Here is a 115,343-nt window from a genome sequence, read left to right on the forward strand (position 1 = left end):
GACGCTGCCGCCAGTCCAGCCAGCAGGTACCGTGGTAGTGACATCAGTGGTTGAACCGCCCGGTTGAGTGACGGTCACCGTAATGGTGTCACCGGGCTCGGTGCCGGTCGGTGGCGTAACCAGTACTTCAACGCCATCTGCCAGCGCTCCCTCGCCAATGCCGCCGGAAGCTTCCGGGATCTCAACCAGCGGGAGTTCATCGGTGCCGCCCGGTCCGGTGCCTTCACCGGGTGCAGTCGTATCAATCGTGACTGTGGTGGATGTGCTGGGCGCTGATGTGTTGCCGGCACTGTCTGTCACTGATGCGGTGATGGTGTATTCACCTTCGGCAGGTAAACCGCCGCCTGTGCCACCCAAATCTTCTGGGGACACGGTCACAGAAACGCTGCTGCCGCCCGTCCAACCGTCCGGCACCGTGGTGGTAACATCAGTGGTTGAACCGCCCGGTTGAGTGACGGTCACCGTAATGGTATCACCGGGCTCAGTGCCGGTCGGTGGCGTGACCAGTACTTCAACGCCATCTGTCAGCTCTTCTTCACCAATGCCGCCAGAGGACTCGGGAATTTCAACCAGCGGGAGTTCATCGGTGCCGCCCGGTCCGGTGCCCTGTCCAGGCGCAAAGGTATCGACATTACCTGTCGCAGTAGCTGAAGCGCTATTCCCTTGGCTATCACTGACTGTCGCTGTGACTGAGAAAGCGCCATCACCCAATGCATTTGCGATATCGGTGGAAAAGAAACCACCTTCCTGCACTATGGTGGTGAGTGTTTGCACTTTTCCCGTTGCGTCGATGATAGTGAGACTGACGATAGAGCCTGGCAGCATGTTAGTGGTGCCAGATATTGTCGGCGTATTGTCGTTGGTTAGCGATTGGACATTCAGACTGATAGTGGGGGATAAAAGAAATGGACTGTCGCCATCTTCACGAACATCAGGGTTTTGAGAAGTAGTAGAAGAGGCATGGTTTTCGGTTTCGTATCCTGCACTGGCAATGGTTTCACTGGCTGTTCGGGACAGAACAATAAAGCCATTTGAACCAGAGCCTTGTAATGTAGTGCCTGCTTCGGTGGCGTACTCATCGTTTTGTGTCGGATCAATCCCTTGCTTGATCGCATCGATAATCTCTTGGATCTTAGCTTTGTCTGAGTCAAGTTGATTAGGGTCGTTGAGAATTGCTGCAAGGCTATCTATTTCACTGCCGACATAAAATAAATTCCGCCATCTTCTCCGAGAAACTCAATGAGCGTTGGTTCAGCAACATCAAGCATGTCTCCGGCTTTCAAATATTCACCAGCAGCCAGAGGCTTATCACTGCCTTTTACTAATGAAGCGACTCCACTGATGTACAAGACTGTTGCGTTGCTTGGTAGCTTGACTTGACTCATCGCCCACACCTCAAAAAGCTCAACGTTGGCAGTACATGCAAGTTTCAATGAGAAAATTGCTGACAATTAACTTATTAAAAGTAGGACTAAAGTCTCATTGGCGCTAACTGTTGGAAGCGGATCAACGCTGGTTGTTGGAGGAAGATCGACATGGTGTCAGATTGGCTCGATAAGGGAACTCTGAGAAATGTGGGAAGTGAACATTAAAGCTATGACTCATAGGCAAGCGCCAGTAAGACAGGAACCAGGTTCGTCTAAAGGCTAAGGTTCGAGATTTTATTGATTGAGTTCTTAGTCTTTATTTGATTGTAACTATTAATAATATTTTGGTTTTTGGGGGCTAAAGTCAGGAATTGGCTGATTGGGATGACGCTAGGACATAGCCAACCCAAGAAGAGGGTTGGCTGATTTAATGGGCCCCTAAATTTTTAGGGTTTAAGCAACAGCCTCAGCATCTTTTTGCTTGATCACTTTGTGGCCTTCTTCTGTCACGCCGTTTTTCCAATAGCTGCTGATGTAAATATTGTCTCGCTCGACGTTTCTTTCATTGCGGAAATATTGGCGTAGCGAGCGCATAGAATCGAACTCACAAGCACACCAGATGGCAGCATTACCATCCAGCCATTCTTTTTCCTTAACTTGCTCTGCCAGTGTTTTTTCGCCTTTAACCAGCCAGTCGATTTGCATACCCTCGGGGGCTTGAATCGGCTGAATATCTTCTTGAGAAAGCACTTCAATTACCGCATGGCCTTTTACATGTTGAGGTAGCGAAGCAATTTTGACAGACAGTGCAGGAAGGGCAGTCATATCTGCAACCATAAAGAACCAATCGGCTTCTTTATTGATTTGCTGAATGGTGCCAGGGCCAGCAATCGTGATGGTATCGCCAACTTCGGCGTTCATTGCCCAACGAGCGGCATGGCCGCAGCCACAGTCATCAACCTTATGGCGGACAAAGTCTACTGTGATCGTGTGTGTGCTGAAATCCAACTCGCGGATAGTGTAGGTGCGCATAACAGGCCTTTCGCCCACTGGAAGTGAACTCAGATCTGTGCTGCCATCCGGCGCAAACATTAACTTAATATATCCGCCTTCGCAGTTGGCAGGAAAGCGGGAAAGTCCTTCACCATGCATCACGATACGCTGCATATTGGGAGTAATGGCTGTGCTTGCTTCGACAGTAAGCTGAATCGGGCTCGGTTTCTTCATTATTCTTCTCTGACTACTTTACTTCACCCTAAAATACGTCGCCTTCAACAATAATTCAATGATAACGATTATCATTTGCGTAGATTTACATTCAAGGGTGAAATTGTCGTATTGGTTATTCGAAACCCAAACCTTTGCCAGTAAAAGTCACCACGTGATTCCGTCTTATCGCCTCCTGCGCCGCCAGCCCAATTACCACGGCTTTCAAGCCATCTTCCAATGACACCTCAACTTCTTGCTCACCTAACACTGCGCGCTGGAATTTCTGGTGCTGATAGAAAGTGGAACCGTTGTGATCGCCAGCTTCGAGAAGCGTTGGGTCTACAGGCACTTCCATTTGTTTTGGTCCCTTGGGATCGCGTGGGCTGGAAATGACTTGAGCGACAGGGGGCTCGCCAAGGGTTTCAGTCGGCCAGAAACGGCCAGGGCCGGGAACCAGACATTCCACCTTGCCTTTGTCGCCGACAACGCTGATCTCCTCTTGATAGCGCGAGCCCTCAGCGAACATGCAAAGCTCCAAGCTGGCGCGGGTGCCGTTGTCGAATTCTACGGTGACATAAGCATTATCAAGGATGTCAGGTGCTTCGCCGTTGTAGGATTCGTCCTTGTGGTTGACGGCTTGACTGCCGGAAGCAAAAACTCGAACAGGGTTAGCGTTGGCCATCAGTCGCATCAAATCAAAGAAGTGGCAGCATTTCTCGACCAGTGTACCGCCGGTTTTGTGGTTGAAGCGGTTCCAGTCATCCACTTTATGCAGGAAAGGAAAGCGGTGCTCGCGAATTGAAAACAGATGGCGCTGGCCAATCTCGCCTTGTGCCAACAAATCGAGCAATAAGGTGATAGGTGGCATGTAGCGATATTCCATCGCTACCCAGATCGGTGCCGGGTGGGATTTGGCGGCTTCAACCAAACGCGCCACATCATCAATCTGCGTACAAATGGGTTTCTCAATCAAGATTGGCAGTGAGCAGCGGCTCATGATGCCTAGCAATTGCTCGGCATGCTGGAAGTTAGGGGTCGCAATAACAAGGGCGTCTGCATCGTTCGCTTCAAGTAATTCATCCAGACCTTCAACTGAGCGGGCGGTTGGCACCAACGCTTGTGCTTTTTGGCGCATTTCTGCGTTAGGTTCGGCAAGCACGGTGATTTCCACATTCTCTAAAAGTTGAATGTTCCGGATGTGCTCTTGTCCCATCATGCCGCAGCCGAGAATGCCGTAGCGAATTACTTGATCTGTCATTCAGTCCGTCCCTTACGTTTGTTTGGTAGCCTGAGAGGCTATCGTTGTCGTTATGTCCATCGCGCGGCATAGCGCACGTTTACCGGGTCATACCAAGTGAAAGAAACCTCTTCGATACGATCCCGGTTTGACCAGCTCAAGCGCTCGATATAGCCGCATGCAGAGCCAATCTCAGGTTTAAAGTCTTGGTGCTTCCAGTCCGGTACATGATCGACCGTGATGCTGTCCTGCACCTTGGAAATCCAAAAGCCAAGTTTTTCGCGGTAATACACATACAGTGACTCCACGAGATCGTCTTGGGCGATATCGTCTTTGTGCTCTCCGCTGATCCAAATCTCTTCCATGGCAGCAGGTTGTTGGTCGAGTTTTCTCAACCGGCGAAAACGCCATAGTTGTGCGTTTGATTCCAGCCCCAACAAAGACGCCACATAGGTGTTGGTGTGTTGCTCCACGCTGAGAAAATCGGCGTTTGGCAATCCACCACCGGATTTCAGTTCAAGGCGGAAAAAGTGATACACCGCCGAATTATCCGGTGTGTTTTTTACATAAGTGCCGGAGCCCTGAATCCTTTCCAGCAATCCATTCTGTTCTAGCTCGTTCAATGCTTTGCGCAGCGTGCCGACAGCAACGCCCAGCTTTTTTGCCAGCTCTGCTTCAGTAGGCAGCCTTTCTCCCGGCAACCAATAACCTGCCGAGATTTCTCTGCGCAACAACTCGCTTATCTGGATAAACAGGGGTAATCGTGTTGATTCACTCATTTTCTAAAAATCTCAAAATTAATAACCGTCGATATATTAGAAGGTTACTGAGCTTTTTTCTGTTTCCTCGCTCAGAGAGTGAATGAATTCATTCATCATTGATTTACTTTATTTGTAAATCTTATAGCATTTATTAACAATTCATTCACTAATCATTTTCATTTCGATGAGAGTGAAAAGCAACAAGAACAATAACGTTGGTTGGCTTTTTTAAAATAAGAACAGGAGAGTTCAGATGAGTGTCGTGCCTATCACGAGTGAGGGGTTAGATGCCGCCGAGGTATCTTGGTTTGCGCCGCTTTGTAGCGACGATTATCGCTATTTGGGTGTGCCTGATGGTGCGTTGCGAAGCAGTTGGGAAAACACACGCGACATCGTTTTGACTGCTGAGAAGCAGGGCTTTCGCAACATTCTTTGCCCGTCCTCGTATCAGGTTGGGCAAGACACCCTGACTTTCGCTTCAGCAATGGGCCCGCTTACCGAGCGTATCAATTTGCTGGCAGCAATTCGTTGTGGAGAAGTGCATCCGGCGATGTTGGCCCGTTCGGTCGCGACACTTGATCACATCATGAAAGGGCGTTTGACGCTGAATGTTATCTCCTCTGATTTCCCCGGTGAGAAAGCCGATAGCGCATACCGCTACCGCCGCTCAAAAGAAGTGGTCGATATTCTTCGCCAAGCCTGGACGCAAGATGAAATCCGCTACGACGGAGAGATCTACAAACTCGACACACTTTCTGCTGATCCTGTTCGTCCTTATCAGCAAAACGGTGGTCCACTTCTCTACTTTGGTGGCTATTCTCCGGATGCCCTTGAACTGTGTGGTTCAGACTGCGACGTGTACCTGATGTGGCCGGAAACCGAAGACATGCTGGAATCACGCATGAAAGCGGTGAATGAGGTGGCACAACGTCATGGACGCACACTCGACTATGGCCTTCGTGTTCACATGATTGTTCGCGATACCGAAGCAGAAGCCCGTGAATATGCCGAGTCTCTGGTATCAAAGCTCGACGACGATTTTGGTCAATCGATTCGCGAGCGCGCATTGGACTCGAAGAGTCTTGGTGTTGCTTTCCAGTCTAATCAGCGTGAACAGGCAGACCAGTTTGGTTTTACCGAACCGAATCTTTGGACCGGTGTTGGCCGCGCCCGCTCTGGCTGTGGTGCAGCACTGGTGGGCAGTGTCGATCAGGTGCTGACAAAGATTGAGCGCTACAAGAAAATGGGTATCCGTGCCTTTATCTTCTCTGGCTACCCGCACCAATCTGAATGTGAAATTGTCGGCCAGAAAATTCTGCCCGAGCTAAAAACCTGCTCAATGCCTGAAGAATACGGACGTGTTCCGGCGACCACCCCTTTGACTCCACTTGGCGCAGGAGAGCGCAAATAATGAAATACACAGAACTGCATCCTTCACTGTCTGCGTTCAGCCGCTTAGTTTATGGCGTTTGGCGTTTGTCCGATGATGAGAACACCTCTGAGGCGCATGTTCGTGCGAAAGTTGATGCGTGTCTGGAGCAAGGGATCACCACCTTTGATCATGCTGACATCTATGGTGACTACTCCTGTGAAGAGGTATTTGGTCAGGTGCTTGAAGCAACCCCTTCACTTCGGGACCAGATTCAGTTGGTATCGAAATGCGACATTATGCTGCTTTCAGAAAAATACCCGAACCGCCGTGTCAAATACTACGACACCTCAGAAGCGCATATCCGTCAGTCAGTTACCAACTCTTTGCAGAACCTGAAAACTGACCACCTTGACTTACTGCTGATACACCGCCCGGATCCATTTATGGATCATAGTGAAACAGGGAATGCGCTGGATTCACTGATAGATGAAGGCTTGGTGAAAGCGGTCGGTGTGTCGAACTTTAAATCGTGGGATTGGGAATTACTGCAATCTGGTATGCGTCATCCATTAGTGACCAACCAGATTGAAATGAGCCTGATGACTCGCGATTCCTTTACCGACGGCACAGTGGCATTCATGCAAAAAGGTGGCATAAAGCCGATGGCATGGTCGCCACTGGCTGGTGGTGAATTGTTTGGCAACAGCGAGGCGGCACAGCGAGTGAAACCTTTGTTGCATCGTGAGGGCGAGAAATTCGATGTCGGTATTGATGCCGTGGCGATTGCTTGGCTACTCGCACACCCTGCAGGCATTTTGCCGGTGTTGGGCACCAACAATCTTGAACGTATCCGTGGCATAAGCGACGCGCTGAATGTCTCGATAGATAGAGAAACCTGGTTTGAACTTTGGACGGCAGCAGCAGGGGAGGAAGTAGCATGAGCCGCGAACTGAGAAACGCACTTTCCTGCTTCGCCACCGGCGTGACAGTGATTACAGCGCGTCATGAAGGGCAGGATTATGGATTGACGTGCTCATCTTTCAACTCTGTTTCTTTGGAGCCAGCAATTGTGCTTTGGAGCATTAACCGCACATCGTCAACCAAACAACCGATTCTGGAGTCTGGTGGCTACACCGTCAGCGTGCTGGCAGTGGAGCATTCCGAGCTTGCGATGAAGTTCTGTCGTGACAGCCATCAAGAGCGCTTCCGTGGTGTGGAGATCCAACGTGCACCGAGTGGCCGTGCCATCATTGAAGGTGCTGTAGCCTGGTTTGACTGTGACTTAAACGGCGTCGTCAGTGCAGGTGACCACGATATTCTGCTTGGCAAAGTGACCGACTTTCACTCGCAGCAGGGTAACGGATTGGTGTTTGAACGCAGCCGCTTCGGAAAGGTAGGAGAAGTCGCTTAATGGCAGTGGTGAAGTCAGTCATTTCGGTGCTGGAAGCCGTCAATAACACATTGGATCGCATTGGTGCATCCGTAGCTTGGGTGCTGGTGGCCTTGATGGTGTCCAGCATTCTGCTGCAGGTGGTGTGCCGCTATGTGTTCAATGCTGCATTGCCTTGGCCGGAAGAAGTCGCCCGGGCATTGATGATTTGGATGATGGCACTGGTTGCGGGGCAGGCGTATCGAAAGGGCATGTTTGTCTCTATCGATATGATTTTCAATTATCTGTCGCCAAAGGTGGCGCAGGTGATTCGCATTCTGCTGCTGGTGATTGCCTTTGCTGTACTGATCCAACTGTTCGTCATCGCACTGGAATTCTTTGACCGCGGCTTTCGAACCCGTGCAGCATCTTTTCCGCTGAAGCGGGCTTGGATCTATCTCGCGATGCCGGTGTGTTTCGGCACCATGTTGCTCGCGAATTTAGAAATGTTCCTGAAAGCGCTTACTCATAAAGAAGGGGATGCCATCGCTGCGCAAGCTGGAGAAAGCTGAGTAGTCAGGCGTTGGTAATCATAAGGATGTGGCTGTAAATGTTGATCTTCTTTCTACCTCTGTTTTTAGTTTTCCTTCTCGTCGGCATGCCAGTGTTTTTCGCGCTGCTCGCCGCTCCGGGGTTCATGCTATATGCCGAAGGCATGGACAGGGATATTCCCCTGCTATTTCGTAATATCTACAACGGTATTGATTCTTTCCCGCTGATGGCTATTCCATTCTTCATGCTCGCGGGTGAGGTGATGAACCGGAGTGGGATCACCCTGAGTCTGGTGAATTTCTCTCAATCACTTATTGGCCATGTACGCGGTGGTCTGGCCCATGTGAACGTAATGTCGAGCATGCTGTTTGCAGGGCTTTCCGGTTCTGCTGTCGCCGATACCTCTGCAATCGGTTCGATGATGATCCCTGCGATGGAGAAAAACGGGTACTCGCGTAAGTTCGCGGCTGCCATTACAGCGGCTTCTTCGGTGATTGGCCCAATCATTCCACCTTCCGGCATCATGATTATTTACGCCTACACCATGGAAATTTCCGTAGCAGCACTGTTTGCGGCGGGAGTGGTTCCCGGTGTGATGATTGGTGGTGGCTTGATGCTGTTGATCGCGTTGCTGGCGAAAAGCCAAAACCTGCCAATTGCCAGTGAAAAAGCGACATGGCGTGAACGCGGAACAGCCACCAGAAAGGCATTCTGGCCGCTGTTAACTCCCGTGATCATTCTGGGCGGCATATTGGGTGGCATCTTTACACCGACGGAAGCTTCTGCCGTTGCGGTGCTTTATACCTTGGTCGTCGGCATGTTTGTGCTTCGTACTGTGAAGCTGAAAGACATCCCGGACATTTTTACCGCAAGTGCCAAGTCGTCAGCCGTAATTCTATTGTTGGTTGGCGCAGCACTGGCGTTCAAAACCGTGGTCTCGCTTTCCCATGCAGCTGAGTCTATGGCGCATTGGACGCTGAGCATCAGTGAGAATCCGCTGATCTTACTGTTCCTTATCAACATCCTGCTTTTTATTGTTGGCATGTTCCTCGATGCAGGGCCGGCCATCATTATTCTGGGGCCAATTCTGGCGCCGGTTTTTGTCAGTCTGGGCATAGACCCAGTGCATTTCGCCATCATCATGAGCGTGAATCTCACGGTGGGCTTGGCGACGCCTCCAATGGGACTGGTGCTGTTTGTGGCATCAAGCGTATCCGGCGAGAAAGTCGAAACGCTGTCCCGCGCGATTCTGCCGTTTCTGGCAGTGGAAGTGGTAGTGATCTTCCTGATTACGTTTTTCCCGTCTCTTTCCATGACCATTCCGCAATGGTTGGGTCTGGCATGAGCCGGTTTGGTTTTTTTACTCTTAACAAGCAACCGAGAACGTAAGTTCTCACCTTATGTGGAACAGCCTTCGGGCTGGCAATCACGGAAGTGAAAAGGTGAAGTATGAAAATAACGGTAAATAAAATGCGTACAGCATTGAAGGGAAGTGCACTGGCGTTGTTGGCTGGATTAATGACCACCACAGCATTGTCGGTGCCTGCCATGGCGGCGGACTTCAACCTTCGCGCAGTGGCTAACTCCAACGAAAATGACGAAGACTATGATGGTCTGATCGTCTTTAAAGACTTCGTCGAATCTCACTCGAACGGCAAAATCAAAGTCGATCTCTACATCGGTACCCAGCTTTGTGGAAACGGTACCGAGTGTATTCAGGCGGTAGAAGACGGTTCAGTCGATATCTACATTTCTACCTCTGGCGGTGCGGCGAATATGTTCCCATACATTCAGGTTCTTGACCTTCCGTATGTGCTGCCTGATGACCGAACCGCAGAAGCCGTTCTACAGGGTGATTTTGTGCGTGAACTGCGTAAATCCATTCTTGCGGACACAGACGACAAACTGCGCCTGATGGCGATCGGTAATACTGGCGGCTGGCGTAACTTTGCTAACACCAAGCGTACAGTAAAACAGCCAAGTGATTTGGAAGGCCTGAAAATCCGCACCGTGGTTGCTGACTTGCCACAGGAACTGGTGAAAGCACTGGGTGCAAGCCCAACGCCAATCCCATGGCCTGAGCTTTATACTTCATTCCAGACGGGGGTGGTTGAAGGTTCGAAAAACGGCATTACCGACATCATGGGCATGAAGTTCCCAGAAGCAGGTTTGAAATACGTCACCTTGGACGGCCATGCCTACATGTCAGCGCTTTGGTATATGAACAACGAAGCCTTCCTGGATATGCCACCAGAGCTACGTAAAGTGATTGTCGATGGCTTCCGCGCACTGCAACAGGCAACGTTCGCTTCTCCGAAGCGTAAATCGATTGCTGCTTACGATGCCTTCAAGAAAGCTGGCGGTAAGCTTTACGTGCCAACTCCGGAAGAAAAAGCCAAGTTCCAGGAATCTGCAGCGCCGGTTTATATCTGGTTCCAGGAGAACGTGAAAGACGGCAAGAAGTGGTTTGATTTGCTCAAATCAGAATCCGAAAAAGCGCAACAACAGATTGCCGCAGCGGATAAAGCAGACCTCTCTTAACGGTTTGTAAGGGAATAAAAAAATCAGCCTCTCGGGGCTGATTTTTCTTTTGCTTGGTTTGTCTATTTAAACAAAGGATCAATCGCTGCCTGCCAGTCTTCTAAGCTGGAGTTATGGTCGACCGGAACCAAGCCTGCATTGTTAATAAACACAGTGGGAGTCGCCCATACTGATCGTGTTGCCGCATAGCGAATCGGTGTTCTGCCTTGCACGTAAACATCGCTGCTGTCCATTCGCTCGATGAAGGCTTCACGGTCAACTTTGCCATGTTCCACGGCATAATCAGTAACCAAGTTTCTCAGATCTTCATGGGTCTTATGGAGAAACTGGCCGTTGTAGAACGTATCCTGCCGCTCATATAAGAAGGTAGCGAAGCGATAAAACTTCTCTGCATCACCCTCTGCCAAAGCAAATAACCCCAAACTCATGTCCCACGCCTGGCGGTGATTACTTAGCGTAATGAGGTGAGTTTTCAGGCTCACAGACCGCCCTTTGTAATGCTCCATTACCGCCATCAGGTTCGGCCATATAGCACGTGAATGTGGGCATTGAATGTCGACGAAAACATCTATGGTGACAGATGCGGCTGGATCACCAAGTAGAACACCACTTGGACGGTGGGGAATCGGTATGCTCATAACGTCCTTGTCCTTAGCTCGTTGTTATTGTGTTGAGCTAAGTGTAGCTAACGGATTCAGGTCGTCTCTAGACCCTAATTGAGTCACTAATGCGATTTTGAATCAGTATGTTATGCCTAAGCAGCCTTTCGACTGCTAGCTTTAACCTGAGCCGCTTTGTAATCAATATCATGGTGCAATCTTTTCAGCGTTCGATGAGCCTGTAGTGATATGAAATCTCATAACATATTTTATTTGGTGGTCAGAAATCTGATTTGAGATAACTGTCTAAATATACAGCATTTCAATGTGGTAAGGTTCGTGCAGATTTTGGTTTCAAAGCCCAAGGAAGACCATGAGAAACGTTGTATTAAAGAACCTGCGCGAACGTTTTCAATCATTGAATGAGATTGTTGATACCTTAAACCCAGAGCTGTTTACCACCCACTTGAATGTACCGAAGAATAAGTCTGTTGGTGAACATATGTGGTGTATTGTCGGTGCAAGGGAGAGCTATACAAAATCGTTGCTGAAAGGCGAGTGGGCAGGCTTTGAATGTTCACTGGCATCGACCGAAAATCGTGGCGATGTGATCGAGAAACTGAAATCTTCCGAAGTCGCGTTCGACGAAGTGGTAAATACCATTAGCAACTGGACGCCAGAGCGCGACGAGTTATTGGTTTATTTGCTTGAACACGAAGCAACCCATGAAGCGCAATTGATTCGCCATATCTTCGCTCTCGAGCAAACGTTGCCTGAATCGGTGAAGTGGGCTTAATCAATCCGCGAATGCAAGAGAAAGGGAGAGCCCAAGCTCTCCCTTTCTCTTATCTTTCTCCTATTATGGATGACTCAGCTAGACTGAATCGTCTTCTGTGGCAGTCTCCACTTTGATCTTGAAATAGTGTTTACGGTCAGTGGTATCTGGAAAACTGACGGCGTCGTCATCGGTATTCAGCAGCGGAATTTCCACGTAAAACTTCTTCGCGCCAGCTGCATTTTTCCACAAACGTATTCTGGCAGGCATGATTAACAGGGACGTTGGCAGTTTCGGTGCTGGCGTTCCTGCTGTCTTCTTGATTTCGTCGACCAGATAGTTCGCCGAAACCGACAACAGGTTCATGTCGATACCATCAAAATCTTCGCTCAGAAAGGGTATGTCGGTAGATATAGTGAAGACTTTTCCGGGTTCGATAGACACACCCCTGAAGTTATGTACGTGCGTGCCGAAGTACAAGGTGTCCAACTTATGCTGGCCTGCAATACCAATTGAATCAGCGGAAAGGGAAACATCTTTCCCTGCGCCAGGTAGCTTTTTGTCTTTGGCGGAAAACACTACCTTCCAGCCATGGGGAAGGTGGTTCTTCGGTGGTGAAATTTCATAGATCCAAGGTCTGAACAGCACGGTTCTGGTCGCGGAAAACAACCCCTGTAATTCCACTGCGCCGCCTTTCTCCGCTTGCAGATCACCAGCCGCCCGCTCATGTTCGTCATATGGGGTGATATGCAGGTGAGCGATAGAGGGTGGACGAACGTTGACTAAAGAACCCAAATCATCCGACCTTGGATGCGTGTAGTGATTGCCGCTCAGTCCACTATAGATATTGCTGTCTGGATTATTTGACCTTGGCGTTTCCCAAAACAAACGTGCTTTACAATAAGTCACCCGGCGTGAGTCAGTCGGCGTGCTGGTGATCACCAGTTCATTCTGCCTTGCGTCAGCAGTGAACACGATAAGGCTGGTCCAACGCAGAGGGTTGCGATCTGCACGGTCACCATACTGGGTCGTGTTGAAGGGGTCGTAATTGTTGCTGTCGAAATGGTGTTCGGCGCTGCCGGTTTGCATCGAGTTGGAAGAAGCGCCCATATATAACGCTCCGCCTTTGTTACCGTAGCAGTCAAAGTTACCGAGATCGTTCGAAGAGGCAATGTAGGTCCATTTGCGGTGAACCTCCAGTTGACCATCCGGGGTTGGCCAGCGGTTTTCATCAGTCGGGTTTCTGCTGCCAAGCGTAGGGTCTGACATATAGATGCCCCAACCGTCATTGTTGACCGCGGCACAGCCGATGAAACTGTTGTGCATGTAGTCTTCATAACCGCCGGGGAAATACCATCCGTCGAGCCCGTTTTCACGCGCCATCAGGTTGACATGGGTGTTGTACGCGCCATCAATGCCAACAAACCCATTCCAAGGCATAGCATCAACGACGATGTTCATAAACTCGTTGTAAGAAGCGCGGGCAGTGGTGGAATAGTTGCCGGGTAGATACGGAGTCATCTGAGAAAGCAGGGTGTAGTGGGGTTCCAAGTTGTAGAATGAGACTTCAACGGTTTTGGTGTTGGAGGGCAGCCCACCCGGCACCACCACGGTGGTGGTTGTGTCCAGGCGTTTAATTGGCTTGTGATACACCCGCGTTTCGCCTTCTTCGCGCGGTTTGCTGGTGGTTTGTTTGTCGGAGGCTTTGATCCCAACGTATTTGCCGTCGAGCTTTTTGCCGATGTTCGCAATGCGGGCGACCTCTTTGCCGTTCGCATCGTAAGCGCGCACCCATCTAACGAGGGGAACATCAATGGTGTCGTCCAGCAGTACTTCCTTTGAATCTGTATAGGTGCCGCGTGCAGGAACGATGATTTCGGTATCTCCTTCGCCGTTATTCAGCGTGAAATCGGTTATCTCTTCCCATACCAGAGGCAACCCAAATCGTTTTTGTGGCATGCGGTTAGGTTGACCCGCCCAATATTTTGGGGAGTTGGGTTGAGAGCTGGCAGCGACACTCGGTTGAGGGGGTGTATGTCCGATCATAATGCCATTGCCGCCATCGCCAGGGTCTTTCAGACAGCCGCTTACGGCAAAGTCAAAGATACGGCTGGAGCCGCACTGGGTGTAGATCCCATCGTTATTTGATCCGCCAATAGGACACAGCGCCGTAGGGTGGGTAGTGACATCCCGTAATGCACCGGAGAGCGCTTTTCGCCTGACATAACTGCCTTGCCCGCGAAAGGTACCGGAGCCTGTGGGGATTAGCAGGTTACCGACGATGGGGAAGTAGCCTTTTCCCATCACCACATGGAAGTCATACCTTTCATCTGAGGGAGGGACGAGATTACCGTTGATATCTCTGAGCCTCATTGCTATTTCTAGCTTAACCTGATTGCGCTGCGCCATGGCGATGACACCTTCTCGGTCTCGTTGCCAGCGAGCTTTCGCTGCTTGAGGCGTCAGGCCAACAGATTCAAGTTCAATGGTCAGTTCACCGGTTTCCAGCAAGCTTATCAGCCAGTTGTAGAGAAAGCGGAGCAAGCGTGTGAAAACATCTGTCGTCATGCGGACAGGCGTTGCGAAGAAGCTCCATGTTCTGGGGAAGCGTTGACGTAAATTGCACATAGTTGGCAGCTCTTATTCATCCATTGTTGTGCAACTTTACGATATGCTTGGTCATTAAAATGTCCAATAATGGCGACATTTTTGGTATGTAAATACTTGCTATTACTATTGGCTAATAATGGCGGGTTGTCGCTGAATCTGTAAAAAAATGCCGGCAATTTACCGGCAAAAACATTCAAAAGAGAGACACTAACGTAAAGCCAAACAACCTGAATCCTGCATCTTCGGGTATCGAGGTAATGGGAATATTTCCAAGATGCGTTCCCATCGCCCTTAAATGTATTACCTTTAGTCGCTTGGATTTCTTTGGTTGTAGATATGTGTGGCGATGGCATCCATTAATGGCGGGGAGAGACAATCATAGGGCTCTAACCCCAGCGTTTTGAGTTGACTGCGAATCGCCTCCATTTGACTCGGCGGCGTACCAGATTCGATGATTGATGACACAAATGCCGCAAATTCCGGTGCTGACCACCCATCATTGCTCGACAATTCTGTGTGAACAAAATCGAGGCCGTAGAATGGATGATTGGTATCTTCAATTCGTCCATACATGTGCACGCCGCAATCGCGGCAGGCGTGGCGTTGAATCGCCGCACTTTCATCTATGATGGAGAGTTTATCGGCGTTCTGCTCAACAGAAACATGGTCTTTGGGTACCACAGCGACATGGGAGAAGGTCGCACCTTCTGGTTTCCAGCACTTAGAACAGCCGCAGACATGATTGTGAGCAGTTTGGGCAGAAATGCTGACCACGACAGGGTCGTTGTTGCAGTGACACGTTAAGGAGTCGCCAGAGAAGCCAGCGACCTCGTTTGTTCGCACGCCTTTATCGACGGCGGGATGAATCGAAATTGTCATAGGAAACACCCTAGCAATTGCATCCTTGATTACCTTCCACATGGTTAAACCTCCATGCTCTATTGCTTTCCACATGGGTCAGCCCATGGAAAAACCTTGGGGACGTATGACCGCCAAACCTTGAGACCTAATGTCCTCATAGAAGTGGCTGTTTATACCCAAACAACCTGAAGACAAGCATCTTCAGGTTGTTTGGGTATAAGCCTAATGCGGCGGGATTGGGTTGAGTACGGCTGGAATGGCAAAAGACTGTTGTGAAAGACGATGTGGGGTTTGTCTGTGAGTAAAAAGCAAAAAAAAGCGCCATCAAAGATGGCGCGAAAACGCTTGTGCGTTAATGGATTAGTTGAGGTCGAATCGATCGTTGTTCATCACTTTTGTCCAAGCGAGAACAAAGTCATCAATAAACTTTTGCTGAGCGTCATTAGAGGCGTAAACCTCGGCAATGGAGCGCAATTCGGCATTTGAACCAAAGATGAGGTCAACAGGTGTCGCCGTCCATTTTTGGTCTCCTGTTGCACGGTCATAACCCACATAGATGCCTTCTTCCGTTTCAGAAGGCTTCCACGCATTCGACATATCCAGCAGATTCACAAAAAAGGCATTATTCAGTGTGCCGGGTTTATCAGTAAATACGCCGTTGGTCGAACCGTCGCTATTGGCATTCATCGCACGCATACCACCGACCAGCGCTGTCATTTCAGGTACGGTCAGTGTCAACAGGTCTGCTCGCTCTACCAGCATTTCTGCCGGAGAACGGTAGTTGCGAGAAGCATCGTAGTAGTTTCGGAACGCATCGGCCGTCGGTTCAAGCACCGCAAACGATTCGACATCGGTCATTTCCTGACTGGCGTCTGTTCGCCCTGGATTGAACGAAACAGAGACATCGAAACCGCCGTCTTTGGCTGCTTTCTCAATGGCTGCGTTACCACCAAGGACAATCACATCTGCCAGAGACACTTGGGTATCACCTGCGTTTTTGTTAAATGCTTTTTGAACCTTGGTCAGCGCTTTCAGCGTTTTCTGTAGTTCTTTAGGATTGTTTACCGCCCAGTCGATCTGAGGTTGAAGGGCTACGCGAGCACCGTTTGCACCACCACGCATGTCGGTGCCACGATAACTGGCAGCTGAGGCCCAAGCGGCTCTTACCAATTCAGGGACAGTGAGCCCTGTCTCCCAAATAGCAGCCTTGATGTCCTGAGCTTGTTGGTCAGTGATCAAAGGGTGGTCAACAGCGGGAACCGGGTCTTGCCACACCAGAATCTCTTCTGGAATTTCAGCGCCGATATAGCGTGCTCGAGGGCCAAGGTCACGGTGGTTTAGCTTGAACCAGGCTTTTGCGAATGCCAGTTCAAAATCCTCCGGATTTTGGCGGAAACGCTCTGCAATCGCACGGAACTGAGGATCTTCTTTGAGTGCCAGATCAGTGGTGAACATGATGGGTGCATGGCGTTTGGTTGGGTCGTGCGCATCAGGCACCAGAAGCTTGGCGCTTTCGCTGTCAGGAACCCATTGCTTCGCACCTGCAGGGCTTTCAGTAAGTACCCAATTAAAGTTAAACAGGTTATCTAGGAAGTTGGTGGTCCATTGCGTTGGGGTGACAGTCCATGCGCCTTCCAGCCCGCTGGTAATGGTGTCTTTACCATTACCATCGCCACACTTGTTTTTCCAACCAAAGCCTTGGTCTTCGACAGGTGCAGCAGCTGGTGCATCGCCCAAGCACTCTTCCGGTTTGTGCGCGCCGTGCGCTTTACCGAAAGTGTGGCCACCTGCGATCAGAGCAACGATTTCTTCATCATTCATTGCCATACGGCCGAATGAGTGACGGATATCTTTGGCGGCAGCAAGTGGATCCGGGTTACCGCCCGGGCCTTCTGGATTTACGTAAATCAGACCCATTTGAACGGCAGCCAAACCTTCTTTCAGATTACCGTTTTCGTCGCGGCGCTCATCCGCCAGCATTTCTTCTTCAGGGCCCCAATAAACCAGATCTGGTTCCCAGTCATCTTCACGTCCACCAGCGAATCCGAAGGTTTTAAAGCCCATTGACTCAAGGGCTACATTGCCGGTGAGTGCCATCAAATCAGCCCAGGAAAGTGCTGCACCGTACTTCTGCTTCACCGGCCAAAGTAGGCGACGAGCTTTGTCGAGGTTGCCGTTATCCGGCCAGCTGTTGAGTGGGTCGAAGCGTTGTTGACCACCACCTGCACCGCCGCGTCCGTCATGAACACGGTAAGTCCCTGCTGCGTGCCAGGCCATACGAATGAAGAAGGGCCCGTAGTGTCCATAATCTGCCGGCCACCAAGGCTGAGATGTGGTTAAGACCTCTGAAATATCCTTCTTAACTTGATTGAGGTCGAGTTGTTCAAAGGCGGATGCGTAGTCAAAGCTTTCGCCGAAGGGATTGGATTCCTGACCATGGTCACGGAGTGGAGCTAGATTGAGCTGATCAGGCCACCAAAACTGATTAGATTTTGGCTCGCCTTGGGCCATAACAGGGGAAGAGAGTAAAGCTCCAGATAATGCAATAGAGAGTAGCGTGCGTTTAAACATAATTGCCTCCTTTGAGTCGTGCCAACTGCTTTTTCTTTTTGTGAAATACTTATTATTTTTTGATGTTAATAAGTATTTTATTTGGTAAGTTCATCAGAAATTTCGAATGATACTAATTTTTAGAAAAAGAAATTTTTTGTTATTTGTGAATTAATTTTTTAATTAATGCTCGCAATTTTTATTAGCGTTTTCTAAATTTTTTAGACAAGTAGACCCATAGCAATTTCTGCAATATTCGCATTGCTATTGATGGCTAACATTCTGTTATTGCTGAGGAAGTCGTAACTCATCTAAATGGTCATAATTATCCTTTAATTATTTTGTCCAAATATTCGTCATACTTGGATTATAGGAATAGAAACCACAATCGATAAAAGGGAAATAATCGATGGCTATGATTGGTAAAAGCGAATGTGGAGTTCGATTGAATTTAGTATGGTTCAGTAAGTGATTAATAAATAATGAAATATCTGTCTATTGATAGAAAGTGAATTGAAAGTCCTATGCTGCATTCTAATGATAAATTAATTCTTTTCTCATCTTTAATTTATTCGCATTATGTTTTATGCATTTAATTGCTTAGTGGTAAATATAAGAACACTGAAAAATAGATGATTTGGGTATATGTATTCATGAAATTGCGTATTGGAAGGCCCACAGCAAAGAATAGGCACAGTGGAGGGCGATTTCATCTGTGTATTTCAGGGATCCCGCAGGAAACCTGATTGAGGTTTCGAGCTATCTCTAAACTTCTTATATTGATCTCTGCGGGGTTATGTGGACAGGGTAAACTCCTTGTTTCTCTCGATAAAACAAAGAAGTAGTGTGCAGGATCTCTCTGAATTCTGGTCTGGAGAAGACTACGACCAACAATATGCCCATTTGTATGAAGATGACATTGCTCTCATTGATCAGTTGATAGAGGAGAAGCAAGCAAAGAGTCTGCTTGATATCTGTTGCGGAACCGGAATCGTGACGATTCCATTGGCAGAAAAACTCGAACACGTAGTGGGTGTTGATCTTTCTCCTGATATGCTGAAGCGTGCCAAGCAGAAAGTCGGTCCAACGCTTTCAGTCAGGTTTTTAGAACGTAATGCAGTCACTTTTTCACTGCATTCACGATTTGATATCGTGATTATGACGGGCAATGCCTTTCAAGCCTTTGCAAACGATAATGACTTCGCAAGATTACTGTCGAACGTCGCAGCGCACTTAAACCCAGATGGTCTATTTGTCTTTGATACCCGCCTGCCGACACCTCAAAATCTAATTTTGGACGATGATTTTAAAGCTTGCCCCAGCTACCTTGATGCGAAAGGTGAACAAGTCCAATTTTTTAGGCGTTCGGAAAGATATGATAGTGAAAACAAAGTATTGTATTCACTATCCAGGCGCATCTATGCCGATGGTAGCGTCAAAGAAGCGGGCATTGACCTTAAATATCGTTCAAAAGAAACCATTGAACGATGTCTCGCCGAGGCAGGTTTTACTATCGACAAGCGATATGCTGACTGGCGAAGATCTGAATGGTCAGAAAACTCGAATTCGCTGATCTGTGTTGCAAAGAAGGTCAACAGACCCTAAAAAGAGGCAAATACCTATGTTTACGCGTCAAATCACCGATGACCTCTCTTTAGCGTTAGTTCAGCCCTCTTTTGCTAAAAACTTCTATGAAATCGTGTGCAGAGAGCGAGAGTATTTGTCGCAATGGTTGGCCTGGCCTCCTCATGCCAATGGAGAGGCATTCTTTGAAAGCTTCGTAAAGCGCTCGCTTCACGACTATGCGGAAGGTAAATCTCTGACCTGCGCCATGGTTTATCGCGGTGAGGTTGTGGGCAATATCAGTTTCAACTCAATTAACCACGAGCTCAAGAAAGTGGAAGTTGGCTATTGGCTGAGTGAATCTTTTCAGGGAAAAGGCATTGCCTCTCGCAGTGTTCAGGCATTGATAGATATCGCTTTCCAAGAGTTGGAAATAGAAAAAGTCCAAATCGCGGCGGCAACGGAGAATCTGCCAAGTCGAAAACTGGCTGAACGCCTTGGCTTTGTGCTTGAAGGGATCATCACCCGTAACGAAAATCTTAACGGTCGTGTGGTGGACCATGCGATCTATGGACTTAGCAGAAAAGGAGAATAACCTTGGCGATCATCTACTTCATTTTTGCCGTTCTTGGGGCACTGTTTCCCTATGCTGCTTTTGGAGTTTGGCTGGTGGAGAATGGCCTAAATGTTTCTCAGCTTCTTACTGATGCGATGGCAAACCCCATCAGCATGATGGCGTGGCTGGATGTCATCATAGCGGGGGTGGCGCTTATCGTTTTCATCGTGGTTGATGGCAAGGATAACAACGTAAGGCTCCGTGGTTGGGCGATTGCAGGTACATTGACGATCGGCGTGGCTTTTGGGCTGCCTTTCTATCTATTCCTCAAGGAAAGCGATCAAAAATGATTCATACCAATCTCAGTAAGTAGCTGATCAGAAATAGCGCAGGAAGAATGCTCGAAAACAAGGCGGAAAATTTCGATAAGTAGTTATTCTACAGTCAAATTTTCCAACGCAGTTATCGAGCATTTTAACAAGCTAGGATGAGCAGATATTTACTACGATTGGTATCAAAACAGTCAGTAACACTTGAAAATCCCTGGGCGAGGCACAAGGTTGTCTATACCCGAACTCTCAGAATGCTCTTGCTTCGGGTTGTCTTGATAGAGACGCCAACGCTTAGGGATGACAGCTGATATGGATTACCTGATTGCCGTAACACTTTTCGCGATTTCTGCCTCTGCCACACCTGGCCCAAACAATCTTCTCTTGATGTCTTCCGGTGCTAACTTCGGCGTGAAGAAAAGCCTGCCGCTGATGTGTGGGATCTGCTTTGGGTTCGCGCTGATGCTATTTCTGGTAGGCATTGGATTTGGGCAAGTCTTCCAGCAGTTTCCTGAGCTTCACTTCATCATTAAATGTGTTGGTACAGCTTATCTTCTCTATCTTGCTTTTTTGATTGCCCGCTCTGGGGAGATAGCGGAAAGCGGCACGGAAGCTAAACCACTGACGTTCATGAAGGGCGCACTTTTCCAATGGGTGAACGCCAAAGCATGGGTGGTCGCAACTGGAGCGATTGCGGCTTTTACCACCTTAGGTGCTGGTTATTACAGCCAAAATTTGACCATTGCCGCGACCTTCTTTGTGGTGTCATTTCCAAGCGTAGGTATTTGGTTATTGTTCGGGTCGGCATTGAAACGGGTACTGTCATCTACAGCCCGTCGTAAAGCGTTCAATTACTTTATGGCGGCGTTACTGGTATTGTCCGTCGTCCCCGTGATTTTGGAGATTTTCAAAGCGATATGAAGGCAATAACGCACCGTTTGGCGACCATCGAAGACTATGAGTTTCTGCTTGAAGTAAAAAAGCAGGCAGAAGGGGAGGTGGTGGAAGCGGTATTTGGTTGGGACGACGATGTGCAACGGCGTATTCATCAAGAAGAATGGGAAGACGCGATACCTCAGGTGATTGAGCTTGATAGCGAGCGCATCGGCAGCTTCTTGCTTCAGAAGTACGATGATCATTATTACTTTCGCCGTTTTTTCGTCTGGCCTGAATATCAGGGCAAAGGTATTGGCTCCTCTATCCTGCAAGCATGTTTGGACAAAGCCGACAGCGAAGGCTTGCCCGTCAAACTCAGTTATCTGCAAGGAAACCGGGTTTCTGCGCTGTATCAACATTTTGGCTTTACGTACGTGAATGAAGATGAGCACTTTGTTTATATGGAAAGAAGGGTCAAATCATAAGGAATCATGGATGAAAAGCTTGGAAGAATGGTTTGAGGAGTACGGCGAAAGCCACCAAAACCCAACCAATCAGAAAATTCACAAAGTGGCAGTGCCGGGCATTTTCTTTTCTGTCGCGGGGCTGCTTTGGCTGATCCCCTCTCTTTCCGTTTTTGGAGCGACGATTGCCCCATACTTTATTGTGTTGGCGTTAGTATTGCTCTTCTACCTTGCGCTTTCTTTCAAAGCCTTTGTTGTGATGGCGATATTCTCCGCGTTTTGCACCATGGTGCTGGTGGAATTGGATAGTGCTGGATTTGATATCTTCCTGATTTCTACTGTGATGTTTGTGGTGTTATGGATTATGCAGTTCGTCGGGCACCATATCGAAGGTAAAAAGCCCTCTTTCTTTAAAGATGTGCAGTTCCTTTTGATTGGCCCAGCGTGGGTATTTCACTTCTTTTTACCACTGACGCCGCACAGTGAGACATAAAAAAGCCAACCGAAAAGGTTGGCTTTTCTCGTAAATTCCTAGGCTTAGTTAGGCAGGAACATCGGCGCGTAACAGGTATCGGTTTCTGCCGTTACTCGTGTCATCGCATCAATACGCATTGGCACCAAACCAGCATGTGATTGACTACCAAAGTTTTGGTCATTCGTGGTCGAATCCAGAACCCAAAGATTGGTACTGTTCTGATGCCCCGTCACGTTGTTGTTCATCGCCGCAACCAAGATTTCACCGTTTTGATCAAGCGTAGCCGCTGTGATTTCATCAACATAGTGGAAGAATTTCACGGTTGCTGAAGCATCTTCAGTGCTCACGTTAAAGACGCGCGTATTGGTAACAAACAGCAGTTCGCCGTCTTTAAAGATCAAATCACCCCAGTTCGCATAGCCACCAAGACGAATATTCAAATCCAGATTACCAATCATAGTTTGCTCGCCAGTCGAAGGGTCGATGGTGAACAGTCGACGGATATCAGAACCGTAAAGCGTTCCAGTCTCTGGGTCGAAGGTCATTCGCCAAATTTGATAGTTGGTTGAGCCAACTACGTGGTGAGTTTGCGATGCGACATCAAAATACGCTAACTCATATGGCTGGTATTTGTTTGGTAGAAAAGGCAGATCGGCAATTTCCTGCTCGGTAAACTCACCCTCTTCAACACCGTCGATATAGAACTTGTCTGGTGTTGGTGTGCTTGCGTAATAAATGCGGTTATTGGCTGCATCGTAAGCCATCGCGGAAGCACTGAATAGCGCGCGAGAATTAATCTCAGCGAGATTAACGGCTTCCGTGTGGAATTGTTGACGCGTAATGCTGCGAGCAAGACCTTCGTGAACGTTCACAAGCACACCTACATCGCCGCGGCCTGCGTTCATGGTGTAAAGGTTACCATCACACTCTGCTGCTGCAGCTGACATGCTAAAAGTGCTGGCTGCTAGTACGAGTGATGATAGCAGTGTCTTTTTCATTTCCCGGCTCCTATGTCCTTTAGGTTTTTACAATTAGATTTTTATTCCTGGAACAGGCTGACATGTGACAACCGCAGTCAAAACTTCTGGATAGCAAGTTGTAAAAATGTCTAGGAACGCACCCTACCACCGACGAATATCATTTACTTTGATAAATAAATGAATAGCTTTCCTCTTCGCTGCACTGAAACGTGATTCTTATTTTAAGAACGCAATGTTGTTAAATTAAACACTAATTTATTTACAGCTAATGTTTAGTCGCGATACATCTTTCTCCAATAAGAGGGTGTAACACCGAAGGATTTCTTGAAGTGATGGCGAAGAGTAATGGCGTTATTGAAGCCGGATTCAAAGGCGACATTTTCGATATCTAATGAGGTGGATTCTAAAAGACGCTGACAATGCGCCAGTCTTGCGGAAAGTAGCCATTGCCCGAAGGAGCGGCCGGTGATGGTTTGAAATCTGCGTGTGAAGGTACGCCTGCTCATCATGGCTTTTTCCGCCAACGCATCTATGGAGTGAGGCTCTTTAAGCGATTTCAGCACCTCATCAAGCAGAATAGCTAACCGCTTGTCTCCACCTCGTTCCGGCACAGGCATTGAAATAAACTGAGACTGCCCACCCTGACGTTGTGGTGGCACAACCAATAGACGGGCGATGTCATTGGTGGCTGCGCTACCTTTTAGGTTTCTGACAATCTGAAGGCAGCAATCCAGACCTGCTGCTGTACCGGCAGAAGTGATTACATTGCCTTCCTCTACATAAAGCACATCACTATCGATAGCGATGTGCGGAAACAGAGACTTAAAAGCGTCAAAGTACGCCCAGTGTGTGGTCGCGCGCTTTCCATCAAGGAGCCCGGCCGCCGCAAGCGCAAAGCTTCCAAGACACAACCCCACCGCTAAGGCACCTCTGTTATGTGCTGCCTTGAGAGCGTTAACCAAAGCGTTGGATGGGGGCTGATAGGGTGAATGCCAGCTGGGAATAATGATGATATCGGCATCGTCCATGTTGCTTAAACCATGTTCGGTTTGGATGCTGAAACCTGCAGTAGTGTTTATCGGCGTATCTAGCTCACTGCACACCGTCACTGAAAAATCGCCGGCTGCATCGGCAAACACCACGCATGGGACGGAAAGGTGGAAAGGACTCATTCCCTCAAAGGCATAGACTGCAACCTGTATCATTGTGATGATTTACAAACTATCAATAATGACCCAATCTTATCGTTATTGGTGTTTTGGGTCACTGTTTGAATTTTCATCGCTGCACCATAATGACTCCAACAAACAAGGAGACAGTAATGAAAAAGACAGCCCTGTTAGTGATTGATCTTCAAAATGACTATTTCGAAAACGGCGCGTTCCCTCTTTGGCAAGCGGAAGAAACTAAAGACCGCATTGTGGCTTTTATGGAACAAGCGAAGGCAGAGGGTGTGGAAATCATCCATGTCCAGCATATCGCTGATCCAGCAATGGGTTTATCGCCTTTCTTTAACCAAGGAACAGCAGGTGCGGATATTCATGCTGACGTACTGGCGGCAGCTCCGGACGCAGCGGTTGTGGTGAAGCACTTTGCCGACAGCTTTGAACAAACCAACCTGGAAGCGGTATTGGCAGAGAAAGGCATTGAGCGACTTTGGGTGGCAGGTATGATGACGCAGAACTGTGTTACGCATACTGCGATATCAAAAGCGGCGGAGAAATATGAGGTGGCAATTTTGCCGGATCTCAGCACGACAGTTTCAGAGCTTTTGCACCTTATCGCGTTGCATGCCGTGTCTACACGCATGACGCTGACCCCAAGTGACACACTGATTTAAATTAACGCGCCAGAAAAGAAAAACGACTCCATATCAGGAGCCGTTTTCAACTAGGTGAGCTTGTTGCTGGTTAAGCGCCGATCACGCCGCCGTCTTTGCGGGTAATACGCATCACGGTTGAGCGTGGCACAGAATCACCGCCGTCAGGGAAGTGTGAAGGAGCCAGATCTTCACCAGGGTGCTGGATACCGACAAACATGGTTTTGTAGTCAGGCGAGAATGTCAGGCCAGTGATCTCACAAGCGATTGGGCCCGTCAGGAATCGACGGATTTCGCCAGTTTTCGGGTCTGCACACAGCATTTGGTTGTTACCCATGCCAGCGAATTTGCCTTCGTTTGAGTACTTACCATCAGTCTGGATCCACAGACGACCAGCGCCATCAAAACCAATACCGTCTGGACTGTTGAACATGTTGTCTTTGTTGATGTTTGGCGTACCTGCCATCAGGCCTTCCTGAACTTCAGGGTTACCCGCCATCACAAAAATGTCCCATTTAAAATCAGACGCGGTGTGGTCACCACCTTGTGGTTCCCAGCGAATGATGTGGCCATACGGGTTTTTCTCGCGAGGGTTAGCCACGTTCAATGGCTGGTTCTCGCGAACACCGCGGTATTTGTTGTTGGTCAGGGTGCAGAACACATGTTTGTTGTCTGGATGAACGGCAACCCACTCTGGACGGTCCATGGTGGTCGCACCAACTTGTGTTGCTGCTTCGCGGGCGAAGATCATCACTTCGGCTTGACTCTTGAAGCCGTTTTCTGGTGTCAGGCCATTCTTACCAAAGGTCAGCTCAACCCATTCGCCCTTACCGTTCAGTTCGCCCTCTTTACCGTCGAACTTCGCCACGTAGAGCGTGCCTTCTTCCAGCAGATCTCGGTTTGAAGCGTGAGTGCCTGGCTTGTATTTGTTCTTCGAAACGAATTTGTAGAGGTGTTCGCCACGCTCGTCATCGCCAAGATAAACCACAACGTGACCGTCTTTATTGATAGTCAGTGCTGCGTTTTCGTGTTTGAAACGACCCAGTGCAGAACGTTTTTTCGGCTTAGAGTTTGGATCCATTGGGTCGATTTCGACGACCCAACCAAAACGGTGTGGTTCGTTTGGTGTTTTTGCTACGTCGAAACGCTCGTCATGTTTCCACCAGTCGTAGCCCCAGTCTTTGTCTTTGATGCCATAGCGCTTGTAGGTAGGGCCCAGATCCACTTCTTCAGAGGCCGCGAAGTAACCGTTGAAGTTCTCTTCACAGGCAAGGTAAGTGCCCCATGGCGTTTGGCCGTTTGCACAGTTGTTGTAAGTACCCAGAATGGTCTCACCACCTTCAGGGTCTGCCTTGGTTTTCAGCAGATCATCGCCACGCGCTGGGCCTGTCATTTCCATTGGCGTGTAAGCCGTGATCTTGCGGTTCAGACGACCTTCAGTGTTAACTTCCCACTTGCCGTCTTTCTTCACCAGTTCGATGATAGAAACACCATGTGCCGCTTGGCCTTTACGCACGTCGTCGGCAGAAATGTTCTTACCTTGATGGGTGTAAAGATATTCGTTGTTGGTGTATTCATTGTTCGCGACCAGCACCGCGCGGTCGTCCGACAGCGGGAAGAAGGTCATGCCATCAGTGTTATCACCGTACTGCATTTCCTGTGCTTTGGAATCGTTCGACTGGCTGAACTTTGGAGAGTTAGGGAACAGAGCGTCACCCCAAGAAATTAGTGTTTCAGCGACATAGCCGTCTGGAACAACAACAGTATCAGCAGTGGAAGCGGGAATCGCTTCAAAGCCCATCAGCTTGCTCTTGTCCATAGAACCCGCAACCGCTTTTGCAACCGGACTTGCCGCGAAGAAAGCCACAGAGCCTGCTGCACCAGCAGCACGCAGGAAATGACGACGATTCATCGCCGCATCGATAAAACGGTTGAACTCTGGCTCGTTGTCCAGTTGGCGTTGGTCAATATGTTTGCTCACGATGACTTCCTTTCCAGATGGTTTTAATAATTAATCGTGTGATTTCCGCAAACGCAGGGTGTCTATGCGTTTGACTATCTGCCGGAACCGAATTCTGGGGTTCGATTGTTAAAAGTTCGTGAACTCTCAATGAAATGTAAATGTCAGTATCGAGAACCATGCACTGATAAATAAGTTTTAGACATTTTCATATGGGTCTGATTTCATACATTTTTAGTGCGAGTGTGAATTCTTGCGCAAATCACAGTCGGCGATACGGCAGAATTGATCAGACACAAAGTCCCTTTCTTAGAAGTTCGGCATCTTTAGCCTGACGAAAAGAAAAGGAAAAAAACGATGCTGAGAATCTTGGGAGCGCTGGGTGCAGTCCTTTTATCAACCCATGTCATGGCAATCGAGGGAGAAGGTGATCCTGTTGTAGGAAAGCAAAAGGCTTATACCTGCCAATTCTGTCATGGTGAAACGGGTTATACGCCAAAGAAAGACTATCCGCACATCAACGGCCAGAATGCGCTTTATCTATACAATGTGATGAAGTCTTATCAGGCAGGGGAGCGAAATGGCGCAATGGGTAATATGATGCGTCAGCAAATGTCGGTATTGAGCGATCAGGATATAAAAGACATCGCCGCTTATTACGCCAGCCAAGAGCGTGGAAAGCCAGAGTAAACCGTTGCGAGAGATCGGACTCGCTGATAATGTTCAGGCAAAATCGAAGACAGGAAAAAGACATGCCGATAATCTGGGTTGATGCCGACGCTTGCCCAACCGTGATCAAAGAGGTGCTATTTCGCGCCGCAGACCGCACGCAAACCGAATGTGTGCTGGTAGCTAATCAATCATTGAGAACACCTCCTTCACGCTATATTCGCAGCGTTCAGGTCGAAAAAGGGTTTGATGTGGCAGATAACGAAATCGTTAAACGGGTTGAGAAGGGCGATTTGGTCATCACCGCAGACATTCCTTTGGCATCTGAAGTTATTGAGAAATCGGCCGTCGCGTTGAATCCCCGTGGCGAGTTATATACGCCGGAGAATATCCGCCAACGACTGAACATGCGCGACTTTATGGATACGCTGCGTTCAAGCGGTATTCAAACCGGAGGCCCTGCAGCTATGAGTCAGCAGGAAAGACAGAAATTTGCCAATGAGTTGGATAAGTTTTTGCAGCGTGCGAAGCGGTAATCCAAGGAAAAAAACGAATAAGAAAAGGAGCGATAAATCGCTCCTTTTTGGTCTCAATTAGTCGTCATCTTGAATGGTGACGACTGCACTCTGCAAATCTGTAAACCCATGTTTTAGAGCAGCAATGACATTAAAGGTTTCGTTACCTTCTCTAACTGTGTCACTGAAAATTCCAATGCCTACTACTATGGATTTAGTACCAGCAGGAAGCGTGATAACTGATGGGTTGCCCCTTTGGCCATTAGGACCGTCCAACAAGAAGTGAACAGACTTTGAAATCAACTGGTTATTGGCGTCGAAGAACATGAAATCACCAAAGTGATCTGCAAAGTCGACATCCTCAGTGGCAGTAGAGGTCTCGCCGGCTCCAGCAAGGAAGCGGAAAGTGGGTGTGTCGACACTGACCGCTTTATTCAATGTCACTCTAGTACCATAGAAAATCCCCGATTCTGGCGCTGAGCCATCGATGGTAATGCTGCTTATTTCCAATGTTGGATCCACCTCAGTGATGGTCACGGTACCTTGTTGGAGATCGCTCTTATTGGATTTGACCCATGCATCAACAGTTAAGGTTTCATTACCTTCAGTTCGGCTATCCAAAACCGTTTCAATAGTTAGAGATATGTCTTTCGTACCCGCTGGGATGGTAAAGGTTGCAGAGCCATCACTCGCTATCGTTGCGACGGTCTCATTGGACGACGCGAGTTTGATTGCTGTTTGATAGTCTTTGGCGATTTCCGCCGATCCTGCAAAGGAAAGATTAACGGTTGTATCTTCGTTGGCTTCCTCTGCAAGGCTAAATGAAAGCGTTGCTAGACCACCTTCAAATAGAGGTTCATTGTTGACTGTTAGACCATCCAGCCCTGTGAGTTCATCACTCGAGAATACCGTTGGTTCGTAACACGCATGTTGCTCTGATGTCACCGTTGCCATCGCGCTAATACGTGTTGGGAAGAGCCCAATTTGTACTTTTTCACCGGTCTCAGGTTTTAAGCGCCACAGTTGGTTGCTGTTGATATTACCTGTTACGTTTTGGTTCTTTGCCGCCATGATCAACTGACCATTTTGGTCAGTGGTAACAGACGTAACGAAATCCACAAAATGGAAGGCTTTCAGGGTCAAATCAGCGTTCGAGAGGTTAACGGTAAAGGTGCGGCCACTGGTCACATACAGAAGTTCATTGTTGTAAAACTCAAAGTCTCCCCAAGTAGTAAAACCGCCAGCTCTGGTATTGAAAGGGAACAGACCAATTTCTGTCACCTCGCCAGTATCAGGAGCGACCTTGAACAGTCGTCGTGCATCTGATGCGTATAGCTCACCGGTTTCAGGGTGGAATGCCATACGATAGATACTGAATTTTGTTGTGGCGACTTCTACATGTTTTTGAGTTGCAACATCAAAATAAGCAAGTGTCGAAGGCGTGGTTCTTTGCGCGTGAAAATCCAGATTCTTTAATTCTTCTTCAGTGAAAAAGGTCTCTGCATTTTCCATATAGTAGGTTATGGGCGCTGGAACGCTCGCGTAGTAAATACGGTCGGTGTTCTTGTCATAAGCCATCGCTGACGAGCTAAACAGTGCTTTAGAATGAATGAGTGCACGGGTCGCGGCGTCTTGAGAGTAGTTCGATCCACTGAAGGAAGCGCTTTCTTTAATGTCTATAAGCGCGCCCACATGGCCACGGCCTGCATTCATACTGTAAACGTTTCCAAAACATTGCGCATAAGAGGCTGCTGAAGCAAACATGCTAGAAACGACAATGAGCGACGAGAGATATTTTTTGTTCATTTTGACTGTCCTTTTTCGAGTTTTCCTTAGTGCGATGCTTTGCACCTTTTGTTTTGATCCATGTGCGTACTAATTACTAAATTACATGCTTAACACATGAAGATCTCATGGATAAGAAGATTTCAATAATTAACTAACATTTATCATGATAAATGGATGTAAAGGTGAATGATGGATGCATTAAAGGGCTAGTAAAAAAGGATGGGAAAAGCATTTTTATTAACGAATGCTCAATTAGAAAAGTCAGGATATCCAGTGAGTTATATACATTAAGTGATAACTCATATCAGAGAAGGAAGACTGATAAATGAAGTTGGTGGGTGGTGCAATAGCTTTGTGCGTTATTGCATATGAACGCCGTCATCAAAACACGTACACCGGCATGAAAGAAGCTATTGGGAAAGAACAGAAAAGAAAAAAGGAGCGATAAATCGCTCCTTTGTGATTTTGTGCTTCGATTAGTTGTAGATGCGTGACCAACAACCGTTCGAACAATCCACATTCTTGTTCCAGTGAAGCTGTGCACGGTGACCGGTACGTAGGTTGTAGTAACGGCCATTTGAGCCTTTCAGGCGTGCCCAGGCAATATCACCTTGGTGGTAGTAACGCTCGTGATTTGAGTGCTGCTCATAGTACTTGCCGCCACCATTGATATTGATGCTTCTCAGGTGCGAGCCAGTTTGGAAGAACTCAAGCGTTGTACCTGCCGGGATGGTACCGTTGATGTTAGCGTGTACGCCGCGAATCCACTGGTCTTTAGTACCCCAGTTACCACCACGGCTACCGTGCCATGCAACACCACTGTTGTTAGCTGCGTTAGTCAGCAGAGTATGCACGTCTGGATCGTTGTCGATAATGGTGACGTTCGCAGAATCTACATCGCTCTTATCGTCTTTCACCCAAGCTTGCAGCGTGAAGTACTCATTGTTTTCATGAGTAGAGTCGTTGATGGTCGGTACACCAATGCGTACAGACGTTACACCTTTAGGTAGTGAAATTTCAGTCAGTGTTGAAGAGATGGTTGCTGAGCCTGTCGAGCCATCAGAGAACAGCAGGGCAACGGTGTTGCGGTAGTCACTGTTCAATGCTGCAGAACCATTTTTCAGCGCAGCGCGGAGTTTAGTATTGGCATCTCCAGTTGCTTTATCAAAGTTGACCGTAAAGTAAGCCGTAGAACCTTCACTGACTGAAGAAGAAGCCAGTGTGATGCCCTGTACTTCTGGCTTCAGATCGCTTGGGAAAATCGTTTTTGGATAACAGGTGTGGTCTTCTGACGTCACGGTGCCCATCGCACTGATGCGGCTAGGGAACAGGCCAACTTTGACTTTCTCACCCGTAGAAGGCTTGATGCGGTAAAGGATATTACTGTTTACATTGCCCGAGACGTTCTGGTTCTTTGCTGCAACCAGCATTTGACCGTTTTGGTCGAGCGTTGCTGCCGCAATAAAGTCGATAAAGTGGAACGCCTTCAGCGTTTGCGCACCTGAAGTGGTATCTATCACGAAGGTACGGCCATTGGTCACAAACAGCAACTCGCCTTCATAGAATACAAATGACCCCCAGCTGGAATAACCGCCAAATCGCAGGTTATTGTCAAAAGTACCGATATCAGTGGTTTCACCGGTGGTTGGGTTTATTTTGAAAATCTTGGTCGCATCAGATGCGTACAGTACACCGGTATCAGGGTGGAACGCCATACGCATGATTTGTCGGTTTACTGTTGGGCCAGCGACATGATTGCCGGTGGCAGGATCCATGTATGCCAGCTGATAAGGCTTGATCTTCTTGGCATGGATATCCAGCGCTGCATATTCTTCAGCCGTGAAGTCGCTTGTTGGGATATCGACATAGAATTCGGTTGGCTGCGGGGCATTCGCATAATATAGGCGGTCAGTCTGACGATCGTAGGACATTGCAGGACCAGCGAACAAAGCACGAGAATGGTAGGTCGTGCGGTTGGCTGCGTCGCTCGCATAGACACCAGTCATTTTATCCAGTTCCTGAACATCCAAAAGAACGCCAACGTGATTACGTCCAGCATTCATTGAGTAAACATTACCCGCACAGTTTGCGGCGACTTGAGCGGAAGTCAGAGTGCCTGCGAATACAGCCATTGAAATCAGTGTTTTTTTCATGATGAAAGATACCTATCGTCCATATACTTTTTGGTTAGTGTATCCACCAAGCTCATGAGCCTTTTCGCTAACGCTTCCTAAGCTGGGTCATTGCCCGGTTTATATCCCTGAAAGAGTTCGGCTCTATCACCGAAGCCATCGCTTCATGCAATCCAGTGAGTGGTGATGTTGAATAGAGCCTATTCGGATATTTTGAACACGTCTTTCTCATGTGTGAGACGGTGTGGTTTTTGGTGTTTTTTCAGGAGAACCTTACACCTTTTGCGGGTATTGGGTTGGGGAAAAAGCTAGTAGGCGGATGAGAAATGAATGTAAAGATTTGAAGACAAAGTATGAATAAGGAATGAGGTGTTTAAAACGCAGTCGGAACTTTCTAGAGCTTCCTTCAATTAATCATGATTCAGAATAGATACATATTTCTCGAACAGAAAAATTTCATGAGAGCGATGAGAATATTGGAATTGGTGATATTTAAGACATCTCTAATGCTTGTCGAAGTAATCTTTCCGGCGAATATACTTGTCCATAAAATGGTAAGCAATTGGACGCAAAAGCCAACTGGTTAAGACTCTGATGATGCGGACGAGAGACGGCATATTGTGGTAAATCTTGTCATTGTGTAGCCAGAGCAATTCGCCAACATGCCAGAACATTAAAGGAATGCCGGGCAAAAACGTCACAATGTCGACATCACAGCAGATACGATAGGTACGGCTTTTTAGTCTGAATCGTTGCTTGAAAGTCCAGAAGCCCGTTGCTGGTTGTCCAAAGGTCACAATTCGCTTAATGGAGCCTGGGTATTTTTGCTCAAGAATTTCTCCCGCAATAATGGCCATGCTGCCGCCGGATGAATGACCAGTCAGCGACAGCTTTTTCCCTTGAGCGATCAGGCTTTCAGCGCAAGATTCCAGCTTTTCCATGACACTTTGACCAACGAGACGATTGGTGTCTTCTGAATGGTTAAATTCAGTTTGTTGGCTGGGGGAAAGTCGGGAATAGTCTTTATTCACCATATAACGGGCAGGAAGGCTGGGTTGACGCAACAAAAACTGGAATCCCCAGTGCACATGGCCGGCATGGTTTGGCGCGTCAACTTTGCTTGGAAGGACGATCAGATTTAACAACCAATCCCACACGCTTTGGGAACCTTTGAAGACAATGACAGCATCACCGTCTTCACGCCACAACACGCGAATAATGGTTTTCCCCCAACGGTTTTGAATGTCCCTGCGACCGTTTTTTGAAAAGCCGTATTGGACATGGTCAAAATGCTTGGGGTAGGCATCACGACACAGGATCGCATAGCGCTCATATTGATAGCGTTTTAGTCTTTTCACCCGTGTGATCAATCGCAACCCTAAAGTACATCAGTTTAGTGGTGAAAAATGACGAATCGAAGACAGGAAAAAGAAGAGAAGAAGAAGCTGCACCAGGCAGCTTCTTTTTTAGTCGTAATGTTGCAGGAACGGGGAGATATGCGTGTTGTACGTCAACGCTTTTATCGCACTGTGATTGTTGATCAACCATTCTGCTTTGGTAATATTCCCAATGCCAATAATGGCCTGAACAAGCAGCTTGAAATCTCTCAGCCAGCGCGCTTTTTGGTCCTCGCTCCAATCGTTGCGGTAGATTTCGTGGTAATGCTCTACCCACCAATAGGCACCACGGATAAATGCGGCCACGATGGCGGTTGCAGGTTCAATTTGCTCGTCTTTACCGTCGATGGCGTACTCGTCAGCCAGCGGTTGACCCTGTGAGAAAGCGGCATAGTTTTTACAATACTTATAGAGCGCTAATTGCAGCGCGGATGCTGAGTCGCAGTGCTCCAGTGATAATGTGGTCACGGGTAAGTGTTTTTTATTGTTTCTGAAGAGTTCGATAGAGCGCTTGCCCGGCAAGAGTTTCTCGATAACAAAAAACAAATCGATACTGATGAGTTTATTGCTCAAAGTGGTTTCCTTGTAACAATTCACGTCTTCAACCTGTCCCGTTTCCCTGCACGTTTACAGCAGATACTTGGGAAGAATAAGCAGGTTTTCAATAAACTAGCGGCAGCATACTCTCTCAGCCTCCAAAACGGAATCTGTTTAGGCTGAATGCGTCTCACACCTTGATTTAAGCGTTTGAAAAACTGTGCGCTGTGGTGCAAGTTTATGTAGACCGTAAGACTCGTTTTATCGCCAAAAAACAAGACACTCGCAAACTTTGTAACCTAACTGTTATGAACGCCCTGTTCGGTACGCATCCATCAGTTTTGAAAGGCCAGTTCGACTAATAATTAGTCACTTATGCCGACGCCATCAAGTGATTGAAGAGCTTCGGTATTTTGAATGTGCCTTACAAGGAGATGGTATGAAAAAGATCTTAGCAGGTGCAGCGCTCAGTGCCTGTTTGGCAACACCAGCGCTTGCGGAAAATCACGTTGTTGGTGGCTATTTTGCAGACTGGCAGTACGCCAATGCAGATAACCCGTATACGGTAAAAGATATCCCTGCCGACCAGTTGACCCACGTTATTTACGCTTTTCTGAGCATGTGTGGCCCTCACAATGGCGCATCAGAACTCGTTCAGCAACAAGTGGCGAAGGCCTGTGAAGGTAAAGCACCGTTTTCCGCGATCGTCGTTGATCAAGAAGCAGCGATGGAAGTGGACTTCGGTGATGTGTCTGTCGACGTGCCATACAAAGGACATTTTGCCCAGCTTGCTGAACTAAAAAAGACGCATCCTGATCTGAAAATCTTGCCTTCTTTTGGTGGGTGGACCATGTCAGAACCATTCCATGCCATGGCAAAAGACGAAGCGGCCATCAAACAATTTGCTAAATCGGCTGTGGCTCTCATTGCCGAATATGACTTTTTCGACGGCATCGATCTTGACTGGGAGTACCCGGGTGGTGGCGGTTTAACAACCTCTCCTTGGAACCCTGAGACAAAACTGTCTGATGATGTGAAAGCGCTGGAACGCAATGCTTTTACCACGCTGGTGACCTTGCTTCGTGATGAGCTGGATACGTTAACTGCGGAAACGGGTCGTGAATACGAACTGTCTACTGCTGTGGGAGTCGGCCCGAAAGCGGCACAAATCGATTGGGAATCCGCGGCACCTAAACTGACCAATATGTTCGCGATGACGTATGACTTCCTGGGAGGTTGGGGGCCGCAAACTGGCCACCTGACAAACCTGCATGCCACCGATCGTAGCTGGTGGGGAATGGGCGCAGATGTCTTTATCAATCAAATGATCGAGTTGGGCATTCCAAAAGAAAAGCTGGTTCTGGGTGCGGCATTCTATGGTCGTGGCTGGGAGGGCTCTCAGTTTGACGGCAGCCTGCCTACTTCTGATTTAGCATCAGAAAAAGGTGCGAGTTTCGGTACGGGCGAACCGGGTTACTTCATGTACTGGGATTTGAAGCAGAACTACACCAAGTCTGAAGGCTACCAGTATGGCTATGACGAAGCCTCACATGCGCCTTACCTTTGGAACCCTGAGAAGAAAGTCTTTATTTCTTTTGAAGATGCACGTTCGGTAAAAGCAAAAGCAGAGTGGGCGAAGCAGCAAGGTTTGGCTGGTGTCTTCACTTGGGAGCTTTCTGGTGACCCAGACAACGAGCTAACGTCAGTCATGCATCAAGTACTGCAAAGCAAGACAGCAAAGAAATAAGTTAGGTAAGAGCTCAGCGGTTAGACCCGGCATTAAGCCGGGTCTATTTTTTTGGCGATTTATTGAGGTCGTCAGATCCAAGTATTTCTTTCGCCTCTTGGATACCGTGTTGAGCCTTGAGTTGAGCTATCAATTCTTGGTGTGATTCTAGGAAAAGATTGAATTGAATAACGATATCAGGCCGTTTGATGCTTGAAAGATGGCGGGTACCACTCAGATAAGGGTGCTTCTTATTGAGCTTCATCGGTGGCGCCTGCTCACCCAAGTCCTTCAGTTTGATATTGAGTGCCGCCACATTGGTGTAGATGCCATCTATACGGTTCGATGCTAATAGTCGTATCAAAGATTCCATTTCCTTGACTTCAAATAAGGTGATCTCTTTGGCTTTCACCTTTTCGATAAAAGGCCATGGCGTGAAGCCGGAAATCAGGCCTAAGCGCGTCAGCGTTCCAGTCGCACTCCCTTGAGCTTGGTCCAGTGTGACGACACCATCGACAAAAGAAACCACGGGATCGCTGTAGAGGATGTCGTGTCCCTCTTTTAATGAAGCGCTCCAGTTAGGATTATCTGGGTACTTTAAATCAACGTCACCACGTAGAAATGCAGAATAAAGCCTTTTCAGGGGTAACGCCTGATAGTCAAAGTTGTAGTTATATTCGCGGGCAAAAGCATCAAAAAGTTCTCGGTTAAAACCCTGATAACTCTGTTGCTGATAGCGGGAGTAAGGCGAGTAATCTTCGAAGTCCTGGACGCCAATCGTAAAATGATTGGTATCAGAATTTTGCGCGGCCACTTCTGTTGTCGCCAAGGTAACGGCTGTCAAAAATAGTGTGGTTAAAAATTTGCGCATGTCCGTCTCAAAGGGCCTGTTTCTCACTCATGAGATAAGTATATACGCTGAGCGGAAAATCGTTTGAAATCGGTGGGATACCGTGAGCTTTCATTTCTTAAACGTATACCAAAAAAACCTGAATTCGCGCATCTTCAGGTTGTTTGGAATATAAAAGACAAAACCCCGCAAAGCGGGGTTTTGTCTTTTCAGCAAGCAAAGATATCTTTGTTTTTGTTTGTATGCGCTGACTATAGTCCTGCCGATCACCCTGTGTCCAACCCTTCCGACAGGTTTGTTAAATGCTGGGCTGCGCATCACTTTAACAATGCAACTTAGTGAGTTGCATAAATTTCTTGGAGAGTCTTTTCCAAAAATACGCTTATTTCTCAGCAGAAAACCAATTTTATGCTTGTAAGGTTTTCTTTACGCTTTGGCTTCTAACTTGCTGTAATAATAAAAATTATTGCCAACTACAATGGTGACAATTTTAAGACCTCCCCATTGGATGAGTCTGTCAGCAAGTAGATATTGCCATCAGGAGACTCCACCACATCTCTGATGCGGCCATAGTTTCCATCCAACAATCTTTCTTCGCCGATCACCTTACCGTTATCCATGTCCAGGCGAACGAGCAGGCCGAATTTCAGCGAACCGAGTAGGATATCTCCCTGCCATTGTTGGAACTTCTTGCCGGAAATCATTTCCATGCCAGACGGTGCAATGGAGGGCACCCAATAATGGACAGGCTGTTCCATCCCATCCTGCGCAGTACCGGTACCAATTTGACTTCCTGTTCCATAATTTACGCCATAAGTAATGGTAGGCCATCCGTAGTTATTGCCTTTTGATATAGGGTTCAATTCGTCGCCACCTTGCGGACCATGTTCGTGCGTCCAAAGGGTTTTCCCATCGTTATCCAGCGTCATGCCTTGGATGTTGCGGTGACCATAGGAATAGATTTCCGGCAAGCTACCACTCTGACCAACAAAGGGGTTATCTGAAGGTAGTGAGCCATCTAGATTTAGCCGGACTAACGTGCCGATATGAGAGTTGTTTTGTTGAGCTTTATCTCGGTTACCGCGATCCCCTAATGCGATATAAAGGTGCTCATCGGTGGCCAGTAACCGGCCGCCATAGTGCCTTCCACCGGCCAGTTTGGGAGACTGAGAAAAGATAGGAGTGATTTTTTTCAGCGTGTTTCCATCAAGTATTGCGGAAGATACCGCGGTGCCGGATTTTCTAAACTCTCCTTCTTCGGCGTAGGCAATGAAAAGGCGGTTTGAGGTTTTAAAATCCGGTGACAGGGTCAGTCCCAATAATCCCCCCTGACCACGATAAACGAGCTTCTCTGGTAGACCTTGGATCTCCGAGACCACGCCTTCACGCGTTACCCGTTTAAGGCCGCCGTTTCGCTCGCTGACTAACATGTCACCATTCGGCAAAAATACCAATGACCATGGGTGGTTTAGCCCTTGTGCTACCCGCTCGACGGTAAAGCTGTGTTTTTCTGAAGCAATGCTCTCGGCCGTTGCTGCAAAGGGGAGGCAAGCTGATACAAAGAGTGCGGCAATAAGGTGAGTGGTGTTCATAAGGGGCTCCGTTCGATTGTTATACCCAAATAACCTGAAGATGCAGGATTCAGCGAGTTTGACTGGCGTTGTGATCGCGGCGTTCCTTTGTAGGTGTAGTCACTTCCATCAAAAAGGAACAACAAAGAGCACGGCGTCAGTCAACTCGCCCGGAGGGAGGCCATCAATGCGCCCACTTCTTTGTTAAATACCAAGGAAATAGAACGACTATTCCTCATGATATTTTCCTCGAATTGAACGCATTGATGACCTCTGAATGCGAGCATCTTCAGGTTGTTTGGGTATGTCATCCGTCACCCCTCAATCTTACCTCATGTCTAAAGGGTCACGAGAAGTGTTGCGCAAAGCGGAATTTCAGGCGACGCATTCCCCGGCCAAGGCGGGAGAATTTGTCCGACATTGAAGGAGAAGACTGCACCGATTGCGTTGCGTCTCTTTCCGTACTGTCCAGACCACTGCTTTCAACGCGGTTACGGCCGTTTTGTTTGGCGAGGTACAGGAGTTTATCGACTTCGCTGTAAATGTCTGACAGCGACTGCCCAGGCTCGACAGATGATACGCCAAAGCTGGCGGTCACGTTAAACTCGTCGCCTTGCTCAGTCAGGAAAGCTAACTCACTGATACGTGTGCGCAAATCTTCTGCGATCAACTGTGCTTGCTCAAGTTGACTATTTGGGAGCAGAAGCATGAATTCTTCACCGCCTACCCTCGAGCAAACGTCATTACGTCGGAGGTTGTTTTTAAACAGTTCAGCAATGCCAGTCAGTACCTTGTCACCAACCGGGTGGCCGTAAGTATCATTGACCTTCTTAAAGTGGTCGACATCCAACAGCAGGCAGCTAATTGGCTCACCATTGCTTTCCATGTCCGCTTTGAGTTTATCAAGCTGGGAGCTTAGGTAACGTCGGTTGTAGAGACCGGTCAGGCTGTCGGTATTGGCGATTTTCCCCCAGCGGGCGCGACGTCGGTTGATCCAAAGGGCGGCGAGAGTGGCAAGCACTGTCGCCATCACACCGGCAACAACCAATACATTCAGGTATTCCACCTTGTCTTCGTTGGTTTTCAACTCAAGGGTCTGCAAGACGTTGTTCCAGCTGAGATGTTGGTTTTCTGCTTTGAGTTTCTCCAGGTTAAAGAGCATTTGTTGGCGTTCCAGGTTATCGACTTGCTCATCAGCACTGAAGTTGTTGAAACGGTTTTGATAATCCAACAGTGTCAGGTAAGCATTTTTGTAGTCTTCCATACCGAAGTGCGCTTTGGATGCGACCAGATACAGCTCAATCTCGGTGCGGTATAGACGGGTCAAGTCAGCTTGACCGGCGATCAACGGTGTGACTAAGTCAATCGCTTCCTGAAAGTTTTCATTTAGCAGATTTTCATTGGCTTTCAGGTAATTGTATTTACTGATGTAGTAGCGGATGGTCTCACGGTCGCGCAAGGCATCAGTCTGCTTTAGGTAGCGACCCATGCTTTTGGTGTCGCCGGATTGAAGCAACAAATCAGCAATTTGAAGGTTGATACGGAAGCGGTGAGAGCCGTCACCAAGGACTTGCGCGATTTGCAGAGCTTGCTTGTATTCCAGCAAGGCTTGTTTTTTGTCGCCCTGTTTCTTGGCAAGTTCCGCCATGTCTAGCTTAACCAGCAACTGGTTAAAGGACATTTTGCGCTCACGGAAGAACTGGTAAGACTGATCGAGCAGAAGTGATGCTTTATCAAAACCGTTTAATTGCACCAAAATGCCCCCCAAGCTGGAGGCAATACGTTCGACCAGAAGGGCATCTTGCGTGGTTTTTGCCGCCTCAAGGGAGCTCATTAAAGCCGCCATCGAGACATCGTAGTCGTTCTGTGCTTTGTAAGCCTGACCTTTAACCAGCAGGATTTCTGCGGTGACGGAAGGGTCGTTGAGGGTTTGAGATTCTGCCAGAAGCGTATCTAACTGATCGAGAACCAGCGCTTCTTCGCCTTTAAGTATTCTCGCTTGGCCTAAACGCAGTTGCATCAGGTACAAATCAGCTTTTAGCAGCGGGTCGTTCTTTGCCAGTTCAATACCAGTGTTTGCCGCTAAGATAGCGCTTTCAGGATCATTCAACAAAAGATCAACAGTCGATTTTTGCAGGTAATAGCGCACCAGTAGGGGCAAAGGTTGGTTTTGTTTCAGCTCAACTTTTTCCAGCTCACTCAACAAGGCGCGTGCTTTGATAGGAACGGAATAAAGAATGGACTGAACGCCATTAAGCGTTTTCTCAAATGACTGCGTCTTTTCAACAGAAGCATTGGCTGCTCCGGTAAAAATCACAAACAAGAAAAGGAGGTTTTTCAGCGTTTTTTGCATTAATGAAGCTTCCATGATCGACATAGCTAAACGTCAAGTTATTGTTGTTTTTTTGTTCTGACCCAAGTTGGTCACATTTAAGTGAAAACAAATGCTTGGGACCAGTTATCGGACATAGATTACCCAACACAATGTATGGGTTTTGTATTAAATTTGAGCCGGATGTATGAAATTGTTTATCGGGCGTTAGATAAGCTTAGGCAGGGATGTGGAGTTTTGCTGCAGTCAACGCAACGCACCGCCGCAAAGATGCGGCAGTGCATTACCCTCGCAGTCTGCAATCTGTTAGCCGAAGGGCCCCGAATGCGAGCTGGCGAGTTGTCTTCTATTGTATGATTTGTTGGTAGATTTCATCCTTGAGCTGCACGCGACGCATCCTCAAGTTACGGAAGTTTTCATCATCAGTAGGAATTTTTGCCATCTCCAGACCGCGTATTCTGTGGTCAAGATGGTGATACTCATCCACAAGACGACAAAAGGCGCTGTCTGCCATCTTCATATCGTGAATTTTTTCTTTGTATTCAGGGAACTCGAACATGAGTGCGTGGTTTTCACCTTGCATATTACCTCCTGTAGTCGGCTCCTGCGAAAGTCTTGATCGCAGTAGGATCTCCGGGAACGTCCACGTTGGACGTGTTGGTGCGGTGTGACTGCGACTGTAAAAAAGTACCTTGTCACTCTTTCAGAATAGGGATTGGAGAGGCGTGATTCTAGCGATAGGTCATCAGTTGGTTTTGAGTCTTAACAACTGAACACTGAGGGTAAAGTAAACTTCACATTGACGAAAAAAGGCGCTTTAAGCGCCTTTGTTACTGCGATTGTGTAGATGTCAGCGTTTGTCTTTGATGGACTCAGCTTCTTTTTTCAACAGCACGATTTTGCCAAATCCCAGCTTGTTGAAATAGCTGTCTCTGTGATTTTTCACGGCTTTTCCATCCGCAACCATTTCCAACTGAAGTTCCATTTTCAGAAAGTCAGTCAGGTCGATACCTTCTGCTTCTGCGGCAGCTTCATGAGGCGAGCGATGCTTCTGGAAAGAGAAGGTGATCACTTTGGTTTCGCCTTTATAGACATATTCAAGTTGGCGTGACATATCTGCACTCATTGCTAAGGAAATGGGGCAGGAGTATTCCTTACCGGCATTACCAAGTCAACATAGCCAATCTTTATCGAGAAAGATCCGCGCTGACAAACTCTTCTTCGTTGTCCGTTTCCTCGCAAGGATGAAAGGCGATTCGTTCTCCTTTCCCTGTCAACAAACCAATGTAACCTGGCGAGCCATCGGGATTGAGCTTCACAATACCCACTGCACTTTGGTTAACCAACAGACTCGTGCTACCGTTGTCTGGTCGTCGACGTTCAATACGCATGCGTTTCCTGCGGGTGAAAAAATTCAGTGGCGATGCTGGCCAGAACAGCTTTCTGTCCAACCATTCGAAAATGGACAAAAACGGCTCAGGGAACTGGTTTCTAAAACCACTACAAGTGATTTGCCAGATGCGTGGGCTACTTTTGCGAAAACGCATGCGTATGTCGTAGGCGAACGAATAGTGAACATCACCAGATAAAATCACGAAGTTCTTGGGCGTTTTCGGATGCTTGAAAATATTCAGCAACGCATTGGCAGAGCCTGGATGCGCCATCCAGTTCTCGGAGTCCGTCGCGAGGGGATGACCCATGAATGTCACAATACGTTGGATGGTCTCGATGAATTTGACCCCGAACATTGGCGCGGGTGAAACCACGACCACAGCGTCGTTGTTGAACACATCCTGTTGGAAGTCCATGAGAGACTCCCAATCCATTAACCCTGAAGGTTTGTTATAGCTGGACTCTGAACGCCAGCGTCGGGTTCGGGTATCAATGACCACGACTTTCGGGGTCGTCGGAATGGTGTAATGCCAATGCTCGAAGTGATGCATAACCTGTGTCATCGCTTCGAGATTTTCTGGATCGGGAGAATCAAGGAACGCTTGCATAGGCGACCAGAAATCTTCAGTAAAAGCCTTGGGCTCGTTCCCCCATCCCTGACAGAAGAAATACCCCATCATGGCATTGGTGATGATGCCTTTGGCAAAGGATGAGTTGTTCACTGCACGTTCCCAGCCAACCGTAAGGTTAAAGTCGTCGGTTACATCGTGGTCATCGAAAATCATGTACGTCGGAATATGTGCGAATAGGCGGCGAACCTGCTCCAGCCCAGCACGGAATTTACCAAGTTCATTGAGCTCATATCGCCATTGCTGTTGGCGCTCTGGTGACAGCGTCGACAAGGTGTCGTCGAGTGTAATGTGCTGCCATAAAGCCGGTGACCACACCAGAGCATACATGGCGATAAACTCGTTGAAGCTGACCAGATGGTTTTCGGTGGTTCGCGAGCTGAACACCGGCTCGGGTTTTGCCTTGAAAAGCCGTTTTATCAGGCCGTGGTTTATATCGCTGTATGGAAGCAATTCCGTGCGGCTATAAATGGGGGTGTTTTCCGGTGAAAGATCACTACACCAACGAATATCTGCGCCTTCGAACGCCTGGTCTTTCATGCCAAGTAAGTCGATGGTCTGGCGAATCGCCGACATCAGTGGGCCGCTCACGTCATCGGCATAGATTTGGTCGCCACTCATGATTAACAGGTCAGCGCGGTTTTCAACCGGCGTTTCTTCATAGCTTTTATCCAATGCCGCTAACGCGTCTTCACAGCGGTGATGTGGGTGTCGACAGGAGCCATGAGCTATGTTTTCTGCTTTTGAGGGCACGACGAAAGTGGGGCGGGATTCATCCTGATAGAGAAAACCGTCCAGTGAGGAAAGCAAAGAATGCCCCTGCTCGACGATGTCGTACTGTATCGGGATATCAGGAGTAAACGATGATTCACCCGAGAACTGTGCCATGACAACAAAGCAGCGCTCACCGAGTTGCACCTGTTTTTGGGTAGAAAAGCTGGATTGATAAAACGCGTGATCCTGTTCCGGTTGAAACAACAAAAAATCCGCGGTTAGGGGCTCAGACGTCATAGCCCAAATGCAAATATCATCTTGGGTTGTCCGCCGTAAAATAGGTCCAGCCAGAAAAACAGGTAACGCCACGAGGTAACTCAACTTTATTGTTTATTACCTTAACTTTACGCATTCTCACCGACGATTTGTAGCGGTGTGTTTGTAAAGTCATGCAAATTTAGACGTTCAATCAGTTGGGCGTCTTTCGGATAGAATGTTGGCACCATTGTCTTGTGCTTTGGCGAGCCACTGAGCAGCGACTTCATTTTCACCAATATCCAGCAGAGCCGTGGAAAGGGCCAATTGCGCCTGAACGTGTTCCTGGCGGGCTGCAAGGCTGAGGAAGTAGATACCTTTATCTACGTCTTTGTCGGTGATGAAGCCATTAAACAGCATTTGACCTAAGGCATATTGCTCTACAGGGCTATTGCAGAGTGCGAGATCAAGCACCCATTTGAACTCGTCGTAATCGACGCCAGTGGCTAAACGTTCACTATGATAAATGCTGCTTTGCGTAAGGGCGTCTTGCTGTGGCGTTTCACTGCAAAAATCGAGATAGAGCGTGGAAAGCTCAAATACCGCACTATTGTTGACGCCGTTGAGGAAGTAAGGAGAGGCTTGCCGACAGTTTTCCGTTGGGTACTCGCCACGTTGCAAATGTTGCCAACCACGATAGAAATCACTATCCAAAAACGCGCCAGAATAATTGGCGAGCGTCGGACATTGTGTGTTGGTATGTGCTGCCTCTTCAGAGCAAGCGGCGACAGTGACCAGCATGGCAGGAAGCAACCACTTCATACTTCATTCCTTTTACAACGATGGAGAGAGTGTAAAAGGTGTGGCATATCACTCGCTTTCCCATCATTGAGAAAAGGCAGTGAAATTGACCGTACTTTGTACGGCCAAATAGCGAGTCGGGTATCAGTGTTTACAGAAAATATTGGAGTTCGTTTTTTGCGCAGACTCGTCTTTCACGGGTTTCATGGCAAACGCGTAACGCAGAGAAGCGTAGAAGATGATGACATATGCCATTAGCTCTGTGCCTTCTTCCGCGATATTTTTTGCTGCGCGGACATAGCCTTCATCCAGCACCTCGCGCCAAAGCGAACCCATGCCGAAGAGTCTCGAGAAGACCAGGAGCAATACCAGCCCTAAACACAGTAAAGCGAAGTGGCGGTGTTTCACAAAAGCTGCAAACTGCGCGGCGGTTTCTGCCCTGTTTGTCAGCGAAAAGAGGATGGCACTGGCAGCGACGATCGAAGCGGGATAAACCCAAAAACCATGGAAAACCAACTGGTCAAAGAACATATCCAATTCGCGGATCAGCAAGCACAGGAAAAAACCTATCACCAAGGCACCAAAGCGTCTAAATGAAGGGCTCTGTTTCGCGATGTACGCATAACAAAGAGTGGTAAAAAATAATAGAATTTGTTCAGAATACTCAACAGCTGAAACTTCTGGAACACTGTTTTTTAATATAAAAACATCAATTCTAATAATTAGCACTGGTAAAGAAAACAAGACTGCCAATAGCAAAAACTGAGCAAAGGCGTAAAAGATGGCGGCTGCATTTTTACTGCGATGTGACATCAGCGTCCTCTCAAACTGCAATAATACTTTTCTCACCCTATAGTGACCGGATATCCGTGATATTTGTCACAGCGAAATGTTAATTCGCTTTCAAAGTTCCATTTTTATGAGAGGTGAATTCGGATGCGGGACTATACGTCATCGAATCGTCACAATTTGTCTTATCCGTGATACTGCTAATGCAGAATTCATTCCTGTTCCAACGAAAAGCTTGTGTGAATTTGATGCCAATATTCACCCGCCTCCAGTCTCACTCTTATTAGTTCGGGTAACTGACTGAATCATGTATCTTTAAGGGATAGATATAGAGGGAAGAATAATGCGTAATAAAACCGTCCGATGGGGAATGATTGGCTGTGGCAATGTGACTGAGCGAAAAAGCGGCCCGGCTTTTTGGCAGGTAGAAGGTTCATCATTGGAAATGGTGATGGCAAGACGTGACGAACAGGCAAGCGACTATGCCTCTCGACATGGGATTGCCCGCTACACCACGGATGCGTCTGCATTGGTGGCCGACGAGCATGTTGACGCGATATATGTTGCCACACCGCCTGATAGCCATCTGGAGTATGCCCTTATGGCTGCCAGTGCTGGCAAACCTTGTGTGGTTGAAAAACCGATGGCACTGACGACAGACGAATGCGACCAAATGCTCGCGGCTTTTGAGAAAGCGAATGTGCCACTGTTCGTGGCTTATTATCGTCGCTCGCTACCAAGATTTGACGTGGTGAGAAACTGGCTAGAGCAGGGAATGATTGGTGATGTCAGGCATATTCATTGGACTTATCATCGTGCGCCCAACAGCGATGACAAAGAGGGCAAAGACAACTGGCGCGTGAATCCTGCTCAAGCCGGAGGTGGTTACTTTGTGGATCTAGCCAGCCATGGGTTGAATCTGTTCCAGCAGTGGTTTGGGAACATTGTGGTTGCTAAAGGCATCAAAACCAATCAACAAGGCTACTACGAAGCTGAGGATGCGGTAGCGGCAAGTCTCGCTTTTGAAAGTGGTGTGCTGGGTTCTGGTTATTGGAATTTTGGCGCGGCAAACCGTGAAGATCGTGTTGAGATTATTGGCAGTGAAGGCCGGATTGTTTGCTCAGTATTTGGTGAAGATGACTTTGAGCTTGATGGAAAAGAGAAAGCGTCGGTAAATATCGAGAATCCGGACCCCGTGCAGTATTTCCATGTTGAGAACCTGATTGCGCACCTGAATGGTGACAAAGAGCATCCCAGCTTAGGAATCGAAGGCAGAAATACAACGTGGGCGATGGAGCAAATTCTTAACGGCTAAGGAATTTGGTGAGGAATCTGCTGATTTGAAAGGCGAATAGCTCATGATTTAGTCACTTGAAGCTAAATTCGGCCTGAAACGCAAATTAGTGCTTGCAAGCCTTGGGCGGTTTCCCTAATATTCACCTCGTTCTAAGGAACACAGACTTTTCCCCCTTAGTTCAGTCGGTAGAACGGCGGACTGTTAATCCGTATGTCGCTGGTTCAAGTCCAGCAGGGGGAGCCAAATTTGAAGCCTCGTCGAAAGACGGGGCTTCTTTCGTTTTACCTGTTTGAAAGTGGCCGTTGTCGTCATTGTCGCTTCGCGATATGTCGTTGACCTACGCTTGTTACAAATTAGTACGAATCAGGCGTTCAAATCTCTAGTGCTGTAATGTTATATTGTAACATTATCGCTTTAGGTAGATGACGGATCATGCTGTTTTCATTCCGCAAATTACTCCCTGTGCTGTTGGCTGTTCTTTTCTGCTGGCAGGGTTTTGCGGTTGCGCATCACAAAGGCGAACATCATCATAGCCAGAAAGTGGATCACGAATGTGCAGTTTGTGTACTCGGTATGCCTGCCATTGAATTTGGTGCTGCACTCGTCCCAGTCTCCCACACCCCGGCTTCAGTTCAGCCAAATATTGGTTCATCACTTCTGTCGACCGTATCTATCACCCAAAATGCGCGTTCCCCTCCAAAGTTATTGATTTAATTCATCTACATTTAAACATTCATTTTTGGAGAATTTATGCGTACTAATTACTTGTTTGCACTGAGTGCAATTGCTTTGGGTGTGTCGTCGGCAGCGACTGCAGAAAATAAAGAATTTCGTCAACATGATGCTCACCAACATGGTGTTGTTGAGTGGCATATTGCCCAAGACGGAGATGAGCTTCTGGCTGAAATCACCGCGCCAGGCAGTGACGTGGTAGGTTTTGAGCACGCACCGGAAAATGCCGAACAAAAAGCAGCCATTGAAAAAGCGGTGGCTGCATTGGCAAAACCGGGTGCATTGTTTGCGATTAACTCAGAAGCAGGTTGTGAGCTAGAAGCACAGCGGGTCTCTCACACCTTGGGTGAGGAAGAGCATGGTGACCATCACGACCATGATCATGAAGGTCACCATGATCACGATGAACATGCCCATGACGACCATGATCATGATAAGCACGACGAACATGATGATCACCACGGTCATGATCACGATAAACACGATGATCATAGCCATGACAAACATGAAGAGCATAAAGGTCATGATGACCATGACCATGACCATGACCATGACCATGACCATGACCATGACCATGACCATGATCACGAGCATGGAAAAGCGCAACACGGCGAGTTTTCAGCACAGTATACCTTCCACTGTAAATCGCCAGCTGAGCTTAAATCCATTACGACAGATTGGTTTACCGCATTTGGCAATACCGAGAAGATCAGTGTTCAGGCAGTGACAGACAAAGGTGTCGCAGCGACTGAGCTAATGCCATCTTCAACCACATTCCGTTTCTAATTACTCAGGCCCCTTCGGGGGCCTCTGGTTTGCATTTTATGTTATTGATTGAAGACCTCCGGTTCAGGTGGCCAGGCCAAGAACAATGGCAAATTGATATTCCCCATTTCTCGCTCGAAGCCAAAGAGCGTGTATTTCTAAAAGGGGCCAGTGGGTGTGGTAAGTCCACGCTGCTTGGTCTGATTGCTGGCATCAACATCGCTGATGAAGGCTTACTGCGTTTTCAGGGAGCAGATTTAACGGCATTAAGAGGCGCTAAACGCGATGCTTTTCGCGCTGATCATCTTGGCTATATCTTCCAGCAATTTAACCTACTTCCATATCTCTCAGTGATTGATAACGTCACCTTGCCTTGTCGTTTTTCCAAAGCGCGCAAAGAAAAGGCAGGGGGCAACCTGCAGCAAGAAGCCGAACGTCTGCTAAGTGCATTGGCGTTGCCGGAAAATTGCCTGAATAAACCCGTTACCGAGCTTAGCATTGGTCAACAGCAACGTGTTGCCGCAGCGAGGGCACTGATTGGAAAGCCTGCGTTGCTGCTGGCAGATGAACCTACCTCCGCACTGGATGCCGATACCCGAAACGCGTTCATTTCCCTTTTGATGAACGAATGCGAAAACGCGGGCTCCAGCCTGTTGTTTGTTTCTCACGACAGTTCTTTGGAATCGCACTTCGGTCGCTCTATTTCGCTACCTGAGCTTAATCGCGCAGCGATTCAAACGGAGGTGCTGTAAATGGCCATCATCCGATTAGCACTTCAAAGTTTGCGAAACCGTAAAGCCACCGCCCTATTAACGATATTTACTGTTGCAGTGTCAGTAGCACTGCTAATTGGTGTTGAGCGTGTAAGAACCCAAGCCAAAGAAAGTTTTGCCAACACCATCTCGGGAACGGACTTGATCGTGGGCGCGCGTTCTGGTCAGGTTAACCTTCTGCTTTATTCCGTATTTCGCATCGGCAACGCCACCAACAATATTGATTGGCAAAGCGTAGAGGATGTAAAAAGTCATCCTGCGGTGGCTTGGTCGATTCCCATCTCGTTAGGTGATTCTCACCGAGGTTTCCGCGTAGTCGGTACAACGGAGGACTATTTCAAGTATTACCGTTACGGCCAAAAACAGCCTTTGTCCTTCAAAGAAGGTGCATCTTTTGATGGGTTGTTTGACACAGTGATCGGTTCAGAGGTTGCCAAAAAACTGGGGTACAAATTGGGTGACGAAGTTGTCATAGCCCATGGTTTGGCTGACAAAAGCTTTGCCCGACACGATAATCTTCCGTTCAAGGTCACGGGGATTCTCGCGCCTACCGGTACACCGGTTGACCGCAGCGTGCATGTATCTTTGCTTGCCATTGAAGCCATTCATATTGGTTGGGAAAGCGGCGCGCGAATGGGGACAGGCATCAAAGCGGAGGATATCGACCCCGACTCGCTACAGCCAGAACAAATCACAGCGTTACTGGTTGGGCTAAAAAGTCGCATTCAGACTTTTGCGTTGCAGCGAACCATCAATGAATACAAGCAGGAACCTCTAACAGCCATTATGCCCGGGATTGCACTACATGAGTTGTGGGGCATGATGTCTGTAGCAGAGCAAGCGCTATTGGTGGTATCGGGTTTTGTTGTGGTTGCAGGGTTGATGGGGATGCTTTCCAGCCTGTTAACCAGCCTGAATGAGCGTCGACGCGAAATGGCGATACTGCGTGGAATGGGGGCTAGGCCAGCACATATCTTCTTCCTGCTGGTCAGTGAAGCCTTGTTCCTGACGCTATTAGGTATTATCACTGGCGTGACAGCGCTGCTGATAATGATTAATCTGGCTGCACCTTTTGTGCTGAGCCAATATGGATTGCAACTTTCCGCTGCATTTTTGAGTCCACATGAATGGACACTCATTGGCATTGTGCTGGTGGCAGGATTTTTAGTGGGGATGTTCCCTGCGCTTCGCGCGTATCGCCAGTCTCTGTCAGACGGCATGACAATACGGATATAAGATAATGAAAAAATGGTTACTAGTTCTCACCGCGTGTCTGCCAATGATTGCGCAGGCTGATGAAGCACTGAAATTGGATTGGCTGGATTTAATTCCAGAGTCTGAGCGCCAGCAGTTTAACGATCGTGGCATGCCGATGATCGATCACAACAACGATGCCCCTCAGCAAAATCTGGTGGGTAAAGTACGCCCAGAACTGAACAACAGTCAGGTCAAAATTCCAGGGTTTGTCATCCCTCTTGAAGGTGATGCTAACAAAGTGACGGAATTTCTGTTGGTTCCATTCTTTGGTGCCTGCATCCATGTACCACCACCGCCACCGAATCAAATCGTGTACGTGAAGTTTGAAGAAGGCGCACCCGTTCAAGAGCTTTGGGATGTGGTTTACGTGGTAGGTAAATTGAAAACCCAAACGGTTTCCCATGATATCGCGCAAGCCGGTTATTTGCTGGAAGGCACAGCGTTAGAGCCTTACGACGATATGTAATAGTGTCTGATAAAAACGCCCGCATCATGCGGGCGTTTGTTTTTCTGGTTAGCGCTTCTGCTATTGGGTGAAAAGTGAGCTCAGTGTATTGTCTATCCATAACATCACCTTATCCCATCCCCTAGCTTTCCGCTTGATAGCGCTCAGGGTTAACAGTGGTGGGCTGGATAATTCTGCAGTTGATAGCTCTTTGACGGAACCCTCCATCCACTCGTGGCTGACTATGTGCTCAGGAACAAAAGCCCAACCAAGGTTTCGAGTGATAAGGTTCGAGATGTAGTAGTAGCTATCAACGTGCCAGTAGCGAGGAGAGAGAGGTTCTTCCTGTGAGTAACCGAGTCTATCCCGAATGGCGAGTTGGCGGTATTTTACTAAGTCGTCTTCGTGCGGATGCTCAAGTAGGGCAAGAGGGTGGTCATGCCCCGTGATCAGGCATTGCTTCACGGTTTCAATGTCATACCAATCAAGAGATTCAGAAAGCGGCTTTACCCGGTAGATAAACCCAATATCAGCCCGGCCTTCATTGACCCAGGTGGCAATGTCGTCTTGGGAACCATTCAGAATAGTGAGCTTGAGTTCGGGAAACGCCTCAGCAATTCGCTCAAACAGGATTTCAAATGTCTGTATGGGAACAGCCTCATCCATGGCGACATTGAACGCAACTGGCTCGCCGCCAGTCACAGCCATCGCACGGGAGTTCATCCTGTGACATTGCTGAAGTATCGCTTTGGCATCTACCAGCATTTCCTTTCCAGCTTCGGTAAGAACGGGCAACTTTGCGCTTCTGTCGAAAAGCTCGAAGCCCAGATCAATCTCCAGATTGGCAATTGCGGTACTAACACGGGACTGTGCCTTACCTAACTTGCGGGCTGCAGCTGAAAAGGACCCTGTTTCGGCGGCTTCTACAAACGCCTTGAGTTGTTCCAATGTCCATTGCATGAGTCTTTCTCTCTTTTACCTATCCGCTTTTGAGATTGATTTTAACTTTTATCTATAGCTATACAACGTGAAAATCCCCTTGTTCATTTCCATTTTTAGTTTTTCTTTTATGCATGTAACAGATCTCAACCAAGGTGACTCGATCACTAAAACGTTCTGGCGATTCACCATTCCCGCAATTGCGGCGATGATCGTCAATGGTCTCTATCAGCTGGTGGACGGCATTTTCGTCGGCCACTACATTGGTGCGGAAGGGCTTGAAGCCATTAATATTGCTTGGCCTGTGATTGCCGTGGTGGGTGGTCTTGGATTGATGATTGGCATGGGGGCCGGCAGCCTAGTCTCCATCTATCGCGGTGAATCAAACCTTGCGAAGGCGCGAAGCGCTATGGTAACGGGCCTTGTGCTGACGGTCTTACTCGGTGCGTTGGCATCACTTTATCTTGTTTGCTTCGGCGGCTTTCTCGTTAACCTTCAAGGTGCTACCGGCATTGCCCACGGCTATGCCAATGATTATCTGACGGTATTTAAAATCGGCGCCGTGGCAACGGTGGTGGCAGGTGCGTTGCCATTTCTTATCCGCAATGACGATAGCCCCTTTGTTGCTACAACGATGATGGTCGTCGGTGCTTTAACCAACATTGTGCTGGATTATCTGTTCATTGGTGTGCTGGGTTGGGCATTGCAAGGCGCTGCGGTTGCAACAGTATTGGCACAGTCCGTGAGTGTGCTGATAGGGCTGTTGTATTTGTGTTCTTCCCGTTCTTTCCTGGGCATTTTCCGCAACCCGCTTAAGTTCAGTTTTTCTGACGCAGGCCAGAGCTTGGTACTTGGCTGCTCTTCGCTAGTGATGTTCATGTATTACGGCGTGCTGGTGGGCTTTCATAACCGTTTGTTTGCGGAATACGGCACATCTGTCAGCGTGGCTGCGTTTGCTGTCGTGGGTTATTTGATGACGCTCTATTACGTCGTTGCTGAGGGTATCGCAGAAGGTATGCAGCCGCAGGTGAGCTTCTATCATGGCGCGCAGTCTTACTCGAAGATAGTGAAGGTCGCGAAACTGGCCACTATGGTGTCACTGGTTGCTGGTTTTATTTGGCTGGCTGTACTGAACTTGTTCCCGGACTTTGTCATTGGCATGTTTAACGGCGGTAATGAAGCCCTGATTCAGGAAGCAACGTTAGGTATCAGGCTACACCTGTCAGCCATGTATCTTGATGGTTTGATTATTCTGGCTTCCATGTACTTCTTGTCCGTGGGTAAAGGCGCGAAATCGCTCAGTATCTCCGTTGCCAATATGCTGGTGCAGTTCCCATTCCTGTATGTGCTGCCGAAGTTCTATGGTCTTGAAGGTGTTTGGCTGGCAATGCCAATCTCAAACGTGGTGCTGGCCTCGGTGGTCATACCCTTGATGTGGCATGACATTCTGAAACAACGAAAAAAGCGGCCGGAACTACGTCCTGCCATTGCCTAAGGTTAACCGGCCGACAAGCAAAAAGTAGGGGAGCATTTGCTCCCCTAAATGGTTTAAAACTCGTCCCATTCTATTTCATCATCATCGACGGTAGGTTTGGGCTTCGCTTTGGCTTTTTTCGGAACGACGGCTTTTTTGCGCGTCTTATTGAACTTGGGTGTTTTTACGGGCTCCTTGCTTTCATCGATGGTGAAAAACTCCATCATGGCGCTCATGTCATGAGCTTGTGAAAGCATGCTTTCACCAGCAGTGGCGGCTTCTTCCACCAATGCGGCGTTCTGCTGAGTCATGGTGTCCATGCGCGAAACGGCAACATTCACTTGCTCGATGCCGCTGCTTTGGTTTTGGGCGACCTCGCTGATTTCTGACATCTTGCTGCCCACTTCTTCCACCATGCTGAGGATTTCCTGCAAGGTATCGCCGGATTCGGCAACCAACATGGCACCGTCTTCGACCTTTTTATTGGTGTCTCGTATCAGGTCTTTGATTTCTTTAGCAGCCTCGGCAGAACGTTGGGCTAGGCTTCGTACTTCCCCGGCTACCACAGCAAAGCCACGGCCTTGTTCACCAGCACGTGCAGCTTCTACGGCGGCATTGAGTGCGAGCAGGTTGGTTTGGAAAGCGATTTCGTCGATAACGCCAATGATGTCGGAAATCTTGTTACTGGCGCCACTGATTTGATCCATCGCAGTGATGGTGCGCATCACAACATTGCCGCCTTCGCGTGCTTTCTCTACTGCCTCGTCGCTGAGCTTGTTGGCAGCAACGGCATTATCAGCACTCTGCTTAACGGTCTCAGTCATGTTATCCATGCTGGCAGCCGTTTCCTGCAAAGACGTCGCTTGATCTTCCGTACGCTGACTTAAATCTCGGTTGCCTGAAGCAATTTCGTTCGAAGAGTTTGAGATAGTAGAGGAAGCCTGTCGGATGTTGCCAATCACTTGCGTTAAACGCTCAATTGTCGCGTTGGCATCAATTTTCAGTTGGGCAAATCGGCCCTGATAGTCTTTGTCGATGCGCTTGGTGAGATCACCACGGGCCATAGCCCCCAGAATACCCTGCATATCTGCAAGCGCCGCATCAGTGTTGGTAGTGAGTCCATTCAGACCTTTTGCCAGATTCTTGTGGAAGCCACGCTTGTCCTCAAGCGATAACTGAATGGAGAAATCTCCCTTTGATGCGGCTTCCACCATTTGGTCTATTTCCCGCTCAATAGCAACTTCAGCCGTTCTGTCCTCCCATTCAATGACAGTGCCGATACGGTCACCGTTATCATCGATGATCGGATTAGCGGAAATGGCCATCGTTCGGTTTCCTACAACAAGTTCTGTCCGATACTGTTCTTCCAAGTGGTCTAATAGACGGCGCTGGTGTGAAGGGTCTTTATGGAAAAAGTCGATGTTGTGACCCATGACATTTTCGGGGTTGAACTGAGGAATAACGGTGCCGAAATCTTCTTTAGCATCAGTCAGCATTTTGGTGGCTGACTGGTTGATGTAGATGATGTCGTAATTGGCATCGGCAATCATGGTGTTGGTGGAAACATTATCCAGTGCTTGCCTAACCCGGGCATTCTCCTCAGCTTTATCTTTAGCTTCACATTCCAGTTTTGCTTTCGCTCGCTCGGACTCTTCAACGTTTTCCAGTGACGTGTTGGTGGCTTGTTTAATCGAGAGCAAGTCGCCTCTCAGGTCAGATTCAATGCGGTTGCTGAAGTCACCTTCCGCCAGACCTTCCATCACTTTCTTGATGTCTTCAATCGCATTTTGCGTACTGTCCATTAGGGTGTTAAAGGCGGCAGCAGACTGGCCGATTTCATCTCGGCTCGTGACATCGACCCGTGTTGAAAAATCACCTGAGGTGGCAACGTTTTCCAAGCTGTAAGTGAGCTTGAGGATAGGCCTTGTGAGTGAGCGAGTCACCACCATGGCGATGAGAGTAATGATGACAACACCCGCCAACAAGCCGAAACCGATCAGCCATTTAAGTGCATCAACTTCGCTAAAAGCCTCGACACTATCGATTTCTGCAACCAGCGCCCAGGTCGTGTCTCCAAATTTAATCGGTGTGTAGGCCGTTAATACGGCGACTCCTCGGTAATCCTCTGCCACCTCAAAGGCGGTTTCACCCTTGAGCGTTTTCTCAGTGACATCCGTTTTGACGCTGCCTTTATCGGGATCGGCAAATGACGCCATCACGGAGTGGCTCTGGTCTGCCAGATACGAATCGGAACGCATCAAATAATCAGGGCCAACCAGAAATGTTTCGCCTGTTTCACCCATGCCTGTACGTTGCAGCATGATTTGGTTTATTTCATCAATGGATAGCTGGAGAACAGCGACGGCGAGGGTTTCACCTGCTAAGTCTGTGATTGGCGCGCCAATGAAAGCTGAAGGGTGATCGCTTTTGGCTGCGTATCTCTGGTAGTCCTGAACAGCCATGGTGTTATTGCTGATCACTTGGCGGTACAAAGTGGCGAGAGGGCTGTCTTTATAGTCCCCAAAATTCAGGTTTGTACCCAGATCTTTATCGCGGCGGGCGGAGAAAATGACATGGCCTGTTTTGGCCTGAATGATATAAACATCTGAGTAGCCATAAACGTTCACAAAGTCATTCAGGGTTTTACCGCTGGACTGCCAGATTTCTTCGTATTCATAAGTGTCCGTATAAAATTCTTCATCGGCTTCGATTTCTTCATCGGCAGCATAGAAGGAGAGCAACTTCTGGATCTGTTTGGTGTCTTCACTGCCTGCAAGAATTCGGATGTCCTTCATGGCGCGTTCGAGGTAGGACTCGATTTGCGTTTTCTTGACCTCCCGCATACTGACAAGCTGAGCAAATGCCTGTTTATGCAGCGCATCACTGGATTTTACCAGCGCAAGGTAGCCCACGATTAATATGGGCAAAACGCCAATAAAGAGGAAGATAAGCAAGAGTTTTATCTTTAGCTTTCCAAACATCTGACACCCTTTTTATTGTCGAGCAGGAAGCTCCGGCAAAGAAGCTTCCCTGTTTTTCGAGTATTCCACCGAAATGCGTTTTCGTTAGCGCACCGACCAGTGATTTGACGAAACCTCAATTTCCCAAAGCGGCATATTCGCCATCCTGTATGGGGTGTATGTCACTTCCTTGTTGACCGCCAGCACCTTGTTAGGGGTGGGAACGAACAGCATGTAGCCGCTGTTGTAGACGTGTCGCATGATCTTTTCCGCGACGCGGTCGAACTCTGGCGTGCCGACTGACTCTCTGAACATTTCGTCGATAAACCCGTCCAGCTTGCTATCAGGGAAGATGGTGCTCCAGTAGTTGTGTGTACGATAGACGAGGAACGCTGACCAAGGGTGGTTGTAGTACCAGTCGTCGTCACCCCACACCAGTAAATCCCACTCTTTGGTATTCTTTCTCGCGTTGGTTGCGAGCAGTTGTCCAAACACGTCCTTTTCACTGGATGTGATATCAAAGTTCAGCTTCACGCCGACTTTACGCAGATCGCGGTCGATACCTTTCCAGATGTACATGAAGCGGTCCTGGGTGTAGACATTCAGCTCCAGACCATCGAGCTTGGCCTTGAGGTCATCACGGATAGATTTAGGATCCTGTACTTCTGAATAGGCTTTGAGGTTTTGGACCACCTTGTCGACGCCCGGATAAAGCGGAGCTGCCAACGTAGGTTTGATCTGACCTTCGCCTCGGTAGTACTTGTTGAGGAGTCTTCGTTGGTCGATGGCTTTGTTTAGCGCGACGCGCACTTCCTCATCCATCAAACGTTCGTTGCCGTTTCTAAGATTCATGTGAATGGCAATGTTGTCGGTGGACGGCGCTGTGACCAGTTTTGAATAACGGGAATTGGATACCCGATCTTTCTCAGAGACCGGAATAGGCATGATATCCAACTGACCTTCTTTGTCGGAGGCCATCTCCAATGCCACCTTGCTATCCAGTTCGGTGTAAACCGTGACTGTTTCGATTTTCGGGTATTCAGGGTTCCAGTAGTTTGGATTCGCAACCAACACCGCTTTCGGTGTTTGCCTGTCGCCCTCGATGTAGCCTTCTTTAAGAATGTATGGACCTAAACCATAAGGACCAGGCTCGGCGAGGTTAGGACAGGTTGGTTTGCCGTTCCAGCCGTATTTCTCAAGATAAGGTTGGGTGTAGAACTGAATCCAAATGGCATCATTCAGGAACTGACCATATTTTTCTGTCAGGTGAAAGCGGACCGTGTAATCGTCAATTTTTTCTGCGCGGTCGAAAACGCGATCAATTTTGGTGAACAGGAAGGGCGCTTTTTTGAAGTATTCCATGTTCATAATGACCGCATCCGCATTAAACGGGCTGCCATCCTGAAATTTCACACCTTGGCGAAGATCGAACTCATAGGTTTTATCGTCGATTTTTCGGTGCGCCACCGCCATATCATATTCCCACCCTTGCTCGTTATTTGCCGGACGCAACAGCGCGGCATTTATCGAGTGAGAAATATAAATGTACGGAAGGCTGGGAATAAACACTTTGAGGTGTGACCCTTTGACAGGCTCTGCCCACAGAGACATCGGAGCGAAAAGAGCGAGAATTAACATACCTTTCAAAAACGCTTTGACTGTCTTCATTGCAACTACCTTGGCGTTCAAAAAATAAAATGTCGGGGCATCGGTGACCCAGACTGAATAATTGATTTATCAATCAAAAGTGTAGTTAAGCTTTGCCTTAATTTAGAAGCATATGTCTCAATAAATCTCTATAAGTGAAATAACCCTATGAATATTATGAACTAATGTCTGTTTTAAACTTTACCCGTAGGCATTGACTTTATTAGCTAGGGCTAAGAGAGTAGGAGGGCAAATAACGACAAGGAGAAGGTTATGAAAGTGCTTGCTTTCGCAGCGTCAAACAGCAAAACATCCATTAACAAACAACTCGTGAGTTACGCAGTAAGCTTGCTGGCAGATGCTGAAACCGAAGTGTTGGATCTGAATGATTACGAAATGCCACTTTTCAGTGTGGATGTCGAACAGGAGCTGGGAAGCCCTGAAAAGGCACAGCAACTTTTTGCCAAAATCGGTGAAGCGGATGCGGTAGTGGTGTCTTTTGCTGAGCACAATGGCTCGTATTCAGCAGCATACAAAAACATCTTTGATTGGACTTCACGTATCAATCAAAAAGTGTTCCAAGGCAAGAAAATGGTACTGCTTTCAACCTCGCCGGGCCCAGGTGGTGCGAAGAATGTGTTGGCATCCGCAGCGACCTCAATTCCTCACTTCAATGGCGATGTAAAAGCGACGCTGTCTGTGCCTTCGTTCTACGATAATTTTGACGCAGAAGCTGGTAAGTTGAGTGATGAATCTTTAGATGCGCAACTCGCAGAAGCCATGGCTCAGTTAGGATAGAAACTAAGCCTCTGAGTAGAAGGTCAACAGTTGTTACATTGTTGGCCTTTTTTTGTTTCCTCCTTGTTGTTTCCCTCCCCCAAATCTTTGCTCTGAGTCGATGTTTACTGGGCTCGTACAGGTTCCAGTAAGGAACCACTGGCATAATCAAAGCGGCATGGCCGCTGAGCGGCAAAAAGTGGTGAATTTACGGGCAGTTGTACATATAACACCCAGTCCTTTCCACACAAAATAATCAAGTTCCGTCGAGCTATGCCTGCCCATGTGCTTTCTAATAATAACCATGATTTTTGCTCGACTTTTTAGGGTTGAGGGAAGGAGAAAACTATGATCAAACGGAAGTTGTTACTTCCAGCGCTGATTAGCGCAACGCTTCTGGCCGGTTGTGGCGGACAGGAAGCGCAGCAGAAGAATGCGTTCACCCCACTGGTTGCTGTTGAATCAGCAGAGTTGATTGATTACCAGCCTCAGAAAAGTTTTGTCGGTCGTACTGAAGCGATGGAAGATGTTGGCATTGTTCCTCAGGTTTCAGGCTACCTGAAATCGCGCTACTTCAATGAAGGCGAAATGGTAAACACTGGTCAGCTTCTTTACCAAATTGATCCCTCTCTTTATGAAGCGAAAGTCGCCAGTGCAAAAGCCTCTGTCGCACAGGCAAAGGCAGGCGTGACCAATACCAACCTTGATTACGATCGTGGACAGGATTTGTTGCCCCGTGGTGGTATCAGTCAGTCTGAATTTGACCGTTTAACCGCAGTGAAACTGCAGGCAGAAGCCGCACTTAAAGCCGCTGAAGCACAGCTTCAAGCGGCGGAAACTGACCTTTCGCACACCACCATTCGCGCGCCATTTACCGGCCGCATCAGTGAAAGCCGAGCAAGTATTGGTGATCTGGTTTCGCCTTCAACGGGTGTATTGACGACCATCGTCAGCCTTGACCCAATGCAAGCTTCCTTCTCGATGAGTGAAAAAGACCGCCTGCAATCCGGTGCTGATCGAATGTCAGGCCTTGGCAAAGGTCGCAGTGGCGATGTGGAAGTCTGGCTGAAACTCGGCAAAGGCTTCGACTACGAACATGCGGGTCACCTTGATTACCTGGGCAACCGTATCGACACCCAAACCGGTACTATCGCGCTTCGTGCCAAATTCCCTAACCCAGAGCACCGCCTGTTGCCAGGTCAGTACGTGGAAGTGATTGTGAAAGACAAGAACACCACGCCGACGCTGGTTATCCCGCGTTTGTCAGTACAAACCGACCTTGAAGGCGATTTCGTGATGGTGCTGAAAGAGGGCAACATCGTTGAGCGTCGAAACGTCGAGTTGGGTCCTCAAACCGAGCAAGGTGTGATTATTCGCGGTGGTCTGAATGATGGTGAGCAAGTGCTGACCAAAGGTCTGCAACGCGTGCGTAATGGCATGACTGTTCGCCTTGAAGGGCAAGGGGCGTAACCGAATATGTTGAGTCGCTTTTTTATCCAGCGCCCTAAGTTTGCGCTGGTGATATCTATTATTCTGACGCTCGCAGGTGCAATCGCATTGCTTAATCTGCCAGTGGCGGAATATCCGCGCATTAGCCCGCCTTCAGTGAGCGTGACCGCGGTGTATTCCGGTGCGAGTGCAGAAGTCGTTGAACAGGCCATCGCCGACCCGATAGAAACCTCGGTCAACGGCGTGGAAAACATGATCTACATGTCTTCCAAGAGTGCGAACGATGGCTCCTACAACCTGAACGTGACGTTCGATATCGGCACTGACCCAGACATGGCGCAGGTGAACGTGCAGAACCGTGTGGCGCAGATTGAATCAAAGTTGCCACCGGAAGTGCGTCAGGTCGGTGTGACGGTGAAAAAACGTTCCCCAGACCTTCTGATGGTTCTGAACTTCTACTCGCCAGAAGGCAAGTACGATGATCAGTTTCTGGTGAACTACATCAACCTGAACATCAAAGATCAGATCGCGCGTGTTAAAGGCATCAGTGAGGTGAACGTGCTGGGTGGCGGTGAATACGCGATGCGTGTTTGGCTAAACCCAGAGAAGATGGCGAATCTCGGTATCACCACCTCTGATGTGCGTTCGGTGCTTTCTGAGCAAAACGTTCAGGTGGCTGCCGGTGACATCGGCGCGCCGCCATTCAACAACGCACAGGAAATGACCTTCAAGCTGGTCACCAAAGGCCGCTTAGGCTCGGTGGAAGAGTTCGAAGAAGTAGTTGTCCGAGCGAACCCAGACGGCTCTATGGTGTACCTGAAAGACATCGCAGAAGTTTCGCTGGGCAAGAAGTTCTACACAGGTAATGGTCAGTTCCGCGACCAACCGGCTTCTATCGTTATCCTGAACCTGCAATCTGACGCAAACGCGCTGGAAAGTGGTGGTTTGGTGATGGATCGTCTGGAGCAGCTTTCGCAGAACTTCCCAGAAGGCATGACCTACGAAACCAGTTACGACACCACACTGTTTGTTGCTGAGTCCATCAAGGGCGTAGTGAAAACGCTGGTGGAAGCGGTGCTTCTGGTTATCGCGGTTACCTACCTTTTCCTCGGTAGTTTCCGCTCAACACTGATCCCAGTTGTGGCGATTCCGGTTTCCCTGATTGGTACCTTTGCTGTCATGTTGGCAGCCGGCTTTACCATCAACACCGTGACCCTGTTTGGTCTTATCCTCGCTATCGGTATTGTGGTGGATGACGCCATTCTGGTTATCGAAAATGTTGATACCAACATGGCGAAAGACCCATCCCTTACCCCGCGTCAGGCAACCCTGCTGGCGATGAAAGAGGTAACGGGTCCAATTATCACTTCCACACTGGTATTGCTGGCGGTGTTCCTGCCGGTTGCGATGCTGCCGGGTATCACGGGCATCATGTACCGCCAGTTCGCGCTGACCATCTGTATTTCGGTACTGATTTCGTCCATCAACGCACTGACATTGTCTCCGGCCATGTGTTCGCTGGTGCTGCGTCAAGGCGGCGACAACCACGCGCGCTGGTTCAAGGCATTCAACAATGGCCTTGAGAAAGTAACGAACAAATACGGTGCAGCGGCGGGCTTCCTTGTCCGTAAAACCGCGGTGCTGGGTGTGTTGTTTGTAGTCGCAGTCAGTGCTGCAGGCTACTTCGCGAAAACCACCTCGACCGGTTTCGTGCCTCAGGAAGATAAGGGCGTAATGCTGATTAACGTTCAGTTGCCGGATGCCGCTTCTCTGTCCCGTACCGAAGAAGTGACCCGTAAGCTGGGTGAAATCGTAACATCGGAGCCGGGCGTAGATGGCGCGACCGTCGCGAACGGTTATGCGTTCCTGACCGGTGCGGCGGCATCTAACGGTGCGTCGATGTTCGTGAAGCTGAAAGACTGGGAAACCCGTCAGGCGTTGGATGGCGATCATTCCTCGTTCGACATCATTAACCGCATTAACGTGAAAGCGGCGATGCAGTTGCCAGAGGCGATCATCTTTGCGATGGGTCCTCCAGCGGTGCCAGGCATGGGTCCTGCTTCAGGCTTCGAGTTTGTACTTGAAGATACCCTAGGCCGTAGCCGTGGCGATCTGGCGATGGTGATGCAGCAACTGATGCAGAAAGCCAACGAACAGCCGGAAATCGCGCGTACCTTCAGTACGTTCCGCGCAAACGTACCGCACTTCTACATCGACATTGATCGTGAGAAAGCGAAACAACTAGGCATTCCGCTCTCTGAAATCTTCACCACACTACAGGGCAACCTGGCAGGTATGTATGTGAATGATTTCAGCCTGTTCGGTAAAAACTACCGCGTGACGATTCAGGCAGATGGTGATTACCGAAACGATCTGGACTCCATGGGACGCTTCCACGTGCGTTCAACGTCGGGCCAGATGATCCCACTCAGCACTCTGATTGATGTTGAGCAGGTGTTTGAGCCAGACGTCGCATGGCGTTACAACATGTACCGTTCAGCGGTGATTCAAGGCTCGCCGGCGCCGGGTTACTCATCCGGAGACGCGATTGCTGCGATGGAGCGTGTTGCCGCAGAAATGCTGCCACAGGGCTACCAGTACGAATGGACAGGCATGGCTTACCAAGAGAAACAAGCAGGTAACCTGGCTATCTACGCGTTCGCACTGGCACTGATCTTTATCTATCTGTTCATGGTGGCGCAGTATGAGAGTTGGAGCATTCCGCTGGCAATTATCCTGGTGGTTCCGGTGGCAACGCTGGGCTCCTTCCTGGCGCTGGCAATGACAGGCACACCGCTCAACCTGTACGCACAGATTGGTCTGGTTCTGTTGATTGCATTGGCAGCGAAGAACGCCATCCTGATTGTGGAATTTGGTAAGAACGAGCGTGAACAGAATGAACTGCCGATTGATAAGGCGGCTGTGATGGGCGGTAAGCTGCGCTTCCGCGCGGTGAACATGACGTCCTGGTCATTCATTCTGGGTATTCTGCCGCTGATCTTCGCAAGCGGTGCAGGGCACATCAGCCAGAACTCACTGGGTATCTCGCTGACAGGCGGTCTGCTCTGTGTGCTGCTGGCCGGTACCTTCCTGATCCCTGGATTCTTCGCACTCATCCAGAGGTTGCGTGAGAAGCACCACGGCGGTTCGACCAAATTGGTAGAACTCGAAGACTGATTCTCCGTACGAACAAGAAAGGCACCTTCGGGTGCCTTTTCTTTTTGTGTGAGTTCAGGTGCTATCATTATGAACTTCTAGGGGCTGTTGACCTTTGGTGATTGATTTTTGCAGCAGTTTGTGGGGATTTTATGCAAGGCAGAGGCTTCGATGTGTAGCTAGCCTACATGAGAAGCCGATAACGCAGCAGAAATTCCCCACAAACGCTGCCCGGAGGGTTCGACTGCGATTCCCGTACCCTAAACGTTTTATGCTTTGTTGAGGTGTATTTGCTTAGAATGAATAGGCGGCACACACCTCGCCGTGCCTAAAACGCTTAGGGCTAGAACAAAATTTAACCACCAAAGGTCAACAGCCCCTAATATGAAAGATAGGAGTCCGGCAATCGGGAGTCAGCACGCCGATGGAAAAAGACGAAGAGCAAGAAGAACAGCACCGCAATTTCTTTAGGCTTAGATATAACGAGCCTGAAATGCCTTCTTTCCTGTGGGATGGGGAATCTTTCCGTGTGAGTGAAATTTCAGAGCAGGGGATCCGCATTGAAGTGAAAGCGGATACCCAGATTGTTGATGGGGAAGTGATTGCGGGCATTATTCAATTTGACGATGGTGGCGAGATAGAGATCCAGGGTAAACCACTGAGAAGGGAGGAGGATGAGTTGGTCATCAAACTCCATCATGGGGTCGAACTCAAAATCATGAATAAAGAACAGATTCGAATAAGAAAAAAATACAGTCGGGACTAAAATTGGCTTGCTGCATACTATGGCGCGACTCAACAAAGATCAAAAAGGGGGCATGACGCCCCCTTAACATTTACTTTCGCAACGCTTTGCTAGAAAGCCATCAGACCCTAGTGTTGCGGCAAATCCGGCTTGGGTTTTACCTTCACCAGACTTTCGATAATGCTGATCGCCAAGCCCAGCCAAATCAGACCAAAGCTCACGGTTTTCACGCTATCAAACGTCTCCCCAAATACTGCTACTGCCAGAACAAACTGCAATGAAGGCTCAATGTACTGCATAAAGCCAATCATCGACATTTGCGCATACTTTACCGCTTCAGAGAAGAAGAACAGCGGCAACAAAGTCACTGGCGCAGCGCCAAGGTAAAGCAGCAGAGTCGATATATCACCGGATATAGCCACGCTGGTACCTGAGCCCATCTTGTACGCCATGTAGATTGCCGCAATCGGCAGAAGCACAATGGTTTCCACCAACAGGCTTGAAATCGCATCATATTTCACATGACGCTTACACCAGCCATACAACGCAAAACCCACCGCCATCAGCAAAGCAGCAACAGGCAGCTCACCGTATTGCCAGATTTGATAACTCAACCCCAAGGTGCCGAAAACGACAGCGGCTTTCTGCCCCAAAGAGAGCTTTTCATTAAACGCCACCACACCCAGTGCAATCACCAGAAGTGGGTTAATGAAATAGCCAAGACTCGCATCCAACACGCGATCGTTGGTCATCGCCCATGTAAACGCACTCCAAGAGACACACATCATGACAGAGGCGATGCCCGCAAAGAGAAACGAGCGCTTGTCGGCAATCAACGCTGCCCAGTTCGGCGACTTGGCTTTGCGCAGTTGAAGCACCAAAAGTAAAAACGGCAACGACGCGAGAATACGAAGTGCCAACAGCTCATCCATGGCTGCGTTAGGCAAAAATTGGTAATAGAGCGGCATTGCGCCCCACAACAGGAAGGCAACAGCCGCCATCACGTTACCAAAACGTGTTGGACTCATAGATAAATACCTGGATGAAAAGTGGTCAGAGGATGCGCGATTGTATAGCGAGATCTGGATTTGTAAAGTGACTAAGGTGAAAGAATAACGCGTTAGGTTGTGGATTTATCTGGACGTATAGAAATGGTGAATTTTTGGATGTTTTCAATGGTTGAAAGAGCAGCTATCTGAAGGGATTGGCGAAATAATTTAACATTAAAAGTTGAGTGTTTTACTCGGAAATTTTGGTCATTACAAAGCGTTCAGCCTGTCACTTTTAATTGCTTGGTAGCCGTTGATACAGAATCCGTTTCTAATCCTGTTCTTAGTCCCTTCTCCTTTCGAAGCTGAAGGTTAGGATAGGGGATTGGTTCTTAGCCCTTTTTGTTTCTTATACGAGAAATAAATATCTGGTTTTTTAACGAAATAGCTTTGATTTGAATTTCGAAAAATTGTTGGGGTAATTAGGACTAAGCCACTTTTTCGATAATTTTGCTGTTGGTAATTTTTAGAAATCTTAAAGAACAAAAAATTAGTATGAATGACTCTTTTTGGTCGTTAGTGACGAAAACCATTAGTACACATATAAAACCCTTCTATTTGTGGGTGTAATTTTATTATTTACCCTAATCAAATTAGTGCACTTGGTCTCAATTTTTACAAGCTGGTTCCGTTTTTCATTGCCCGTGATTTACACTAATTATGCTCTGCATATGGTCGGTTTTTTTTTAAAGTAATGTGGCTTTTGACTAATTAAGAAGGCCTTTTTAAGGAATTGGTTAGCTGCTAGGGAACATAATGCGGATATCGTCTTTAATAAGAGTTATCAGGTCGCATTTTTACCGCTTTAGCTTATCAATATTTTATTAATGGAATACAAGGATGAAATATTGTGAGAGCTTTTAATCTTACAATATGCTAGATAGTTAGGTGGTTATTTATGGGAGTTTCATTAGCTGGTATTGCTTTTCGAGTGGGGCATGAAGGTACAGGTGTTGAAAACTTAGTTGAGAGCTTGTGTCAAACTGATGTGAAGGAAATTCCTTGGCCTCGCTCTAATGAGTTTGATATACGCAATACTAACGATGTAATGGTACAACGTTTCGAAGATGTGGTGTTTGTTTTTAATGGAAGTATTGTTGATAAACTTCTATTCGATAACGACCAATCTGTGGCTCAACATATTTATCATGCAATTGGAGAGCCTAGCGAGTTTATCGCATTCTGTAACTATGACTCAGGTGGTAGCTATGGTTTTGCTATAGTAGAAAATGGTGATGTCTCCAGAATGAGAGTTCAAGTTTCAGGCGATTTCCCCCCCTGCTTTGACTACGGAAGCTTATCTGAAGAAGAGATGCTTTGGCATGGAGCAAAAGTTAAGTTTTATGATTCAGAGGGTAATCTCTACAAAAAAGCATCCCTACTTGATCGTGTTGCCAACTTTCTGCTTTCTAAAAATAATAAGGTAGAAGAACGGCTGTTTAAAGTCTATTGTAAAGGGGAAGATGAATTACACGATTATGAACTGACAGAAAGAGTTCTCAATGATATTTTAATTAAACGTTACCAATGTTGCCCTTGGAATACTGAAGAGGATCTTAGCCAATACTTTTTTAAAGGCTCAAAAACTTTGTCTGAAATTAGTGGTATTTCTGCTGATTTTCGTGTTGAGTATGATTTTAGTGCGTGTCGAGAAACTTCAATAAATATTAATTATCAGCATTATGAGTGTGAACTGAAATTCGATAATTTAGATCGGAATGTTAATGTTTATATGGAGTTTCTAGATGATAAAGGTAAGCCAGTTAAAGGTGGGGATAAAGTGGCTGAGATAGGTGCTGCGACTATTTGGCTGAGATTTGACTTTTACCGAGAGCAATTGGAATTCTTGGATGTAGGCTCTAAAGCTAAAGTTTACTATCGCCATCGCGATGAATATTTAGGAGAAGTTTGTGTGGATGAAATATTAGATTTACGCAAAAATATTGGACTGGATAAACTTTTACAACTTTCATAAGCTCTATCTAAAAGCAACACCAACGCTTGAAATTTAAACAATACATTTTTCATGTTTGGTGTGTTGTAATACGCCATTTCCAAAAGAACCAAGCCCCATCTAACTTCCCCCTTGAAAAGGGGGAAGAACTAAGAGCCAAACCCCAGCCTTAACCTTCAATTCCTCTAAAACCCACACTCCGCCCCAAACGTCATTCGCTCATGCGTATACGGATGGTCAAACGATAACTGCTCAGCATGCAGGTGGAGGCGTGTATCCGGCTCTCCATAAAGTACATCGCCAACCATAGGCATATTTAACCCCTTCGAATGTGCACAGTGGACGCGGAGCTGGTGGGTTCGGCCGGTTTTTGGGTGCATGTAGAGTTTGCTGCGATCGTTTTTCACTTCAATCAACTGCCAATAAGTGGTCGCAGGTTTGCCGTGTTCAAAACACACCAACTGGCGCGGTCTATCGTCTGGATCGCCACGCATCGGTAAGTTAATCTCCCCCTGTTCTTGCTCAATCACACCTTCCACCATGGCGATATAGCGTTTTTCCACTCCTCGGGTGATGAATTGCTTTTGTAGGCTTTTGTTTGCGCGACGGGTGAGGGCGAATACCAACAAACCAGACGTCGCCTGATCCAATCTATGAAGCACAAAAGGGCCTTCTACATCCGGGAACATTTCAATCACGCGGGTGTAGGCGGAATCTTTAATCGTCTTGCCCGGCACGGAAAGCATGCCCGAGGGTTTGTTGACCACAACAATCGCTTCGTCCTGATAAACCACTTCCAGCGTTTTATCTTCTGCCCAGTTTTGTTCAAGTGGATTTGGGTCAACCGTTAAGCCTTCGAGCATGTGCCCAAGAATGGGATGACACTTTCCGTGGCAAGAAGGGTAGAACTTTTTGTGCTGACGCACTTCGGATTTTGGCGATACACCCCACCAAAACTCCGCCATTGCCAACGGTGTGTAGCCGTGTTTGTAAGCGAAGTGAAGAAGCTTAGGTGCAGCACATTCACCGGCACCCGCTGGAGGCGTTGGATTGGTGGTGGGCGCGAAGATTGCTTTGAGTGACTTCTCTTCGCCAAGCGCATTGAGGAAACGGTATTGCTCAAACAACTTGTTCTGGAGGGCGTTCGAGAGCGTTTTACGTTGCTGTTTGGCGTGCTCGATATCTGTGGTTAATGCGCTGAGCTGTGATTCGATAGCTTGGATCTTTTCGTCCCACGCCATTTTCAGGTATTTAAGCGTGTTCTTCTCTGCCACGCTTTGCTTTGCCAGTTCGTCCAATGCGGCTTTCAGGGCATCACCTGTTAAGGTTTCTTCCGCCAGTTTTCGTTCTTGTTTTCGGGTGGCGCGGCCTTCAATCATTCGCTGGCGTTGTTGCTGTTCTTCTGCCTCGTATTCGATCTGCATTTGCGCAAGTTGAGCACCCAACTGCTCTAACAAAGGATTGGCAGAAAGTGTCGAGACTTGGGTATTTAGCTCAGTGATTGCTTCCAGCTCGGTTCTGAAGAAACACTCCTCCGCCAGCATATCGAACACAGGTGGAACAAAGCGAGGCAGTAAGTTTTGGTCAGCAATTTTTCCGGAGAAGGCACTGAAATAGCCCAGTTCGCCTTGTGGTGATCGCACCAGCAGCACACCAAACATTTTGCCTGTGCCTTCGGCAGACTCTTCAAGTCTTGGAGCCTGTGTTTCATCCAATCCGAAGTCATGTTGCCAATCTGTCTGCCTTGCGAGGTGTTGTTGCAGTTGATCTGCCGCCAGTACACAAAGCGGATGTGGCTGATAGTAAAAGGGAAAGGTAAATGCACCTGGCAGTTCGAACTGCTCTGTCTCGCCTTGAAAGCGGGTGAACAATTCTTCAGGGGTAAACAGCATTTCTTGGTGCATGGTCTTCATCTATCAGTGCCTTGGTTGGGGGCGTGATTTTACCTGTTTAGGTGAGAAAAACCACATTGCTGCATATCAGTCTCCTACGGGGTGAGTGACGTTGTCATGTAGGGCGTCGTGTGGAATTGATATTGGATATGCAAGCGGTTTATATAAACAGTGTTCGGTCTATAAAAACTAATAAAATATTTTCTTTTCTTGATGCTCTAATTTTATTTTTGTTCGTTTTCTAATTCATCAATTTAGCTTTTACGTTTCTCTCCTGTTATAGCCTCTATTCCAAATCCGATTTGTCTTCTTTTCCGCTAAAGCCAACACTGATTTCTACAAAATAAAACGCGAAGGGAACAAGTCATGATTAATTTAGATGCGTTGGTTTCAGCCGTTCATTTGAGCGTAACCAAAGCGAATCAGGCGCTGCAAAACGAAAATCAGGAACTCATCAGCCGATTTTTCGACGAAGTCCCGAGCAACAACTCAGGTAGGCTCGGTAGCGCTGAATCTCCTGCTGAGCCTGAGCGCACTGCGTATCGTCCCAAGTACGTGACCATCGAATATCCGACTGATACCCCAGACGGACTTCAGACCCTAGCGGTTGATGTTCCTTTGCTCACTTTGGTTCCGGTAGCAAGCCCAAGAGTTAACGAAGTGAAATTTAAAACCAATTTAGAAGTGAATGTGAATGAAACGAATGCATTGGAAGTGTCGTTCGTTGGAAATAATTCAGGCGGCTTATTTAAAGCTGATAAAAACCCAAATCATATGGCGGAACTGGAAATTACCATTAATGCCGATGAGCCACCTGAAGGATTAAGGAAATTAATTGAAGGTTATGAGAGAGCACTAAGAGCGCAGATCCCCGGTTAATTGGGTCTGGCTTAATTTTGCAATTATTCATCAAGTAGGAGAAATACCATGCCAGACGTCAGCACAGGACCAGCATTGGTCTCGATGGCCCAACAATTCGCGGGATTGCCTATGCGCGCGTTGATTGGTGGCCCACTCAACGCCGCAGCACAAGCCAACAGCATGATGGCAGTGACACAAACCAAATTTATGTTGGATACCTGCTTCACTAAGAAGTCAGATACCGAAGACAAGGGCAAAGACACGCTCGAACCGATTATGGTGACCATGCAAATCACCCGTGGCGTGATATCTGAAGGCGAAGCCAAAGAAGGTGAAACGCCTGAAGTGAGTGTTACCAACGTCACGACAGAGTTTGATGTTCCCCTTTTGACAATTGTTCCGCTCAACTCTCTCGGTGTTGATAACGTGCAAGTGGATTTTGAAATGGAAGTGAAATCCAGCTATGCCGATGAGTCTTCAAAATCCACATCGAGCAAAACCAGTGAGCAAGGCAGCTTCTCCGCCAAACTGGGCGAAGGCTGGTGGTCGGTGGAAGTGAAAGGCAGTATCAGCCATGACAGCCAATCGGCGTCTTCACAAAAATCGTCCTACCAGAAAAGTAATAACGCTAAGTACACGGTGAGCGTGCATGCCGGGCAACTTTCATTGCCACAGGGTGTGACGACCATTATTCAGGCGTTCACCAACAGCATTAGCCCAATCACCTTGGGATCGGCGAAATCGTCAGATAAATCGTAGCGAATGAGAGTTCGCAGCCATGCTTCTACCCGGCTGTTTGTGCGCCGGAGCCGTTGGCTCTATGAGCAGCCGGGCTTTTTACCAAAGGGAGAGAATCGATGAAAAGCCATTTACCGTGTCCTGACTGCCAGACCAGCATTTCTTTTGATCTTCACATGTTGCTGTCAGGCACGTCTTTTTCATGTCCTCGCTGCAATTTGACTTTCAGCTTGGACCCTTGCAGCAAGCCGCAGCTAACCAAAGCAGTCGAAGGGTTTGCTGAGCTTCAAAGACTCAACAACGAAGCGAATAATACATCAACCCAAGGTCAACAGACCTTAGCGATGGGAGGTTGAGATGAACCGTTACACCGACGCCACCAAGTTAATACTCGCCGTGCCACTCTGCGCCATGCTGATTTCTGGGTGTACCAAACAGGAAGGTGACACTAAGGAAATGCTCTTGGGTGCGAACCCGCCATTGAAAACCGGTTTGGTTGTGCGGGCAGGGCAATGCTCAGCTACAGCTTTTAAAAATGGCAGTGGGGTTCACGTTGCCAGTGATGGTGACACCATTTCCGGTCTAAGCGTGAATTGCACCACCAATACCAGCAACAAAGCGGCCTATTCCAATTACCTAACCGGGATTGGCGGTTACAGCCAATATTGTGTTTCGACGGTTGCCGGGCTGAACAAAGTGGGCGCGACGGTGGTTAAAGACCCTATTCCCGGTAACCCAGAACATTGTCTGTTGTCGGGTAAGGCGAGCAAAATTGCCACTAAGCTGACCAAATATCCTTAATATACCCAAACGACCTGGAGATGCTTGAGTTCAGAGGTCATCAATGCGTTCAATTCGAGGCAAATCTCGCGAGGAATAGTGGTTCTATTTCCGTGGAATTTAACGAAGAAGTGGGCGCATTGAGGCCCTCCCTTCGGGCGAGTTGACTGACGTCGTGCCCTTTGTTGTTCCTTTTTGATGGAGGTGACTACACCTGCAAAGGAACGCCGCGATCACAACGCCAGTCAAACTCGCTGAATCCTGCATCTTCAGGTTGTTTGGGTATAAACTCAGACCAATAAAGCAAACGAGGTTTAATCAGTTGGATTAAACCTCGTTTGCTTTATTGCAATAGGGCGAGCTTATCTATTCCGGTTTTTTCCCCTCACCTGCAATGGCCGCCCAACACATCATCACGCTGTTGAAGCTGCTGTAGAACCCACATCGCTTGTAAATAATGCCAGACCAATTGCCACGAACGGAGTCTGGGATTAACTCTCCGTTGGCAGTGTGTGTGACCACAATGGGGTCAGAGACATTGCGAATAAACGCATAATCGATACCTGCTAATTCGGCTTGATGGGCAATCACAGCGTCATCCATTTCCAAAAAGCAGTAGGGATCGCTGGGTTCTTTCCCCTCGATGAAGTAATAGTCAGTGGTGAGTAAGGGCTGGCCTTTGCTGACTTTAATTTGTGCCTGTTTAAGGTTGGAAGGGTCAAGCGGTGCATTGATCAAATCTTGATAGGTATAGGTAGGCTGGTTATCGCTCTGGTCGCCTTGCGGGTCTTGGTTGAGCTCGGTAATGGCGTCGTCGATCGTGTTGTTATTCCAAACCTGATCCATGGCGAACATCAATGCATGCTGAGTGGATGCGTACAGTGACGTTGAAGGAAACCAGGATTCGCAGGTAAAGGTGTGGTGGTTGTATGGGCAACTTTCGTTTTCGGGTTTCGCCAGCAGTATGTGCGCTTTGTTGGTGACGATGGCAGCGCCCAACATATCCGCGATTGAGCCACCTCCTGCTGTGCCTGTCGAAATGATGCGTTTGGCTTCTGATTTGCGGAGCAGAATGTCGGTCATAGCTTCAAGGCCAGAAAGCCAGGGTGGATGAGCAAGGTGGACTTGGGATTTGACCAACAAGACCCGCTGTTGCTGGTTATCCGCGCCGTTCACACTTACCAATTGGAAATAGAAGATGGGGGGATTTTCAGGGGAATCGCAGTAAGGTGAGACTTCGTGATTGTCAGCGTAACCGAGCCAGTTTTTCCGCCACTCTATATCTTGTGGGAAGCGTTCCTGATGGCTGTTCAGCATGACATGATCGAGCGCGGACCACTCAGCCGACGTCCAGGTTACCAATACAGTATCGGCTTTTGGTAATTCGCCAGGCTCAATGTGGAGGGGAGTAGGGGACGCTTGGTTAATCAATCTCCAATCCACCACAGGCAAAGGAAGCGTGTTTGAAGCGGCGGTCAAAATCTGGGGAGTGCTTATATTGATATCAGTATAACGAGACATGGTTTTATCTCCTTTTATAGCATCAGAATGAGTGTGCACTCTTTGAGTTGGACGGTATGGATTAGTGAAGCATCAGCACTTTGTTGGCTGGAAAGCGCCAGCTGCCAGCCTTCACAATCGCCGTCAAACCGATTGAAGGTCATCGCTCCGTTTGGGTTGTAAGTGAAGAAATACGGATACTGGCTGATGTCGTAGAAAGTCTGAACATCAGACAGGCTTAACATCTCCTCAGAGGCAGGTTCATTTAGCACAGGGTGGGAGCCGAGTTCAATGCTGTCCATGAAGTGATCAATATTGACTTTGTGGTACTTCTCATTGGTTTTGATAAAGAAGTTTTCTGCGCCAAGGCGGAAGAAAGCAAACCGCGTCCAGCCTTGCGCCCAGGTGGCAGACCACACTTTCTGTGCATAAAGCGCTGAATGGGCGGGAGCGACTATTTGCATCTTCACGACATCGCCTGTGTTTTTGTTGTATGCCACGAAGAAAACATCATTGCGATAATACAAAGGCTGAACTGTTGTGAAGCCCTTGCCAACGCGAATGCCTGTGACTGGGGTAATGGTGACCTGTTTGTCGTCGAATCGGTAAAACTGCACGTATTCAGAGTCTGGGTGGTAACTCAGCAGCCAAGGCTGGCCACCAAAATAGAAACTATGAAGTTGAGCGATGGGAGAGTCGACGGCAATAGTGGCTTCTTGCTTGAAGTAAGTCTCTGTTTCAACGTCATAGGTTTTGCAGACGATGAAAGTAGCGGGTTCCGGCTGAACGAATATCGAAAATGAGGTGCCGTTGACCTCGAGGCTGGTGCTGGCGGTAATGGATTGGCAATGGGTTCCTATCGGGACTTTGGGTAGGTTGACCAATTGCAGTGAGTTGTCCGGTTGAACCGTGATTTCAATGAGCGCTTGGGTATTCATGGCTCGTTCCTTATTGCTAGCTGTAATAGATACGGAATATTTTTATTGGGTCAGTCACTTCTGACGTTGTGCTAAGTGGAAAGACGCACGTCCAGCGCCTCTCCCAAAGAAACTGCAATGCCGTTGTCGTCTTCACTGAAAAGCGGCGAGATATTGGTAATGTCGTGGAATGCCTTCATCACTGTGCGGCATTCATTAGCTTCAAGGTATTGGAGAATGTTGGCCGGCCAGCGCAATGCATCAGATGCGAACCATATGATGCCGTAGTCTTGCTGCATTACCGCGATGATTTCGAAAAGGTTTTTATTGCTTCCCATTTGCTCGTTGCATAGATCCAAAAGGTCGATGGCGAGCGTTTTTTTGTCTGCCAATAGGCTTTCAGGCCAAGTCCACATCAACACGCCCACATACAATTCATGCCAGTCGATGGCTTCGCCGGAAAAGTAGTAAGGGGTCTTCCAATTGAACTGAGAGGGGCCGGGATAGGCGATGGGGAAATCAGAAAAACTTGCCGGCATATTGCCAGTATCGAAGTTGAAAACGGTTTGGTGAAGCGAGGAATAGGCGCGGCCCGCGACGGTTTGGTGAGAGGCATCAAAGTACGTTTGCTGGGAAGGATAACCCACCAGTGCGATTTCGTTGGGAAGTCTATTTTTAGGGCAATCGGTGGGCTGAGGCACAATGGCGGGGTAATACATCCTGAGTCCCATCGGCGACATTAACTGTACCGTGACCGGAATGAAAATCTGTCCCAGCTTACTTAGGAAACCCTCGATATCATCTTGATACTGCAAACTGCGATAGCCTTGCCAAACGCGAATGCCATTGGGTGTCATCAGCTTTGTCTTCATATCTATACCCATACAGCCTAAATGCGAGAATCTTCAGGTCGTTTGGGTATGCACCCTTGCCTGGCTTCGATAAACGCACAGAAAACAACAGTATTGATAGCCCTCAATGAAGAAGACAAATCCAATTTGTTATACCCCTTATAACGTGTTCATACCGTTTTTGGGGGCTGCAAACTTATTTGGAATATGTATCCAGAACGTGACATTAGGTGTATGACTCTAATACTACACTCTGTTCGATGGGTGGTTTGGGTTGAAGGTGATACAGCCACTGAAATGCTTTCAGATAAAAACAAAAAATAAACAGCGTCAGACAATTTGAGCACGAGGAATAGACAATGATGCATTTGGATCCAAAGCTATTTCGGGCTTTCAAAGCTGTCGCTGAATCCCGAAGTTTCAATGACGCTGCTGAGATAGCCGCCATGACACAGGCGAACATCAGCAAACATATTCGCAGCTTGGAAGAGCAGGTGGGGTATGAATTATTTATTCGAACGCCCAAATGCCCAGTGATGACAGATGCAGGTAAAAAGCTCCTTCAGCACATCAAAAACCTAGAAGATCTCAATAGCGATTTCTCGTTGGAAGTCGAAACCGACTTCAATCAAATTGAAGGTGTTGTGGCCTATGCGATGCCGCCGTCATGTTTGCTCTCACCTCACTTTCCCATGCTGCTTGAACGGCGGCTGGACTATCCAAGGCTGGAAATCGACTTAACCTTGATTCACAACAGTCAGGTGTTCGACAAAGTGCTGTCCAGTCAGGTTGATTTTGGCTTTGTGACTGAGAAAGTTGACCATCCTAGGCTGGAGTATTTCAGCTTCTGTCAGGAAGAGTATGTGATGGTCTGTTCGCCAACCTGCGACGTTTCAGAGATCAACGAAGAAAATATTCTTGAATACAACTACATCGAATATCCGGGAATGGATGTGTATTTCAATTTCTGGCGCAGGCATTTCTTCTCTCATTTGCACTCGGTGAGCGATCTCTCGGTGCATTTTGCCGGCCGGATTAACAGCATTGAAGGCGCGATTTTGATGGTGCTGGGTGGCTTGGGGGTGTCTGTGTTTCCCCGCCATTGTGTGCAGCAATATATCGATAACGGGCAGATGTTGGAATGTCAGTTGGGTTCGACGGTTTCGGATCCGCTGTTTAACGATATCTACATCATCAAGCTCAACACCTTTAATCAACCGAAACGGGTAGACAAGGTGATTTCCTGGTTTATGGATATTTCGAAAGGCAGTAATTATTGATGAAACAAATAAAAAAGGTGTGCTTAAATTGCACACCTTTTTCACTGAAAGCTCCAGACCTAGCTAGGCAAGTTTCCTATCTGCTCACCCATATCCATCAGCTTACTCAGAATTCTCTCACCATCAGCACGCAGGCCATTGTGCTCATATTCATTGGTGATCCATGCACGGCTGTTAGGAATACCTTTCAGGGTTTCACGTGAGTAATCCATTTCGACATACATGTCGTCGGCATAAACAGCACAGGTGACAGGCACCGTGTTTTCAGCGAGTTTCTCGACATCGTAAAGTGCAGGCCAATCTGATTTGGTCGCTAGTGATTCTGCCGCCTGTTTGAGCGGGAGCAGGTTTTGCATTTGGTCGAACATCCACGGATAAACCATTTCACCGGTAAACAGGAAAGGTTTGCCCGGTTCGTAATTAAACTCGGCGTATTCCGCATTGCGAATGCGGTGTGCAGACCAAACTGATGCTTCGCCCTGATTATAAATTGGTTCATGCAGGAAAGCGTAAATCGGGTTGGTCTGGTAGCTTTGTTCCGTCAACATCGCCTGCAGGAAACTGACACTCAGCACTTTGCCTTGGGCGGTTTCTGTAAAGGCTTCTTCCAACAGATAGTACATTGGCAGATTGGCACCGCTTCGGCCCAAATTGATGCCAATTTGTTGGAACTGTTCAACGGTAAAGGTTTGGCCGTTTGGCAGTTTCACATCGCGGGTTCGTAAGAACTCAGCAATTTCTGCGCTTCGTCTTTGTGCGGATGGAAACTGGTCAAAGAAGGCTTTGTTTTTGTCTAACACACGTTGATACGTGGCACGGTACACATCATCTGCATGACGGGTAAGAGAAGGAACACCGCCTGTGATGTAAACGCGATGCAGGCTTTGCGGATAAAAAGAAAGGTAAGTCAGCGAGCAAAAACCACCAAAGCTTTGACCCAGAATTGACCATTTCTCCGCCCCCAAGGCTTCGCGAATGGCTTCAGCGTCACGGACGATGTTATCTGCGCGGAACTGGCTGATGTATTCCACTTGCTTCGCGTCGTCCATATGACTCAACGTCTGGTGAGTCAACGGCGAACTCATGCCTGTACCGCGCTGGTCCAGCAGTAATACACGGTGATCTTGTAGGGCGCGTTTCAGCCATCCACTTTTTGAATCAGGACGCGGAGACGGAAATCCTGGACCGCCCTGAAAGTAAACCAGCCAAGGCAGATTGGCGTCTGCTTTCGATAATTCCACCACCTCACGGGCAAACACGGTGATGCGAGTGCCATCTTTCTCGCTGTAGTTGAGCGGCAGGTCGAATTGGTGTTGACGAAAAAGCACGCCACTGTCGATAAAGGATTCTTGCATAACCTGTGTTCCTTGTCGTGAAGGGGAGAAGCGGCTGTCAGGAGACAGTTGAGACAGCGCTGGTGGAGTTATCAGCACTCAATTCGAACGCCAGAATGAGTTTAGCCAAGGTATCGCGAGATTTGCTTTTACTTGCGTCACTAAATTTAATGCCGAGTTGAACACCTTCGCCATTGCTGGTCACGTTCATAACCGTTCCTTCAAATTCCACGGGGTGATCAAACAGCGCATTGATGACGAATTTAAGGGTTTCACCTTCATCAATGAACTGGCTGCTGGACACCCGAATGGCACAACCGCTTAGCGAAAAGTCAGACAGCTTAGCCAAGGCTTTACGTCCATCAATAATGAGATGAACAATACGCGAAACAGCATATCTGGCATCAGAACGCATGCGGTGGATGCTCACTTGAGGTGGCAACGCTATCGCAATCATTTTCTCCGGGCGGTGTAATACGCTAAGAATATGAGATTTGAACGCAAAGATCTCACCGTAACGTGATGAGGTTAACCCCCGCACAACCGCTTGCATGCCAGATGTGTCAGTCAGCAGCTTCGAGAGCTCAGGATCAGTGGGTGTTTCCAGCAGGATGTACTTTTTCTCGCGGTATCCGATAAGGCGCGAGGCACCACCAAACGCTTTGATCTTGTCTTTGTACCTAAGCTCGAAAGTCAAAGGCGTTCCAACAGGCAGCGTTGGTAGGAATGCTGAGGGTGTAAGAATATCAGTGGTTTTCATGTTTCAAATAGAGCAGTTGATGCGCATCGCTTATTTGGATGTACCTAAGCCATCTTCTTCTTAAAGTTGCGACGCATAGTGTAATGCACTGATGGTGAGGGTTAATGAAGATTTAGTCAATAGATTGAGGTGCTGCACAGAAATACATATTTGTCATGAATAATCAGCAGGTTACCTAATTATCTGGTTGCCGAATGAGAGCGTTTGTTTTGTCAGTTTTTATGATTGTCGGGTTTTTCTTCGGCAATCGAACAAACGCCATTCTGGCAAGGCTCACATTTTGAACGGCCAGTGAAGAGGTAAGAGATTTTGTAGCGGTTTCTGGCAAAGAAAAGATAGGCTTTGTCTGCAAACCAGCGGATGACAGGTAAACGCAATAGGCCTATCCATCGTTTCTTGCCGACAAGCGACCAAGCTTTGTGGGTGACATCTAGCCCTAATAGCAAAGTACCATCGCTCAATTTTCCATGCAGAATTCTGCTGGCTTCCATGGGGTCGATATCTGGAAAGCGGGTTTTGAAATCCGGTGCGAGTATATCTTCAAACTTCAGGTTTTTCGCGTGGTTAAGCGCCCGCAACTGATCCATTTCAGCCACGCAGAGTGGACAACTGCCATCGTAGAAAAGGGTGAAGGTCATCGGAGTACTCATGTTTGACTAATTTACTTTACAGTACGGCCTTGATTTCAAATCGGATCGCCATAATATCATCGTAAGAAGAGTAGAGAAAAAGAGCAAAAGAACGAAGGAGAAAAGGAATGGAGTTCTATCAGGCGTTTTTAACATTAACCTTAGTGCACTTGTTAGGTGCCGCCTCACCGGGTCCAGACTTTGTGATGGTATCGCAGCAGTCTCTCGTTCACGGCCGTCGTGCCGGTCTCCTTGTTAGCCTCGGTATTGCTCTCGGACTTTCTGTTCACATTATTTACTCCTCTATTGGCCTCGCGACCGTGATCAGTGAATCCTCAATGGTGCTGACGGTGATGAAATATCTAGCCGCGGCTTATCTGATTTATCTCGGCTGGAAAGGCATTCGCAGCAAAGCCGCGGTGGGTGATGACGAACAAAACGTGAATGTGAAGCCACGCTCCGCATCCAAGCTGATTTCGATGGGCTTTGTATGTAACGCGTTGAATCCGAAAGCGCCGCTTTACTTCCTCTCTGTGTTCACACTGGTGCTGTCGCCAGAAATGCCAGTGATTGAATTATTCCTGTTGGGTGTATGGATGATGTTCATCCAGCTGGTTTGGTTTGGTTCAGTGGCGTTGGTACTTTCCAAACCTACCGTGCAGGCAAAGTTCAAGCGTATCGGCCACTGGGTTGATCGCGTGCTTGGCTCAGTGATGCTGGCATTTGGTGTGAAGTTACTGTTTACCAGTACTAAGTAATCGCTCCAAAGCTAAATCAAAAACGCCCTGCATTGAGCAGGGCGTTTTACTTTTATAACAGCGCAAATTTAATCAGTAAGGCGCTGTACCACGGATTGGGTAGTTGTTATCTGGATTACGAATCCACGCCAGACCATTCACCAGCGTTTCCACATCAGGGCGAACGAATGGGTTATTGGAAATATCGACGACTTGCACTGTACCTTGCTCGTTAATCACGAAAAGTCCTGGCTCGGCAAAGTTGTGGTCAGTTTCCTGCTCTGAACGCGGAAGAGAAACCCAAAGACCCAGCTCTTTCATTTGCGCTTCAGATAAGCCGTATGCAAGCGGGAAGGACACTTCCAAGCGCGTCATGTGCTCTTCAAGTTGAGCGCTGCTGTCGCCAGATGCAGCAACGATATCGATGCCAATATCTGCCAGTTTCTCTTTATAATCTTCAAGATGGTTCAGGTAGCGCGTGCACATTGGACAGTGACGACCACGGTAAATCACCACCATTTGCCAGGTAGCTCCCTCGCGCGGTTTTCCAAGCTCATGCTCGCCGCCTTCAAGATCCTTCAGTGTTATTGATGGGAATTCGCTTCCCGCAGCCAGCTTGTTTGTATAAGTCATTTTCTAGCCTCCCAGTGATTTGTTAAACAAGATTGGCTATCTTGGTTACCACTGTCAACCAGTATACTTTTAGTAACCTTTCGGTGAGAAATTGCTAAATTGAGAAAATATCAGTGAGATTCAGAAGGTAAGATAGTCGTGAGATTAACTAGACTAGACGCAGTAGGTTGTGCATTAAATCTTGCTCGCGACATTTAATGTGCTAATCCAGTCAGTCACTAAGGAAAGCTATGGCAGACAATAAAAACAAGGTTCTGGTGCTGTTTGCGCATCCTTCGCAACGGCGTTCAGAAGTGAACGCGCCGCTCTATAAAGTGGCTCAATCAGTGGAGGGGGTGACAACCGTTGACCTTTACGCTGAATATCCCGACTACCACATCAATATCGATCTGGAACAAAAACGTCTGCTTGAGCACGATGTGGTGATTTTCCAGTTTCCCCTCTATTGGTATTCCACACCGTCCATTTTGAAAGAATGGCAAGATTTGGTGTTGGAATATGGCTTTGCCTATGGATCGAAAGGTACGGCACTACGTGGAAAACAATTCTTGTGTGCCATCACTGCTGGTGGCATGGAAGAAGCCTATAAAGCGGATGGTTTTAACCACTTCAAAATCCGTCAATTACTTGCTCCCATGGAGCAAATGGCTTGTCTGACGGGTATGAATTATCTTGCCCCTTACGCACTGTTTGGTTCCCGAACCGCAGTGGAAGACGACAAGGTTGGGCGGCACACTTCAAGTTACGAGTTGCTTTTAAAAGCATTCGTGAGTGGAAGAGTAGACCTTGAAAAAGCAGCGGCGAGTGAAAAAATTACCGCTACTAATATTGGACATGTGCTCAAGGAAGGTGAGTCATGACAGGCATTTTTCTACAGGCATTTATTTACCTGATTGCTGCCGTTGTTGCAGTGCCTATCGCCAAAAAGCTGGGTTTAGGTTCTGTGCTTGGTTATCTGATTGCCGGTGTGGTCATTGGTCCTGTGATTGGTCTGGTGGGTGATGAAACCACCACCATTCAGCACTTTGCAGAGTTCGGCGTGGTGATGATGCTGTTTCTGGTGGGCCTAGAGCTTGAACCCAAAATGTTGTGGTCAATGCGTAACAAGCTACTTGGCTTGGGTGGTTTGCAGGTTGGTCTGACAGCAGCCATCGTGATGGGTATTGCGCTGGCGCTGAATCAGGTATGGAGCATCGCGCTGGCGATTGGTCTTATCTTCGCGCTTTCTTCTACCGCCATCGTGCTACAGACCTTCAATGAAAAGCGTTTGACCAAAACCGAAGGTGGTCGCAGCGCATTTTCTGTGTTGCTGTTCCAGGATATCGCTGTTATCCCAATGCTGGCGTTTATACCGCTTCTGGCGTTGCCCGAACTGGTAGAGCAGGCGCAATCAGCCGCCGCTGCAGCGGCTGATCATCATGAAGAAATGAGTCTGGTGGCCGGTCTTCCGGGCTGGGCGCTGGGCTTGGTCATCACAGGTGCAATTGCGGGTGTGGTTGTTGGCGGACATTTCCTAAGCCGTCCACTTTTCCGCTTCGTGGCAAGCTCTGGTCTTCGCGAAATCTTTACCGCAACAGCGCTGATGCTGGTGATTGGTATCGCAGCGCTGATGAGCTTGATTGGACTCTCCCCAGCACTGGGAACATTCCTTGCGGGTGTCGTACTGGCGAACAGTGAATTCCGCCATGAGTTGGAATCTAACATTGAGCCGTTTAAAGGTTTGTTGCTGGGACTGTTCTTTATCACCGTCGGTGCGGGCATAAACTTCGGCATTCTGTTTGATGACTTCTTTGTCATCATTGGATTGACCATTGGCTTGATGGTTCTCAAGGCAGCGATTCTGTTTATTCTGTCGCTGATTTTCCGCATCAAAGGAACGGCACGTTGGCTGTTTACGTTGAGCCTTGCGCAAGCAGGTGAGTTTGGTTTCGTGCTGCTGAGTTTCTCAATGCAAAACCATGTACTGCCAATGGAGGTTGCGCAATTGCTGTCTTTGGTGGTAGCGATTTCGATGTTCCTGACGCCGGGCTTATTCATCCTGTACGACAAAGTGATTCTGCCGCGCTTCGAGAAAAGCGCGAATGAGCGTGAAGCCGATGAAATTGAGGAGCAGGGCAGTGTAATTATCGCGGGTGTTGGTCGCTTTGGTCAGGTAGTGAACCGTATGTTGACTGCCAATGGTGTGAAAACCGTTGTCCTTGATTATGAAGCAACGCAGGTGGAAAACCTTCGTCAAATCAATATCAAGAGCTACTTTGGTGACGCTACGCGACCAGAGCATCTACACACGGCAGGGATTGAAGAAGCAGCCTTGCTGGTGGTGTCTATGGATAATCAGGAAACCACGACGGAACTGGTGGAATACGTTAAACAGACCTATCCACACGTGAAGATTCTGGCTCGTGCATTTGACCGTGGACATTCATACATGCTCCGTCATGCGGGTGCGGATTACGTGGTAAAAGAGACTCTCCATTCTGCGCTTGAACTTGGCTCCGAAGCACTACGTACATTGGGTACACACCCATTCACGGTAGAGCAGCAGAAAGCGGCATTTAACCGTATTGAGAGGGAAAGTTCTGAGAAGTTGTACGCATCCTGGATGGGTGGTGAAGAGTCTAAGTCTTACGATACCCATTACCAGCATCTGTTTATTCAGCTTGAAGAAACCATTCGTGAAGCAATGAACGAAGACAGAATGGATCGTCACAGCATGACAGAGCGTGAGTGGACACCGCCGCCAAAAGGTTACCTCGACGACTTCAACGATGAAGCTGAAGACAAATCCGAGGAAAAGCCAGTCTGATGCTACTGGTCCCGTTTCGTGATGAGAATGCGCCACAGCTTTGCGATTGGATAAAGAGTGCCCGGGATAACTTTCTATGGGGAGGCCCGGCGTTCGAATTCCCTTTGCAGGTCGAGAAAGTACGCGAACACATTGCGAAAAAGGAGGTCACGCCTTATCTGGTGATGCACGAAGGCTTGGCTGTTGGCTATATCGATATTTACCGGGTTTCGAAGTCGGAAGTCCGTTTATGTCGGGTGTTGATTGCCGACACATCGGCGCGTGGTCAGGGACTGGGGAAACAATTGGTTTCACTGGCGCTTGATGTGGTGAGCGAAGACCCAAAAATCCGCACTGTGTCACTGGCCGTATTCGCGCATAACGAAGTGGCGGTTCGCTGTTACACCTCGTTAGGTTTTGAGCGGCTTCCCGATGACACAAAAGTACGTGAGTTTCAGGGAGAGGATTGGACACTCTACCGGATGAGAAAGCAGATCGTTTAACGGCGCAGCGTGGTTAGAAAAGCCAGACACTCTGTATAGGATATCTGGCTTTTTTCTTTCTATTACAGCGGGTTATCTCGACATGCTATCAGGGTAAATAATCGCCTAAATAGCGATAAATTTGTGATTTTGGTTCATTAAATGGATCGAGCGGCGAATTTTGATGAAGAAAAAGATTGTGCGATATCAATTTCTGAATACGATGCGCGCCATTCCACAGTCAACGGCAAACTGCCTGAAAAGGTAGGACGCAAAGCTTCCGGTCTAAGAGTGATTTGAATGTCACTTACGATAGCGGGGCCGCCATTTTCGAAAGCCAGTATTCAGGGCCGAAAATGTTCCGATGCGAAAGTTTGTCCGTGCTTGGTTAACAAAACAAAAATAGCCATTAGGAAGCACACAAATGCTCAAACTCAAAACTACTCTTCTGCCAGTCGCGGCAGCGCTTTTCAGCGCAAGTGTTATGTCCCACGGTTACATCAGTGCCAAAGACGGTGGCATTGCCGCTGGCCGCGCTGCCCTTTGTAAATACAGCACCCCAACAGGGGAACAAAACTCTGCTTGCGGTCAGGTTCAGTGGGAGCCTCAAAGTGTTGAAGGCCCAGAAGGCTTTCCTGAGTTCGGTCCTGAAGATGGCAAAATCGCCAGCGCTGGCTTGATTCAGTTTTCTCCGCTTGACGAACAAACCGCATCGCGCTGGGTAAAACAGCCAATCAAAGCAGGTCAAAACGACTTCGAGTGGACCTTTACGGCGAACCATGTCACCCGTAACTGGGAATACTACATTACCAAAGCAGACTGGAACCCGAACCTGCCGCTGGCGCGCAGCACCTTCGATCTGAACCCTTTCTGTGTGGTGGAAGGCAACATGCAAAAGCCGCCGAAAACCATGCTGCACAGCTGTGATGTACCAGAGCGTGAAGGCTATCACGTGATTCTTGCGGTATGGGATGTGGGTGATACCGCTGCGGCTTTCTACAACGTGATTGACGTGCAATTTGATGGTGATTTGCCTGTACTGCCAGAGTGGACGCAAGGCGGCCAAATCAACCCAGGTATGAACCTAACGAAGGGTGATGCGGTGTTTACCCGTGTGTTTGATTCAGAAGGCGAGCGTCCAGAGCTGTCGACCCGTCTTGGAATCGACAGCGAGAAAGCCGGTGAAGCGAATACCTGGTCTTACAACCTGGCAAACAAAATCAACCAAACAAACGAGAACATCCAAGCGGGTCAGCGTGATGCCAATGGTGCGTTTAACCCAGTGTTTGGCGCAAACCCAATCTACCTGAAATCAGCCAGCGGTTTGACCCGTGTAGAAGTGGGCTACGAGATTGAATCACCTGAACCGGAATACACAGTGACCATTGATGGTGTGGCGCAGGAATACTTGATTCGTGATGGCAAAGTGGCGCTTGATCTGGCTGTGACCGCTTCTGGCGATCTGACCGTTGAAATGACAGTTTATAACCATGCTCAGGAAGCACTGGCTTATGAAAAACTGTCCCTGGCTGATGGCACATCGACCGCTGTTGATATGGTGCTGCAAAACGCAAAAGCCGGTCACCATATGCTGGTTTCCCGCGCAAAAGATGCTGAAGGCAATCTGGTCGACCAACAAATGTTTGATTTCTTCCTACTGGAACAAGGCGAGCAATGTGGCACAGACCCTGAAGCCGTTAACCACCCAGCTTGGTCAAATGCGACGACGTACACTGGTGGTGAGAAAGTCAGCTTCAATGGCTTGGTATGGGAAGCGAAATACTGGGTTCAGGGCGCTGCACCGGATTCAAGTGATGCGTGGAAACTGATCAGTCAAATGCCAGTCGCGTGGACATCAGGTAAAGCGTATCTGGCGGGTGAGCAAGTGATCTTCGAAGGCCGTCTGTATCAGGCAAACTGGTGGGTAAACAACAGCCCAGCCTCTGCACCGGAAGCGTGGAGCGACAAGGGCGCTTTCGACTGCGAATAAGCAGCATAATTTAAAGAACATAGAAGCAAAAAAAGCCCGATGCGGGGGACTGCACCGGGCTTTTTACTTACGTGAGTGCTGTAGTTAACGGTTTAACGCTAACACTCAATCATGAAGCTTTTTATGCAGCTTCTCGATCAAGGCTTTGAGCTCGCTTGCCGCAAGCTTGCTGAACTCTTTTACATTCGCACCCTTGTGTTCAGTGTCTTCAATGACGGCTTCAAGGTTGTCGATCATCAAGTGCTTTTGACGTTCTTCCTCCTCTTGTGCGGCGAGCTCCAACTGAGACAATAGTCGTCGTGCGCGGTTGATCTCTTCAACCAGCTCGTCGTAAGACATTTTGGTATCTGGCATGGTTTCCTCCTAGCTCAGCAATATCAGGAACAGCGGAATAACAAAGAACACGAATAGGATGTAACCAACGGCATAGAGTTTATTCTCGGCGGCGAGATTGCCGAGCCATGCTGCGGCTTTAAGCGGTATCTCCCGCAACAAGGGTATGCCAAATATCACCACGACCCCGAGCACGTTGTAGACAAGGTGTACCAATGATATCTGCAAGGCGGCGTTGGCGAGTTCACCACTCACCGCCGTGGCGGCAAGTAAGGCAGTCACACAGGTACCTATATTCGCGCCGAGCGTGAAGGGATAAATATCCCGCACTTTAAATACACCAGAGCCAACCAATGGGACTGCAAGACTGGTGGTTGTAGAGCTCGACTGAACCAGAATGGTAATGATGGTGCCAGAGAAAATGCCGGTAACAGGACCACGGCCAATGGCGTTGTGCAGGATTTGCTTGGCTTTTCCGACCATGGCCACTTTCAGCAGTTTGCCGATAAAGGTGATAGAAACGAAAATCAAACCAATGCCCAGCAAAATCATGGCCACGCCACCCCAAGGGTCGCCCAGCACTTCCATGGCTCCTTGAACAGATTTGATAATCGGCTTGGTGATGGCCTTCATAAAGTTAAGGTCACCCATACTCATACCATCGGTGCTGGAAAGAGGGGCCACCATCCATGCGCTTATCTTCTGAAGGAACCCAGTTGCGATCTCTAAAGGCAGGAAAATAACCACAGAAATAAGGTTGAAGAAATCGTGGACTGTGGCGGCAGCAAATGCGCGCTTAAATTCTTCCTTGTCACGCACATGACCCAGACTCACCAAGGTATTGGTGATTGTGGTACCAATATTCGCCCCCATCACCATGGGGATTGCAGTGGCTACAGGAAGACCGCCTGCCACCATCCCTACGATGATAGATGTCACTGTGCTGGAGCTTTGAATGAGAGCGGTACAAACCGTACCAATGATGAGTGCTGTAAAGGGGTTTGAAGCAAATTCGAACAGTTCTTTCGCCTGTCCGCCTGTCGCCCATTTGAAGCCTGTTCCTATCATTCCTACTGCCAGCAAGAGCAAGTAGACGAGTGCAACGATTTTTAGCCATACGATGAAACTGACAGGCTTCTCCGCCTGCTGATTCACAGCTTCTATTTGTGCCATAGTTCTATCCCTAGTTAACTGAGTTGTTATGGTTTCCAGAGCCAAAACTAGGAGAGGTGTATGAAGCTTCTCTTACACTTTGGAGGCGGAATGGTGAAAGCAATTGCAACGTCTAAATACAGAGACAAATTCAGCGGTGCCTTTTATTTTGGGCTTGTTGAAGGATCCTGAAGACAGGCTCTACCTAACTATCTGACCAGCCGAATTTTACTTATAAAAGTTACCGAACGCCTTTCCCTAAATTTGATGAGGTCTCCAAATTGAAAAGGTGATTTCAGTCGACGCATGCTTTACGTCACATTCTCAATATTGATAAAAAATGCCTAAATAGTGCCTTTCTATTGATAAGAAAAATATTAGTTAGGCGTTTTATTTCGCTATTGAAGGGTGAGATGGGTGTTATGAAAGGAAGCAATCGGGCAGGAAGCCTGTTACTGACAATGCTTGGATGCATGTTCTCGGGCAGTGTGTTTTCCACCACCATGCCAGCGCCAGTTTGGCACAAAGTTGAATTGGCAAATGGCGACCAAATTGAAGTGAAACTTAGAGGTAATGAAGGGTTTCATTGGCACGAGGATAGAGCCGGAAATGCCCTTATCTTAGAAGATGACAATTGGTATTTTGCTGAAATAAACCTCGACAACGGACACACTCAGTTGAGTTCGACGGGGATACTTAAAACCAGTGAAGAACACGGATTGGAAGTATCTAAGTTTCGGCCTGAAGCCGTTTCTGTTCATCCTCTTGCTCGCGCAAACCTTTTTGCTAACAAGACGGCACAGTTTTCTCCCTCTCAAGTTGATGTGTCATTCGTGCCATCAATGCGCCGCGAAGCCTCTTTTGCTTCTAATGCTGTGAACCAACCTCTACTTGTGGTCACGGTCTCTTTTAAAGACGCGGTGATGAGAAATGATTTCCAGCCACTGATCTTCGGTAACGACGGAAAACAGAGTGTCACGGATTACTTCCTGAAAAATTCGATGAATAACTACCGCGTTGTGCCTGCCGTCGAATCTCAAGGGCAAGTCAATGATGGTGTGATTTCGGTTTCTTTGGAACTGGACCACCCAGACTGTCACCGCGGTTCATACTGCGACTCTAAGCTAAACCAAGTTTTCAAAGAAGCTTACAGTGTTGTAGACAACCATCTGGATTTCTCTGCATACGACACGAACAGCGATGGCACGATTTCCCCCACTGAGCTCTCAGTCATGTTTGTGTTTGCCGGCAACGACATGTCTTACGGAGCGCCATTAGGTGAGCCCGCCATTTGGCCTCATAAGTTTTCACATGACGCTATTTCAGTTGATGGCAAGCAAATCAGCAGCTACTGCCTCTTTGCTGATTTCCAAGGCGACCATCAATCCACCATGGGCGTGATTGCGCATGAATTAGGCCACCTAATGTTGGATTTGCCGGATCTTTATTCTTATGAACATGATGGGTCTATCGGCAGCTGGGGATTAATGGGTGGTGGCTCTTGGGGAACGAAGCCGGGCGACAGATATCCCGGCGAGACGCCAGTCAATATGACGGCATGGAGCAAACACCAAGCTAACTTCTTTACTCCCCGCGAAATTACGCCAAGTGATGATTATGTCGAAATAGATAATCACGAGGCAGCGATTGTTCACCTCGATCCCTATCTGAGAGAGTATGGTTCAACACTGTATCTAGAGAACCGTGTATATAACGAGTACGATCGAGCATTGACAGCAGAGGGTCTACTTGTGACCAGTGTGAACGTGAACAATGCGTTCAATTACACCGGACCGATGCAGGTACAAGTTCTGCAAGCCGATAACAGAGCAGAACTCGAAATTGGTGGACGTTCAGATTCTGGGGATGTCTTCCCCGGCCTTTATGGAAATACGGAAATTTCAGATAACACTGAGCCGTCTTTGCAATCCATTACGGGTTTGCCGAGCAATGTTCGCATATCGGGTATCAATGCTAATTCATCCAAAGCAAGCTTTTTTGTTGATAAACCTGAGCCTGGCAACCGTTTTGGCTTGCTGACAACCTTTGAAAGGTCATATGTCTATCCAAATCAGCGACCAAATATGGCGGCATTTGCATTAGAACTTCCGATCGAGGCGAGACTTGATGGTGTTCAGTTTCATGTATCGCCAACATCGATCTTTACTGAGCATAGCTACAAGGTTTGGCGCCTTCCATACAGTGCGCCAGTGTTTGGCAACCTTAGCATAGACACCTCCGTAGCAGACCTTATTCACAAAGGGCAAACAGAGGCAGGGGGACGGATTCTATTTGATACTCCACGGGTATTGAGTGCCGGAAAACACTTGCTGGTTGTCGAGGTCGAAAGCACAGCGATGTTTGAGGAAAACTTTTTGTTTGCTCAGCCTGTGGTGGCAGAACATCGTCGTGTCGAAAGGGTATGGCTGGGTGACCAGTCGCAAGCATCCACGACGGGTCTCGCCATGCGAAACTATTACACTACGCCTTTCGCCGCGCTCTTTGAAGCAGACCTCTTCGCTTCAGACGATAGCTTAACCGTTCAGGAAAATGGCTCTGTATCGCTCAATCTACGTAAGAATGACTTTCATAAACTAGGACAATCATATTCGATGGAGATTGTAGAAGCGCCTCAACATGGAAAAATTGAAGGCGAGCAATACGTTCCCAATGCAGGTTTTGTGGGAACGGATAGCTTTTCCTATCGGTTGGTTGAAGAAGGTAGTGGAACAAAATCGAACATTGCTCAAGTAACAATTGAAGTTGCGGAGACAAACACTGCCCCTGAAGTCATGATCGTTCCTTTCTATGCTTCTCTGACCCCCGGAAATGGCGTGACTTTGGGTGCAGAAGTGACAGATGCAGATGGCGATGCCGTGTCTTACCGATGGTCAACCGATAGCAAAGTCACAATCACAGAGAGTTTGGATACCGCCTCAATTCGGTTTGTTGTTCCTTATTCTGTAAAGGCCAATGACATTTTGGAGTTTTCAGTGGAAGTGACCGATGTTCGTGGTGCAGTGACGACGCAAGTAATTCGTTTGACCGTTGAGAACAGTGTGCCTGTTGCCTTGGATGATTCTGCGACCCAATCTCTGGGGGCAACGGTTTACTACGATGTAAAAAGCAATGATTACGACCATGATGGTGATTATTTTTACATTTCTGGTGTTTCCACATCGGGCGTAATTGGTGTTGCCTTAGAGAATGACATGATCAGGTTTACAGCCCCAACCACTATGCCTGAGTCACAGGAAGTGATTATCACCTACTCTATTTATGACCCTCAGTATGGGAGGGAGGCAACCGCAACACTCACTATTCTTCTGGCTGAGGGAGCGGAGACAACACCTGATACGGTTCCTGAAAATGGAGACTCAGGGAGTAGCGGCGGTGGAGGCGGTGGTTCGTCGATCTGGCTATTGCTTCTGAGCGCGTTCTACTCATCGCGTATCATGCGGGGGCAAAAACGTAAAATTTAAAACGTTATGAATTGAAAAAGCCTGACAGGATTGATCCTTTCAGGCTTTTTTGTTCTTACCACTCAATATCGATAGGGGTGCCTACTTTAACGAGGCTCAAAAACTCATCCATTTCCTCGTTATCAATGGCAATACAACCATCCGTCCAGTCTTTGCCACGTTTGATACTGGGATGAGGACCGTTACCATTTTTCTGGCCGTGGATCATGATCTGTCCGCCAGGACTAAAACCCAGCTTTTCGGCACGTTTGCTGTCGGTTTCGTTGGGGTAGTTAATGCGGATTGAACGGTAGAAACTGGATTGTTCGTTAATCAGGTCGAGGAAATAGCGGCCTTCAGGCGTGCGCTTGTCTCCTTCGCGCAGTTTGTGGCCTTTCGGGTTTGCTCCGAGGGAAATGCTGTACCAGCGGACAATTTTATTCCCCTGAATCAGGTACATCTTGCGGGCAGATTTGTCGACTTTCACCAAATCAACTTTATGCTCGGTTTGCATTCCATAGGCTGAGAAAACCAGACTGCACAGCAAAGCTAAGCCCAGTGCTCTGAACAACGATTTCATAGCATCCTTAAAATTTAAGTGTTCTATTTCATTATTGGTGACAACACCGGAAAAGTCGCAACAACAAGCCCGTAAGCCAATTATTTAAACGGCATGACGTGTCGAAAAACAGTAAAACAAGGGATACCGGAAAGGTGGTGTGTCAGAAGTGATATTCAGCCCCATCAGCGGGATGGGGTTCTCAAACTGGTAATGACGTGAGCGTCTTATTCCGCGAGGATATCGATGCAGCTATCCCAAGTCTTCTTGGTAACCGCGTCATGAGAAGAGGATTTCTTGTAAACCGCGTCAATCACTTCATAAGGCTTGGTGGCTTTGTGACTTGCAAATACCATATAGGCATCAAGCTTGGGCGCGCCAGCTTGTTTGAGATCGTAAGCACCACCTGCCACTAAAGACTTCTGCGCGCAGAAGCTTGCGACGTTTAGGCGCTCTGCAGGTATATTGGCGACCTTTACGGCACATTGATCGAAGAGGTCGACGGAATAATCCCACGCACTGGTGAAATCTGCAGCGTACACATCTTCCACCAAATTGAGTTTGATTTGCGCAGCGGTACCTGATGCAAATCGATCAATCTGGGATTGTTTAGGTTGGTCTTGTAACTTCTGAGAGGCAACAAGGTAAGCCATATCCGCCAGCTCAGCGCAGTAAGACATCTGAACCGTTTCTTTGTTGGAATAAAGCTGAATGGGCTTAATGGGTTCTGGCTGGTTGGTACAGGCCGACAGCGTGGAGACAGATAAAATCAAAGTGAGCAGAGAACGAGTCGGTGCCATCATACATCCTTATTGACTGCGTCGATTCGGGACAACAAAACAAGCAGCCAGTATATCCAGCTTCATAAATCGTTTTTGTTTTCAAATTGAGAACTTGGTACAGCCCTGTTTTGATAGAAGGAAGCGCTTTATCGTTGTGCAAAATCGACGTTTTTTGGCTATTTATTGCTCACTTTGGATTCGCGACAATGATTGTCTTCTGATTGTTCACAATAATCGGGTTTTTGTAGAGTAAATAGAAAAGGAAATCTATCAAAATTTGAAGATGAATGTTTCCTTTAAGTTATAAAAATGACGATTACAGGCTAATAAAGTGATTTATTGGTTGTTATAACAAAAAACTCTGATTGGAGGAGAAATTTCGGCTCTCGTATACTCGGGTGAAAGGCAGGTGGAAACCTGCCCAAAACACAATAAAAACGCCGTGTAGAGGGCAAACATGATCGACTTCTGGCCATTGATTGGAATCGTAATTATTACGGTAGGGTTGGCACTAAAGCTAAACACCTTGCTTGTTATTTTAGTTGCTGGGGTAGCAACGGGCCTCGTTGCCGATATCGCCTTGATGGATATTCTTTCCACACTGGGCCAATCCTTCACCCAAAACCGCTATATGTCTCTTTTCATTCTTATTCTTCCTATGATTGGCATCCTTGAACGCTATGGTCTTCGCCAGCGTGCAGAACAGCTGATCGGTTCCATGAAAAAAGCCTCTGTCAGCAAAATTCTGATGACTTATTTGCTATTGCGGAAAGTGACGAATGGCATGGGCTTGAGCATCGGTGGTCACCCATCCATGATCCGTCCTCTCATTGCACCTATGGCGGAAGCGGCAGCAGAGAAAGTTTCACCGAAGCTGCAAGAAGAGAAGCGTCAGGCCATTCGCGCACTCGCCGCTGCCAGTGAAAACTTTGGCAACTTCTTCAGCCAACTGCTGTTTATCGGCACGGGCGGTATCCTGCTGATTAAAGGCGTGATGGCTGACAACAAGTTGGATGTGCAGTTAGAGACCATGGCGTTGTGGGCGCTGCCGACGGCTATTGCTTCTTACATCGTATTCGTGGTTTTCAGCAAAGTCGTGGAAGCCCGTTTGCTGAAAAACTTGGATAAAGCCGCTGCAATGGCGACTGACATCAAAAGCGAAGGGTAATGGCCATGCTTGAATATATTTACCAAACCACAGGTTTGCTGTTGCTGGCTTTCTCACTTCAAACCTTTATGGACAAAGACAATCCCAAACGCGTCGGTACCGGCCTTTTCTGGTTAATTTACGGTGTGACCTTTATCTTCGGCGCGATGATACCGAACTGGGTGACAGGCTTGATGGTACTGGCGTTGACCGCGCTGGCTGCTGGCGGCTTCATGGGTGTGGGGAATTACAAAACCACCAACGAAGAAGAACGTCAGAAAACCGCGTCTGTGTTGAAAAACAAACTCTTTATCCCAGCGGCGATTGTGCCAGTGGGAACCGTTGCTATCAGTCAGTTTACCTCGCTGGGGGCGCTGGTGGGTCTGGGTATTGCGTCGATTGCGTCAATTATTGTGGCGCTGGTCATGACGAAGAGTCAGCCTATACACAGCCTGAACGAAGGTCGTCGCTTGATTGACTCTATTGGCTGGGCCGCGATTTTGTCGCAGTTTCTCGCAGCATTGGGTTATCTGTTTAATCAAGCGGGTGTGGGTGATACCGTCGCACAAATCGTGAAAATGATGATCCCTGAAAACATGCTGCTGGTAAATGTGATTGCCTACTGTGCCGGTATGATGATTTTCACTGTGGTGATGGGTAACGCCTTTGCAGCCTTTGCGGTGATCACCACTGGTATCGGTATTCCACTATTGGTGTTGGAAAATGGCGGTAACGCCGCAATTATTGGTGTGCTGGGTATGCTTTCAGGTTATTGCGGTACCCTGATGACACCTATGGCGGCAAACTTCAACATTGTGCCAGCCGCGTTGCTTGAACTGAAAAATAAGCACCACGTTATTCTGATGCAGGTGATCCCAGGGCTGATCATCTTGGCATTCAACGTATTTGTTATGTACAGCTTTGCATTCTGAGGAAAGCGATGAAAAAAGTTCTGATTACGGGTTTCGAGCCGTTTGGCGGCGCATCGATCAACCCTGCGCTGGAAGCGGTGAAAAAACTAGATGGTGTTGAGCTTGAAGGTGGCGTGATTGTGACCTGCGAAGTGCCGGTAACGCGGTATGATGCATTGAAAGCGATCAGTGAAGCCATTGAGGCGCATCAACCAAGTTACGTAATAACGGTTGGTCAGGCTGCGGGTCGCAATGCGATCACACCTGAGCGTGTGGCAATAAACATGGACGACTTCCGCATTCCAGATAATGGCGGAAACCAGCCGATTGATGAGCCTATCGACGAAGAGGGGCCAGCAGCTTATTTCTCGACCTTGCCGATCAAAGCGATCACCCGCAAGCTTCAGGAAAACGGTATTCCCTGCCAGGTGTCGAATACCGCAGGTACTTTTGTTTGTAACCACGTATTTTATGGTATTCAGCACTTTTTACGTGACACAGATATCGGCCACGGCTTTATTCATATCCCTCTGCTACCAGAGCAAGCAGCTGCGACTGATCAGCCATCCATGTCTCTGGATACTATCGTCGAAGGACTTCGTTTGGCAGCTCAAGCGACTCTTGAGAACAAGAAAGACATTTCTGAGGGGGCAGGGCAGATTTGCTAAGCCTCAGCGACTGATAGCCTAATAAGAAAAGAGCCGATAATGTCGGCTCTTTTTTGTTATTTGGAGGACACTTTTTCATTTTCTGGTGCCCCAGAATAGTCTTCTAGCACTGATCCTTGAAACGCAAATATTCACCATAGCTTCTCAAATGGCTAATATTCAAATAATTGAATATTTAGTGCATAGATGGCTAGTGTTCAATTATCGTGGAAGCGTATTTCTTGCCTTTCTTAGTTCCTCATTCAAAAGTGGGGCTTATTTCATCCTAACTCTTAATTATTAGGTTATTAGCGTCGGTATACGATGAGTGCTCACTGTGATTTACCCAAGTTGCAGTGGTGTTATTTGGCCTTGTGCAAAAATGAGTAAGGAGTACCCATTAATGAATAAGCATGCGATTAAATTTGCGCCAATGACTTTGGCGATGATGTGTGCAAATGCATCTGCCGCTGTAACGCTCTATGACGATGATACCCATTCTGTTACCACCGATCTTCTGGTCAACGTCTTCTATACCAATTCGAGCTCTGATCGTTTGTCTGACTTCAATGATCCGAACAGCAATAAAATCAGTCGTGACCAGTCTCGTGTTCGTATCGGCTTTTTGCCTAACTACATTGGTTTTAATTTTAAAACCGAAGTGAATGATCTCAAGATTGGTGCACGTTCGTCATTCTGGGTCACGCTCAATGACACCGACAATAATCGAGGTGCAGAAGGCTTAGGTACCCGCTCTGGTATTGATGTGCGCCAGTTCTACGCCACTATAGAATCTGATTGGGGACAGGTATTGCTGGGTAAGGACTTCGGTCTGTTTTCACGCAGCAACATCCTTACCGATGAGTTGCTACTCGGTCACGGCCAAAGCAGTGATTACTATGGACTTATTGACGGTGGAAACGTCTCTTTCGGTAACATTGGCTCTGGTTACACCTACCCATTCCCGAAAGCTCAAATGACTTATCGCACACCTGATCTGTCTGGTTTCCAAATTGCAGTAGGTGTGATGGACCCAAGCAAGAAGAGCGCAAATAGCTCGGAAGACAGCCCTCGATTTGAAAGTGAAATCACTTACACCGGCGAATTTGATACTGTTGACTTCAAAGCTTACATCAATGGTGTGACCCAAAGTTCGAAAGACAGTAATGGCACTGTTGATTCGGATGGTTTGGGCGGTGGTGTCCGAGTTGGATTCGGTGGTTTAGCGTTGAATGCTTCTGGTTTCAGTACGACAGGGCTAGGAGATGTGGCTGGCTTGGATACTATCGTGAGTACAGAAAAGACCAAGTCAGATGGCTATTTGCTGCAAGGCTCTTACACCTTTGATAGTGAGCGATTTGTGCTGTCCTACGGCAACACTGAAGTCGACACTGATGGCACCAAAACGCTGGAGTACGAAAACAAAGCGGTGGCTTGGTTCCATACTGTGAATAGCAATCTGACTCTGGTGGCAGAATATAACCGTACCGAAGTGAACGAAGGTAACACCGAGAAAAACAACACCTACGCATTAGGCGCAGTCGTCACTTTCTAACGGTTCTGAAGAGTACCCTTAAACCACGCCTGGTTTATTAAGCACGATAAGTGTTAGCGCTGAGAGGTCGCTTTCTGCAGTGTGCTAATGGCGTTAAGTTTGGCTTAGAGCTTAACGTCTTTTTTCTTGCTCATTCCTCTGAAAAAAAATCACCCCAAGAAAATATCTGCAAATCCAGTTGGTTGGCTTTGGAATAGGCAAAACTTCGGCCTTGGGGTGAATAGAAGAAACCGCTTTCATAAAGCGTATTCAGTAATGCAAAAAATGCCTGCCTATCGGTTTAAAACAAACGCTCAATTTAAAAGATGAGACGATTTCTCAGAGAATATTTACGTAGAAAAAATAAGGAAAAACAAGGAAAAGGCCACTTCTGGGGTGGCCTTATGTAAACAGATGCTAAAAGTTATTCGCCAGTTTTCAAGCGCAGGAAGTAGTTTTCGTACTTCTCGGTCAGGTCGCCAACGGCGTCTTGCCACTCACCACGGTCAATGTCTTCTTGTGGCGGGAACAGAGTTGGGTTGTCTTTGTATGCGGCGTTAGACTTCTCAACCGCAGTCAGGTAACCGGTATCAGCACTGATTTTTGCTGCAATCTCTGGACGCAGAAGGAAGTCGATCATCTTGTGAGCCGCTTCGGTGTTCTTCGCGTTCTTTGGAATTGCCAGGCTATCTACCCAGAAGATACCGCCTTCTTTCGGCCATACCAGCTCAATCGGCAGACCTTCACGTTGTGCAGCGGCTGCAGAGCCATTCCACAACATGCCCAGACCTACCTCACCAGACAGATAAGGGTTCGCTGGGTTGTCTGAGTTGAATACCAATACGTTTGGCATCAGCTTTTTCAGCTCTTCGTATGCTTCATCAATCTGTTTTGGATCGGTAGAGTTACCCGAGTAACCCAGCTTACGCAGCGCGATGTGGAACACTTCGCGGGTGTCGTCCATCAGCATGATTTGGCCTTCGAGCTCTGGGTTCCACAGATCTGCCCAGCTGTCGAAATCTTCTGGGTTGTACATGTCAGTGTTCACTGCCAGACCTGTCATCGCAATCACGTGAGGAATGGAGTAATCGTTGCTTGGATCGAACGGCTTGTCGAGGTAGTTCTTATCCAGCTCAGTGAAGTTGTTGAGCTTCGAATGGTCGATTTTCTGGAGCATACCTTCATCGCGCATTTTTGCTACGAAGTAGGTTGATGGCACCACAAGATCATACCCGTCTGGGTGGGTTTTCATTTTCGCATACAGGGTTTCGTTCGACTCGTAAGTTGAGTAGATAACCTTAATGCCGGTTTCGCGGGTGAATTGTTCTAACAGCTCTGTTGAGATGTAAGGACCCCAGTTCGCGAAAATCAGTTGATCATCAGCAGCTTGTGCCGGTGTGGTGAAGATAGCGGCTGCACACGCAGCGCTGGCCAGAATTGCAGACCATTTTTTCATTGTCGGTTTCCACCTCCAAAGGCCCCCTCGATAGGGCGCATTAATACTCCAGGGATACATCTTCATCCCCGCGTTAACATCTGATTTTACTCAGAGAATCTCGTCGGTTGGGCGGTCAGAAAGACATCCGAGCCCGAAAAAATCGGCGCGATATTACAGCCGAAACCCAGTGCTGGCAACTGATTCAGGCGACCGAACAGCACTATTCGCTTTCAGGGAAAAGAACAAGACAATGACTGTAATGCTTCGCTGAACAAAAGAGTGATAAAAGACAAGGTTCCGAATGGCGATAACAACGCACTAATGCGTCAGGTCACGCATAAAGAAGTGGCACACTCGATTTCGAGTGATTCATTTAATGCGAATAATGCTTCTACATTCAACGTCGGTTCTGGAACTACCAGCAATTGGCCCAGATCGGACTTTGATTACGCCTCTTGTGTGTCAGAAAGCTAAAGGCGTATACCCATTTCAAGTATTTGAAAAAATAATAGTATTTGGCTGATTTTCACAACGGCTGACATTTTTTTCACACTGAGTTGTTTAAAGTGATTTCATTAATCAGTAGGAATGGCTCATCCCATTCTGCGAGAGGTGTTATGAAATCCAGATACTCAACCTATTTGAAAGTGGCAGCTGTTGTATTGGGAGGAGTATTCCTGACAACAGGCTGTTTGCAGGCACCTGATGAGCCTCTATATCACACATCAGAGAAATTGCCTGAGTATGAGCAAACGTCGTTTGATGAATATGTTAAAGACACCAAACTTTGGCTGGAGCAAAACCGGGTCTTTTTGACGGGCGACAAGCAGACAGAAATTGATGCGAATACGCCGTTTGAGCTGGCTCCAAAGGAACGAGTCACACCGACTAAAGGCGTACTTTTTGTACACGGGCTAGGTGACTCTCCATTCTATTTCAGAGATATTGCCAAGGTTCTCTCGGAGCAGGGCTTTCTGGTTAGAACCGTTTTACTTCCCGGTCATGGCTCGCGTCCCGGCGACCTGATATTGCCAACCATTGATGATTGGAAGCGGGTGGTTCAACACCATGCAGAGCTGTTGGCAAATAATGTGGACGAAGTCTGGTTGGGCGGCTTCTCTACGGGGGCAAACCTCGTAACGGCTTATGCTGCTCAACATGATGATATTGATGGACTCCTGTTGTTCTCTCCGGCCATGGCGCCAAAAGATTCCCTTCATGTGATTGCCCCAGTGGCCAACTATTTCCTGGATTGGCTGGATGTTGATCCGCATGAAGACAACTACACCCGCTACGCGACCTTGGCTACAAACGGCGCGGCTTTATTTTCTGAGTCGGTCAGTGAAGTGAATGATCAGCTATCAGAAACGCCATATCGCAAACCTGTACTGATGGTCATCAGCGAGAGTGACAGCGTGTTGGATTCTGCTGAAACTATTGACCTGTTTAAGTCGAGCTTTCTTCACCCTCAAAGCCGTTTTGTATGGTACGGGGACGGGAAAATCACAGGAGACACACGCATTATCTCTTTGGCTTCATCCATCCCAGAGCAACGTATCAGTACGTTTTCTCACATGAGTGTGTTGTTCTCTCCAACCAATGGCTACTACGGCAAAAACGGTAGCCAATTGGTTTGTGACAATGGCCAGAGTGAGGAAGCAGAAAAAGCTTGTCCGAATAGCGACGAACTTTGGTATTCCAGTTATGACTATCTGGAAGAAGGTAAAATCCATGCCCGTTTGACGTGGAATCCCTATTTTTCAGAGTTAGCGGAAACGATAGGAACCGTGACAAAATAAGCGCGCCTCGTTGCCAATGGCGTGTGTGGCATGGAATAATCCTGCGCATTATTCAAACCGCAATAACTGTGAATTTATGACTGACAAAATTGATATCATCAGCACCCTAGAAGAGCTTGAAACCTTCCTTATCGCTATTGAAAGCGGAGGTCTGGGACTGACGGGTGTTGCGGGTGTTGCGCTGGCAACCAACAATGCCACTGGTCAGCCGTTTCTCGCCGTGCTGGATGATAAACATCAACTGATCCTTGCGCGCGACGTAACGTCTGAAGTGTTTGAAAATGGCAAAGATCTGGTTCGTTACGGACCGAAAAAGCACTAACTCCTAGTTTAGAAAGTTTGCTTTCACTAGGGGCTGTTGACCTTTGGTGATGATTTTTGCAGCAGTTTGTGGGGGTTTTGTGCAAGGCAGAGGCTTCGATGTGTAGCTAGCCTACATGAGAAGCCGATAACGCAGCAGAAATTCCCCACAAACGCTGCCCGAAGGGTTCTGCCCTAAGCGTTTTATGCTTTGTTGAGGTGTATTTGCTTAGAATGCTAGGCGGCACACACCTCGCCGCGCCTAAAACGCTTATGGCTAGAACAAAATTTAACCACCAAAGGTCAACAGCCCCTAACAACAAACGCCCTCAATTGAGGGCGTTTGTTGTCCGGAACCTAACTGCTGTTCCGGTATTTCAGCAAGTGAAGGTAGTGCTTTATTATTCTGCCAACCCACCTTGGGTGAGTTGGGTAGGGTCGAGTAAGCGTGTTAACGTTTCTCTGTCTAAATCTGTCTCTTCTTCCGCAACATCAATGATGGCTCGACCTTCTTTGTATGCCTTTTTGGCGATCTCTGCCGCTTTCAGGTAGCCAATCACTGGATTGAGCGCAGTAACCAAAATGGGGTTTTTTGCTAGCGCAACATCCAGATTTTCTTTCCTGACCGTGAACGTGAAAATGGCCTTGTCTGCGAGTGCACGCGAACTGTTACTGAGCAGCTCAATGCTCTCCAATACATTGTGAGCAATCACTGGGAGCATCACGTTAAGCTGGAAGTTGCCAGATTGGCCAGCCACGGTGACGGTGGCGTCGTTGCCAATTACCTGTGCTGCTGCCATCGCTGCGGCTTCAGGAATCACAGGGTTCACTTTTCCCGGCATGATGGAAGATCCTGGCTGCAAGCCTTGAAGCTCAATTTCTCCCAACCCCGCCAGCGGACCGGAGTTCATCCAACGTAGATCATTGGCAATCTTCATGATGGCAACAGCAGCCGTCTTGAGTTGGCCAGACAAAGCAACCATGGCGTCTTGACTGCTGAGGTTGAAGAAGAAGTTTTCGCTGGCTTCAAACTGCGAGCCTGTCGCTTGTGACAGGTTATGGGCGAAGGCAGAGGCAAAGCGTGGATCTGCATTAATACCTGTGCCCACCGCGGTACCGCCTTGTGCGAGTGCCTTCACGGCTTCCAGGCTGCGCTCAATGCCTTGTTTGGCATGCTCAACCTGGAACTGCCAGCCGCCGAGTTCCTGATCAAAAGTCACTGGCATCGCATCCATCAAATGAGTGCGGCCTGTTTTGACCACGGCACCGATATCTTCACGCTTCATATGCAGTGTATGGGAGAGGTGAGCCAGAGATGGAAGTAGGTGTTTTTCAATCGTTAAAGCGGCGCTGACTTGAATCGCAGTAGGGATTACGTCATTGCTGCTTTGGCCCATATTTACATGGTCATTTGGGCTAACGACATCGCCGAGCTTGGCGCTGGCGAGCGTCGCAATCACTTCATTGGCATTCATGTTAGAACTGGTGCCAGAACCGGTTTGGAACACATCAACAGGAAACTGATTGAGGTGTTCACCATCAATGATCTCTTGGGCAGCGTCAGAGATTGACTCAGCGATATCACCTTGCAGCAAACCCAGCTGTGCATTGGTGATAGCAGCAGTCTGCTTAATGTATGCCAAGGCCTGAATAAAAGTGGCTGGCATGGTGTGTCGACTGAACTGGAAGTTGTCGACGGCGCGCTGAGTTTGTGCTTGGTAGAGGGCATCGGCAGGAACGCGAATTTCCCCCATGCTGTCTTTCTCTGTTCTGAATTCTTGGGTAGTCATACAGGGTCCTTTTGCCTTTAATCCAATGGTGCCTGAAGGCGTTGTAATTCGAGTTGTAGTGAGAGGAATCTCTGTTCCCCGCCATGGCGGCGTTTATAAAACCGTTTAAGAGCAATCAGAGGCTCATGAATCATATTCAGGCACACGTGGCGGAATTGCTGTGATCGCTCGGGGTCCCGGATAGCTTCAATCAGTGCGAAGTAAACCTGACGCAGATAAAGCTCAGCTAGCAGCGGGCTTTCGTTTTCTGCGCCTAACTCATGGTAGGAAGCAAGCGTGACACCAGACTGAATGAAGTGGTAAACCACATCGGGTTCATAGCCCCAGACAATGTCTGAATGATTAAACCTTTCCAACGACTGAAAATACTCTGTGTATAAAAACGTTCTGTCGATCATTCACCGGCCCTGATTTATCTCTAGATAATGATAATAATTATCATTTAATGTTTTTAATAACAACCCCTTGGTTTTTGTCGTTATTGAGGGTTTCGGTGCAATCGAAACAAAAAAGGGGCGCTTTAGCGCCCCTCGGTATGGATAGTGAAATGAGTTAGATAGTCTGTGATAACCAGCCGTTGAACTCATTTTGTGGCAGCGCACCGTTGATTTGCTGTGCCATCTTTCCATCTTTAAACACCATGATGGTCGGTATGCTGCGGATTCGATATTTCGCTGCCAACGCTTGCTGCTCTTCAGTGTTAACTTTGACGAAGATAGCGTCTTCTTGCTTACCTTTTGCGGTGGCTTCAAATACTGGCGCGAATCCCTGACATGGGCCACACCAAGGTGCCCAAAAATCAATAACCACAGGCTTACCAGAAGCGAGCAGGGCGTCCATGTTGTCATCAGTGCCTTCAATCGGTTTTCCTGTTAGCAGCGAAGACTTACAAATGCCGCAGCTTGGATTCTCATCAACGCGCTCAGCTGGAATGCGATTCAGCTTATTACAATGTGGACAACGCACGGTTAATGTACTCATTTTGAAAACCTTTCCTTTGATTTGCTTGGGTGTAGATTATTCGTATCCCGGCTTTGAGGCCATTTCATTTCATCTATCGTTGAGATTGGTTTCTCCTATCATCAGAAATTCGCGCTTTGCAAAGTTCGTAAAATTCATAAGCCTGTGGCGAAAAGTAACGATCTCTCAATCGTAATATACCAATTTGCCTTTCCACATAAGGCGTCGTTAGGGGGAGCCAACAGAGATCCCTCTCATCATCAGGGAAAGCGAGCTTAGGTAGGGTAGTAATGCCTATCCCAAGCTTTAAAACGGAAAACAGGGAAGTGATGTTTTCGACACTGTAGCGTGCATTGGCAGCAAGTACATTGGCATGCGTGGGCTCAAGCAGGGTGCAGGTGCCATTTTTACAAAAGGAAGCGCCACCAGATCTTGCCATTCGATGTCTCTTGCCTGCTGCGTTAGAGGATGGTCTTTCAAGCACACCACACCTAAGGGGTCAGCCATTAGCGGTGTGAACTCAATGCGTTCATCCTGAATATGAAGACAGTTCCCCAGCGCTAAATCTACCTCTCCCGCGAGCAACCTTGCTTCGACACCGGCTGCATTGTCATCGACCAAAGCGACATCCACATTGGGATGGTTTTCTGTGTAACTTGCTAAAACGGTGGGGATTAACTTGGCGGCGACCGAGGGGACGCTGGCAATCCGTACCTGACCTAACTGGCCTGCGGCAGCGGCACAGAGGTCAGAGTTCAACTCTTCGTACAGCTTTAGAAATTGGTTGATTTTAGGAAGACAGAATTCGCCAAAAGGGGTCAGTTTTGCTTTATGTCCATTATCAAACAGGGATTGCCCCAGTATCTTTTCCAGTTCTTTGACTGAGGTAGATAGTGCCGCCTGCGAGCGATTAGCTTTTGAAGCCGCCGCGCGAAAGCCACGCAGCTCCGCGACTAAGGAAAAGTGTTTCAACTGCTGCAGCTTAATATCCATCCGCCCCAAGTCCCTCTCTGATAATGATAAGTAAAACTGAACAATTGAAAAAAATTAACCGTTCGTTTTATCAAGAATTGTAAGGCAGACTTTAATCAATTGTTAACAGATTGACAAAGAGAGTCTTAATTCAATGTTGCCCCAAGAGAATCGCCACGTAGAGAAATCCGTGATTAAAACTGAGCTGTTTGCCTCGAAAGCCCCGCTTGAGTGGGCGGTTGGCCATAACGGTACGCTCTACACCGCTCAAATTCCCATTGATAAACAAGGTCAGCTGGTGAATGGCGGCATTGAAGCGCAGACCCGTCAAACCATGGATAACCTGATGCACACACTTGAAAGCGCTGGTGTGACTAGCTTGGCGGTGCTGCAAGTGCTGATTTATGTGACGGACCGTAGCTGTCTCCCTACTGTTAACAAGGTTTACGCCGAATATTTTAATGCGCCATATCCCAACCGTGCGGCCATGGTTGTGGCGGATTTAGCAAGGGAAGGCATGTTGGTGGAGCTGGTGGTGTATGCCGCGCTTCCCCAATAACGAATGAATTTGAAATAAGAAATAGAGATCAAGGAGTCAACGATGAGCCTGAACAGAGAAAACGCACTCTACATCGGTGGGGAATGGTGTCAGGGAAACCATACGGTTGCCAACATCAACCCATCTAACATTTCCGAGTCTTTGGGGGACTTTGCGCAAGCCAGCCAAGCTCAGGTTCATCAGGCGATTGCCAGTGCGCATGAAGCGCAGCCAGTTTGGGCGAAAACGCCTCTGGAACAAAAACAGAAAGTGCTGCAAACCATTGGTGATGAGCTGATTGCACGTTGTGATGAGTTGGGCCGTTTGCTTTCCAGTGAAGAAGGCAAACCGTTCGCAGAAGGTCGTGGTGAGGTTTACCGGGCGGGGCAATTCTTCCAATACTACGCGGCGGAAGTGCTGCGTCAAATGGGTGATATGGCCGACTCTGTGCGTCCCGGCGTTCAGGTCGAAGTCACTCGTGAAGCTGTGGGCGTGGTTGCGATCATTTCGCCATGGAACTTCCCGACGGCAACTGCCTCTTGGAAAATTGCGCCAGCGCTGGCATTTGGCAACAGCGTAATTTGGAAGCCCGCCAACCTGACACCGGCAAGTGCCGTGGCATTAGCAGATATCATTCACCGTTCAGGGCTGCCGGCAGGAGCATTTAACCTGGTGCTGGGGTCGGGATCTGAAGTGGGTGATACCCTGATTCACAGCAGCGAAATCGATGCGGTCAGCTTCACGGGTTCTGTAGATGTAGGCCGAAAAGTAGCGGCCGCGACGGCCCCTAATTTTGTTCGCTGCCAGCTTGAGATGGGCAGTAAGAATGCCCTTGTCATTGCCGATGATGCTGACATCAACATCGCCGTTGAAGCAACCATAGCCGGCTCATTCTCTGGGACAGGTCAGAAGTGTACCGCGTCCTCCCGCCTTATCGTCCTTGATAGCGTTCATGATGCTTACGTTGAAGCACTTTCCGCTCGTATGCAGCAACTGAAAGTAGGACATGCGTTGGAAGACGGCGTGTTTATGGGGCCAGTCGTCGATGAACGCCAACTCTCTTCAAACCTGAAATGGGTGGAGAGAGCCCATGAACTGGGTGCGGAGCTAGTTACTGGTGGTGAGCGTTTGACCCTTGAAAACGACGGTTACTACATGGCGCCGACCTTGTTCATCAATACCCAGAATGATTGGGACATCAACCAGGAAGAGCTATTCGCCCCTATGGCCTGCGTTCAGCGCGTCGGTTCTCTGGATGAAGCCATCGCCAAAGTGAATGAAACCCGTTTTGGCCTGACTGCGGGGATTGTGACATCCAGCCTTCGCAGCAGCGCCCTCTTTAAGCAACAAGCCCAAACCGGTTGTGTGATGGTCAATCTGCCAACAGCAGGCACTGACTACCACGTACCGTTTGGCGGCCGTAAGGAATCCAGCTTTGGTCCACGCGAGCAAGGCCAGTATGCACGTGACTTCTACACCATCGTGAAAACGGCTTACCAGCGTGCGTACTAATTGATCAGGGTAGGGACAGCTTATGTATCAGGACGAAATCATCATCGATGGATTGCAATACTGCCTCTGGGACAGAGCGTATTTTGAATCGCTCAAACAAAGTGGAGTGACTGCGGTTCATGTGACCTTGGTGTACCACGAGACTGCGCGTGAAACACTGACCCGTTTTGCTGAGTGGAACTTACACTTCGAGCGAAACAGCGATTTGATCATGCCTGTTATGTCTATGGATGACGTTTTCAAGGCGAAAAGCGAAGGCAAGGTTGGGATCTTTTTTGGTGCCCAGAATTGTTCGCCGATCGACGATGAAATCGGCCTGATTGAGGTGATGCGTAGGCTTGGCCTTTTGATCATGCAGTTGACCTATAACAACCAGAGCTTGCTGGCGACGGGTTGTTACGAGCAGGAAGACAGCGGTGTGACCCGTTTTGGCAAGCAGGCCATCGCAGAGATGAACCGTGTTGGAATGATCGTGGATATGTCTCATAGCTCTGAACGTTCAACGCTGGAAGCGATTGAGCTGTCCTCGCGCCCTATCTGTATAAGCCATGCAAACCCACAGCGTGCTCATCCTGCACTTCGCAATAAGTCGGATGAAGTGATCCGCGCCTTGTGCGAAAGAGGCGGTTTGCTTGGCTTCAGTCTTTACCCTTTCCACCTTCCCGGCGGCAGCGATTGCAGCCTGGAAGACTTTTGCCGAATGGTCGCAGATACCGCTGAAATGGTGGGTGTAGAACACCTCGCTATTGGTAGTGACCTTTGTCAAAACCAGCCACAGAGCGTTCTCGAATGGATGCGAAATGGCAGATGGTCAAAAAGCCTCGACTATGGAGAAGGCTCGGCCTCAAACGCTGGCTGGCCCGCGGCTTTGCCGTGGTTCCCGGAGACCAGCGGATTAAAAAACATTTATCAGGGATTGCGCGAAATTGGATTCAGTGAACAGGAAACGGCAGGGATACTCGGCCGCAACTGGCTCACTTTTTTGGAGGACGGCTTAAAGCCGGAATAATTTCGCAAGGCGGGATAACCCGCTCACAAGGAGCAAGGTTCTTGGACGCTGGTTCAGGAGCTAACGACAACGTGGAGACAGATGATGTCTGAATTACTCAATGCAGAGAAGACAAGCACTGTAAATAAGGAACAAAGTGTCTGGGTGAAACTGGGTCTTGATAATCCGGTTTTTTGGATGAGCGGCGGTTTTCTCACGCTGTTTGTGGTGACAGCGCTTGTAGATAACAAGCTTCTGTCTTCGCTGGTTAATGCTGGCTTCAGTTGGAGTGTGTCCTTCTTTGGCCCTTACTGGCAGTTGCTACTGCTGGCGACGTTTTTGATTGGCCTTGCACTGGCGTTCAGTCCAGGTACTGGGAAGGTGCGCTTAGGTGCGATGGACAAGCCCGAGATGGATGGCTTCAAGTGGCTGGCAATCATTCTTTGTACTCTTTTGGCCGGCGGTGGTGTCTTCTGGGCGGCGGCAGAGCCGATCGCTCACTTCGTTAATCCTCCTCCACTGTATGGTGTGCCAGAAGGCAATATTCAGCGTCAGGCATTTAATGCATTGGCACAGTCCTTTATGCACTGGGGATTCCTCGCTTGGGCTATCCTAGGCACACTGACCACCATTGTGCTCATGCACCTTCACTATGACAAAGGGCTACCACTGAAACCGCGTACTCTGCTTTATCCGGTATTCGGTGAACGCGCCATGACAGGTATGTTTGGTGCCCTGATTGATGCTTGCTGCATCGTTGCGGTTGCAGCGGGAACCATTGGGCCAATTGGCTTCCTTGGTCTGCAAATCAGCTATGCACTGAACGCATTGTTCGCATTACCTGATGGCTTCACGACCCAATTCATCATCATCCTCTGTGCGATTGCTATTTACACCATCTCGGCATTGAGTGGCGTTAACCGCGGTATTCAGATCCTGAGTCGTTACAACGTGATTCTGGCTGTGGGCCTGATGGCTTATATCCTTTTGGTTGGCCCGACTGATTTCATTATCAATGGTTACCTGCAAGGTGTAGGCACCATGGTCGACAACTTTATTCCGATGGCAACCTTCCGCGGTGACATGGGCTGGTTAAGCTGGTGGACCGTATTCTTCTGGGGTTGGTTCCTGGGCTACGGCCCGATGATGGCCATCTTCATTGCACGTATCTCTCGCGGCAGAACGATTCGGCAACTTATCACTACCATTAGCATTATTGCACCGCTTATTACCTGCTTCTGGTTCACCATTGTGGGTGGCTCGGGTCTGGCTTTTGAAATGGCAGAACCTGGCTCGGTCAGTAAGGCATTCGAAGGCTTTAACCTGCCAGCATCACTGCTTGCAATCACTCAGCAACTGCCGTTCCCCATGCTGATTTCCATTTTGTTCCTGATCCTCACCACGGTGTTCATCGTTACTACGGGGGACTCCATGACCTACACGATCAGTGTGGTGATCAGCGGCGACCTCAACCCAAATGGTCTGATGCGCACTTTCTGGGGTGTCATGATGGGGGCAACAGCCATCATTCTTATCTCACTGGGCTCTGGCGGCGTCTCAGCGCTCCAATCCTTCATTGTTATCACTGCGGTGCCGGTATCACTCATCCTGCTGCCGTCACTGTGGAACGGGCCCAAAATCGCCCTGCAAATGGCGAAAGACCAAGGACTGGATTAATCGTCGTGAATTGACAGTTACGAGGCAAATATGGGACAGCATGAATAACGCTGTCCCCGAATAATCAACAATGCTGAGTGTTTGTAGGTGTGGCTTCATGAATGCAAAAACTGCAATGGAAAGTGTCACTATGCTGCGTGATCCAGCTGTGGTGATGGATCCCTATCGATTAGGTGCGATGCATCAAACCCGTCTTAGTTTCGTGCGTAGTTTGTTGAGAAAGATGGAGTCTGAGCAGTGGAAGATTGAATGCGTTCAGTGGGACATTGCTGCGGAAGGATTTGGAACAGCAGTCTACGAATTGCTGACACCAAATGGGGTTTATCAACTGGTCGTTTTTTCAACGGCTATTGCCGATGAAGAGCGCAATGATCGTGTGATTGCGGAAAAGTGGGATGTGACCATGGCGCTGGTCAAGGGACGGGTTGATCAGAGTGAGCTAGAACGCTTGCGTCAAAATGTGCCGCTGCAGGAAGCAGGCAGAAATACTACGCAGGTGTTGGTGTTATCACGTGCCAACAAGAGTGTGCGCGTGTTTGAACATCTGATTGATGCGTTGTCGGCTGGGCAGCAACCCAGCGCTCAGGAAATCGCGAATGTGGGGTACATCCTCCGCACAACCGCTGTGTATGGAAATGGTAAATTTGGGATTGCGGACTTTGAAACGTTGAATGAAAACCCGGATTTTCGCCTCTCATTCAGTGCGCAAATGTGTGCGGTTTATATGCTTCGCGAATTCAGTCTGGACTGGGTTCATTTTCTGGCGAAGCAAAAAGGCGGCGTTCATGCGACTACCTTGTCACCTGAGTTACAGCGCTATATCGGGGTAGGCAATGCCACAGGTTTGGGTATGGCGCCTTACCTTATTCGTCATCCAAGAGTGGTAGACAATTGGTTGACTCACCGGGAAATGGCTTTGGCGGCTGTGTCGCAGCAATCTGTCTGCGAAAAGAGCGCGGTGAGGGTGTTGTCTCTGTTACACAAGGCAAGAAAACACCTGAAAGAAGTCGTTACCATTGATGAGCATCAGAAAGGGTTAAACGCGCAGAGTGTGGATGAACTTCCGTCTCTGGAGCAGGATATTGTGATGCTTTCCAGTGATGGGTCATATTGGGTTGATGCAATCTCTACTGCGGAAAAATACTCTTTCGAAACACAGGAAATTCTGGTCACTTGTTTGCTCGAAACATTCCCAGACGTTGTCGATCCTTTTTGCAATGAAATGAATGCAGATGAGTCTTTGTCACTGACACCTGGCATTAAAGTGTCGACCATGATTTCTCTTCTGGAAACACGTTATCGTTGGGCATTAGACATTGATTTTTCTGAGCCAGATAATCAGTACTGGTTTTGGTACCGCTCACAGGATAAAGAAGAACCTCGCATGGCGGTGCGTGGTGAAGAACCCGGTGAAGAAAAAGAGCTCGGACTTGACGTCGGAAGGCAGGCTTCAAGGTTCTACCACTCGCTAAAACAAGTGGATTCAACCACATCACTGGCTGAGTTCCTGCTGGAAAATACGCGTTTCAGAATGATTGCCCGTCGTATTTGGACGCTTGGCAATTGCCCCATGGGGGATATTCAAATCAATGTGCTGGCGAAAAATGTGCTGCCCATGCACCTGCTTCGCTGCAAGCTTTCGATGTTTGGAGCGACTAAGTTCGATCCCCGCTCTGACCGCTGGGTGAGAGTGACCTTGTTCCAAGGTGCTCCTACTTTTGTAGAGTTGGGTAATGGCGCAGACACTGACTCTTGGCTGTTTCCTGTTTTAACCTCGTCTTCAGAGCAAAGGGAGGGGCTATGATCCAGGTCTCTCACAACGAATTGGTGGGGCTATGCACTAAGGCCTTTGATGCGTTAAATCACCCCCATGGTGAGTCAGATACTATCGCGGAAACTGTGGTTGATCTGGAAATGGCAGGGTTGAGTGGCGTTTCGATGTTTGTCGAGGCTTTACCTACCCTAGATGAAGAGCGAGAAGCGCGTGCTCCGCGGTGCGACATTATCGATGGCAATATCCTCGTGAACCTTCATGGTGGCAGTTTGTTTTGCCACTTGCCCGCTTTGATTGATGTGGCAGTTGAAAGGTTAATTGGCTTCCCACAGGTGTCGATGTCAGTCAAAGATTGCCGCAACCGTTGGCTGGCATTTGGTGAGCTTCTTAAACTGGCTGGTAAAGGGCTATCAGTGCGTGTTTGCTGGCACAGGAATGACTCGCCGGATGATATCGAGTGCATTCTGAATGCGGGCTCCCGGTATCCTGATATTTACCTTCAAAAGGATCTGGGTCTGGAGGAAAACAGCATGCAAATAGAATTAAGCCTGGCTCCTTTTTCCGCCTCGAACAGTGCATCGGTGCCAACGATTTCCGCTCAAGAGCAAAATGAAGCGGCGAGCGCCGCATGGGAGCAGGGAATTAGAATTCGCCTGAGTAATTGGGAGGCGTTAAAACACTACGCATCAAGACTGTTGGTTGAAGACAGTGAGCGCTCAATGCGAGGAGCAGGAGAATAAAATTGCCCCGATGTTTTGCATCGGGGCAATTTTAGTTAGCGAAGGATCCAGGCATCTTGCCAGTTGGTACCGACACCCGGCTCATAGGCGCTTGGGGTTGCGCCACACCAAAGGTTATAAGGCCATGACTTACATTCGTACGTGGATCCGCCATTGGTGACGATATCGCCAGCGGAGTATGAAGTGCCTGCCACATAACTGTCTGAACCCGTCGGTGGTTCTGGCGTCACTGGTGGTTCTGGTTCAACAGGCGGTTGTACTGGTGGCTCGACAGGGTTGACGGGACTACAGTCAGCAATGCCAACTTCTTCCCATACGCCCCATTGGCCGCTGGTGGATGGGTGTTCACCTTGTGTCCACCATTTTGCACGCCAAAGCTTACCGCCCCAAGTGACAGTGTCACCAGGCAAGTAGACCGCAGTTTCTTGCCAATCGGTAGAGCAATACCCGATCGCTGGTTTGGCAGTGGCTGACACATTGGCTTTATATACCGTTGTTGTTTGGTCGATCTCAAACGTCAGGGTTGCTTTTGCAATACCGACTTCTTTGGCACCAAACTCTATACCGACCTGACAGGATTCGTTCCCCTGCAGCGTAGTTTGCAGACATCGATCATTGGTGATCACAGGAGAGGTTGCGACGCCGGAACCAGAGACGCTTAAACGGTCAATCGTGAAAGGTGCAAACCCAGTGTTGCGGATAGTGAATGTGTGTAGTTTGGGCTCTCCAGCAATGAAATCAGCAAGAACTTGATTCTCTGCGTAGCTGAGGCTGACCTTATCTGTGCCTCCGTAAACAACACCATCAACAAACTCACGAAGAGCAGCAATGTCACTGTATACGCCGTATTTGTCTGGGCGGGCGCAGCCGACACCCCAGCTGACAATACCCAACTGGGTTGTTACACCACCACGGTTAACAACAATTGGGCCGCCACTGTCACCCTGGCAGGAGTCAATGCCACCCTGCGGTACACCCGCACAGAAAGAAACATCGCCCACTGACGTATAACTGCCACCTGCTTGACGACAGGCCGCATCAGAAACCAAAGGCACGTCCACTTCCTGAAGAACGGTTGGTGAGCTGCCACCCTCTGAAGTTCGGCCTAATCCCGCAACGGTCAGTAAATCACCGTCAGACACATACTGGTATAGCGACCCTTCAGCTATTTCAACTGGTGTTAATCCCGCAGGCACGCTGGCGAGTTTAAGCAAGGCAATGTCATTGGCAAGATTGCGGGTGTTGAAATTGGGGTGGATATAGATCTCTGAAACATTAACCCGCAAACCATCGGCGCCATTGTAGCGGTAGCCGCCAATCTTCACTGCTATATGGTTTGGTGCGTCGGTGTCCACACAGTGTGCGGCAGTCAAGACAAATCCCTTGCCGATATAACTGGCACCACAGAACGAACGGTTGCTGTTCGAATTCACAATCTGGGTATAGAACTTCCATTCCGCTGGGTTGGCATCCACACCACCGACGATACGTGGTGACACTTCAGCAGAATTAAGGGTGATCGTCTCAGCAGCGAATAGACAAGGTGACATCAATGTCATGGCAAGCGCCATTGTTATTTTGTTTTTCAATGTTTGCTCCTTGATTTACAAAGCGAGCGTTATGCTCACTTAAAAAGAAGCAATGCAGCGTGCTTATAAACAAGTTGCAATGTGAGAGTCTTCGTTGTTTGCGAGTGACTCTCAATTTTCTCATTTTCAAAAAGTTGCATGTTTCGTGGTTTGGAGAGAAAACCACAAATCTTGTTCAAAACTTTTTTGGCTGGGAAGATGTGGTTTGCAATAAGAGTGAGATAAAAAAAGCCCCGGCACGTTGCCAGGGCTTATTTGCTAGAGACCGTGTCGAAGCTTATTTCGACTCGACGCGGTTCATGAACTTGTGTTCAGCGGTGTTAACGCGGATTTTGTCGCCAGGCGCCACGTACTCAGGAACCTGAACAACCAGACCAGTGGTCAGCGTTGCTGGCTTGGTACGCGCACTTGCAGAAGCCCCCTTGATAGACGGAGAAGTCTCGGTGATCACCAGATCAACAGCCGAAGGCAGTTCCAGAGCCACAGGTTTGCCGCTCACAGCCAGTACCTGAATGCCTTTGGTTTCTTCAGTGATGAACAGCAATTCTTCTTCGATGTCATCTTTGTTGAAGTGGTAAGGGGTGTAGTCTTCAGAGTCCATGAACACGTACTCGTTGCCATCAACGTAAGAGAAGTCAGCAGGGTGGCGACTGAAATCCGCCAGAGTAATCATGTCGTCTGCCTTGAAGCTTTCGTCAACTTTCGCGCCGGTTGCTACATCGTAAAGACGCATACGGAAAAGGCTGTTGCCCGCGCGGCCGCTTGGCGTCAGCTTAGCAATGTCTTTAACTGCCAGTACTTTACCGTTGTGTTCGATAACGGCGTTCTTTTTAATTTCACTTGCCTTTGGCATGGTCACTGTTCCAGTTGAATAACTGATGCGAAAAATATCACGAATCCTAATTTTGGCAAGCGACAGCATGTATCATTGGTGCAGAAATAGACGCACTCTAAGCTTAGTGATCTACCACTGATACCCATTTAGGAACGGAATAGCAGAATAATGATTAAACAGCTCGATACTAAAGTGGTCTACCAAAACAAATGGATGACCGTTCGTGAAGACAAGATCCTTCGCCCAAGTGGCGCAGAAGGTATTTATGGTGTGGTAGATAAACCTGATTGCGCCGTGATCATGGCGATTGATAACGGACAGATCCATTTAGTCCAGCAGTTTCGCTATACCGTCCAACAGCGTTGCTGGGAGTTGCCGCAAGGCGCGTGGGAATCACGTCCCGATGCTGATCATCTTGAACTGGCAAAAGGCGAGCTCCGTGAAGAGACAGGTTTAGATGCGAAAGAGATGGTCTATGTGGGCGCGCATTTCATCGCTTATGGTTTCCTCAACCAAACCTGTCATATCTATTTAGCGACGCAATTGACTGATGTGGGTAAGTCTCTTGATGTTGAAGAGGAGGATCTGATCTCACGTCCTTTCCCCATCGAGGAATTTGAGCGAATGATGGTGGAAGGAGAGATTAAAGATAATGTCACTGTCGCCGCTTATGGGCTGGCGAAATTGAAAAATCTGGTATAAATGCAGTCTTCCGCTTTCATAAATGAGAAATTGCTAACTCATTGAAATGTATTATCTGATTTGGGCTTTTTCGTCATATAAATGACGCAATTATTGATATTGGCGTCATTTATATGACTTACAATGAGATATGCCTCTTAGCGTGCTAAAAACCCTACTTTCTCCTTCCTAAATCGCTATTCTGCCCGTGCTGTCGCACGTATAATCTCGCTCAAAGTACACTGTAGTTCAAAAGGTGATCTACCTCATTTTGAACTCAGCAACACACGGATGACATGTCACCTTACGGATACAGATTTACGGCAACGTGCCAATAACGATTTTCTGGAATACGCGAAATGCTTAAAGCCCGCCGAGCCGCGATGGCTGTTTGTTTAAGCCTACCTTTTTCATTGCCTTCTCTGGCTGATGTGGATCTTGATGCGCTGCTTGATATGCCGCTTGAGTCTCTTTCTGACACCAAAGTGGTATCAGCGACCCGAACTTCACTTAGTCTTGCTGATATTCCTGCCGCCGTACATGTCATCACGTCAAAAGAGATTAAACGATCAGGTGCGAGATCTGTCGCTGACGTACTGGTGTTGGCACCGGGTTTACATGTCGCCAAATTCTCTAACTACGATTGGGGTATCGCGGCTCGCACTACCAATGAAGCTTTGAGTAACACCATGTTGGTGATGGTTGACGGCCGAAGTGTGTTTAATGGCATGTTTTCGGGCGTGGACTGGGACTTAATTCCCGTCAGCCTCGACAACATCGATCGCATTGAAGTCGTGCTCGGACCGGTGGGAACGATTTGGGGCGGAAATGCCGCAAATGCTGTCATCAATATTATTACCTTGGATGCTGAAGATGCCCCAAGAAAACGGGTATCTGCTTCTGTCGGTAACTATCACTATCAGGAATATCAGGTTCGACACGGAGGTGAAGTCGCGGACAACTTCTTCCTGAGCGGGTACGCCGAGTTTGTTCAGCATATGCCTTGGACAAGCAAAGAAGAGAAAGTTGAGGATCTACAGGATTTCCGCGTATATACCGAAAGATTCGGTATGCGCGGCGATTACCAAAACCTAGATCGTACCATTTCGTTTCAGGTTGGCGGCATCCGTTCCCGTGAAGATTACCAATGGCTAACCTACCAACCCCACTTCCTTTATCCGGGTCAGGATATGGAAGATTACGTGGCGTTTGATAGCGAAATGGTGGCTGAGGAATACTTCGCGGGAATTAAATACCTTCAGGAGTTGAGCCAAGATACCCACTGGGAACAGCAATTCTGGCTGACATACAGCAACAGTAATGGTAGTGATCGCAACGCCTATTTTACCCGCTTCGATTCGGAAACAACCTATACCGACAGCAACGTGCTTGGCGGCCACTTTATGGTGGGTCTGAACTATCGTTTGGTCGATGAATACTTCCGTCCGTACAGTGATCACGAAAGATACACATCGCCGTATCTGCGTGTGACTGATGAACCTGGTTTCACCAATCAAAGTGTTGCGCTGTATCTCAACTATACCTACCCGCTGACGGATAGCACCGAATTGATGGTTGGTAACCGTTGGCAGTATTTCAATTTGGTCGAAGACACTTTCGCTCAACCACAAATTCGTTTAATGCAAGATCTCAGCGAAAACCAACGAATTTGGGCTGGTTGGGGACGAGCGGTCATTACGCCAGCACGCCAAGGCAGAACAACGGATTTCCATCAAAATATCTATGCCAGTGACGTAGCGTTCTGTGAGGCTGGAAACCCAAACAACTGTTTGCCATACACCTTTGATTATATGCAGGTTATTGTGAATCAAGGTGATGAAAATATGCCCGTTCCAAAGGTGGAGACGTTTGAGCTGGGCTATCGCTTCTGGGTAGATAAAACGGTTCAATTTGATGCCAATCTCTTTTTAAGTGAAGAGTCGGATATTCCAGCGTGGCTGTTGGAAAGCGCTGAGCGTAATTACATCTGGGAGGACTCTTCTCCTGGGACTGTCGGTACCATTATCGATGTTTATAAATATCGCCAGATAGCGCCATTAAGTGCTCGAACCCACGGCGGCGAATTAAGTGTTAAATGGCAACCGTCGAGCGATTTTCAGGTTAACGCCAGCTACTCCTACCGCAAAATTAAAGCAGAGTGTCACGGCGAAGTGTGTGGCAGTAGTGAAGGGCCGCTTCGCAGCTACGAAAACGAACCTGTGCATCTCGCTAATGCTCAAATCATGTGGGATATCACGCCGGATATTTGGGTCAGCAATGTCTTGAACTACGTGGCGGCTTCCAAGCCGGACGAGTTGTTAGGCAGTCAGGAAGATTATGGCTGGCCAGAAGTGCTGACCTGGGATTTCATTGCAGGCTGGAAACCTGCCAAAGATTTCCCGGAATTTATTTTCTCGGTAGAGAACCTGTTTAACGATCAAGTGAATGAGTACCCTGAAAGCTATAGCGGCTTTGACAACGGTACCCAATACTGGTTGGAAATAGATTGGCAGCTTCCGTAATGCCCCCGTCTTGGCAGCATCTTTATCAACACTACAAAGCCAGAGCGTTTGCGCTCTGGCTTTCGGCGTTGCTTGTCTTCTCAATCAGTACCTGTGCGTTGGCTAATGATATTCAGGATGACGATTTAAAAGCGGTCTATTTATTCCGCTTTGCTTTATTAGTGGACTGGAAGTCGTCGCATCAATCGTCAT

General features: G+C 48.2%; 101 protein-coding genes, 1 tRNA gene, 1 pseudogene and 1 riboswitch (1 of these 104 running past the window's edge). Of the genes and pseudogenes, 56 read left to right on the forward strand and 47 right to left on the reverse strand.

The genetic code is table 11. From position 1 onward, the window contains the following. The 5 genes from G5S52_RS00005 to G5S52_RS00025 all read right to left on the reverse strand — a co-directional run. A partial coding sequence (locus G5S52_RS00005) for an Ig-like domain-containing protein (protein ID WP_368737440.1) occupies nt 1-1,191 on the reverse strand: 1,191 nt, incomplete at its 3' end. Continuing rightward, a complete protein-coding gene (locus tag G5S52_RS00010) occupies nt 1,188-1,385 on the reverse strand; it encodes a hypothetical protein (protein WP_165011251.1) in 198 nt (65 codons plus the stop codon). The genes G5S52_RS00010 and G5S52_RS00005, both read right to left, overlap by 4 nt. A 435-nt stretch (nt 1,386-1,820) precedes the next feature. Then, a complete protein-coding gene (locus tag G5S52_RS00015) occupies nt 1,821-2,594 on the reverse strand; it encodes a siderophore-interacting protein (protein ID WP_165011252.1) in 774 nt (257 codons plus the stop codon). Nucleotides 2,595-2,709: 115 nt separating this feature from the next. Further along, nucleotides 2,710-3,834, reverse strand: coding sequence for a Gfo/Idh/MocA family protein (locus G5S52_RS00020; protein ID WP_165011253.1), 1,125 nt, complete (start codon nt 3,832-3,834; stop codon nt 2,710-2,712). Between the two features lie 50 nt (nt 3,835-3,884). Continuing rightward, nucleotides 3,885-4,592: a GntR family transcriptional regulator gene (locus tag G5S52_RS00025; protein ID WP_039850197.1), complete on the reverse strand. Its 708-nt coding sequence runs from the start codon at nt 4,590-4,592 to the stop codon at nt 3,885-3,887. 235 nt (nt 4,593-4,827) lie between these two features. On the opposite strand from G5S52_RS00025, the gene G5S52_RS00030 reads away from it, so the two are divergent. The 6 genes from G5S52_RS00030 to G5S52_RS00055 all read left to right on the forward strand — a co-directional run bounded on the left by G5S52_RS00030 (nt 4,828) and on the right by G5S52_RS00055 (nt 10,408). Further along, on the forward strand, nt 4,828-5,985 hold the full coding sequence (locus G5S52_RS00030) for an LLM class flavin-dependent oxidoreductase (RefSeq protein WP_165011254.1): 1,158 nt from the start codon (nt 4,828-4,830) through the stop codon (nt 5,983-5,985). Next, nucleotides 5,985-6,887, forward strand: a complete 903-nt coding sequence (locus tag G5S52_RS00035; RefSeq protein ID WP_165011255.1) for an aldo/keto reductase — start codon at nt 5,985-5,987, stop codon at nt 6,885-6,887. Before G5S52_RS00030 ends, G5S52_RS00035 begins: the two co-directional genes overlap by 1 nt. Further along, nucleotides 6,884-7,357 (forward strand): flavin reductase family protein, encoded by a 474-nt coding sequence (locus G5S52_RS00040; protein ID WP_165011256.1) that lies wholly within the window; start codon nt 6,884-6,886, stop codon nt 7,355-7,357. The genes G5S52_RS00035 and G5S52_RS00040 overlap by 4 nt, the downstream gene beginning before the upstream one ends. Further along, a complete protein-coding gene (locus G5S52_RS00045; RefSeq protein WP_165011257.1) occupies nt 7,357-7,887 on the forward strand; it encodes a TRAP transporter small permease in 531 nt (176 codons plus the stop codon). Before G5S52_RS00040 ends, G5S52_RS00045 begins: the two co-directional genes overlap by 1 nt. A 38-nt stretch (nt 7,888-7,925) precedes the next feature. After that, complete coding sequence (locus tag G5S52_RS00050; protein ID WP_002540010.1) at nt 7,926-9,212, forward strand: TRAP transporter large permease; 1,287 nt, start codon at nt 7,926-7,928, stop codon at nt 9,210-9,212. A 104-nt stretch (nt 9,213-9,316) separates the two neighbouring features. Continuing rightward, nucleotides 9,317-10,408: a TRAP transporter substrate-binding protein gene (locus G5S52_RS00055; protein ID WP_165011258.1), complete on the forward strand. Its 1,092-nt coding sequence runs from the start codon at nt 9,317-9,319 to the stop codon at nt 10,406-10,408. 62 nt (nt 10,409-10,470) lie between these two features. Here G5S52_RS00055 and G5S52_RS00060 read toward each other — a convergent pair whose 3' ends face one another. After that, complete coding sequence (locus G5S52_RS00060; RefSeq protein WP_165011259.1) at nt 10,471-11,046, reverse strand: DsbA family protein; 576 nt, start codon at nt 11,044-11,046, stop codon at nt 10,471-10,473. 334 nt (nt 11,047-11,380) lie between these two features. Here G5S52_RS00060 and G5S52_RS00065 point away from each other — a divergent pair, with 334 nt between their 5' ends. Further along, nucleotides 11,381-11,803 carry a hypothetical protein gene (locus G5S52_RS00065; protein ID WP_165011260.1) on the forward strand — a complete coding sequence of 141 codons (423 nt, stop codon included), beginning with the start codon at nt 11,381-11,383 and terminating at the stop codon, nt 11,801-11,803. 78 nt (nt 11,804-11,881) lie between these two features. Here the strand turns inward: G5S52_RS00065 and G5S52_RS00070 are convergent, their stop codons facing one another. From G5S52_RS00070 to katG, 3 genes are all read right to left on the reverse strand, one after another. Beyond that, nucleotides 11,882-14,410: a hypothetical protein gene (locus G5S52_RS00070; protein WP_165011261.1), complete on the reverse strand. Its 2,529-nt coding sequence runs from the start codon at nt 14,408-14,410 to the stop codon at nt 11,882-11,884. Nucleotides 14,411-14,698: 288 nt separating this feature from the next. Continuing rightward, a complete protein-coding gene (gfa, locus tag G5S52_RS00075) occupies nt 14,699-15,271 on the reverse strand; it encodes an S-(hydroxymethyl)glutathione synthase (RefSeq protein ID WP_165011262.1) in 573 nt (190 codons plus the stop codon). Between the two features lie 342 nt (nt 15,272-15,613). After that, nucleotides 15,614-17,824, reverse strand: a complete 2,211-nt coding sequence (gene katG, locus G5S52_RS00080) for a catalase/peroxidase HPI (RefSeq protein WP_165011263.1) — start codon at nt 17,822-17,824, stop codon at nt 15,614-15,616. 825 nt (nt 17,825-18,649) lie between these two features. Here katG and G5S52_RS00085 point away from each other — a divergent pair. The 6 genes from G5S52_RS00085 (at nt 18,650) to G5S52_RS00110 (ending at nt 22,084) form a co-directional block, all read left to right on the forward strand. Beyond that, on the forward strand, nt 18,650-19,408 hold the full coding sequence (locus G5S52_RS00085) for a class I SAM-dependent DNA methyltransferase (protein ID WP_165011264.1): 759 nt from the start codon (nt 18,650-18,652) through the stop codon (nt 19,406-19,408). A 16-nt stretch (nt 19,409-19,424) separates the two neighbouring features. Then, a complete protein-coding gene (locus tag G5S52_RS00090; protein ID WP_165011265.1) occupies nt 19,425-19,961 on the forward strand; it encodes a GNAT family N-acetyltransferase in 537 nt (178 codons plus the stop codon). 2 nt (nt 19,962-19,963) lie between these two features. Next, nucleotides 19,964-20,272 (forward strand): DUF2834 domain-containing protein, encoded by a 309-nt coding sequence (locus G5S52_RS00095; RefSeq protein ID WP_165011266.1) that lies wholly within the window; start codon nt 19,964-19,966, stop codon nt 20,270-20,272. Nucleotides 20,273-20,563: 291 nt separating this feature from the next. After that, on the forward strand, nt 20,564-21,172 hold the full coding sequence (locus tag G5S52_RS00100) for a LysE family translocator (protein WP_165011690.1): 609 nt from the start codon (nt 20,564-20,566) through the stop codon (nt 21,170-21,172). After that, complete coding sequence (locus tag G5S52_RS00105; RefSeq protein WP_165011267.1) at nt 21,169-21,612, forward strand: GNAT family N-acetyltransferase; 444 nt, start codon at nt 21,169-21,171, stop codon at nt 21,610-21,612. Before G5S52_RS00100 ends, G5S52_RS00105 begins: the two co-directional genes overlap by 4 nt. Before the next feature lie 10 nt (nt 21,613-21,622). Beyond that, nucleotides 21,623-22,084 carry an Mpo1 family 2-hydroxy fatty acid dioxygenase gene (locus G5S52_RS00110; protein WP_165011268.1) on the forward strand — a complete coding sequence of 154 codons (462 nt, stop codon included), beginning with the start codon at nt 21,623-21,625 and terminating at the stop codon, nt 22,082-22,084. A gap of 44 nt (nt 22,085-22,128) precedes the next feature. On the opposite strand, the gene G5S52_RS00115 is transcribed toward G5S52_RS00110, so the two are convergent. Continuing rightward, nucleotides 22,129-23,064: a hypothetical protein gene (locus G5S52_RS00115; protein WP_165011269.1), complete on the reverse strand. Its 936-nt coding sequence runs from the start codon at nt 23,062-23,064 to the stop codon at nt 22,129-22,131. 254 nt (nt 23,065-23,318) lie between these two features. Further along, complete coding sequence (locus G5S52_RS00120; RefSeq protein WP_165011270.1) at nt 23,319-24,251, reverse strand: GlxA family transcriptional regulator; 933 nt, start codon at nt 24,249-24,251, stop codon at nt 23,319-23,321. A 116-nt stretch (nt 24,252-24,367) separates the two neighbouring features. On the opposite strand from G5S52_RS00120, the gene G5S52_RS00125 reads away from it, so the two are divergent. Next, on the forward strand, nt 24,368-24,886 hold the full coding sequence (locus G5S52_RS00125) for a cysteine hydrolase family protein (protein ID WP_165011271.1): 519 nt from the start codon (nt 24,368-24,370) through the stop codon (nt 24,884-24,886). Between the two features lie 70 nt (nt 24,887-24,956). Here the strand turns inward: G5S52_RS00125 and G5S52_RS00130 are convergent, their stop codons facing one another. After that, nucleotides 24,957-26,777 carry a PhoX family protein gene (locus G5S52_RS00130; RefSeq protein WP_205743742.1) on the reverse strand — a complete coding sequence of 607 codons (1,821 nt, stop codon included), beginning with the start codon at nt 26,775-26,777 and terminating at the stop codon, nt 24,957-24,959. Between the two features lie 405 nt (nt 26,778-27,182). Here G5S52_RS00130 and G5S52_RS00135 point away from each other — a divergent pair, with 405 nt between their 5' ends. Further along, entirely contained in the window at nt 27,183-27,515 is a 333-nt protein-coding gene (locus G5S52_RS00135) for a c-type cytochrome (protein ID WP_165011273.1), read from the forward strand. A gap of 62 nt (nt 27,516-27,577) precedes the next feature. Next, nucleotides 27,578-28,030: a YaiI/YqxD family protein gene (locus G5S52_RS00140; RefSeq protein WP_165011274.1), complete on the forward strand. Its 453-nt coding sequence runs from the start codon at nt 27,578-27,580 to the stop codon at nt 28,028-28,030. Between the two features lie 57 nt (nt 28,031-28,087). Here G5S52_RS00140 and G5S52_RS00145 read toward each other — a convergent pair whose 3' ends face one another. Further along, nucleotides 28,088-29,815 carry a hypothetical protein gene (locus G5S52_RS00145; protein WP_165011275.1) on the reverse strand — a complete coding sequence of 576 codons (1,728 nt, stop codon included), beginning with the start codon at nt 29,813-29,815 and terminating at the stop codon, nt 28,088-28,090. Nucleotides 29,816-30,122: 307 nt separating this feature from the next. Here G5S52_RS00145 and G5S52_RS24130 point away from each other — a divergent pair, with 307 nt between their 5' ends. Further along, the gene (locus tag G5S52_RS24130; RefSeq protein ID WP_268895494.1) at nt 30,123-30,245 is read left to right on the forward strand and encodes a hypothetical protein; all 123 of its coding nucleotides are present in this window, start codon (nt 30,123-30,125) and stop codon (nt 30,243-30,245) included. Nucleotides 30,246-30,273: 28 nt separating this feature from the next. On the opposite strand, the gene G5S52_RS00150 is transcribed toward G5S52_RS24130, so the two are convergent. The 3 genes from G5S52_RS00150 to G5S52_RS00160 all read right to left on the reverse strand — a co-directional run bounded on the left by G5S52_RS00150 (nt 30,274) and on the right by G5S52_RS00160 (nt 33,899). Continuing rightward, the gene (locus G5S52_RS00150; protein WP_165011276.1) at nt 30,274-31,950 is read right to left on the reverse strand and encodes a YncE family protein; all 1,677 of its coding nucleotides are present in this window, start codon (nt 31,948-31,950) and stop codon (nt 30,274-30,276) included. A gap of 482 nt (nt 31,951-32,432) precedes the next feature. Beyond that, nucleotides 32,433-33,287, reverse strand: coding sequence for a lipase family protein (locus G5S52_RS00155; RefSeq protein ID WP_165011277.1), 855 nt, complete (start codon nt 33,285-33,287; stop codon nt 32,433-32,435). Nucleotides 33,288-33,395: 108 nt separating this feature from the next. After that, a complete protein-coding gene (locus G5S52_RS00160; RefSeq protein WP_002540034.1) occupies nt 33,396-33,899 on the reverse strand; it encodes a hypothetical protein in 504 nt (167 codons plus the stop codon). A gap of 403 nt (nt 33,900-34,302) precedes the next feature. Here G5S52_RS00160 and G5S52_RS00165 point away from each other — a divergent pair, with 403 nt between their 5' ends. After that, nucleotides 34,303-35,610, forward strand: a complete 1,308-nt coding sequence (locus G5S52_RS00165; protein WP_165011278.1) for a glycoside hydrolase family 18 protein — start codon at nt 34,303-34,305, stop codon at nt 35,608-35,610. A gap of 43 nt (nt 35,611-35,653) precedes the next feature. Here G5S52_RS00165 and G5S52_RS00170 read toward each other — a convergent pair whose 3' ends face one another. The 8 genes from G5S52_RS00170 to G5S52_RS00205 form a co-directional block, all read right to left on the reverse strand. Continuing rightward, nucleotides 35,654-36,460, reverse strand: coding sequence for a substrate-binding periplasmic protein (locus tag G5S52_RS00170; RefSeq protein ID WP_165011279.1), 807 nt, complete (start codon nt 36,458-36,460; stop codon nt 35,654-35,656). Between the two features lie 452 nt (nt 36,461-36,912). Beyond that, entirely contained in the window at nt 36,913-38,031 is a 1,119-nt protein-coding gene (locus G5S52_RS00175; RefSeq protein WP_165011280.1) for a PQQ-dependent sugar dehydrogenase, read from the reverse strand. Nucleotides 38,032-38,356: 325 nt separating this feature from the next. After that, complete coding sequence (locus G5S52_RS00180) at nt 38,357-40,363, reverse strand: GGDEF domain-containing protein (RefSeq protein WP_165011281.1); 2,007 nt, start codon at nt 40,361-40,363, stop codon at nt 38,357-38,359. Nucleotides 40,364-40,688: 325 nt separating this feature from the next. After that, complete coding sequence (locus G5S52_RS00185) at nt 40,689-40,925, reverse strand: HP1242/YdcH family protein (RefSeq protein ID WP_165011282.1); 237 nt, start codon at nt 40,923-40,925, stop codon at nt 40,689-40,691. Nucleotides 40,926-41,192: 267 nt separating this feature from the next. Then, a complete protein-coding gene (locus tag G5S52_RS00190; protein WP_002540041.1) occupies nt 41,193-41,456 on the reverse strand; it encodes a DUF2960 family protein in 264 nt (87 codons plus the stop codon). A gap of 73 nt (nt 41,457-41,529) precedes the next feature. After that, nucleotides 41,530-43,341 (reverse strand): metallophosphoesterase family protein, encoded by a 1,812-nt coding sequence (locus tag G5S52_RS00195; RefSeq protein ID WP_235956029.1) that lies wholly within the window; start codon nt 43,339-43,341, stop codon nt 41,530-41,532. Between the two features lie 201 nt (nt 43,342-43,542). Continuing rightward, nucleotides 43,543-44,154, reverse strand: coding sequence for an SEL1-like repeat protein (locus G5S52_RS00200; RefSeq protein ID WP_165011284.1), 612 nt, complete (start codon nt 44,152-44,154; stop codon nt 43,543-43,545). A 123-nt stretch (nt 44,155-44,277) separates the two neighbouring features. Then, a complete protein-coding gene (locus tag G5S52_RS00205) occupies nt 44,278-44,946 on the reverse strand; it encodes a hypothetical protein (protein ID WP_165011285.1) in 669 nt (222 codons plus the stop codon). A 319-nt stretch (nt 44,947-45,265) separates the two neighbouring features. Between G5S52_RS00205 and G5S52_RS00210 the strand changes: the two genes are divergently transcribed. The 7 genes from G5S52_RS00210 to G5S52_RS00240 all read left to right on the forward strand — a co-directional run bounded on the left by G5S52_RS00210 (nt 45,266) and on the right by G5S52_RS00240 (nt 50,212). Next, nucleotides 45,266-46,237 carry a Gfo/Idh/MocA family protein gene (locus G5S52_RS00210; protein ID WP_165011286.1) on the forward strand — a complete coding sequence of 324 codons (972 nt, stop codon included), beginning with the start codon at nt 45,266-45,268 and terminating at the stop codon, nt 46,235-46,237. Nucleotides 46,238-46,386: 149 nt separating this feature from the next. Then, nucleotides 46,387-46,462: transfer RNA gene (locus tag G5S52_RS00215), tRNA-Asn, on the forward strand. Between the two features lie 189 nt (nt 46,463-46,651). Further along, entirely contained in the window at nt 46,652-46,933 is a 282-nt protein-coding gene (locus G5S52_RS00220; RefSeq protein ID WP_165011287.1) for a hypothetical protein, read from the forward strand. Between the two features lie 36 nt (nt 46,934-46,969). Beyond that, nucleotides 46,970-47,737: a zinc uptake protein ZrgA gene (gene zrgA / locus G5S52_RS00225; protein ID WP_165011288.1), complete on the forward strand. Its 768-nt coding sequence runs from the start codon at nt 46,970-46,972 to the stop codon at nt 47,735-47,737. Between the two features lie 38 nt (nt 47,738-47,775). Beyond that, complete coding sequence (locus G5S52_RS00230; protein ID WP_165011289.1) at nt 47,776-48,468, forward strand: ABC transporter ATP-binding protein; 693 nt, start codon at nt 47,776-47,778, stop codon at nt 48,466-48,468. Further along, nucleotides 48,469-49,725 (forward strand): ABC transporter permease, encoded by a 1,257-nt coding sequence (locus tag G5S52_RS00235; protein WP_165011290.1) that lies wholly within the window; start codon nt 48,469-48,471, stop codon nt 49,723-49,725. Between the two features lie 4 nt (nt 49,726-49,729). Continuing rightward, nucleotides 49,730-50,212 (forward strand): DUF3299 domain-containing protein, encoded by a 483-nt coding sequence (locus tag G5S52_RS00240; protein ID WP_165011291.1) that lies wholly within the window; start codon nt 49,730-49,732, stop codon nt 50,210-50,212. 60 nt (nt 50,213-50,272) lie between these two features. Here G5S52_RS00240 and G5S52_RS00245 read toward each other — a convergent pair whose 3' ends face one another. Next, nucleotides 50,273-51,151: a LysR family transcriptional regulator gene (locus tag G5S52_RS00245; protein ID WP_002542750.1), complete on the reverse strand. Its 879-nt coding sequence runs from the start codon at nt 51,149-51,151 to the stop codon at nt 50,273-50,275. Nucleotides 51,152-51,260: 109 nt separating this feature from the next. Here G5S52_RS00245 and G5S52_RS00250 point away from each other — a divergent pair, with 109 nt between their 5' ends. Next, complete coding sequence (locus G5S52_RS00250) at nt 51,261-52,625, forward strand: MATE family efflux transporter (RefSeq protein WP_165011292.1); 1,365 nt, start codon at nt 51,261-51,263, stop codon at nt 52,623-52,625. 53 nt (nt 52,626-52,678) lie between these two features. Here the strand turns inward: G5S52_RS00250 and G5S52_RS00255 are convergent, their stop codons facing one another. Next, nucleotides 52,679-55,585: a methyl-accepting chemotaxis protein gene (locus G5S52_RS00255; RefSeq protein WP_165011293.1), complete on the reverse strand. Its 2,907-nt coding sequence runs from the start codon at nt 55,583-55,585 to the stop codon at nt 52,679-52,681. 84 nt (nt 55,586-55,669) lie between these two features. After that, nucleotides 55,670-57,232, reverse strand: coding sequence for an ABC transporter substrate-binding protein (locus G5S52_RS00260; protein WP_165011294.1), 1,563 nt, complete (start codon nt 57,230-57,232; stop codon nt 55,670-55,672). A 252-nt stretch (nt 57,233-57,484) separates the two neighbouring features. On the opposite strand from G5S52_RS00260, the gene G5S52_RS00265 reads away from it, so the two are divergent. From G5S52_RS00265 to G5S52_RS00280, 4 genes are all read left to right on the forward strand, one after another. Next, nucleotides 57,485-58,009 carry an NADPH-dependent FMN reductase gene (locus G5S52_RS00265; RefSeq protein WP_165011295.1) on the forward strand — a complete coding sequence of 175 codons (525 nt, stop codon included), beginning with the start codon at nt 57,485-57,487 and terminating at the stop codon, nt 58,007-58,009. 327 nt (nt 58,010-58,336) lie between these two features. Next, the gene (locus G5S52_RS00270; RefSeq protein WP_165011296.1) at nt 58,337-59,458 is read left to right on the forward strand and encodes an efflux RND transporter periplasmic adaptor subunit; all 1,122 of its coding nucleotides are present in this window, start codon (nt 58,337-58,339) and stop codon (nt 59,456-59,458) included. A gap of 6 nt (nt 59,459-59,464) precedes the next feature. Continuing rightward, nucleotides 59,465-62,614: an efflux RND transporter permease subunit gene (locus tag G5S52_RS00275; RefSeq protein ID WP_165011297.1), complete on the forward strand. Its 3,150-nt coding sequence runs from the start codon at nt 59,465-59,467 to the stop codon at nt 62,612-62,614. 403 nt (nt 62,615-63,017) lie between these two features. Next, nucleotides 63,018-63,359: a PilZ domain-containing protein gene (locus tag G5S52_RS00280; protein ID WP_165011298.1), complete on the forward strand. Its 342-nt coding sequence runs from the start codon at nt 63,018-63,020 to the stop codon at nt 63,357-63,359. A 107-nt stretch (nt 63,360-63,466) separates the two neighbouring features. On the opposite strand, the gene rarD is transcribed toward G5S52_RS00280, so the two are convergent. Beyond that, on the reverse strand, nt 63,467-64,366 hold the full coding sequence (gene rarD, locus G5S52_RS00285; RefSeq protein ID WP_165011299.1) for an EamA family transporter RarD: 900 nt from the start codon (nt 64,364-64,366) through the stop codon (nt 63,467-63,469). Between the two features lie 919 nt (nt 64,367-65,285). On the opposite strand from rarD, the gene G5S52_RS00290 reads away from it, so the two are divergent. Next, complete coding sequence (locus G5S52_RS00290; protein WP_165011300.1) at nt 65,286-66,362, forward strand: hypothetical protein; 1,077 nt, start codon at nt 65,286-65,288, stop codon at nt 66,360-66,362. A 164-nt stretch (nt 66,363-66,526) separates the two neighbouring features. Here the strand turns inward: G5S52_RS00290 and G5S52_RS00295 are convergent, their stop codons facing one another. Next, nucleotides 66,527-68,245 carry an RluA family pseudouridine synthase gene (locus tag G5S52_RS00295; protein WP_165011691.1) on the reverse strand — a complete coding sequence of 573 codons (1,719 nt, stop codon included), beginning with the start codon at nt 68,243-68,245 and terminating at the stop codon, nt 66,527-66,529. Nucleotides 68,246-68,599: 354 nt separating this feature from the next. Here G5S52_RS00295 and G5S52_RS00300 point away from each other — a divergent pair, with 354 nt between their 5' ends. The 3 genes from G5S52_RS00300 (at nt 68,600) to G5S52_RS00310 (ending at nt 70,633) form a co-directional block, all read left to right on the forward strand. Beyond that, entirely contained in the window at nt 68,600-69,112 is a 513-nt protein-coding gene (locus G5S52_RS00300) for a DUF2589 domain-containing protein (protein WP_165011301.1), read from the forward strand. A gap of 48 nt (nt 69,113-69,160) precedes the next feature. Continuing rightward, nucleotides 69,161-69,853, forward strand: coding sequence for a DUF2589 domain-containing protein (locus G5S52_RS00305; RefSeq protein WP_165011302.1), 693 nt, complete (start codon nt 69,161-69,163; stop codon nt 69,851-69,853). Nucleotides 69,854-70,189: 336 nt separating this feature from the next. After that, nucleotides 70,190-70,633: a hypothetical protein gene (locus G5S52_RS00310; RefSeq protein ID WP_165011303.1), complete on the forward strand. Its 444-nt coding sequence runs from the start codon at nt 70,190-70,192 to the stop codon at nt 70,631-70,633. Nucleotides 70,634-70,978: 345 nt separating this feature from the next. On the opposite strand, the gene G5S52_RS00315 is transcribed toward G5S52_RS00310, so the two are convergent. The 3 genes from G5S52_RS00315 to G5S52_RS00325 form a co-directional block, all read right to left on the reverse strand. Next, complete coding sequence (locus tag G5S52_RS00315; RefSeq protein ID WP_165011304.1) at nt 70,979-72,133, reverse strand: hypothetical protein; 1,155 nt, start codon at nt 72,131-72,133, stop codon at nt 70,979-70,981. Between the two features lie 14 nt (nt 72,134-72,147). Then, a complete protein-coding gene (locus tag G5S52_RS00320) occupies nt 72,148-73,050 on the reverse strand; it encodes a hypothetical protein (RefSeq protein WP_165011305.1) in 903 nt (300 codons plus the stop codon). 71 nt (nt 73,051-73,121) lie between these two features. After that, nucleotides 73,122-73,901 (reverse strand): hypothetical protein, encoded by a 780-nt coding sequence (locus tag G5S52_RS00325; RefSeq protein WP_165011306.1) that lies wholly within the window; start codon nt 73,899-73,901, stop codon nt 73,122-73,124. Nucleotides 73,902-74,239: 338 nt separating this feature from the next. On the opposite strand from G5S52_RS00325, the gene G5S52_RS00330 reads away from it, so the two are divergent. After that, complete coding sequence (locus tag G5S52_RS00330; protein ID WP_165011307.1) at nt 74,240-75,160, forward strand: LysR family transcriptional regulator; 921 nt, start codon at nt 74,240-74,242, stop codon at nt 75,158-75,160. 59 nt (nt 75,161-75,219) lie between these two features. Here G5S52_RS00330 and G5S52_RS00335 read toward each other — a convergent pair whose 3' ends face one another. The 3 genes from G5S52_RS00335 to G5S52_RS00345 form a co-directional block, all read right to left on the reverse strand. After that, nucleotides 75,220-76,515 carry an alpha/beta fold hydrolase gene (locus tag G5S52_RS00335; protein WP_165011308.1) on the reverse strand — a complete coding sequence of 432 codons (1,296 nt, stop codon included), beginning with the start codon at nt 76,513-76,515 and terminating at the stop codon, nt 75,220-75,222. A gap of 37 nt (nt 76,516-76,552) precedes the next feature. Next, nucleotides 76,553-77,191, reverse strand: a complete 639-nt coding sequence (locus tag G5S52_RS00340; protein ID WP_235956030.1) for a PilZ domain-containing protein — start codon at nt 77,189-77,191, stop codon at nt 76,553-76,555. Between the two features lie 275 nt (nt 77,192-77,466). Continuing rightward, complete coding sequence (locus tag G5S52_RS00345) at nt 77,467-77,892, reverse strand: thiol-disulfide oxidoreductase DCC family protein (RefSeq protein WP_165011310.1); 426 nt, start codon at nt 77,890-77,892, stop codon at nt 77,467-77,469. A gap of 119 nt (nt 77,893-78,011) precedes the next feature. On the opposite strand from G5S52_RS00345, the gene G5S52_RS00350 reads away from it, so the two are divergent. Beyond that, complete coding sequence (locus G5S52_RS00350; RefSeq protein ID WP_002541851.1) at nt 78,012-78,641, forward strand: LysE family translocator; 630 nt, start codon at nt 78,012-78,014, stop codon at nt 78,639-78,641. A gap of 72 nt (nt 78,642-78,713) precedes the next feature. On the opposite strand, the gene G5S52_RS00355 is transcribed toward G5S52_RS00350, so the two are convergent. Further along, nucleotides 78,714-79,253 carry a peroxiredoxin family protein gene (locus G5S52_RS00355; protein WP_165011311.1) on the reverse strand — a complete coding sequence of 180 codons (540 nt, stop codon included), beginning with the start codon at nt 79,251-79,253 and terminating at the stop codon, nt 78,714-78,716. Nucleotides 79,254-79,483: 230 nt separating this feature from the next. Here G5S52_RS00355 and G5S52_RS00360 point away from each other — a divergent pair, with 230 nt between their 5' ends. From G5S52_RS00360 to gbpA, 4 genes are all read left to right on the forward strand, one after another. Next, nucleotides 79,484-80,113, forward strand: a complete 630-nt coding sequence (locus G5S52_RS00360; RefSeq protein ID WP_046303848.1) for an NAD(P)H-dependent oxidoreductase — start codon at nt 79,484-79,486, stop codon at nt 80,111-80,113. Further along, nucleotides 80,110-82,059 (forward strand): monovalent cation:proton antiporter-2 (CPA2) family protein, encoded by a 1,950-nt coding sequence (locus tag G5S52_RS00365; RefSeq protein ID WP_165011312.1) that lies wholly within the window; start codon nt 80,110-80,112, stop codon nt 82,057-82,059. The genes G5S52_RS00360 and G5S52_RS00365 overlap by 4 nt, the downstream gene beginning before the upstream one ends. Continuing rightward, on the forward strand, nt 82,059-82,541 hold the full coding sequence (locus G5S52_RS00370; protein WP_165011313.1) for a GNAT family N-acetyltransferase: 483 nt from the start codon (nt 82,059-82,061) through the stop codon (nt 82,539-82,541). Before G5S52_RS00365 ends, G5S52_RS00370 begins: the two co-directional genes overlap by 1 nt. A 215-nt stretch (nt 82,542-82,756) precedes the next feature. Further along, nucleotides 82,757-82,849, forward strand: a riboswitch (cyclic di-GMP riboswitch). Nucleotides 82,850-82,944: 95 nt separating this feature from the next. Beyond that, the gene (gene gbpA, locus G5S52_RS00375) at nt 82,945-84,510 is read left to right on the forward strand and encodes an N-acetylglucosamine-binding protein GbpA (protein WP_165011314.1); all 1,566 of its coding nucleotides are present in this window, start codon (nt 82,945-82,947) and stop codon (nt 84,508-84,510) included. Between the two features lie 105 nt (nt 84,511-84,615). On the opposite strand, the gene G5S52_RS00380 is transcribed toward gbpA, so the two are convergent. Both G5S52_RS00380 and G5S52_RS00385 read right to left on the reverse strand, forming a co-directional pair. After that, entirely contained in the window at nt 84,616-84,864 is a 249-nt protein-coding gene (locus G5S52_RS00380; RefSeq protein WP_165011315.1) for a hypothetical protein, read from the reverse strand. A gap of 9 nt (nt 84,865-84,873) precedes the next feature. Further along, the gene (locus G5S52_RS00385; protein ID WP_438590712.1) at nt 84,874-85,998 is read right to left on the reverse strand and encodes a Na/Pi symporter; all 1,125 of its coding nucleotides are present in this window, start codon (nt 85,996-85,998) and stop codon (nt 84,874-84,876) included. A gap of 419 nt (nt 85,999-86,417) precedes the next feature. Between G5S52_RS00385 and G5S52_RS00390 the strand changes: the two genes are divergently transcribed. Continuing rightward, nucleotides 86,418-89,477, forward strand: coding sequence for a M6 family metalloprotease domain-containing protein (locus G5S52_RS00390; RefSeq protein ID WP_165011317.1), 3,060 nt, complete (start codon nt 86,418-86,420; stop codon nt 89,475-89,477). Nucleotides 89,478-89,532: 55 nt separating this feature from the next. Here G5S52_RS00390 and G5S52_RS00395 read toward each other — a convergent pair whose 3' ends face one another. Together G5S52_RS00395 and G5S52_RS00400 are read right to left on the reverse strand one after the other, a co-directional pair. After that, entirely contained in the window at nt 89,533-90,036 is a 504-nt protein-coding gene (locus G5S52_RS00395) for a L,D-transpeptidase family protein (RefSeq protein WP_438590711.1), read from the reverse strand. A 206-nt stretch (nt 90,037-90,242) separates the two neighbouring features. Then, on the reverse strand, nt 90,243-90,815 hold the full coding sequence (locus G5S52_RS00400) for a hypothetical protein (protein ID WP_165011318.1): 573 nt from the start codon (nt 90,813-90,815) through the stop codon (nt 90,243-90,245). Nucleotides 90,816-91,254: 439 nt separating this feature from the next. Here G5S52_RS00400 and G5S52_RS00405 point away from each other — a divergent pair, with 439 nt between their 5' ends. The 4 genes from G5S52_RS00405 (at nt 91,255) to G5S52_RS00420 (ending at nt 95,057) form a co-directional block, all read left to right on the forward strand. After that, complete coding sequence (locus tag G5S52_RS00405) at nt 91,255-91,965, forward strand: DUF969 domain-containing protein (protein ID WP_165011319.1); 711 nt, start codon at nt 91,255-91,257, stop codon at nt 91,963-91,965. Nucleotides 91,966-91,970: 5 nt separating this feature from the next. Next, nucleotides 91,971-92,876 (forward strand): DUF979 domain-containing protein, encoded by a 906-nt coding sequence (locus tag G5S52_RS00410; protein ID WP_165011320.1) that lies wholly within the window; start codon nt 91,971-91,973, stop codon nt 92,874-92,876. Between the two features lie 8 nt (nt 92,877-92,884). Continuing rightward, nucleotides 92,885-93,523 (forward strand): pyroglutamyl-peptidase I, encoded by a 639-nt coding sequence (gene pcp, locus G5S52_RS00415; protein ID WP_165011321.1) that lies wholly within the window; start codon nt 92,885-92,887, stop codon nt 93,521-93,523. Nucleotides 93,524-93,905: 382 nt separating this feature from the next. Further along, complete coding sequence (locus tag G5S52_RS00420) at nt 93,906-95,057, forward strand: porin (protein WP_165011322.1); 1,152 nt, start codon at nt 93,906-93,908, stop codon at nt 95,055-95,057. Nucleotides 95,058-95,460: 403 nt separating this feature from the next. On the opposite strand, the gene G5S52_RS00425 is transcribed toward G5S52_RS00420, so the two are convergent. Continuing rightward, on the reverse strand, nt 95,461-96,492 hold the full coding sequence (locus tag G5S52_RS00425; protein ID WP_165011323.1) for an extracellular solute-binding protein: 1,032 nt from the start codon (nt 96,490-96,492) through the stop codon (nt 95,461-95,463). 599 nt (nt 96,493-97,091) lie between these two features. Between G5S52_RS00425 and G5S52_RS00430 the strand changes: the two genes are divergently transcribed. Beyond that, nucleotides 97,092-98,273, forward strand: a complete 1,182-nt coding sequence (locus G5S52_RS00430) for an alpha/beta hydrolase (protein WP_165011324.1) — start codon at nt 97,092-97,094, stop codon at nt 98,271-98,273. 76 nt (nt 98,274-98,349) lie between these two features. Then, nucleotides 98,350-98,595: a hypothetical protein gene (locus G5S52_RS00435; RefSeq protein ID WP_165011325.1), complete on the forward strand. Its 246-nt coding sequence runs from the start codon at nt 98,350-98,352 to the stop codon at nt 98,593-98,595. Between the two features lie 379 nt (nt 98,596-98,974). On the opposite strand, the gene G5S52_RS00440 is transcribed toward G5S52_RS00435, so the two are convergent. From G5S52_RS00440 to G5S52_RS00455, 4 genes and pseudogenes are all read right to left on the reverse strand, one after another. After that, the gene (locus tag G5S52_RS00440) at nt 98,975-100,363 is read right to left on the reverse strand and encodes a class II fumarate hydratase (RefSeq protein WP_165011326.1); all 1,389 of its coding nucleotides are present in this window, start codon (nt 100,361-100,363) and stop codon (nt 98,975-98,977) included. Nucleotides 100,364-100,380: 17 nt separating this feature from the next. Beyond that, entirely contained in the window at nt 100,381-100,761 is a 381-nt protein-coding gene (locus tag G5S52_RS00445) for a hypothetical protein (protein ID WP_165011327.1), read from the reverse strand. A 154-nt stretch (nt 100,762-100,915) separates the two neighbouring features. Further along, on the reverse strand, nt 100,916-101,344 hold the full coding sequence (gene trxC / locus G5S52_RS00450) for a thioredoxin TrxC (RefSeq protein WP_002538596.1): 429 nt from the start codon (nt 101,342-101,344) through the stop codon (nt 100,916-100,918). Nucleotides 101,345-101,417: 73 nt separating this feature from the next. Next, nucleotides 101,418-102,316: pseudogene (locus G5S52_RS00455) on the reverse strand (LysR family transcriptional regulator). Nucleotides 102,317-102,449: 133 nt separating this feature from the next. On the opposite strand from G5S52_RS00455, the gene G5S52_RS00460 reads away from it, so the two are divergent. The 6 genes from G5S52_RS00460 (at nt 102,450) to G5S52_RS00485 (ending at nt 109,524) form a co-directional block, all read left to right on the forward strand. After that, nucleotides 102,450-102,854 carry a RidA family protein gene (locus G5S52_RS00460; protein WP_165011328.1) on the forward strand — a complete coding sequence of 135 codons (405 nt, stop codon included), beginning with the start codon at nt 102,450-102,452 and terminating at the stop codon, nt 102,852-102,854. A gap of 42 nt (nt 102,855-102,896) precedes the next feature. Further along, nucleotides 102,897-104,345: an aldehyde dehydrogenase family protein gene (locus G5S52_RS00465; protein ID WP_165011329.1), complete on the forward strand. Its 1,449-nt coding sequence runs from the start codon at nt 102,897-102,899 to the stop codon at nt 104,343-104,345. Between the two features lie 22 nt (nt 104,346-104,367). Beyond that, nucleotides 104,368-105,354, forward strand: a complete 987-nt coding sequence (locus tag G5S52_RS00470) for a membrane dipeptidase (RefSeq protein WP_165011330.1) — start codon at nt 104,368-104,370, stop codon at nt 105,352-105,354. 84 nt (nt 105,355-105,438) lie between these two features. Then, nucleotides 105,439-107,010, forward strand: a complete 1,572-nt coding sequence (locus tag G5S52_RS00475; RefSeq protein WP_165011693.1) for a BCCT family transporter — start codon at nt 105,439-105,441, stop codon at nt 107,008-107,010. Nucleotides 107,011-107,107: 97 nt separating this feature from the next. Beyond that, the gene (locus tag G5S52_RS00480; protein WP_165011331.1) at nt 107,108-108,814 is read left to right on the forward strand and encodes a hypothetical protein; all 1,707 of its coding nucleotides are present in this window, start codon (nt 107,108-107,110) and stop codon (nt 108,812-108,814) included. Then, nucleotides 108,811-109,524, forward strand: coding sequence for a DUF3726 domain-containing protein (locus G5S52_RS00485; protein WP_165011332.1), 714 nt, complete (start codon nt 108,811-108,813; stop codon nt 109,522-109,524). The genes G5S52_RS00480 and G5S52_RS00485 overlap by 4 nt, the downstream gene beginning before the upstream one ends. 35 nt (nt 109,525-109,559) lie before the next feature. On the opposite strand, the gene G5S52_RS00490 is transcribed toward G5S52_RS00485, so the two are convergent. Together G5S52_RS00490 and efpL are read right to left on the reverse strand one after the other, a co-directional pair. Next, complete coding sequence (locus tag G5S52_RS00490) at nt 109,560-111,083, reverse strand: trypsin-like serine protease (RefSeq protein ID WP_165011694.1); 1,524 nt, start codon at nt 111,081-111,083, stop codon at nt 109,560-109,562. 307 nt (nt 111,084-111,390) lie between these two features. Continuing rightward, on the reverse strand, nt 111,391-111,966 hold the full coding sequence (efpL, locus tag G5S52_RS00495; RefSeq protein ID WP_002538609.1) for an elongation factor P-like protein EfpL: 576 nt from the start codon (nt 111,964-111,966) through the stop codon (nt 111,391-111,393). Nucleotides 111,967-112,116: 150 nt separating this feature from the next. Here efpL and G5S52_RS00500 point away from each other — a divergent pair, with 150 nt between their 5' ends. The 3 genes from G5S52_RS00500 to G5S52_RS00510 form a co-directional block, all read left to right on the forward strand. Further along, nucleotides 112,117-112,650, forward strand: coding sequence for an NUDIX domain-containing protein (locus tag G5S52_RS00500; RefSeq protein ID WP_165011333.1), 534 nt, complete (start codon nt 112,117-112,119; stop codon nt 112,648-112,650). Nucleotides 112,651-112,988: 338 nt separating this feature from the next. Then, nucleotides 112,989-115,151 carry a TonB-dependent receptor plug domain-containing protein gene (locus G5S52_RS00505; RefSeq protein WP_165011334.1) on the forward strand — a complete coding sequence of 721 codons (2,163 nt, stop codon included), beginning with the start codon at nt 112,989-112,991 and terminating at the stop codon, nt 115,149-115,151. Beyond that, nucleotides 115,136-115,343, forward strand: the start of a protein-coding gene (locus G5S52_RS00510; protein WP_235956031.1) for a YfiR family protein. 368 nt of this gene lie beyond the right edge of the window; only the first 208 of its 576 coding nucleotides appear in the window; it begins with the start codon at nt 115,136-115,138; its stop codon lies off the right edge, out of view. The genes G5S52_RS00505 and G5S52_RS00510 overlap by 16 nt, the downstream gene beginning before the upstream one ends.

The organism is Grimontia sedimenti (genome assembly GCF_011045095.1).
Classification (GTDB): domain Bacteria; phylum Pseudomonadota; class Gammaproteobacteria; order Enterobacterales; family Vibrionaceae; genus Enterovibrio; species Enterovibrio sedimenti.

What these genes read in the sequence shown, in the direction of transcription:
- G5S52_RS00350 (WP_002541851.1), top strand. Translation starts at nt 78,012, where the DNA reads ATGGAGTTCTATCAGGCGTTTTTAACATTAACCTTAGTGCACTTGTTA.
- G5S52_RS00475 (WP_165011693.1), top strand. Translation starts at nt 105,439, where the DNA reads ATGTCTGAATTACTCAATGCAGAGAAGACAAGCACTGTAAATAAGGAA.
- G5S52_RS00220 (WP_165011287.1), top strand. Translation starts at nt 46,652, where the DNA reads ATGCTGTTTTCATTCCGCAAATTACTCCCTGTGCTGTTGGCTGTTCTT.
- G5S52_RS00020 (WP_165011253.1), bottom strand. Translation starts at nt 3,834, where the DNA reads ATGACAGATCAAGTAATTCGCTACGGCATTCTCGGCTGCGGCATGATG.
- G5S52_RS00240 (WP_165011291.1), top strand. Translation starts at nt 49,730, where the DNA reads ATGAAAAAATGGTTACTAGTTCTCACCGCGTGTCTGCCAATGATTGCG.
- G5S52_RS00045 (WP_165011257.1), top strand. Translation starts at nt 7,357, where the DNA reads ATGGCAGTGGTGAAGTCAGTCATTTCGGTGCTGGAAGCCGTCAATAAC.
- G5S52_RS00295 (WP_165011691.1), bottom strand. Translation starts at nt 68,245, where the DNA reads ATGCACCAAGAAATGCTGTTTACCCCTGAAGAATTGTTCACCCGCTTT.
- G5S52_RS00410 (WP_165011320.1), top strand. Translation starts at nt 91,971, where the DNA reads ATGCTTGAATATATTTACCAAACCACAGGTTTGCTGTTGCTGGCTTTC.
- G5S52_RS24130 (WP_268895494.1), top strand. Translation starts at nt 30,123, where the DNA reads ATGAAGTTGGTGGGTGGTGCAATAGCTTTGTGCGTTATTGCATATGAA.
- G5S52_RS00200 (WP_165011284.1), bottom strand. Translation starts at nt 44,154, where the DNA reads ATGAAGTGGTTGCTTCCTGCCATGCTGGTCACTGTCGCCGCTTGCTCT.
- pcp (WP_165011321.1), top strand. Translation starts at nt 92,885, where the DNA reads ATGAAAAAAGTTCTGATTACGGGTTTCGAGCCGTTTGGCGGCGCATCG.
- G5S52_RS00400 (WP_165011318.1), bottom strand. Translation starts at nt 90,815, where the DNA reads ATGGCACCGACTCGTTCTCTGCTCACTTTGATTTTATCTGTCTCCACG.
- G5S52_RS00165 (WP_165011278.1), top strand. Translation starts at nt 34,303, where the DNA reads ATGAAAAAGATCTTAGCAGGTGCAGCGCTCAGTGCCTGTTTGGCAACA.
- G5S52_RS00180 (WP_165011281.1), bottom strand. Translation starts at nt 40,363, where the DNA reads ATGCAAAAAACGCTGAAAAACCTCCTTTTCTTGTTTGTGATTTTTACC.
- G5S52_RS00235 (WP_165011290.1), top strand. Translation starts at nt 48,469, where the DNA reads ATGGCCATCATCCGATTAGCACTTCAAAGTTTGCGAAACCGTAAAGCC.
- G5S52_RS00335 (WP_165011308.1), bottom strand. Translation starts at nt 76,515, where the DNA reads ATGCAAGAATCCTTTATCGACAGTGGCGTGCTTTTTCGTCAACACCAA.
- G5S52_RS00485 (WP_165011332.1), top strand. Translation starts at nt 108,811, where the DNA reads ATGATCCAGGTCTCTCACAACGAATTGGTGGGGCTATGCACTAAGGCC.
- G5S52_RS00290 (WP_165011300.1), top strand. Translation starts at nt 65,286, where the DNA reads ATGGGAGTTTCATTAGCTGGTATTGCTTTTCGAGTGGGGCATGAAGGT.
- G5S52_RS00300 (WP_165011301.1), top strand. Translation starts at nt 68,600, where the DNA reads ATGATTAATTTAGATGCGTTGGTTTCAGCCGTTCATTTGAGCGTAACC.
- G5S52_RS00025 (WP_039850197.1), bottom strand. Translation starts at nt 4,592, where the DNA reads ATGAGTGAATCAACACGATTACCCCTGTTTATCCAGATAAGCGAGTTG.
- G5S52_RS00065 (WP_165011260.1), top strand. Translation starts at nt 11,381, where the DNA reads ATGAGAAACGTTGTATTAAAGAACCTGCGCGAACGTTTTCAATCATTG.
- G5S52_RS00420 (WP_165011322.1), top strand. Translation starts at nt 93,906, where the DNA reads ATGAATAAGCATGCGATTAAATTTGCGCCAATGACTTTGGCGATGATG.
- G5S52_RS00505 (WP_165011334.1), top strand. Translation starts at nt 112,989, where the DNA reads ATGCTTAAAGCCCGCCGAGCCGCGATGGCTGTTTGTTTAAGCCTACCT.
- G5S52_RS00250 (WP_165011292.1), top strand. Translation starts at nt 51,261, where the DNA reads ATGCATGTAACAGATCTCAACCAAGGTGACTCGATCACTAAAACGTTC.
- gfa (WP_165011262.1), bottom strand. Translation starts at nt 15,271, where the DNA reads ATGACAATTTCGATTCATCCCGCCGTCGATAAAGGCGTGCGAACAAAC.
- G5S52_RS00280 (WP_165011298.1), top strand. Translation starts at nt 63,018, where the DNA reads ATGGAAAAAGACGAAGAGCAAGAAGAACAGCACCGCAATTTCTTTAGG.
- G5S52_RS00395 (WP_438590711.1), bottom strand. Translation starts at nt 90,036, where the DNA reads ATGAAATCGTTGTTCAGAGCACTGGGCTTAGCTTTGCTGTGCAGTCTG.
- G5S52_RS00425 (WP_165011323.1), bottom strand. Translation starts at nt 96,492, where the DNA reads ATGAAAAAATGGTCTGCAATTCTGGCCAGCGCTGCGTGTGCAGCCGCT.
- G5S52_RS00140 (WP_165011274.1), top strand. Translation starts at nt 27,578, where the DNA reads ATGCCGATAATCTGGGTTGATGCCGACGCTTGCCCAACCGTGATCAAA.
- G5S52_RS00230 (WP_165011289.1), top strand. Translation starts at nt 47,776, where the DNA reads ATGTTATTGATTGAAGACCTCCGGTTCAGGTGGCCAGGCCAAGAACAA.
- G5S52_RS00275 (WP_165011297.1), top strand. Translation starts at nt 59,465, where the DNA reads ATGTTGAGTCGCTTTTTTATCCAGCGCCCTAAGTTTGCGCTGGTGATA.
- G5S52_RS00030 (WP_165011254.1), top strand. Translation starts at nt 4,828, where the DNA reads ATGAGTGTCGTGCCTATCACGAGTGAGGGGTTAGATGCCGCCGAGGTA.
- zrgA (WP_165011288.1), top strand. Translation starts at nt 46,970, where the DNA reads ATGCGTACTAATTACTTGTTTGCACTGAGTGCAATTGCTTTGGGTGTG.
- G5S52_RS00110 (WP_165011268.1), top strand. Translation starts at nt 21,623, where the DNA reads ATGAAAAGCTTGGAAGAATGGTTTGAGGAGTACGGCGAAAGCCACCAA.
- G5S52_RS00465 (WP_165011329.1), top strand. Translation starts at nt 102,897, where the DNA reads ATGAGCCTGAACAGAGAAAACGCACTCTACATCGGTGGGGAATGGTGT.
- katG (WP_165011263.1), bottom strand. Translation starts at nt 17,824, where the DNA reads ATGTTTAAACGCACGCTACTCTCTATTGCATTATCTGGAGCTTTACTC.
- G5S52_RS00315 (WP_165011304.1), bottom strand. Translation starts at nt 72,133, where the DNA reads ATGTCTCGTTATACTGATATCAATATAAGCACTCCCCAGATTTTGACC.
- gbpA (WP_165011314.1), top strand. Translation starts at nt 82,945, where the DNA reads ATGCTCAAACTCAAAACTACTCTTCTGCCAGTCGCGGCAGCGCTTTTC.
- G5S52_RS00175 (WP_165011280.1), bottom strand. Translation starts at nt 38,031, where the DNA reads ATGAACACCACTCACCTTATTGCCGCACTCTTTGTATCAGCTTGCCTC.
- G5S52_RS00435 (WP_165011325.1), top strand. Translation starts at nt 98,350, where the DNA reads ATGACTGACAAAATTGATATCATCAGCACCCTAGAAGAGCTTGAAACC.
- G5S52_RS00090 (WP_165011265.1), top strand. Translation starts at nt 19,425, where the DNA reads ATGTTTACGCGTCAAATCACCGATGACCTCTCTTTAGCGTTAGTTCAG.
- G5S52_RS00370 (WP_165011313.1), top strand. Translation starts at nt 82,059, where the DNA reads ATGCTACTGGTCCCGTTTCGTGATGAGAATGCGCCACAGCTTTGCGAT.
- G5S52_RS00145 (WP_165011275.1), bottom strand. Translation starts at nt 29,815, where the DNA reads ATGAACAAAAAATATCTCTCGTCGCTCATTGTCGTTTCTAGCATGTTT.
- G5S52_RS00460 (WP_165011328.1), top strand. Translation starts at nt 102,450, where the DNA reads ATGTTGCCCCAAGAGAATCGCCACGTAGAGAAATCCGTGATTAAAACT.
- rarD (WP_165011299.1), bottom strand. Translation starts at nt 64,366, where the DNA reads ATGAGTCCAACACGTTTTGGTAACGTGATGGCGGCTGTTGCCTTCCTG.
- G5S52_RS00330 (WP_165011307.1), top strand. Translation starts at nt 74,240, where the DNA reads ATGATGCATTTGGATCCAAAGCTATTTCGGGCTTTCAAAGCTGTCGCT.
- G5S52_RS00255 (WP_165011293.1), bottom strand. Translation starts at nt 55,585, where the DNA reads ATGTTTGGAAAGCTAAAGATAAAACTCTTGCTTATCTTCCTCTTTATT.
- G5S52_RS00380 (WP_165011315.1), bottom strand. Translation starts at nt 84,864, where the DNA reads ATGCCAGATACCAAAATGTCTTACGACGAGCTGGTTGAAGAGATCAAC.
- G5S52_RS00310 (WP_165011303.1), top strand. Translation starts at nt 70,190, where the DNA reads ATGAACCGTTACACCGACGCCACCAAGTTAATACTCGCCGTGCCACTC.
- G5S52_RS00325 (WP_165011306.1), bottom strand. Translation starts at nt 73,901, where the DNA reads ATGAAGACAAAGCTGATGACACCCAATGGCATTCGCGTTTGGCAAGGC.
- efpL (WP_002538609.1), bottom strand. Translation starts at nt 111,966, where the DNA reads ATGCCAAAGGCAAGTGAAATTAAAAAGAACGCCGTTATCGAACACAAC.
- G5S52_RS00205 (WP_165011285.1), bottom strand. Translation starts at nt 44,946, where the DNA reads ATGTCACATCGCAGTAAAAATGCAGCCGCCATCTTTTACGCCTTTGCT.
- G5S52_RS00490 (WP_165011694.1), bottom strand. Translation starts at nt 111,083, where the DNA reads ATGACATTGATGTCACCTTGTCTATTCGCTGCTGAGACGATCACCCTT.
- G5S52_RS00445 (WP_165011327.1), bottom strand. Translation starts at nt 100,761, where the DNA reads ATGATCGACAGAACGTTTTTATACACAGAGTATTTTCAGTCGTTGGAA.
- G5S52_RS00265 (WP_165011295.1), top strand. Translation starts at nt 57,485, where the DNA reads ATGAAAGTGCTTGCTTTCGCAGCGTCAAACAGCAAAACATCCATTAAC.
- G5S52_RS00210 (WP_165011286.1), top strand. Translation starts at nt 45,266, where the DNA reads ATGCGTAATAAAACCGTCCGATGGGGAATGATTGGCTGTGGCAATGTG.
- G5S52_RS00115 (WP_165011269.1), bottom strand. Translation starts at nt 23,064, where the DNA reads ATGAAAAAGACACTGCTATCATCACTCGTACTAGCAGCCAGCACTTTT.
- G5S52_RS00365 (WP_165011312.1), top strand. Translation starts at nt 80,110, where the DNA reads ATGACAGGCATTTTTCTACAGGCATTTATTTACCTGATTGCTGCCGTT.
- G5S52_RS00015 (WP_165011252.1), bottom strand. Translation starts at nt 2,594, where the DNA reads ATGAAGAAACCGAGCCCGATTCAGCTTACTGTCGAAGCAAGCACAGCC.
- G5S52_RS00405 (WP_165011319.1), top strand. Translation starts at nt 91,255, where the DNA reads ATGATCGACTTCTGGCCATTGATTGGAATCGTAATTATTACGGTAGGG.
- G5S52_RS00245 (WP_002542750.1), bottom strand. Translation starts at nt 51,151, where the DNA reads ATGCAATGGACATTGGAACAACTCAAGGCGTTTGTAGAAGCCGCCGAA.
- G5S52_RS00260 (WP_165011294.1), bottom strand. Translation starts at nt 57,232, where the DNA reads ATGAAGACAGTCAAAGCGTTTTTGAAAGGTATGTTAATTCTCGCTCTT.
- G5S52_RS00100 (WP_165011690.1), top strand. Translation starts at nt 20,564, where the DNA reads ATGGATTACCTGATTGCCGTAACACTTTTCGCGATTTCTGCCTCTGCC.
- G5S52_RS00010 (WP_165011251.1), bottom strand. Translation starts at nt 1,385, where the DNA reads ATGAGTCAAGTCAAGCTACCAAGCAACGCAACAGTCTTGTACATCAGT.
- trxC (WP_002538596.1), bottom strand. Translation starts at nt 101,344, where the DNA reads ATGAGTACATTAACCGTGCGTTGTCCACATTGTAATAAGCTGAATCGC.
- G5S52_RS00060 (WP_165011259.1), bottom strand. Translation starts at nt 11,046, where the DNA reads ATGAGCATACCGATTCCCCACCGTCCAAGTGGTGTTCTACTTGGTGAT.
- G5S52_RS00150 (WP_165011276.1), bottom strand. Translation starts at nt 31,950, where the DNA reads ATGAAAAAAACACTGATTTCAATGGCTGTATTCGCAGGCACTCTGACT.
- G5S52_RS00125 (WP_165011271.1), top strand. Translation starts at nt 24,368, where the DNA reads ATGAAAAAGACAGCCCTGTTAGTGATTGATCTTCAAAATGACTATTTC.
- G5S52_RS00040 (WP_165011256.1), top strand. Translation starts at nt 6,884, where the DNA reads ATGAGCCGCGAACTGAGAAACGCACTTTCCTGCTTCGCCACCGGCGTG.
- G5S52_RS00360 (WP_046303848.1), top strand. Translation starts at nt 79,484, where the DNA reads ATGGCAGACAATAAAAACAAGGTTCTGGTGCTGTTTGCGCATCCTTCG.
- G5S52_RS00190 (WP_002540041.1), bottom strand. Translation starts at nt 41,456, where the DNA reads ATGTCACGCCAACTTGAATATGTCTATAAAGGCGAAACCAAAGTGATC.
- G5S52_RS00130 (WP_205743742.1), bottom strand. Translation starts at nt 26,777, where the DNA reads ATGAATCGTCGTCATTTCCTGCGTGCTGCTGGTGCAGCAGGCTCTGTG.
- G5S52_RS00355 (WP_165011311.1), bottom strand. Translation starts at nt 79,253, where the DNA reads ATGACTTATACAAACAAGCTGGCTGCGGGAAGCGAATTCCCATCAATA.
- G5S52_RS00105 (WP_165011267.1), top strand. Translation starts at nt 21,169, where the DNA reads ATGAAGGCAATAACGCACCGTTTGGCGACCATCGAAGACTATGAGTTT.
- G5S52_RS00070 (WP_165011261.1), bottom strand. Translation starts at nt 14,410, where the DNA reads ATGTGCAATTTACGTCAACGCTTCCCCAGAACATGGAGCTTCTTCGCA.
- G5S52_RS00050 (WP_002540010.1), top strand. Translation starts at nt 7,926, where the DNA reads ATGTTGATCTTCTTTCTACCTCTGTTTTTAGTTTTCCTTCTCGTCGGC.
- G5S52_RS00120 (WP_165011270.1), bottom strand. Translation starts at nt 24,251, where the DNA reads ATGATACAGGTTGCAGTCTATGCCTTTGAGGGAATGAGTCCTTTCCAC.
- G5S52_RS00390 (WP_165011317.1), top strand. Translation starts at nt 86,418, where the DNA reads ATGAAAGGAAGCAATCGGGCAGGAAGCCTGTTACTGACAATGCTTGGA.
- G5S52_RS00270 (WP_165011296.1), top strand. Translation starts at nt 58,337, where the DNA reads ATGATCAAACGGAAGTTGTTACTTCCAGCGCTGATTAGCGCAACGCTT.
- G5S52_RS00440 (WP_165011326.1), bottom strand. Translation starts at nt 100,363, where the DNA reads ATGACTACCCAAGAATTCAGAACAGAGAAAGACAGCATGGGGGAAATT.
- G5S52_RS00430 (WP_165011324.1), top strand. Translation starts at nt 97,092, where the DNA reads ATGAAATCCAGATACTCAACCTATTTGAAAGTGGCAGCTGTTGTATTG.
- G5S52_RS00170 (WP_165011279.1), bottom strand. Translation starts at nt 36,460, where the DNA reads ATGCGCAAATTTTTAACCACACTATTTTTGACAGCCGTTACCTTGGCG.
- G5S52_RS00500 (WP_165011333.1), top strand. Translation starts at nt 112,117, where the DNA reads ATGATTAAACAGCTCGATACTAAAGTGGTCTACCAAAACAAATGGATG.
- G5S52_RS00305 (WP_165011302.1), top strand. Translation starts at nt 69,161, where the DNA reads ATGCCAGACGTCAGCACAGGACCAGCATTGGTCTCGATGGCCCAACAA.
- G5S52_RS00470 (WP_165011330.1), top strand. Translation starts at nt 104,368, where the DNA reads ATGTATCAGGACGAAATCATCATCGATGGATTGCAATACTGCCTCTGG.
- G5S52_RS00135 (WP_165011273.1), top strand. Translation starts at nt 27,183, where the DNA reads ATGCTGAGAATCTTGGGAGCGCTGGGTGCAGTCCTTTTATCAACCCAT.
- G5S52_RS00055 (WP_165011258.1), top strand. Translation starts at nt 9,317, where the DNA reads ATGAAAATAACGGTAAATAAAATGCGTACAGCATTGAAGGGAAGTGCA.
- G5S52_RS00345 (WP_165011310.1), bottom strand. Translation starts at nt 77,892, where the DNA reads ATGACCTTCACCCTTTTCTACGATGGCAGTTGTCCACTCTGCGTGGCT.
- G5S52_RS00480 (WP_165011331.1), top strand. Translation starts at nt 107,108, where the DNA reads ATGAATGCAAAAACTGCAATGGAAAGTGTCACTATGCTGCGTGATCCA.
- G5S52_RS00185 (WP_165011282.1), bottom strand. Translation starts at nt 40,925, where the DNA reads ATGCAAGGTGAAAACCACGCACTCATGTTCGAGTTCCCTGAATACAAA.
- G5S52_RS00320 (WP_165011305.1), bottom strand. Translation starts at nt 73,050, where the DNA reads ATGAATACCCAAGCGCTCATTGAAATCACGGTTCAACCGGACAACTCA.
- G5S52_RS00035 (WP_165011255.1), top strand. Translation starts at nt 5,985, where the DNA reads ATGAAATACACAGAACTGCATCCTTCACTGTCTGCGTTCAGCCGCTTA.